Below are 107,984 nucleotides of genomic sequence, written 5' to 3' on the forward strand. Positions count from 1 at the left end.
TCTTGGTGCACTCCCACATCAACAAAGGCTCCAAAGTTAGCTACATTCGTGATTATGCCTTCTAATTCCATCCCAACTTGTAAGTCGGAGATTTCTTTGATTCCTGCTTGGAAAGTGGCATATTTAAACTCGGCTCGCGGGTCTCTTCCCGGTTTTTCTAGTTCGGAAATAATGTCTCTGAGTGTTGGTTCTCCGACTTTCTCTGTGACATATTTCTTGATATTTACAGTCTTGATTTTTTCCGATATTTGTGTTATTCCTGTCAGCGGCAAGTCTAAATCCTTGGCGATCGCCTGCACGACAGGATAACTTTCGGGATGAACTGCGGTATTGTCCAGGGGGTTTTCGCCGCCGCGAATGCGGAGAAATCCGGCTGCTTGTTCAAAAGCTTTTGGCCCAAGTTTGGGAACTTTCAGGAGTTGGCGGCGATTTTTAAATGCGCCGTTTTCGTTGCGGTAATTAACGATATTTTTGGCAACTGTTGCCGTCATTCCTGACACAAATGTCAGCAGTTCTTTCGAGGCTGTGTTTAAGTCAACTCCGACATAATTAACGCAGCTTTCGACTGTTTCGTCGAGTTTCTTTTTGAGCAGTTTTTGGTCAACGTCGTGCTGGTATTGACCGACTCCTATTGATTTCGGGTCGATTTTCACGAGTTCGGCGAGGGGGTCTTGCAAGCGCCGCCCGATGCTGACTGCGCCGCGGACGGTGATGTCGAGGTCGGGAAATTCGGCGATCGCCACATCGCTGGCTGAATAAATCGATGCACCGGATTCATTCACCATGACTTTAATCGGTTTCCTGTCCATTTGGGCCAAAACTTCCGAAACAAATTCGTCTGTTTCGCGGGAAGCTGTACCGTTGCCGATCGCGATTAATTCAATTTTATATTTTTCAATTAAATGCTTGACAATTTTACCAGCTTGTTGTCGCTGAGCGGCCGCTTGGTGGGGGAAAATTGCTTGATATTCTAAAAATTGCCCGGTTTCATCGAGGGCGGAAACTTTGCACCCCGTGCGAAATCCCGGATCGATCGCCAGTGTCGGTTTCATTCCCGCCGGCGCCGACAGCAGCAACTCGCGGAGGTTGGTTTCAAAAGTGGCGATCGACTCGATATCAGCGACGGCTTTGTTGTGCGATCGCACTTCTGTAATTAACGAAGTCTTCATCAGTCGGTTGAAGGCATCCTTCAAAGTCGATCGATAAAACTCTTTAACTTCCGGTATCCTAGTTCTAATTTCCTGACCTTCCAAATAAGCCATCACTGCGGATTCATCAAAAGCCAGTTCCAAATCTAAGACTCCTTCCGTTTCCCCGCGAAACAGCGCTAACATATTGTGCGACTGAACGCTTCTCGCTGCAACTTGATAATTGCGGTACATTTCAAATTTAGTGCTTCCTTCCGGGAAATCCTCTTTAATTTTCGAGACAAAAACTCCTGTTTTCATCAAAAACTCTCGCAAATAAGCCCGCAATTCGGCTTTTTCCGAAACCGCTTCCGCCAAAATATCCGCAGCACCTTTGAGAGCTTCTTCTGCTGTTTTAACTCCCTTTTCTTCCGAAATGTATTTAGCTGCTTCCGCCTCAAAATCTGCTGGTTTAGCCGTCGGTAAGTTCAGACATTTGATAAAATTCGCCAGCGGTTCCAAACCTTTTTCCCTAGCAATTGTGGCTCGCGTCCGCCGCTTGGGTTTGTAAGGCAGATAAAGGTCTTCTAGTTCGTTTTTTTGCAAACACGATTCGATTTTAGCTTGCAGTTCTTCAGTGAGTTTACCCTGAGAGCTAATCGTCTCTAAAATCGACTTTTTGCGCTCTTCAATTTCCGTCAAATAGGTGAAGCGATCGGAGATATCCCGTAACTGAATTTCATTCAGCAAATCCGTGCGTTCTTTGCGGTAGCGGGCAATAAACGGAATTGTTGCTCCCTCTGCGAAAAGTTCCAGAGCATTATTGACTTGAGACAGATTAATGGAAAGTTCTTGAGCAATCAGTTGAGGAATGTCGATCATAGTGCAGAATTTCGGATCAGTCGATTTTAGATTTGAGAGGTGAGATTGACTTCACAAAAGAGAGGAAGAAAAGGTTGAAATCAACGTTTTACAGGGTGTTGGCGATCGTCTGGCAAGTATAAAAATGATGTTAGCATAAATGCAGTCATTTCTCAATATTATATGTTTCCTTTTAAATATCCTGTGCCGCAAACCGATCCGCCGCGATCGCCCAGAGAAACGCTGCCGACGATGTACGATTTACCCAGCGAAGACCCGGAGGAACCTGGTTTGCCTGACGAATTTCACGATTTGCAGCCGCAGTTGTTGAGCCTGACGTTTCGACCTCGGAATTATCCAGCTTCTGAGATATTTAGCGGCACCGACATGAACCTTTATTATGACGTGCATCACACTCTGTGGCACAAGGAGCCGGATTGGTTTGGAGTTGTGGGAGTTCCCCGACTTTACGATCGATCCGAACTGCGGATGAGTTATGTTACTTGGCAGGAAGGCGTGAATCCTTTTGTAATTGTAGAACTCCTTTCGCCGGGAACGGAAAAAGAAGATTTAGGCGAAAATACCGATGAGGAAAAGTTGCCACCTCAGTCGGGAAGCACTACGGATAACGGGCAAGTTTTAGAGGCCGAGACGAAGGAGGAACCGCCGAGAAAATGGGAGGTTTACGAGCAAATTTTGCGGGTTCCTATTTATGCCGTTTTCAGCCGCTATACTAACAAATTGCGAGTGTTTGAATTGAAGGGCGGACACTATCAAGAATTAGAATTGCCCGAGTCGCGAGTGTGGATTCCTGACCTAAGTTTGGGCTTGGGTTTGTGGCAAGGAGAGTTTCAGGGAATAGATCGACTGTGGTTGCGCTGGTATGATGTTTATGGCAATTGGATTCTGACTGAAGCGGAACAGCAACGGCAGCGGGCCGAGTCAGCGGAAGCTCAATTGCAATCTTTAATTCGGCGACTGCGGGAATCTGGCATAGATCCCGATCGATTTTTAAATGGTTAGAGAAAACTGAAGTCCTGACTAAAAACTGGTTCGCAGTCAGGACTTTAGTTTTTTTTACTTCACCATAAGACTGAAGGCCTCACTATACACAGGCTTTAACATTTGATCAAAACTTGATTGGTTGTGGCTTGTTTGTTTGTTGCTGGTAATCTTTGCGGTCAAGTCATCCGCGTAGGGAGATTGATGCAAATAAGCTTGACCGACAGAACCGAAAAGTTGCAGTTTGTCAGAAATGACCCATCGCATGGCATTGATAGCTTTTTCCATTATTTCCAACAAATCCGGCTCTGACAAAGAAATGCTACTTCTTAACACGTCCATATAAGCTTCGCGAACTTCTGTATTCACATTAAATTTCGATACTCCGAATTTAATACACTCATGAATCATTGATCCCGGCAAACCGCTAGCACCGTGCATCACTAACGGCACTGAAACAGCAGCCCTGATTTTTGCCAGACGCGGAAAATCTAGTTTTGGTTCGCTTAAATATTTGCCGTGAACGTTACCAATTGTTACGGCTAAAAAATCCACATTAGTTTCTTTGATAAACTCTACTGCTGCCGCTGGATCGGTCATTTTTGCAGCTTTCTCATCGATTGTCAAACCGTCTTCCCTGCCACTAATTCTGCCGATTTCTGCTTCAACTGCCGCACCGTTAGCATGGGCTAATTTAGTCATTTCTCGGCTAAATATTAAGTTTTGTTCGTATGGCAAAAAAGAACTGTCTGCCATAATGGATTTGATGCCGGCGGCTAAGCCGAGGTGAATTTCTTTTTCTGAGGTGCTGTGATCTAAGTGTACTGCGATCGGCATTAAAGATTTGTGGGCCGCTTTGATGCACAGCGCGACTAAAGGCGATTTTCCGTATTGGAGGGCACTGGGATGAATTTGCAGTATAGCAGGACTGTGCAGCGCTTCTGCCGCTTTGATGACGGCTGTTACTCCTTCGAGGTTATAGACGTTAAAAGCGCCGATCGCATAACCATTTCTCAAAGCCGTGTTCAGCAATTCGCTAGTTGACGCGAGCATATAGTACCTACTTTAAAAACTTTTCTGAATATTGATCATTCTATCCAAGTTTAAGGGCAAGCTCAGCTTAGTTTGTGTTTATTTTAATTGCGAATTATTCCGCTAGCATTTATTCGGAATGTCGATCATTATATCAAATTTCAAGGGCAAGCTCAGCTTAATTTGTGTTTATTTTAATTGCGAATTCTTCGGCTAGAATTTATGTGAAGTGCCTTTATTCTTGGGTAAGGTGCGCCTAGCGCACCCTACTATTTGTTTGGTGAGCCTAGCGCACCTTACTCCTTGAGTGATTTACTATGTTTGTGCGTTACCAGCGTGCAAACCGCATTCTTTTACGGTCGCTTCTTCCCACCACCAGCGACCTTCGCGTTCGTGTTGGTTCGGCAAAATCGGCTTGGTACAAGGTTCGCAACCAATACTTACAAAACCGCGTTCGTGCAACTTGTTGTAAGGCACATCCAAAGCGCGAATGTATTCCCAAACCTCTGCCGAAGACCAGTTTGCTAAGGGATTGAATTTAATTAATTCATGATCAGGAGTTGAGAATGCAGTGTCAACTTCAATAACCGGAATACCGTTGCGGGTACTGGGACTTTGGTCTTTGCGCTGACCGGTAATCCAAGCATCGAGAGTATTCAATTTGCGGCGCAGCGGCTTGACTTTCCGCACGCCACAGCATTCTTTGTGACCGTCTTGGTAAAAACTAAACAATCCCTTTTCTTCTACTAGGGCTTGTACTTCTGCTGCATCGGGAAACATTACTTCTAATTTAATGCCGTAATGTTTTCTGACTTGATCCAAAAACTGATAAGTTTCTGAGTGCAATCGTCCGGTGTCTAGGGTGAAAACGCGGAAATTCTTGGTGATTTTTGAGGCAAGATCGATCAGAACTACATCTTCAGCCCCGCTGAAAGAAATGGAGATATTGTCAAAATTTTCTAGGGCAAATTTGAGAATGTCTCGCGGTGTTTTTTGACTGTATTCTGCTTCTAGCGCGGCAATGTTGAGATTTCTTTGGATGGCAACCATATTTTCGGATTTTCGGTGTTCTTTTCCTCTAGCCCTTTATTATAGCCGATCGCCGTCTCTCTCTCAGCGGCTAATTTGACAATCAAGCAATTTCGTCCGGGGCCGCCGGATTCATCCGTGAAGAGAGAAAAAAACTCCGACTGCTCATCACCAGCCCCCGGATTTATCAGTGGGAGCGCTTCTTCAATTCTAAAGTCTAAAATCTAAAATCTAAAATCGATTGACCGCATCTTGCAGCAGTCTTTGCGGCTGAACCCACAATCAAGCTCAAGGATGGCGATCGCCTGCTGGTAGCAATTTTGGTGAACCCAACACTCCTCTACTGGCTAAAATGGGACTGCCGCGCGATCCATTGAATTTGCGCCCCAATTATAAATCACACACAATACAATCATTTAAATGTCATTGTTACAATCCTAAAATTTGACTTGTCTCATTAATTAAATAATAGCGATTGCTAAGCAATATTGTGCTGTATTTAAACGGAAAAAACCTTCTTTTAAGGCCAGTATTAACACCGCTATAGATCCTTTTAAATCGCTGTCAATACCGCTAATTAAATAATTTATCTAACATCATTTAGGCACTGCATTAGACTAGCTTATTGGGAATAAAGCTAAAAAAATACGTAGAAAATCCGGCTTTGGTCTGGTCATCGATCTTTGTCCTGATATCTGTTGGTTTCAAAACAGCGAATTACCACGAATCAATTACTAATTGCCGATTAATTTATTCAGAGCAATTTAGTTAGTAAAGTAAATTTTTATCGCTTTTTGTCGCTGACCGCCAACCTTCAGCCATACGATCGGCTATATTGTATTTGGAAGTACATTAATTTGTCCGTAAAGCGGTCTAGTCCCATCGCCGCCGATCGCGCCAGCTTCTGAATAAACGTAGTCCGCTGTCAATAAGAGCAAGGAAGTGTGGAATTATGTCAAAAATTTTAGTAGTGGACGACGTTAAGAGCGAACTAGAAATCATCTGCCGAATTCTTCAAGATGCCGGATTGGATGTGATCCGGGCAGGCGACGGCGAAGAGGCGATCGCCATGATCCGCAGAACCCCTCCGGCTTTGGTCGTTTTAGATGTAGTGATGCCACGAATGAACGGGTTTGAAGTGATCAGAGAATTGCGGGGCGATCGCGCAACTGCAAAATTGCCCGTAGTATTTTGTACTCATAAAAACACCGAGATTGATAAAGCTTGGGGAACAGATTTAGGGGCCGATGCTTACGTCAGCAAACCCTTTGAACCTCAGCAACTCGTCCACATAGTGCAGCGCCTGCTTTCGGCGTAAACAAAATATAAAGTGATCGGCAGCTTCTCAAAAAACATTATACAGACAAACCCCCTTTTTTTTTAAGAAACTGGGTTTTTGAAACCCCTAAAAGTTTTATGTTTAATGATAGCGACCTGCTTATTTGCTCAACCCGCGATTTATCTAACGGAAACATTTGAGGCACCAAAACTGATGCTGAAAAAATCGATCGGCGATCGGCTTTAGGGTCAAAGCAAAACTTTAATTTGTAAGCTACACTAGAAACTAAAAATAATCCATGAAAATAACGACTCTCCCCGCTGGGGGGAATCAGACAAGTGCAACAAAGCAATTTCTCCTGTTCGGTCAAGGAGGGAGTCTGTTCGGCATAGAGTTAGATGCAGTGCGGGAAGTCCTTTCCCTCAATGAACAACCGATTTCCCTGGTTCCCAACACCCAGCCATTTTTGCTGGGATTAACCAACTTGCGGGGCGAAATCTTAGCAGCAGCAGACTTCGGACTGTTTGTCGGTATTGAGTCGGTTGACACCTACCACTCAAACAGCCGCATCTTAGTGGTAGAAGCGCCCGATCCGCGAGACGTGAGATTGTTGTCGAGAATCAGCCTGGGATTAGCCGTCTCCCGCGTCGAAGGAGTTTTACCTCTCAATCCCGATCGCATTGTCTCAGCACTAGATGTCAGTCCCGACCTAGCTCCATTCTTAAAAGGTCTGTACAATTCCGAAGGACGCTTGCTAATGATTGTCGATGTAGAAGCGATCGCCCATTCCGAACGCTGGTAAAAATCAACAATACAGATAAGTCTGCAACGGCTGTGCATCAATAATTTTAACTAACGATCGCCCGCATCCGATTTGCCCATCCTTAATTTTATGATCAAAATTCTCTATACCTGGATCGCAACGACATTCACTCTGACGTTGCCTGACTTCTCCCAATCGGTGGTAGCTGGAGCTGCTAATTGCATCATTTGTGTGTGTTACTTTGCCATCGCCTGGATAATCAGCTTAGGTTTGTGGCGAAACCGTCAATTCGGGTTCGACATCTTCGCCACAGCCACAGCAGCCATATTTTGGAGCTGCGCTTTCGGCCACAGCGGCCACGCCGCCCAATACCTAGGGCTGCCGCACTCTCCGGTGGCACAAACTGTCTTCGATTGGATAACTGTAATGGCGGCGCTCGTTTTTTTGAGTTTGTCCAACCGCTACGGATTCTTAGTAGGTTCCAAGCAAATCCTGAGTTCTAAAAAAGAAACAGAACAAGCACTGAGCGAAACTAACCAGCGATTTCACGCCATCTTCGACCAAGCTTTTCAAGTGTTCGCATTATTGGAGCCAGACGGTACTCTGATCGAAGCAAATCAGACAGCGCTAGAATTGGGCGATTTGCAACCATCAGAAGTCTTGGGGCTGAAATTTTGGCTGACACCTTCGTGGGCATCATCTCCAACCAACCAGCAGCGCCTAAAAACAAACATAAAACAAGTCTCCGCCGGCAAGTTTGTCCGGGAAGAATACGAAATCACCGGCCCCAACAACCATGTGACAGTAATGGACGTGTCGTTTAAGCCGCTGTTAAATGAAACAGGAGAAGTATTTCAAATCCTCGCCGAAGGCCGCGACATTACCCAGCGCAAACAGGCAGAAGCCACATTGCAGCAGCTAACCGCAGAACTAGAGCAGCGAGTGAATGAAAGAACCGAGCAGATCCTGCAAACTAACGTACAATTGGAACAGGAAATTCGCGATCGCACCGCAGCCCAAGAGCAATTAAAAGCCTCAGAACAATTCTTAAACAACATCCTCAACAGCATCCCCGACCCGATTTATGTCAAAGACCAACAGCACCGCTGGATAATATTAAACGATGCCTTTTGTCAATACATAAATCACAGCAGAGAAGAACTAATTGGCAAATCATACGACCTGTTCTTGTCCAAACAGGAAGCACAGACATATCGAGAAAAAGACGAATTAGTTTTCTTGACAAATACCAGCACCGAAATCCAAAAAACCATCACAGACCGAGCAGGAAAGACGCGCTTTCTCTCCGCCAAAAAATGTACCTTTGTAGATGCCGACCGCAGGAAATTTCTCGTTTGCGCGATTAGAGATATCACCAATCGCGTGGAAATGGAAGAACAACTGCGGCAGACACTGGCAGAAGTAGAAAGTTCCCAAAACTTGCTGCGAACAGTCATTGATGCTACGCCAGACTGCATCTTCGTCAAAGATCGAAACTTGCGCTACACCCTAGTCAATGCAGGTTTCGCCGCCGCCTTCGGCAAAACTCAAGCAGAAATTATCGGCAAAGACGACACAGAAATAGGCATATCGGTCGATCGAATCTTCGCCAACTTCCACGCCGAAACCGATTCCGAGAACCAAATCCAAAACTTCCGGGGCGGCAACCACCTCGCGCCGGCCTCCAACGACTTAGCCACCTTAGCCGACGGCCAAGTACACACCTTTGACACCCAGAAATTGGCCCTCAAAGATGCAGAAGGCAACATTTTAGGAATGGTCGGCTTCGCGCGCGACATCACAGATCGTCGCAAATCTGAACAAGAACTATTGCGGTTCAAAGCAATTTTAGAAACCACAACAGACTGGGTAGGCATAGCCGACACCCAACAGCGCACCATTTATCTCAACCGTGCCGCCAGAGAAATGCTGAAAGTTGCCGAAAACGCAGATGTAGCCGGAGTCAACATTTCCGACCTGACATCGCCCAAAAGTATTGACACTATTATGAATGTCGGCATCCCCGCAGCTTGCCGGGACGGGGCGTGGAGCGGTGAGACAATTTGGCAAACTTTAGACGGCAAAGAAATACCAGTTTCTCAAGTAATTATTGCTCACAAATCCGAAAAGGGAGAAATTGAATTTCTCTCAACCATCGCCCGCAACATTACAGAACGCAAGCGCGTAGAACAAACCTTGCAGCAGAACTTGCAAATGCTCGATCTTGCCAGCGATGGCTTGATCGTTCGGGATATTGACGGCACGATTAATTTTTGGAATCAGGGAGCCGAACGGATGTACGGCTGGACAAAAAAAGCAGCTTTGGGGGAAGTCACCCATACTATATTGCACACCATTTTTCCCCAGCCTTTAGCCGCTATTTTGGCACAGTTAGAAGAGCAGGATTATTGGGAAGGTGAATTAATTCACACCACCAATTATGACACAAAAATTACCGTATTCAGTCGCTGGAATTTGCAGCGAGACGAACAGGGAAAACCCAAAGCAATTTTAGAAACTAACAACGACATCACGGAGCGCAAGCAAGGCGAAATCGAAAAGCAAAGATTGATTTCGATCGTAGAAAGCAGCTCGGATTTTATCGGCACTGCCACCCTGGAGGGAGAGGCAACATACCTGAATCCCGCTGGAATGAACCTAGTAGGATTGCCAAATATTGAAGAAGTCAAAAGCAAAAGTGTTTATGAGTTCTTCTGTGCAGAAGATGTTAAGTTTTTCCAACAAGAAATCCTGCCCCCTACTGTGCGAGACGGTTTTTGGCAGGGTGAATTCCGCTTGAGGAACTTTCAAACCGGCGAAAACATTCCGGTTGACTTCACCATATTTACCGTCAAACACCCAGAAACCGGCGAGCCTATCGGGTTGGCAACAGTTACTCGCGACATCAGCGATCGTAAGCGTGCAGAAGAGATGCTGCGCGAGCGCGAAAGACTATTCCGAGCGATTTTTGACCAATCGTTCCAATTAGTGGGGCTGCTAAAACCAGACGGAACCGTTTTGGAAGCAAACCAAACAGCCCTCGACATCGCCGGACTGGAGCGCGAAGACTTCGTAGGCACGCAGTTTGCAGATAATTTGTGGTGGCAAATTTCCCCAGAAGCCAAGCAAAAAGTGCAAGCAGCGCTCATAAAAGCTGCCGCCGGCGAGGTAGTCCGCTACGAAGCCGACGTGCTCGTTGCTGGGGGTGCTGTGATAACTGTGGACTTCTCCCTCAAGCCGATCGTAGACGACAGCGGCAAAGTCGTGCTGCTAATTCCAGAAGGCCGCGATATCAGCGATCGCAAAGCCCTAGAACGAGAATTAGTTTTGCGTCAAAGCCGCTTTGACGCATTTTTCGCAGCCGCCCCCACCTCAATGTGTATTTTTGACGAGCAGTTGCGCTTCGTGCAAGTCAACGAGAAATTAGCGGAAACCACCGGCGTCTCAGTTGCCGAACACTTCGGTAAGACGGTGAGGGAAGTTATACCCGAAATGAGCGATACCCAAGTGCCGATGTTGCAGCAGATTCTCGCCACCAACCAACCGTTGTTAAACGTTGAGGTATCGGGATCATTCTTCAACGAACCGGGCGTCATGCGAGATTGGCTGGCGTCATACTTTCCTTTGCCCGGATCTGACGGCAAACCCATCGGTATCGGGGCTGTGGCGATCGAAATTACCGATCGCAAAAAAGCAGAAGTAGAGCGCGATCGATTTTTTACCCTTTCCCTAGACTTGGTTTGTATTATAGGTTTTGAAGGCAAATTCAAGCGCATCAATCCCGCTTGGGAAAACACGCTCGGCTACAAGGCGCATGAACTTGAAGACAACTATTATATCGATTTAGTCCATCCAGACGATCGCGAATCAACCATAGAACAAGCGGAAAAAGTAGCCAGCGGCGCCGAATTAAAGTCTTATGAAAATCGCTACCGCTGCAAAGACGGTTCCTACAGGTGGCTGTCGTGGAAAGTGCGACCTGTAACCGAACAACAGCTCATGTATGCAGTCGCTCGCGACGTTACCGAAACCAAACAGGCGATGGTGCAACTGGAAAAAACAACAGCCCAATTAGCCAGTTCCGAAGACCAATTTCGCCAGCAAAGCAATCTCTTGCAACTGCTAATAAACAGCATTGGCGACGGCATAATTGCTGCCGACGAAAAAGGCAATTTTGTTTTGTTTAACCCCGCCGCCGAAGATATGTTTGGCATGGGTTCGACAGAGACTCTTCCCAACGAATGGTCGGCAAAATACGGTCTATTCTTGCCCGATACCGTAACTCCCTATCCCCCTGCCGAAATACCTTTAGCGCGCACGGTTCGAGGAGAAGCCGTTGACGACGTAGACCTTTTCACCCGCCACGCAGGCAAGCCAGAGGGCCTGTGGGTGAAAATTAACGGCCGGCCGCTCAAAGACGAAACGGGGGCGCTTAAAGGCGGCGTAGTCGTTTGCCGCAACGTCACCGAACAAAGAGCATCCCAGGAGCGAATGCAGCAGTTAGCCGAGGCACAGGAACGCTTGCTGCAAGAACTCAAAACTCGGCAGAATGCTCTCGACGAATCGGCGATCGTCAGCGAAACTGATGTCCAAGGCCTGATTACCTACGTCAACGACGGATTCATTGAAATCTCCGGTTACAGCATGGGAGAACTCCTGCACCGCAACCACCGCCTCGTCAATTCCGGCTACCATCCCAAATCATTTTTTGAAGAAATGTGGGTGACACTTTCTCGCGGTTTGGTGTGGAAAGGTGAAATCAAAAACCGACGCAAAGATGGCTCGTTTTACTGGGTAGATTCGACGATCTCCCCCATCTTTGATACCAGCGGCACAATAGTCAAATATATCGCCATTCGCTTTGACATCACCGAGCGCAAAGAGGCAGAAGAACGACTAGGAAAATTGGCAGCCGAACGTAAAGCTGAAGCTGATTCTCTGACGCAACAAGTCCTTAAATTGTTGGGAGAAATTAAAGGCGCGGCTCAAGGCGACTTGACAGTCAGGGCGGAAGTGACTAACGACGTTTTAGGTGCTGTCGCCGACTCTTTCAACTTCTTAATCGGTTCTCTGCGGAAAGTGGTAACTGGAATTCAAACTTTAGCCGAACAGGTAACATCTGCCACCGACGAGTCAATTAACAATACCAGTCAACTCACCCAACAGGCGGAAATTCAAGCAGCCAAAATATCTGCCATCATGCGCGAAATCGAGCGGATTGTGAATTCGATCCGCGACGTGCGAGATGTTTCGGTGCGCGCCGAAACAGTGGCTCAGCAGTCTTCTCAAACGGCTGAAGTCGGCGGTATGGCGGTCGATCGAGCTGTCGAAGGTATTAACGGGCTCCGGTTGACGATCGCCTCTACCTCGAAAATGATGAAGCGTTTGGGCGAATCTTCGCAGCAAATTGGCAAAATTGTGACTTCGATTTCTCAACTTGCTTCTCAAACTAATTTATTAGCTCTGAATGCTACTATTGAGGCGGCGCGAGCCGGCGAACAAGGTTTAGGCTTTGCTGTTGTTGCCGAAGAAGTGCGGAAATTAGCAGAAAGATCCGCCGGCGCTACTGAGGAAATCTCGGAAATTGTCGGTACAATTCAAGAAGAAATCAGCCGCGTGATGAAGGCAATGGAATCGGGGACGCTGGAGGTAGTGGAAGGCACTAAGCTGGCAAGCGAAGCTAAAACTCACCTCAATGCCATCATCGAAGTTAGTCGAGAAATGAATGCTTTGGTGCAGAATATTACTATTGCATCTGCCAAGCAAACTGTTTCGGCTGAGGGAATTGCTAACAGTATGCAGCAAGTCAACGAGATTGCTAATACGACTGCCCAAAAAGGTGCGGATGTCAAAGCATCTTTGGACGAGTTGTCTGGTTCTCTGGGCCAATTGCAAAAGTCGGTGGCGAATTTCCGCAGTTAGTTCCGTTGACTGTTAACAGTTGACAATTGACAGTTGACAGTTATACGAATCACTAATAACTATCGTTGTTGCCGGGGCGAGTTGACGAATATCCTGAATGCGAATTTATAGATAATCGTGAACCCACCCTGACAACAATTACAGTTAAATAACGGGGTACATATATAAAAAAAACTGCCCACAGACAACTGTTAACTGCCAACAGTCAACAGTCAACAGACAACAGACAACAAACTAATATGAATGATGACGATTTAAACGAATTAATAGATGCTTTTACCGCAGAATGCGAAGAATTTCTGCAGTCAATGGAGACGAATCTGCTGGCGATGGAAGCTGCGGGTTTGAAAGAGCGACAAGCGGCAGTTAAAGAAATGTTTCGGGCGGCGCACTCGATTAAAGGTGCGGGTTCGATGTTGGGCTTTCAAAACGTATCGGCGGCGGCTCACACGCTGGAGGACTGTTTTGTCATTTTGCGCGATCGCACAGACTTGTCGGCCCTGGAACCGACTACTGTGAGTGTTTTGCTGCAGGGGGTGGATGCTCTCAAAAAGATTACGATCGAATCAGTTCAACACTCCGATGTCACAACTCCGGATCAAACGGAAAACTTGGAGGCGATCGCCCAAATTTTCGCCCAGTTCCAGGCTAAGTACGGCAAGTCAGAACAGCCGCCAGTCCCCGCAGCCAGCCAATCGTCCGCCCCGGAAACCCTGAAACTGATTTTTGAACAGCAAGTGCCGCCACTCTTCAATCGCCTAGAAACCGAGCTTTCCCAAGCTTCCGAGGCAGATTTGACAACAAGCGTCACCACCCTCAAGCAGGTTTACTACCAACTCTCCGGTTTGGCTGGAATGCTGCAATTGCCGGATTTTGGGAAAGTCGCCGCAGCCCTCAGCACTTTGATCGAGTCTCCTGACTTGACTCTACAACGGTTGCAATCCGAGGGTTGGGCGATCGCCCAAAACTTGCAAACCGCACGCCAACAAATATTGGAAGGAAGGGCGATCGAAATCCCCGAAATCTCCCCCACTCCCCCCCACTCCCCCTCTCCCCCTCTTCCACTCTCCCCCTCTCCGACTCCCCCCGAAATCTCCCCCTCTCCCACTCTCCCACTCTCCCCCACTCCCCCTCTCCCCGAAATCTCCCCCTCCCCGACTCTCCCAGTCGCCAACCCGCAAAGGCCGACAATCCGGGTAGACTTAGAACGCTTAACTGAATTGGTGAATCTAGTCGGGGAATTAGTCATCAACCGTACAAATTTAGAACTTCAAGAATCCGAACTGCGCGGCGAAGTCAAGCGCATCCGCCGCAATATCGTAGATTTAAGCCAATTCGGCGGTCAGTTGCGAGAAGAATACGACAGACTGAGCTTTGCAGAGTGGAGAGGGGGAAACGGGAGCTCTGGATTGGGAAAAGTTGCAGCAGTAGAAACAGAATTCCCCATGATTGCTAACGGCAAATCCTCTCCGGTTCATGCTCACTTCGATATCTTAGAGATGGATCGTTATACAGAGTTCCACTCGACAGCCGCAGAAGTCATCGAAACTGCCCAAGCAATTTCTCACTCCGCCACCAAATTAGACACCTTAGCCATAAAATTCGAGCGCAGTACCGACCAACTGCGCCGCATTACCGAACAACTACGCAGCCGCGTTATGCAGTTGCGAGTCGTGAGTTTCAGTCGCGCCGTCGATCACTTGCCCAGAGCGCTGCGGGAGATGTGCCTCACATATGATAAAGATGTCAACCTGCTGCTAGTGGGAAGAGATACCAAAATTGACGAAAGTTTGCTCGATGCTTTGCGCGACCCCTTAATACACTTAGTGAGAAACGCTTTCGACCACGGCATCGAAATGCCCGAAGTTCGGCAAGCAAGCGGCAAGCCGGCCAGCGGTCAAATAGAAATAGAAGCCCGCCACCAAGGCGGCCAAACTATTATTACTGTCGCCGATGACGGCAAAGGCATTGACCCGGAAATCATTCGCCGTAAAGTTGTCACAAAGGGTTTGGCGACGGAGGAACAAGCTCAAGAATTTTCCATTGCCGAACTCTACGATTTTCTGTTTTGGCCGGGTTTCAGCACTACAGAAGGCGTCAGCGACCTTTCGGGGCGCGGAGTCGGGCTCGACGTGGTGCGAACAAATTTGCGGACTGTGCGGGGGACTGTGAAGGTAGACTCTCGCCTGGGAAAAGGTACCAGTTTTATCATTAAACTGCCACTGCTGCTGTCGATTACTGATGCTTTGATGGTGAAGACCGATCACAATAAAATAGCGGTGCCGCTGGATGCAGTCGAGGAAATTCTGCACATTAAAGCCTCGGAAGTTCACCTTGCTGGCAATCAGCCGATGCTGTGGTGGCGGGAGGAATTTATTCGTTTGGTGAGAATGCAAGATTTGCTAGAATACAGCGTCCTCCCGCCGGATGCCCCCTCTCCTGACCCTTTGACCCAAGACGAAATTCCTGTCCTGGTTTTGGCTTCTACTGAAGGAATGCTGGCGGTGGCCGTGGAACGGCTGATCGGTCAGCAGGAAATTGTGGTTAAACCTTTGCCACCGCCTCTATCCAAGCCTCGTGGCGTTTTGGGGACTACGATTTTGGGGGACGGGCGCGTGGTGAATATTCTGGATGTGGACGATTTGGTGGGTCAACCTGTGGTAAATAGTTCGATCGCCGCTATCTCCGGTAAAGTGCAGGAGATACCGGCGAGTTCGAGTCAGTCACCGCAGATTTTGGTAGTGGATGATTCCTATACAATTCGCCAGTTGCTGTCTCTGACGCTGACTCGTGCTCGCTACCGGGTGGTACAGGCGAAAGACGGCGTGGATGCCCTGGAAAAGTTGCAAAATGGTCTTAATTGCAGTTTGGCGATCGTGGATATTGAAATGCCCCGGATGGATGGATTTGAATTGTTGCGATCGATCAGATCGACTGAGCGGTTTGCTAAGATTCCTGTAGCTATGCTGACATCCCGTAGCGGGGCAAAACATCGGCAAATGGCAATGGAATTAGGCGCAAATCAATATTTCACGAAACCTTACAGCGAAGCCCAACTTTTACAAGCTATCCCCAAATTAATCCACCAATCAATAATTTAATCGACAATCTCAAATTTTTCATCAAATAATCCCTAATCTCCAACAAAACTTAGGCTAAAAATAATTCCACCCGCGAATTAGAGTGGGAAGCTACGCAGCAGAATCACTACTAAAATCCAATACTTTTCAATTTTCAATCAAATAATCTTCAATATTCAATCAAATAATTCTTCAATCTAAAATCTAAAATCTAAAATCGAATGACTCACGCCAATTACAATCGCCGCTTTCGGAGCAAGAAACAAGCCACTGTTAGAATTGCCCCTAAAAAATTTGTTTCTTTTGAACTTGGAAATATTTACTATGCTGTTCCTATAGAACGAGTGGAGCGCATTGTTAAAAACTTTAATGCCTACGGCACTTTACCTAACGGTAATAGTTTACTGCGGCATCAAGAAGAACTGATTACCATAATTAATTTATCCAAAATATTTCCCAGCAGTCCGAGCATGGCTGACTGCAAATACCTGATTATTTGTACCTTAAATAAAAGCGATCGGTTGGGGATTCCCCTTCCTGATATGCCAAAAATTTTGGAAATTACCGAAGAAAGCTTCTGCGAGATTCCCGAATTGTACCGTCAACAGCAACTGCCTCCGGTAATAGAAAAGTTAATTCGCGCACCTGATGGTTCCGAAGTTTTTTATTTGAATTTTGATTTATTTAGCGAAATGTAGGGTGTTCACTTTTCGAGGTATTATACCATATAAATGGTATTTTTGCAAACAAAAAGTTATTGATTTATGAAAAAACTCACAATAATGTCGATCGCCCTACTAATTTTTGCAGCAACTCTCGATTTGCCGAAGGTGGGGCTGCAACTAAGTGCGATCGGGCAAATAGAAACACCCCAACCAATCCCAACACCCCAACCAATCCCCACACCCCAAACAATCCCAACACCCCAACCAATCCCAACACCCCAACCACAAACACCCCAACAAATTCAAACACCCCAACAAATCCAAACACCCCCAATCCAAACACCCCAACCAAAACCAGCCGACCCCAAAAACCTCGGCTACGTCTCCCCAGAATTTGCCGAAAATTTCTCCCAGCAACAAATCGACCAAATCAACGCCAACGTCGAAACGCTGCTGCTAACTCAAAGCTGCTCCCGCTGCGACCTCCGAGCCGTAAAATTAGTTAACCTTAACTTAAAAAATCCCATCCTTACAGGAGCAGATTTATCAGATGCCAACCTCAGCGGTAGTCGCTTCGAGATATCAGATTTTGTCAACACCAATTTAGCTCGCACAAACTTAAGCGGAGCCGAATTAGTAGGAGCGAGAATCAGCAACGCTAACCTCAGAAAAGCTAACTTAACAAAGACAAATCTAGACGGTGCAGACCTGCGATTTTCCGACTTGAGAGATGCCAATCTTTCCGATGCCAACCTCCGCAATGCTAATATAGATGGCGCTAGTATCGATCGAGCAAGTATGGCCGGCACCACAATGCCAGACGGCAGAAAAAATCAATAATATAGTCTCGTTTCCGGCGCGATTGAAATCGCTTCTTGTCCAACAAAGTGGGGATGGTGCCCGAACGGAATGCCTTTTTCCCAGGCTCTGCCTCCTTGTTCCCAGGCTCTGCCTGGGAATAAATATCTAGAGGCTCTGCCTCGTTTCCTCGTTTCCTCGTTTCCTCGTTTCCAGCTTCCCTCTTCCGTCTTCCTTCTTCCCTCTTCCCTCTTCCTTCCATCCGTTACATCCGTTACATCCGTTACATCCGTTACAGAATCCGTTGCCGAACTTCCTTCTGAATCAAACCGCCAAAAACCTCTGAATCACCTCATCACTTAACTCGCTAGTGCTTCCAGAAGCCACAATCCCGCCTTTTTGCATAGCATAATACCAGTCAGCCTGCCGCACAAAATGCAAATGTTGCTCCACCAACAAAACAGAAATTCCCCTAGTCGCAACCACACGGCGCACCGCAGCTTCTATGTCTAAAATAATCGATGGTTGAATCCCTTCCGTAGGTTCATCCAAAACCAGCAACTGCGGCTCACCCATCAAAGCCCTAGCAATAGCTAACTGCTGCTGCTGTCCCCCGCTCAAATCACCTCCCAGGCGATCGAGCATAGTTTTCAAAACAGGAAATAAATCAAAAATTTCATCAGGAACTTCAGGATTTTTGATTTTGGTTGGTTTCGCTTCCAAACCTAACAATAAATTTTCTTTAACCGTCAAACGTGGAATAATTTCACGCCCTTGAGGCACATAACCAATGCCTAATCTAGCCCGCTGGTGAGTCAACTTAGAAGCAATAGATTCTCCGCCAAAAGCAATAGTGCCACTGCGCGGTTGCAGCAACCCCATAATCGTTTTTAGCATAGTAGTTTTGCCCACACCATTGCGGCCGATTAAGCAAACCATTTGGCCCGCCATGACGCTTAAATCGACATCGCGCAAAATGTGACTTTCGCCGTAATAAACATTCAAATTAGAGACTTGTAGCATATTGTTGACTGTTGACTGTTGACTGTTGACTGTTGACTGTTGACTGAATAACTAATGACTAATGACTAATGAATAATGACTAATGACTAATGACTAATGAATAATGACTTCTTACTCTTCTGGTTTCCCCAAATATACCTCAATTACTCGATCGTCATTTTGCACCTCATCCATAGTCCCCTCACACAAAACCGCACCCTGATGCAACACCGTCACCTGCCGCGCAATTTGCCGCACAAACTCCATATCGTGTTCAATTACCAACACCGAATGACTTTCGGCCAGCGAAATTAGCAACTCTCCAGTTAACATCGTTTCCTCATCCGTCAAACCCGCCACAGGTTCATCTACCAACAACAAATCAGGAGATTGAGCCACCAACATTCCAATTTCCAACCATTGCTTTTCCCCGTGAGAAAGCAAACCCGCCGAAATATCCGCTTTAGCAACTAAACCAATTGTTTCTAACAAACCCGCAACCGTGCGTTTTTCAGCAGCCGAAGCAGGCTTGAACAAAGTCGAAAAAACATTTTTATGGCGGCTGCAAGACAATTCCAAATTTTCGCGTGGCGTTAAATTCAAGTAAACTCGCGGCGTCTGAAACTTGCGACCAATTCCCAAGCGCGAAATCCTATCTTCCGACAACTTGCGTAAATTTTGTCCCTTAAATAACACCCTGCCCTCTGTCGGCTGCACCTTCCCGGTAATTGAATCGAGAAAAGTTGTTTTCCCCGCACCGTTAGGGCCAATGATAACGCGCAGTTCGCCCGCATCCATGCTAAAATTTAAACCGTTGATGGCTTTAAAACCATCAAAACTAACAGTCAAGTTTTCGATTTCTAAGACTTTTTTATTCATGATTAGCAATTAAGTCACTAATGGACAACAACCGATACCCCTTGTAGGTGCTAAGCGCAAATATCATCCCTTATTACGCAGATTTTCTCGCCTTTTGTGGCACCATAATTTCTCCTTCTTCCCGGCTGTTTACTCTACACTAAAACTGCTAGAACTGCTCGACATGGGAGGTGGAGCAGCAGCCATAATTCGCTCAGCTAACTTCGAGAGCGGCAGACTTTGCAAATACACTTTTCCAGGCCCGGTTAGCTTGACTAAAAACAAGCCTTCGCCGCCAAATAGAGCATTTTTAAACCCGCCAACAAACTGAATATCGTAATCTACAGTCGGCGCAAAAGCTACCAAACAACCAGTGTCCGCTCGCAACACTTCGCCAACTCCCAAATTTTTCTCAACTATTGTTCCTCCCGCATGAACAAAAGCTAGCCCGTCACCCTGCAATTTTTGCAGAATAAAACCTTCTCCGCCAAAGAAACCGGCACCTAGTCGCTTGGTGAAAGCTACCTCAATTTCAATGCCATTTGCCGCACAGAGAAATGAGTCTTTTTGACACAAAAATTTACCGCCAAGTTGGCTTAAATCTAGGGGAATTACTTTACCCGGATAAGGGGCGGCAAAAGCGACCCTGGCCTTACGATTTCCGGCGTTGACAAAGGTAGTAATGAAAAAACCCGCTCCTGTCAGCATCCGTTTGAAACCTTGAAATAAGCCCCCGCCTGTGGATGTTTGCATTTGGATGTCGCCTTCCATGTATGTCATGGTTCCAGCTTCAGCCCTGACGCCTTCTTTGGGGTCGAGTTCAATCTCGATGAGTTGCAAATCGTCGCCGTAGATTTTGTAGTCAATAATATCTGCCATATGTTGCTCCTCAAGTTACAGAACGAAGCTACTTGCTACGGATATCTAAGTAGGTGGACATATATATTACGTTTCCTGAGACAGAGATAAACGCAGCGTTTGCCAAGTCTATTGCGATTGCTTTGTTTGTCTGTTGTACGTGACATTTATTGATGTCAGCCTACTTATAAATTACATGATATTTTTACACTCAGTGTTCAAGTTCTTCTTTTTCGAGCTGCACTTGGGGGTCTTGTTCTAGGCTGGGGTAAGTAGATGCGTACTTCGGTCTTCTGAACAAGCTGCGGATTTGGTCGAAACCTTGATGTTGCAGCCATCCAACTAAGCCGTCGGGCAGCACTGTCACTACTATGAGGAATAGCGCACCTTGGAAAAACAGCCAAACTTCGGGGAATTGTTCGCTCAAGAAACTTTTACCGAAGTTGACTAGCAGTGTTCCCAATATTGCTCCTGATAATGTGGCGCGACCTCCCACTGCGACCCAGATTACCATTTCAATTGAAAAGGCAATATCCATTGCTTTTGGCGAAATGATTCCGGTTTGTACGGTAAATAATGCGCCTGCAATCCCGGCTAAACCGGCAGAAATTGCAAAGACTAAAACTTTATATCCTGTGGGATTGTAACCTGAGAAACGTAGGCGCACTTCGTCGTCGCGAATTGCTACTAACAGGCGGCCGAAACGCCCGCTGGTCAGCCATCGGCAGAGGGCGTAACTTGCTGCTAGAAATAGTATGGTGAGAATGTAGAAAATATATTGAGTATCTCGGTCATTTACTGTGGCTCCGAACAAGGTTTTAAAGTCGGTGAGTCCGTTAGTTCCGTTAATCAGTTTTTGCTGACCGTTAAAGAAGTTGAAAAATACAATGGTTGCTGCTTGGGTAAGAATTGAAAAGTAAACGCCTCGAATTCGATTGCGGAATACTAAATAACCTAAAAGTGCGCCCAAGATGGCGGGGATGAGAACTATTGCTAATGCTGAAAAGGGAAATGAATAAAATGGTTGCCAAAACCAGGGGAGTTCGGTAACGCCGTAGAGGTTCATAAATTCTGGCAATTGACTGCTGGCGGTTGGGGGAATTTGCAATTTTAGGTGCATGGCGAAAGCGTAGCCGCCGATCGCAAAAAACACCCCATGCCCTAAACTAAGCAAACCCGTGTATCCCCAAATCAAGTCTATGCCGAGGGCTGCAATTGCTAGTGCTAAAAATCGCCCCAATTGATTGAGCCGAACGTCGGGGAGTATTCCTGGGATGAGTAATATGAATGTGAGGGCGATCGCGCTGACAATTGCCGCTTCTTTTAGCCAGGCTTTTTGATGTTTTTTCTGCATTTTTCGCTACACTCGCAGTTGTAATTTTTAATTTTCTACCGTCCGCCCTTTTTGCGGGAAAATCCCTCCCGGCTTCACTTGCAGAAAAGCCATAATTAAGGCGAATACCATTACTTTTGCCATGCTGGTTGTGGCGAAAAATGTGAAGAAGTCGGCTAAAGGCTTGATAGGAGCGAACATTAATGCTAAGGTTCCCGAACCGATCAGGTAATTTGCAGTGCCGATCGCGATCGCAGCAACAACACTCCCCACAATTTTGCCGACACCGCCCACAACCACCACCATAAACGTATCGACTATATAATTTTGTCCGGTATTTGAGCCTACCGAACCAATCAAACTAATAGCGCACCCAGCGACACCTGCCAACCCCGAACCCAAAGCAAAAGTCAGCGCGTCTACTTGTTCGGTAGGAATTCCCAAACACGCACTCATGCTGCGATTTTGTGTCACGGATCTAATCCGTAATCCCCACACAGACTTTTGCAAAAATAGGTAAATTCCCGCCAAACAAATTGCTGTCAGCACAATAATAAAAATTCGGGCGTAGGGCAACTGAAAATTGCCCAGCGGTATGCCACCCCGCAACCATTTCGGTGCAGTTACATCCACATTTTGAGCACCAAACCAAGGTTGAGTTACTGCCAGTTTGTAAGTTTGCCCTAAAAAGGCGCTCACCGCCCAGGAAATACCCAAAGATAAAGGCAAAATTATGGCGATAACTTTGCTGCGAATGCGATCGAAATCCAGGCGAGATTTCAGCAACCGCAAACCGCCAAAAAACAGCAAACAAAACACCGCAATCCCAATTACCAGAACCCAACTAACGCTGCGGACAAACTGCTGCAAAATTAAACTTACGCCCCAAGTTGCTAGCAAAGTTTCTAGCGGCCGCCCGTAAAGATAGCGAATCACTCCGCGTTCGAGAATCAATCCTACCAATGCAGCTACTAAAAAAGCTAGGGGAATCGCAAATAAAATATAGGTTTCAAAAGCAAATCCTCCCATACCTTTGAAGACATTTTGCACCACGAAAGTTGTATAAGCCCCCAGCATCATCAACTCGCCATGAGCCATATTAATCACGCCCATCAGCCCGAAAATAATTGCTAATCCCAGGGCTGCAATTAGTAAAACTGCGCCGATGCTAATGCCGTTAAATAAACCATCTAATATCGCCAATTTTGTTCCTCCTGCATCAAGTCGGTTAAGTTTGTTCGCGGATAATTAGGGGCTGGTTTTACCCCATTAGTGCCAACTTAGAACTAAAACTCTCTGTATATCTCGCTTGTAGCCGAGTCTCGATCCCCCTAAATTCCCCTTAATAAGGGGAGTAGGGGTTGACTTTGCAGAGTCCAGTTCCCCCTTATTAAGGGGAGTAGGGGTTGACTTTGAAGAGTCCAGTTCCCCCTGATTAAGGGAGTAGGGATTGACGAAAGAATGCTCTTACTCCCCCCTTATTAAGGGGGGCTGGGGGGGATCTCCGGGTTTAAAGACACGCCCTAGGGGCAATCGAAGATACGTTGCCAACCTGAACAAAATTGGCATTACCTACTTATCAAGCTTTGAATTTGCCACCTTTTGCGGGGTCTGACCAATCGCAAGCAAAGCCTTTTGTTTCAGCGACAAATTGATTCCAAGGCACCGGCTTCACTGCTTCTGGTGTAGCATAAGCGATGTTAAACAAACCGTCTTCTCTCACTTCGCCCAAGCGCACAAATTTAGAGATGTGGTGGTTGTTTTCCATCGTAACTTTGCCCTCCGGCGCGTCAAAGGTTTGACCCAAAGCTGCTGCCCGCACTTTTTCTAAATCGTCGGCTGTCCCTGCTTTTTCGACGGCTTGCTTCCACAGGTAAACCATGATATAAGCTGCTTCCATCGGGTCATTGGTCACTCTATCTTTGCCGTATTTTGCCTTGAAAGCTTCCACAAATTTTGTATTGGCCGGAGATTCTACAGTCATGAAGTAATTCCAGGCGGCATAATGGCCTTTAAGATATTCTACGCCGATCGCCTTTACTTCTTCTTCCGCAATACTGACCGACATTGACGGATATTTGTCTGGCCCCAAACCTGCACCCTGCAACTGTTTGAAAAATGCTACGTTGCTGTCGCCGTTGAGGGAATTGAAAATGACGCCGCCGTCTGGTAAAGCAGCCTTAATTTTACTAATAATTGGCGTGACTTCTGTCCCGCCCAAAGGAATGTAATCTTCCCCAACTAATTCGCCCCCTTTGGCTGCTAGCTGTGCCTTGATAATGGTATTTGCCGTGCGGGGGAAAACGTAGTCCGACCCGACTAAGAAGAATTTTTTGCCTTTATTTTCTAGCAGCCAGTCAACTGCTGGTTCGATTTGCTGGTTCGGCGCCGCCCCAGTATAAAAGATGTTCTTGGAACACTCTTGACCCTCGTATTGTACGGGATACCAGAGCATATGATTTTTTTCTTCAAATACCGGTAATACTGCTTTACGACTAGCAGAAGTCCAGCACCCGAAGACGGTGACAACTCTATCTTGGTCGATCAATTTTTTGGCTTTTTCGGCAAAAGTCGGCCAGTCTGAGTTGCCATCTTCTATGACTGCTTCGATTTGTTTTCCGAGGACACCACCAGCTTTATTAATTTCTTCGATCGCTAATTGTTCGGCATCAACAACGCTTTTTTCGCTGATTGACATCGTGCCGCTCAAGGAATGCAAAATTCCTACTTTGATTGTGTTTCCGCCCCCGGCTGCGGCTGGTGTAGTTCCTGTTGATGTGGGAGAAGCGGCGGGAGTTCCTGTTGGAGTGGGAGTTCTACAAGCTTTTAGAAATAAACTTGATGTGAGGGTAGCAGAACCGTATAAAAGAAATTTCCGTCTATCGAATCGCTTTGTCATTTTTTCTTGTTACTCTTGAATAGATGAGTCAGATGATTGAGAATAATAACACATAGCGACTTGATATTAAGACTCGCTTCAGAATACTGTTGTATTTTTAGATACAAAAATTATGATATGTTAACAAAATGAAGCTTTTCTGGGGATTGATGGCTACTGCTGCAAAAAGTGGGCGGATACCATTTTAGATTTAAGATTGACTGATGACATAAGGCTTTGGAGTTTACCTACCGTTGCATTCTATTCTGAAACCTGGTTTAGACACCAAAATACGTCTTTTCAGTAATTAGTGTGTAATTAGAAACCGGGTTTCTTTACATAAATTATCTTATTGATGCTACCAGTTAGGCAGCAACCGGGTCGATCGCACAAAATAGAAAGCGGGTTTCTCGCTCTCCACAGGTTATTGATGCTAAAACTTAGGCAGCAACCGGGTCGATCGCACACTCATAGGCGAGTATCAAAGCAGGTGACGATCGCACTTCGCTTTGAGCTCAAAGCGAAGTGAGATCGTCACCTGTAGAAATGCCCTTGATTTATGGAGAATAGCGGACTCGAACCGCTGGCCTCTGCGGTGCGATCGCAGCGCTCTACCAACTGAGCTAATTCCCCTGATTGAGTTTTAATTTAGCATTTTAGATGCCGGATTGCCGGATCTAAAAGGTTTACAGGTCTTGCTTGCTCTCACGTTCGCAGACCGTCACCTACACTAGCACGTAACTGCTAAAAAGGTCAAGTTTTTTCGGCAGCCGAGTCAGTGGGAGCGATCGAGCAAAGTGCCGCCACTCTATCCAACTCTAAATCAGCAAAATAGTCCACCGTCCAATTAGCTTGGCGCTGGATCATGTGAAACGGGTAAGTGTGAGTCACACCCGCAACCTGAATCCCCGCTTTTTTCGCCGCTTCAATCCCCGCAAAAGTATCTTCTATCGCCAAACACTCGATCGGTTGCAGGTTAAAGTCGGGATATTTCTGGTTGAGAAGTTCCACAGCCAATAGATAGCCGTCGGGTGCTGGTTTGCTCTCCGTCAAGTCGTCGCCTGCGACAATTAACTCAAAGTTTGCTGCCAAACCGGCCCGATCTAACACCAATTCTATATCCGATCGCATGGCCCCGCTAACTACGGCCATTTTCAGTCCGGCAACCCGAATTTTGTCAATAAATTCTGCCAAACCCGGATAAATCGGCAGTTTCTCCAAAGTATCTATTTGAGCTTTGTAAGCTTCGGCCTTGCGCCGCAGCAGCCGATCGAGATATGTTTCTGTTAGATATCGTCCCCGGCGCTCTAGCAGTGCGGTAATGCAAGCGCGATTGCTCCTTCCTAAACAAACTTCTCGAACCTCCCCACGTTTGAGCTGGAGATTTTCATCGAGCATCAATCGATCGATTATTTTCTCGTGAATCGGCTCGTCATTAACAATCACACCATTAAAATCAAATAAAACTGCTTTTAGAGTCATTAGTCATTAGTCAGTAGTCATTAGTCATTAGTCATTAATCATCAGTCATTAGCAAGTTAGTAGGGGCGGGTTTTACCAACCATCTCAACCTAAAACTAACCATCTATAAAACCCGCCCCCAAAGGGCGAAAAATACACCTCAACAATACATCAAGCGGGAGCTGGAATGCCTGGTAAATCGCCATCAAAATCAGGAGTTCGATCGCCCCAATTCCACCCCCTCGCCACCTTTGCCTGCTCCAAATCTTCCCCCGGCAAAGGTTTCACGCCCTGCGTCACCTGATTAGTCCACCAGTGTTCGTGAGTTTGCACCGCCGCAAATCCAGCCGCCCCCGCCCAAGCATCGAGGCTGCCAGCCGCGTAAGACTTAATATAAGGCTCCTCAAAGATATCAGTCAGCCACTGTGTCTGCCGCAAAGTTTTTTGGTTTCCGTCCAAAATTGCCACTTGTCCCCCAACCTTCAGCAGTCGGAAGCTTTCTCGCAAAATTGCCCGCGATACAGCAGGCGGCGTCTCGTGAAACAGCAAGGAAGCTGCGACTAAATCGAAGCTGGCATCGCCAAAAGCAACGCTTTCGGCATTTCCGTGTAACCATTGGATATTTAAGTCGGCTTTTTGCGCTTTCATGTCGGCAACTACCAGCATATAAGGCGACAAGTCCAAGCCGACAACTTCCGCTTCGGGAAAGGCTTGCTTGAGCATGAGGGTTGTCGAACCAGTACCACATCCCAAATCGATAATTCGGCGCGGTTTCACCCGCACAGCGTCAATTAAGCCTTGCCTGACGACTGTTTCGTGGGGAGGCAAAACATATTGCGTGATTGGATCGTAGGAAACGGCGGCACTGGGGTTTAGGTAGCCGCGTTTAATGCCGTGAAAGTTTTGGCTGCTGTAATATTCGGGATAAACTAAGTCGGGTTGTCGGTAGCGATCGCCCGCTGTTTCCCAGTCGATACCTTCGTAGAGTCGTTTCAGTGCTTGTTCGTCGATCGCCAGTCGAATCAGGGGCGACAAAAAGCGCTCGAAAATTGTATCCTTGCCAACAGCCATAAAACACCTTTAACAAAAACTCTTCTAATTTTAGCCAACGGCCGTAAATTTAGCATTAATTAAAAGTGTTGAGCCTCTCTTCCCTCTTCCCTCTATCCATTACCTCCGTTACAAAATCCGTGGGCTTCCTTTCCCACTTCCTGCTTATACGAGTTTAAAAAATGCAACTATAGACCCGCTCTAAACTCTTATTTCATCAGTCATTCCCCAATCTCAAATCTCAAATCTCAAATCTCAAATCGTATTACTTTCCGTTAGTAATAGGAATTTTTACCAAACACTCCGTACCCCCGCCCGGAGGTTGAGAAATTTTGATGCTGCCGCCATGTCCATCTACTACAATTTTGTAGCTAATTGCTAACCCCAAACCCGTGCCTTTGCCCACCTCTTTAGTAGTAAAAAATGGGTTAAAAATTTGGTCTTTAACGCTATCGGGGATGCCGGGGCCGTTGTCGGCGATCGCCACTTTCAGAAATTTACCGCCATGTTCGCGAACTACTCCTGTGGAAATAGTAATAATTTTATCCAGGCGATCGATCTCGTTCAAAGCATCGATCGCATTACTCAGCAAGTTCATAAATACCTGATTGAGCTGAGAAGGATAGCACTCGACTGAAGGCACTTTTCCGTATTTCTTGACTATATAAATTCTATTTTTGATCCGGTTAGATAGCAGCAGCAAGGTATTTTCTATACCTTCGTGAATGTCCGCCAGCTTTTTGTCAGATTCATCCAGGCGAGAAAAGTTTCGCAAAGAAAGAACTATGCTGCGAATGCGTTCGGTTCCTATTTTCATAGAATTCAATATATGCGGCAAATCTTCCTCGATAAATTCTAACTCGATTTCTTCGCTAAAATCTGCGATTTCCTGGGGAACCTCTGGGAAGGCTTCTTTGTATAAACTCACCAATTCTAATAAATCTTTAGTATATTTGCTAGTGTGAGGCAAATTAGCCGAAATGAAGTTAACGGGGTTGTTGATTTCGTGCGCTATTCCAGCCACCATTTGACCTAGGGATGACATTTTTTCGCTCTGCACTAAATGAGTTTGAGTTTTTTTCAGTTCATTTAAGGCACTATTAAGCAGCTTTACTTGGTCTTGGGTTTGACTGTAAAGGTGAGCTTGAGTAATTGCGATCGCCAATTGGTCTGCTACAGCTTTTAACAGTTGAATTTCCTCCCGGCTCCAAAGCCAATGAGTAGCGTGGCTACAAATTAAATAACCCTGCGGCTGGTTCTGAGTCTGGACAGGTACGGCTAAATAGCTATTAGCTTTAAGTTCCGGCGGTTGAGTTACACCCTTCGCCCAAGTGTCGCTCGAAAGAATAATTGGTTCGCCTTGACCACTCCGTACTAACACATTTTCGAGAAAGTAAGACTCAAACTTTATGCCTTGTGTCGCAGAATGAGATGGGCAACATTCCCACAGGATTTGTAACGTTTTTTCTTGCGGTTTGTACCAACCAAAAGCCGCCCCTTCTAGGTGCAGCAAACTTACTATTTCTTCGACTGTACTTTGCACAATTTTATCTAATTCCAGGGAAGCGCGAATGCGTCCAGCAATCCGGTTGAGCATGGCTTCGCGCTCCGCTTGAGCGCGATTGTTTTCGGAGGAGTAAATTAGCCAAATGGCTGCTAGCATTGCCGGGATGAGCAGTCCGGCGACTACGGATGTCAGCAAATTTAATGCTTGCAGTTGGGATTCAATATTTTCGCGGGGAATTACTAAAGCCATCGACCAGTTAACTTCCTTGAGTGGAGCATAGGCCACATACACCCATTTGTTATCTATTTTTACCAGTTCGATGTTCGTCTGGCGGTTGATCATTTGCCGCGCAATTGTGGAGAGTGCGGGGTCTTTTGACTGTAAAAAGCTTGGGGCCTCCCGGTCGATATTTCCGATTAAGTTATTGTTGGGATGAACAATTGGCACTCCTTGTGAATTGAGAGCAAAAGCATAACTATCGGAACCGTACAGCAAGCTGTTAGCGACAGATGTTACTCGATCTAATTTAATGCTGCCTGAGAGGACTCCAATTACTTTATTGGGAGCGGGAGGCAAGGCCCAAATAGGAGCTGAAATAATAATTGTAGAAACTTTTGTACTGCGGCCGATCAGCGGGTCGGAAACGTTGATCTGTCCGGCCATTGCTTTTTGAAAGTGTTGGCGGTCTTTGCTGTTCGCGCGGTTGCCTAAAGTGTTGATAAATAAGCCGTCGCGTTGAGTTAAGGACAGGACGAAATACTCTTTTAATCTGTATATTTCTCCTTGCAACCGGGGTTCGACTAATTGCCAATTGAGAGTGCCAACCGTAGGATCGTAAGCAATGGTTTCTATTTCTGCTTTGCGGCTGCTTAGCCAGCGGTCGATTTCATCGGTGCCTTTTTCTAGTTTTAATAGTGCTATTTGCTTTAAATTATCAAGGATTAGTCCGCGCACGAAAAAATAGCTGATGCAAGCAGTTGTGCTAATGGTTAAAGCGGTGGTGCCCAGAATTAGCAGGGTCAGCAAATGGCGGCGCTGCCGTCTGTGTTGCCAAAGACTGTGCGCTTGCTGCCACTGCGATTGAGCAGAATTGCTGATGTTGTCCCAAAAGTGGTGCAGGTTTTTTGCTTGGTGTGGCGGCGCAGACACAGATCCGGCTTGATTTGCTGGGTTTTGCATCATCAAATGTTCCCTCAGAGTCAACTTCATCAAACGGTCTTCGTCATTCGGCAGATTTAATATCAGGCAAGTAGTGAGACAATTTAAGAAAAGAATGCAACTGTAGCCAAGATTCAAACCCTCGTAGTCATCAGTCATTCGCAATCTAAAATCTAAAATCTAAAATTTAAAATAATATGACTTACATTCCGGATTGCAAACAATTTTTCTTATGGTTGGGCACTCGCCTTCTATTTTGGCATCAATTTTATATTTCGACCTTCGATTTACCTATTTGAGGTTTGTGCTTTACGATATCTTTAACATCTATCTCGTTTGTATAACAAAATAATTGTAAATAACACAGAGAAAATACGGAGTTTTTTAGATTACCAATGTATTATAATGTATGAGCAAAACTCTCTTGACAATTTTACTAATTTGTGCTGTGGTTTCAAGGGGAAATTTTTTCGTCTAAAGCTTTTTTTGCCAAGCGGGTTGCATAAACGGTGAGGGCGATCGTTGCTAGCAAACCAATGCCGTAGAGAGTCCACTCAGCAGCAGTGCGCGATCGCCCGCTAGATCCAAGTGCAGCCAAACTCCCAGCCAGGGAACCGATATAAACATACATGACTGTTCCGGGAATCATGCCGATCCAAGATGCGAAAAAATAATCTTTTAAAGATACCTGCGTGACTCCAAAAGCATAGTTCAGCAAATTAAACGGAAAAATGGGAGAAAGTCGCGTCAGCAGCACAATTTTCCATCCTTCAGAAGCAACTGCGGAGTCGATCGCCTTAAATTTTTGATTGCCCTCTATCTGTTTGGAAACCCAGTCGCGAGTTAAATACCGCCCTACCAAAAAAGCGCAAGTTGCGCCTAAAACTGAGCCGATGGAAACACAAACCGAACCGCCAACGACTCCGAACAAAACGCCAGAACCGAGAGTCAGCAAAGAACCGGGGATAAATAGAACCGTTGCGACAATGTAAATTAAAATAAAAGCTGCCGGGCCCCACGGGCCGAGACTCGCGATCGACTCCAAGGCATTTGTCAGAATTCCTTGGAAGTTAAAAAACCTAGTCGCTGCAATTAAAGCCACAGCTAAACCAATCCCTAAAATCAGTTTCCACCTATTTGATGCCGGCGGATCTTCACCGGGCGATCGCGAATCATTCATTGCTTAAAATCTCCATTCTCAATAATATGGGCATGGGGCATTGGGCCCAAAAGCATGGGGAATCGGGAATCGGGAATCTGGCCCAAGAGCATAGTTTCTTCCTTCTTCCTTCTTCCTTCTTCCTTCTTCCTTCTTCCTTCTCAAATCAAAGTACCACCGCAGCTAGAACCGCTACCCGCCGTACAGCCGTAACAATAAGCAGCCGTTTGCACCTCTTGAATCACATCTAAACTGCCAGATTCGAGCAATTTAGCAGTATTTATCTTTTCCCCGCTGCCAGTTTTCGCCGGCAGATTTTCCATCTGGTTAAAATCGCAGTCGTAGACATTGCCCAAATAGTCGATCGACAATTCGTTACGACACATTAAATGTTCCAGAGTACCGGGATTAAAATTATCCTCCAAAAACCCCAGATAAGGCTTGTGAAGTTTCTTATGTTCCAAATGAAACTTAGTCCGTCCCACCGGCAAATTAGTAATCGCGAACAATTGATTAAAACAAATCCCAAAATGTTCGGCTAAATAAACCTTGTAATCTTCCTCTAACTTGCCTTGTTCCGGTGTTAGTGAAAACTTGTCTGTTGCCGGCACTTGGGGATTATACACCAAATCGAGAATTAAATTTGGGTTTTTTCCGTATCCCAAATGATTTAGCTTTTGCAGCGCCCGAATCGAACTGTCAAAAACACCGTTGCCGCGCATTTTGTCCACATTGTCAGCTTGATAGCAGGGAAGCGACGCCACAATTCTGAGTTGATGCTGCGCGCAATATTCGGGAATATCTTCAAAACCTTTTTCAAAGTAAATCGTCAAATTAGAACGAACAATTACCTCTTTACCTGCCGCCCTGGCAGCTTCCGCCAGCGGTTTAAAACCGTAAAGCATTTCGGGAGCACCGCCGGTGAGGTCAACACTTTGAATTTGAGGAAAGCGGCGAATGATCTCAATTAATTGGTCGCAAATTTCTGGGGAAAGTTCTTCTGTTCGTTTCGGGCTAGCTTCTACGTGGCAGTGAGTGCAAGCCAGGTTGCAGCGTTTGCCGAGATTAATTTGTAAAACTGTAATCTGCTTCTTAGTTAAAGCTGAGTTAATTTTGTTTTTGAAAGGCGTGACTGCTGTCTGAATCATTTGCTCACCTTTTGGTCTCTGCTCGCAACGAATGTAGAGGCGTTCCAGAGAAACGCCTCTCATAATTTAGCACTAATTCTAATAGTTCTGGACGCATCAAAACCCAAGAAACCGGGTTTTTTGCCGTTTTTGCGGGATGTAAAGCGTCTTCTGGGAAAAAAACCCGGTTTCTGACCACCCGTGCGTGTAGGACGATTAATCTTACTTTAGAGAGTCAACTAATGTTTCAACTCGTGCTTTAATTTCATCTCGAACGCGGTGAAAAGTTTCGATGGGTTGTCCGTCGGGATCGTCGAGTTGCCAATCTTCAAACACTTGTCGCAATACCCACGCTTCGGGTAAATTCACACCGCAGCCACAGAGAGAAATTACTGCATCGTAGTCTTCTGCATTGAATTCGTTTAATGGGTTGGATGTTTGATCGGTGATATCAATGCCGATTTCTGACATGACTTGAATTGCTGTCGGATGAACTCTGCTTGATTCTAACCCGGAACTGGTGACTCCAATCAGGCCGGCTCCGATGGTTTTAGCGAATCCTTCTGCCATTTGCGATCGGCAGGAGTTTCTTTTGCAAACAAACATTACTTTTTTCATGGTTTTTGTTGGTTGTGAGTTGTTAGTTGTTGGTTATTGGTTAGATGTTTCAAGGGCGCGATTTGCTAGTGCGATCGCCTCTTTAGCGGCTTGTTCCTTGCGTTCGCTGTAGCGATCTGTCAAATAGTCGGCTTGCTCCCGCAACAGCAAGGTAAACTTGTACAGTTCCTCCATCACGTCGATCGCGCGATCGCGATAAGGCGAATCCTTCATCGTCCCATCATCGTTAAACTCCTGATAAGCCTTAGCAACCGAAGACTGATTTGGAATCGTAAACATCCGCATCCAGCGGCCCAAAATTCTCAAAGTATTGACAGCATTAAAAGACTGCGAACCACCGCTGACTTGCATCACCGCCAAAGTTCGGCCTTGAGTCGGTCTGACAGCCCCAATACTTAAAGGAATCCAGTCAATTTGGTTTTTCATAATGCCGGTAATATTGCCGTGCATTTCTGGACTCGACCACACTTGACCCTCCGACCACAGGCTCAATTCCCGTAATTCTTGAACCTTCGGATGCGTATCGGGAACGCTACCATAAATCGGCAATTCTAGAGGATTAAAAAACCTAACTTCGGCACCGAAGCCCTCAATAATTCGAGCCGATTCTTCTGCCAATAAGCGGCTGTAAGAACGCTCTCTTAACGAGCCGTATAGAAACAAAATTCTCGGTTTGTGCGTAAAATTTGCCATAATGCTTTCAATTAAAATCCCGAAATCCGTTAGATATTTCCCGATAAACTGCGACTGCTAATTGTGCTCCCCAAATAGGAGCAACCCAGTAAACCCAGTGGTGTTCCCAAATACAGCCAATTAAAGCCGGGCCGAGAGAGCGTGCCGGATTCATGCTCGCTCCGGTAATCGGCCCCATAAATGCAGCTTCTAACCCTACAGTTAACCCAATTGCTATCCCGGCAAATCCGATGTGAGCGCGTCTGTCAAGTCCTGAACCGAGGATAACAAACATTAAGATAAAGGTCAAAACAGTTTCTAAAATTAGAGACTGCAACCAGTTACCATTGAGAGGGAGAGTTGCACCGAGATTTGCTACTTTTCCTAGGGTAATTAGCAGCAGTTGAGAAGCTGCGATCGCACCCGCACACTGCGCTAAAACGTAAGGCAAAACTTTGTATTTTGGGAAAAAACCGCTCGCCCAAAACCCTAAAGTTACGGCCGGATTAAAGTGTGCACCGCTGATGTGTCCTAGGGCGTAAATCATCGCAGTTACTACTGCCCCAAATACAAAACTGATGCCTAAATGAGTTACGGAACCAGTGCTAGTTTTGTTAACCATCACCGCGCCGGTGCCTGCAAAAACCAAAATAAATGTACCTAGAAATTCGGCGATCGCCTCTCGCCTGCAATCGGGCCGAGCACAAGCTAACCTATGAGCTGTTGCATCCATCGATCTCAACTAATTGGTTCCATCACATCATATCAATAAAATTTGATATGTCAATCATCAAAACAGCAATATCAGTATTTGAGTGATTAAGAAATGTTGATGGGTTAACCAGCGTCGGAACAAGGCCGCGCCGGCAGGATCTGGCTGAAGCGGCGGTATTCGGCGAGGTACTGTTCGAGGGCGACAAACTGGCCTAAATTGAGGCTGTAGTAAATCCAGCGGCCTTCTTGGCGGCTGCGAACTAAACCGGCTTCTTTTAGGGTTTTGAGGTGGAAAGAGAGTTTAGGCTGAGGGACAGAAAGTCGATCGCACAAATCGCACACGCACAACTCCTGTTCCCGCAGCAACTCCAAAATCTGAAGCCGCAGGGGGTCAGAAAGAGCGTGAAAGCCAGCAGCAATCAATTTATCTGCAACAGGAGGCGCGATCGGAGAATTTTTAACCATAAATTACCCTTAAAATTTTATTCAAAAACTCCCGGTGCGATTTCTTGTTTTTACCGTTAGATTTGATCGGGTTATCCTTTGATGACAATCCCAAATCAACTGCGAACTCCTTCTCTTCTAGGACTAACGATTAATTCTCTTACCGATGCAATACCCAGTAAGCGCCGCCGCTGATTGCAGCAGCAATTGGCAAGGTCAAAATCCATGATAGTAGAATCTGATAGAAAACGCGCATATTAGCTTTTTTTGAAATCAATCCCACACCAAAGATTGAACCTACCGAAACATGGGTAGTAGAAACTGGAAGTCCATAGCGACTGGCAGCAATAACTAAAAATCCCGTCACTAAGTTTGCCACCAGCCCTTGACCGGTATTCATTGCTGTCAGCTTTTTGCTCATTGTTTCTGCCACTTTTCGAGCATTCAATAAACCGCCGATCGCCATTCCCAAACCTACTGCTAAACTTCCCCACTGAACTGATATTGATTGACCGACTAACATGAGCGAAACAATTTTCGGAGTATCGTTCAATCCTCTGGCAAAACTGACAATTCCCGCACTCATAAAATGGCAAACATCCACTAACTTTTGGCTGGGGATTTGTAAGAAATTTCCCACGTACCTTTGCGTGCATTTATCTAAAGAATCGACCGCGACATCAGCGGTTGTAATGCACTTAAGTATGTTAGTTGCATCCGGTTGGGTAATGGGAATAATCTGTTGAATTTGACCAGCGCAAATACACCATTCTTTCTGAATTCCTAAATAAACTCGCAGGTAACGAGACAGCCCATAAATTAAAGCTGCTAATGGAATCGCAATCATGGGACTCAGCAACAAAGGCATTAGAAAAGTGTTCTGCAATGCTGTCAAATTAACTTGAGTACCAATTGCGACTACACCTGCACCGACAAGAGCACCTGTAAGACCGTGAGTTGTGGAAATAGGGAATCCAGTTAAGGTAGCAAGAATAACGGTTAAACCCGCAGCGAGTGCAACTGCCAAATGAAAATCTGTGCCATTGGCGATATCGTCTGGAACTAGCCCTTTTCCCGAAAAGCTTTTTACCAGGGTTTGTGCTAGAAAAATAGAAAATACTGAACCTGCAAAAGTTGTGATCGTTGCCCAACTAATTGCTGTTTTATAGTTAGTCGTCTGACTGCCAAACAGTGTCGCCACGCCTTTAAAATTATCATTAGCACCATTGCAGTATGCTAAAAAAAAGGTGGCGAGAAATAGCCCAATAAGTAACATATCTTACTAAGAATAAGTGTGGTTTATTTGAAACCGTTTTTTGCTCAAGCCCCTAGAGCACCGAATTTGATTGTATAGACACAGGTGCATCAAAAAAAATAATAAAAATATTAAGATTTGTTGGGGACTAGGCGAGCGAGCGCATCTTAATTTCGCGCAACATGGGCGCGATATTGAAGGATACTATAATTAAGGGGCGGCGATCGCTTCAGGTACGCTCAACCCACCCATTCACTTAGGATTTTGTACCCGCGCAGGCACATCAGTGAGTCCAGCTTTCTGCATCAGCGAAATCACCCCTATAGATAGAATTCCCCCAATAATTGCTCCGACAACTACCAGGATAATAAAGACTTTTTGCAGAGTTTTTTTAGTTGCCGGGTGGTACTGTCTCGGCAATTCTTCACCTTGCTCGTCAACTTCTTGCTCCAAAGGGTCTAGCGGATTGGAGGGATTTGAGTTAAAGGGATTGGGCGCTTGATTCATGGTTAGTTTGGGTTAAAGGAGCTCGACAACTATTTTAACTTGCGATTTAGCCTCGCAGCTTAAATAATACATTCGGGTTTTACTGAATACTCTATAAATTTTATTAAGATTGCTAAAATACTGATTAACCCGGTTTATTGAATAAACCGGGTTAATCATTATACTAAAAGTTTTATGTCACGCTTCTGCTTTTGACAGGCGATCGAGAGAAATTGTTGCAGCCTCAGATACTTGAGAATTACTATCTTTTTCTAAGTATTTCAAAGCCGAAACGCTCTTAACACTCGGCAAATTGCCCAAAGCTTCAGCCAGCCTCTGGCGGATCAGCCAATCTTCCGACTGAGCAAAATTGAGGATGCGATCGATCGCCCCAAGATCTTTAATTTCCCCCAAAGCCGAAATTGCCGCCTGCTGGATCACTACTTGCTCGCTGTCGAGAGCTTTCAGCAGCACATCGCGGGCCCGGGGATCTTTGAGATTTCCCAGAGAAACAGCAGCGCTGAAGCGCACCAGCCATTGAGTATCTTCGTAAAAAGCCCGCACCAAAGCATCAAAAGCTCTGATATCTTCCAGATAGCCCAAAGCACCCGCAGCGTCAGCGCGAATGCCGTAATCCGGGTCAGTTTCTAGCAATTTGACTAGAATAGGATAGCACTCTGCTGTCGGTTTGACCCCGAGAGCAAACACAGCCATCGATCGCACCTGCAAACTTTCGTCGTTCAACACCTTTTTAATTAAAGGCACCGCCTCAGCAGCAGGCACATTCCGCAAGTTGGCCAAAGCCACCATACGATCGGCTGAATTTTGGCTTTCTAACTTGGCTGCAATTTGCTCTAAGCTTAAAGTTGTCATTATGGATAAATCTTGTAGTAAAACTTTACATTCGGGTTATTTTGATTATAGGGGAGTCTCAGGAGAAAAGCAGGCAGTAAAAACCGCCCAAGAATTTGAGATCAGTGAGATTGCGAATTAGTGGCACGATTAATCTAAAGTTCAGATTGCGTGGAAATAATCAAAGAGAAAGTTTATTATTTAAATCCCAAGCACAGGCGAGGTGTTTCTGCCGTTCCCTAAGGCTTTGCCCGATAGTTAGCCGCCCTCTGACAACCTGCAATCAACTATGCCGTTCTACCACCCGCCCTTTTACTCCTCAGCCTTAGAACAAGCGATCGATCGCTACCCCCTCACTGCCGGGCCAGAAACTTCCTTAGCAGTGGCGATCGCCCTGATGAGTCAGTTGCAAAACAGTTGTCCCCTAGTCAAAACACCTGTACCCTCAGACCGGGGGGCGATAACCGAAACATCCGCGCCGGAAAAGGTGCGGGCCCGCTGCGTGTTCGTCGTACAGAACCAGCAGACTATTACCACAGGCAACTTATCCGACAACCCCAGCCGCGGACTGTTAATCGGCATATTAACTCCCGCCGACCTAGTGAGGCTGATAGCTTCTGGCAAAATAGACAGCCAGCACAAAGTAGGCCTGCACAAAATACCAATTTCCGAAGTGATGTCCCCGGTGTCGGTCTCCCTCACAGAATCCGATGACCAAGACGTGTTTACCGCTTTATCCTTATTTCGCCAGCACAAGATTCGCTATTTGCCGATCGTCAATCAATTTCGCCACTTGGTAGGAGTGCTGACGCGGGAAAGAATTCGCCAAGTATTGCAGCCTTCAAACATTCTTAAATTGCGGCGGGTAGCAGAATTAATGACTACGCCAATTACAGCGCCCCACACCGCCTCGCTGCAGAGCATAACCGAACTGATGTCAGAGCATCAAGTCAGTTGCGTAGTGATTACAAAAAACAAAGAATTAACAATGGAGAAGCCCAAAGATGACTATACCTCCATTTTTCACTATTCCTTTCACCAACCCCTGGGAATTATTACCGAATATGACCTTGTGCAGGCACAGTTTCTCGAACTAAATTTCCAGCAAACCCCAGCTCAAAAAGTCATGAGAACTCCCCTGCAATTTCTTCAACCTTCCGATTCTCTATGGACGGCGCACAAAGAAATGCAGCAGCAACAAGTGCAGCGGTTGGTCGTGTGCGGCGGGCGCGGAGAACTGTTGGGAATTATTACTCAGACCAGCTTGCTCAGAGTCCTCGACCCCACCGAAATGTACCGAGTTGTCAAACAGTTGCAGCAGTCGGTTTATCAATTGCAAGCCGAAAAAGTGGAACTGCTGCAAAGCCGCAATGCCAAACTGGAACAGCAGGTGCGGGAAAGGACTGCAAAACTCCATGAACAATTGCAGCGCGATCGCCTGTTAACTCACATTTCCTTGCGGATTCACCAATCCTTAAACCTCGAAGAAATTCTCAACGCCAGCGTCGATGAAGTCCGCCAAGTTTTGCAAGCTGACCGAGTAGCAATCCTGCATTTAGAGTCCAGCAATTACGGCATTGTAGTCGCAGAATCCGTTGCCGAAAATTGGCCTTCAATCTTGGGAGAAATCATGCCGGATAATATTTGGCAAGAATCTGCTTCGGTGATTGAACAGGAAATTTATGCCGTCCCCGACATCGACCAAGCCTGTTTGATCGCCGAAAAATATGCGCGGTTTCAGCAAGCGCAAATCAAAGCTTATTTGATTGTACCAATTTTGCAAGACGGCAATTTGTGGGGGATGATGTGTGTCCATCAGTGTTCCCAATCCCGTCAGTGGCAGCCTTCGGAAGTGGATTTGCTGCTGCAACTGGCAACTCAAATCGCGATCGCCATTCAGCAAGCCCAACTCTATCAGCAAGTCCAAAATCTCAACACCGACCTCGAACGCCAAGTCCAAGAACGCACCGCAGAATTGCAGCAAAAAGTTCACGAACTCCAGCATTTAAATGTCCTCAAAGATGAATTTCTCAGCACAGTTTCTCACGAACTGCGGACGCCTTTAGCTAATATAAAAATGGCTATTCATATGCTGAGAATTTCTCCCACAGTCGATCGACGCCAGATTTACCTAGAAATTTTAGAAACAGAATGTACTAGAGAAACAGATTTGATTAATGCTTTGCTAGATTTGCAGCGGCTCGAAGCCGCAACTTGTCCGATCGACCTCGAACCAGTAAACTTAGAAGTCTGGCTGCCTACTATTATCGACCCGTTTTACACCCGGGCCCACGACCGCCACCAGGATTTGCGAGTAGAGTGCGCTCGCCACCTCCCCACGATCAGTTCCAACCGCGCTAGTTTGGGACGAATTTTAGCCGAACTCCTCAACAATGCCTGCAAATATACTGCCAATGACGGCGAAATTTTTCTGAAAGTTGAGTGCAAAAACGGAGACTGGGAACAAGGAGGACAAAGGAAAAATTCGCGAGAAGCAAGTGCTGTGGCTTCAGAAATCCAATTTACACTCAGCAATCAATCATCCATTTCCATAGAGGAATTGCCTCGAATTTTTGAGAAATTTTATCGAGTTCCCAACGCAGATCCTTGGAAACAAGGAGGTACAGGTTTGGGTTTAGCTTTGGTTCAAAAACTTGTGGAACAGTTGCAAGGGAAAATTGAGGTTGAAAGTAGGAATGGCTGGACTAATTTTATCGTCACATTTCCTACCAACCCGGATGGAAATTAGTCCGCCATCAGTCAATTTTAGATTTGAGGTTTGAGATTTTAGACTTCTGCCTAAGAGGTTCGGCGAGCGCGAGCGTCAAGTCGCGCTCAGTCGAACGATTTTAGATTTTCGATTTACTCCACAGACAAATCTGGGAGATTGAACTAGAGTCTAAAATTTTGGGATTTCCATGACTACGAATTTCAAAGGTGGTACCCGCTACGTGATTTATCCGTGGAATCAATCCAAAATCGAAAATCAAAAATCCTCAAGAAAGAGCATTTATCCGTGGGGTCGCCTCTAAAATCGAAAATCGAAAATCGAAAATCGATTGACTCCTGTCGGGGGCTGGTATCCTTTTTTTTGAGGTCATCTTTGTTGGTTGTCACTCTTTCTTAGGAGCTAGTTTGCGGATACGAGACGGTGCTGGTGTCAAATTCAAATATTCATTTTTATCTTCAACAACTGATGATCTAGATGCTGGATACTTCTTGCGTTTAGGGGCATGATTCGCAACTGTTCCCAAGCATGGTATGCCAAAATTTTCTAATTGACTGAAAACTTTTTGGACTAAAGAAAAGGGAACCTGCTGAATTGCTACAACCATCAGTATGCCATCGGTGCGCGCCGCTAAAAAATTCGCATCTTTACTGTCCGCCAGCGGCGGCGTATCATAGATAACTAAGTCAAATTTTGCGTGAAGTTCTTCCATTAAATACTGCATCTGAGATGATGCCAGCCGTCGGGCAGTACCAGGATTCGGGACACCAGCAGTTAATACAAAAAGATTATCTGCTAGATGCGATCGTTGGATAATTTCATTGGGTTCGTTTTTATGGTCGAGCAAGTTGCTCAATCCCTTGACATTAGGGAGTTCCAACAGCAAGTGCAGGCTGGGCGAATGCAAATTAGCGTCTACTAACAGCACTCGCTGACCCGCCAGCGCTGCCACGTAAGCTAAGTTTAAAGCAACGGTAGATTTGCCTTCGCCAACTTTAGCCGAACCAATTGCCAAAGAGCTAATCGTTCGATTTGAAGAAAGAAAGCGAATATTAGTATAAAGAGAGTCAAAAGCTTCTATAAATTCCGCAGCATTTTTCTTATTACCCTCTTTTCCTTCAAGATAAGCATAGGCACTAGCAATAGAAGGCGGCAACTTTCTAGCATTTTTGTCCAGAGGAATGGCTCCCAATAAAGGCGCTTCAACCGCATCTTTAACGTCATCAGCACAGTAGAAAATATTGCGAAGCTTTTCAATGAGGATAGCAGATCCCAGACCCAAAACTAGCGCCCCAACAACTGCCATCAAAAATTGGTTTTTAGCTTTCGATGGAACTGGAATCCGGTTGCCCTTCTCATCTCGCGGTATCCGTGGTTCAGAAATTATTTCCCAAGGTACTTGGCTTTGAGCGGCTTGGACGCGCAGAGTTTCCCGCTGGCTTAAAAGTTGATCGCGGGTGCGGGCGGCTACGTCTAATTGCTGTTGCAGTTCGTTGTAGCGGCGGGCTATGGTGGGGAATTGTGTTGCTTGCCTGTTTAAATTGTTTTTAGTTTGGGTGATTGCTTGAAGGCGAGCTTCTAAGACTTCTACTTGGTTAGCAGTATCAACCAATTGTTTAATCAAGCCTATGCGAATAGAATTTTGAAAATTCTGAACTTTAGAATTGGCTTGGGCGCCTACTAAATTTTGCCCCAAAATTCGCTCAGTTTGCTGGTTAAGCAAAGCTACTAAATTTGCCCGCTTGCGCTCTAAAGCTTCCACTATAGGGTTAGCCGATTTAAAACGAGCTGTTTCTACAGCAATCTGACCTTCTACTTCCTTAACCTTGGTCAGTAACTCTTTATATTGAGGTTCTTCGCTTAAAGCTGAAGCAGCAATAGCTTCATTTGGTGTAAAATCTAATTGTTTTTGCAAGTTAGCATACAGCGTTTTCTGTTCTTGCAGTAGCCTTTGAGTTTCTAACTCTAAAGTTTCTACGGTACGAACCTGCTCGATTAATTGCGCGCCTTGTTCTTGAGGATCGGTAATCTTTTGCTGCTGCTGTATCACCTGTAACTCCGATTTCAGGTTGTTTACGCGCTTATTGAGTCCCGGAAGCTGGTCTTCAATAAATTTAACACCTTCACCAATCCGAGTCTTGCGCTCATCAAGACTGTACTTTAAATATTTCTTTTTAGTTTCTTGTAAAACGAACTCAACAAATTCCGGGTCATTCCCCATGAAGCGAACTTCCAAAATTTTAGTGAGCGTCATCTGATCTTCTCCCAGCCGCACAACGGCTAATTCTTTTTGAAGAAGTTTCTCGGTAAATTGTGGATATCGTTTTTGGACTTGTTTAACAATAGCCCCCAGCATCTGAGGACTCTGGAGAATTTGAAGTTGAGTTGCGTAGTCCAAACTAAAAAAATCTCTACTAGGTACTCCTCCCCCCTCACTGCGATTGGCTAGGGCAGATGGATCAGCAATTCTTGCCTCCGTTGTCACGGGTTCGACTAGCATCCGAAAATCGCCTTGATATGTTTTCTTGCCTCCCTTGATCTGATAAACAGCTCCAGCGCCTACTAGACCTATAATCCCAATAATGATTAGGGCTTGTCGCTGAAAAGTCCTCAACAACGGCTTTACATTCAATCCTTTCTGAGGCTGCGCGCTTAAATCTTCTCCCTCGTCAACGGAAAATTGCTGCACCTGTCGGCTCTGGTTGCTAATGGGTACGATATGAGCGTCCTGTTCTCTTTCCATGTTGACCTCTTGGATATTTTGTGGGTAAAATCAGCTTTCTTCTGCGAGCCTTCGGGTTGATACTTTGAGCATTGGCTTAAGGATATCACACGAAATTATTGGTTGGTTGAGCCCACTTCCTTCTAATAGTTCTCACTACTTTCACATAGTATACAAAAATAATTAAATCCCTATGCTAGGCAGGTAGTAAAACTTCTTTTACAACTGCTGGAGAGTTATATCAGACTGCATTTGGCTCTGCTGCGTTGTTCTTGTATTTCGGGTTTCCGGGCGACGAAGCAAACTTTTTCAGGTGTCGCTCAGCTTCCCGACAGGGGGTTCCATAACTTTACCAAACTTTTACAATTGACCGTAACACCTCAGCCGCTGCTGGCGCTGGTATTGGTTTATCCTCTATGCCATTTTTCGGTTCGCAGTCCAGGGCAGAAGCATTTGTTAACTTATCCGCTAACTGACCGGCTAAAAGGTTTTGCATTTCCCATGTAGATATAATTAGCCACATTCAGGAGATTTTTTGGAACGGCAACTAATCCAATCAATTTCCGATAAAAATCTGTTTCTTCTTTTAATTATAAACTTTTTGAGGAGATGGATGACTGATTAAGTATATAGATTTACTGATAGTGATAATTATATCACAAACTACTCTCTATAGTGCGCGACAGACATAAAATTTAATAATTTGTGTTCTCAAGCCCGATCGACATATCGAACAACTCAAGCATTCGGGGTTTTTCTACCGGGGCGGATGGGGCGGCGCGATTTATGTATTTTCGTAAAAAAACTAGGTTTCTGGGTTGCGGGGCTATTACTAAAACTCTCCCTGTTATTCGCCCTCCAAGCAAGCTATAGCAATCCTTTCGGTAAACGCGCAACGGGCTTTTTGGGAAATTAACCAATGCCATAAGAAGATGACACATTGTTAAAGAAAAAAAAGAGTTCGCACAGGGTGGGAGGATTGCTATTGATCTTGATCAGATTAGCTATCGGTAGTTGTTGTTTTTTGATTTGACTACTTACCAACTACTCATTATTAGCGCTTACTGATTTTGTGCTTTTCTTTCTCGCAGTTTCAGCAATATTTCTGCATGAACTTCGCGGGTTATAGGATAAAAATATGTAAGAATCATGCCAGCAATTAAAGCAATTGTGGGCAGCGGCCCGATCGCAACTCGAATCGCAAACAGTGCCGACTCTGGCTGTACGGGTGCAGGCTGTCCCGGAACTGTAGATAGAAATCCAGCTCCTTCTAATGCTTGGCCTACCAACCACAAACCCCCTGCCAATCCGATTTTTTGCAGCAGTACCATAAACGAATAGAAAACGCCTTCGCGTCTTTCTCCTGTTTGCAGTTCGTCGAGTTCGATCACATCCGGTATCATTGACCAAGGTATTAGATAAGCCGTGGAAACTCCGACACCTGCCATGACTGCTAATACGTACATTTGCAATACTTGTCCTGGTTGCAGAAAAAATAGTCCAGCTTGGGCAATAATCCACAAACTCATACCCATAAAATATACGGCTTTTTTGCCGTATCTCTCGCTGACTTTACTCCAAACAAATAGCATGATTAATGCAGTGCCTTGAACTGCGATCGCCACCAAGCTAAAAACGTACTGTGGCTGTTGCATCCAGTTAACAACAAAGTAGGGAATAATAGTAGCAGTCAACTGCACTCCCAGCCAAGAAAAAAGATAAATTCCAATTACGTACAAAAAAGGGCGATTGCTAAATGCAATCTGCAACTGTTCTTTCAGTGGCAAGGATGTAGAATTATCTAGTTCTGCGTTTTCTAATAGTTGGGCTGCGACGTGCTTGCGAGTTCCCAAAACACACCAGTACAAAGGCAAGACAGAGATAACTGCACAGATTGCACCTAATACTAAATATTGTTGATTGGGGTCATTTTCAAATACACGAAAGATAATTAGGGCTAAGATTAATGAAAAGATGCTGCCGCCAATGGAGAAAGCAAATCGAAAACTATTAAGGCTAGTGCGTTCGTTGTAGTCTTGAGTAAGTTCTGGAGTCAGGGCAGTGTAGGGAAGATTGACAGCCGTGTAGGCGGTGTTGAACAAAATGCTGATCCCAACATAGTACCAAAATAACACTGTGTGATCCGTGCTAGGTACAATCCACTGCAATAAGAAGAATATGCCGAAGGGAATGCCACCATATATTATCCAAGGATATCGGCGGCCCCAAGGGTGAGAAGTGCGATCGCTCAAAACCCCCACAATCGGGTCATTTATGGCATCCCAAACCTTGCCAACTACCAAAATATTACTGGCTAAACCGGCAGGTAAACCAGCGACATTGGTAAAAAAAACTAGGAGGTAAAATGCTAAAACATTAGCGGTAATTGCTGGGCCGAGGTCGCCGGCACCGTAAGCTAATTTTGTTGAGAAACTGAGTTTTTGTGTTTTGGGGTTGTCGGCGGCTGGTCGAGGCCCGGAAGTGTTGGTCATAAACTTTGATTTCGAGATTTTTTGGCAGTCACAGTCTTTCCAGTAGGAGTATAACTCGCGCTACGCCCTAATACTAAGTTTTTTGTAGCGATCGGGATAAGCTTGAACATTTGGTAATTGATAATTGGGTAATTGGTAATTGATAGGTTAGTGGGGGCGGGTTTACCAGATTATTTGTCTTAGGCAATTATGCTTGGTAAAGCCTGCCCCTACTTAAGGAAAAAGTTGCGAAATCTGAACTTCTATTTCGGGAAATGCCAGTATTGACAAAACATCATCTTCATTAAATACTGTTTCTTGTCGGTAGTTGGCCTCGCCCGGTTCGCGAAAAACATAAACTTGCCGCGTGTTAACATCAAGTATCCAATAATCAGTAATTCCCGCCTTAGCATAAGCCGATGCTTTTCGCTTGCGGTCTGTTTCTAAAGTCGTGTCAGCTATTTCTATTAATAAGAAAATATAGTCTGGTGCGGGATGAAAATCTTGGTACAGCCGAGGGTCAATTTGCACTACAGCAATATCCGGTTCTGGTTCTGAATTTATACTTAGAGTAACCGGGTCTTGGATGCGAATTAAAGCAAGTCCTGCCAGCAGATTTCTCAGATAGTCGGCTGCACAGAGATTAGTTGCGGCGTGGGGAGGATTTTTTGCACTCATTGAAATAATTTGCCCGTCAATTAATTCGACTCGTTCATCGGGATTGAGAATACCTGTTTCGGTCATGCGGCGATATTCCTCTACAGTCCACAAGCGTACATCTGTTACAGTCATGGCACAATTTCCTTTTGCGATATTATCTATTATCCTAAAAGCCGAAACCGTTTTTTTATCAAAATACTGGATAAGAGACTTTAACACTGGTAAAAAACCCGGTTTCTTTGGTAGATTCCCGGACGACTTTAAATCCCAAATCCCCAATCTAAAATCTAAAATATAAAATCTAAAATTGCTAGGTCAGCAATCTAGATTTAGCTGTAATTGCTCCCACACACCACAAAATGGCATTGACAATTTCCGATCGCTGAATATCTTCTGCGTCTAAAAAACTTGCAAACTCTTCCTCAATATTCAAATGGTCGGCAAAATCATAAAGTATGCGCTTGTATTCAGTTGGCATAGGTATTAAAGTAGCTTTCACTAAATCGAAAAGCGCGTTCAAACAGTTGAGGATAGTAGCTGACTCGTCAAAATCTTCGGCATCGAGCAAGTACAGCGTTTCTGCAATGTCGCAAATAGCGTCTATTTCTGTGGGTGGCTTTCCCAGTTTGCTGACATCGATATTGCACAATTGGAGAGCGTTAATCGCTAGTTCTGGACGGGTAAAAAATACAAGTTGACCGCCGGCTACTAAGGGCGGCTCTTGTTCTCCATAGACAATTAGAGTATATAGATTTGGTATTTCGGTGCCGGGGTCGATCCGGAAACCGAACAGCCACAACAATTTTTCTGTATTTGGGCTCGCTGTTTGCAGTGTTGTTGGGAAAATATTTGGTTCTGACATGAATTTTTAATCCCTATAATACGCTCTTAAACTCGGTTTCTACGCAATTTTTTTGTTTTTGTGAGAAATCTACAGAGGAACCGGGTTTATAAGGCAAGAGTGCGTAATTTTTTCCCTATAAATTTTGCTGGATTATGTCGCAGCATTCGGCAATAGTTGCTCTTTCTTCCATTGCTGCTACTAGGGCTTCGTAAGCTGATTTGTGGCTTTCGATCAGGTTTTTTGCTCGCAGCAAACCCCAGTTTTGTTTAAGTTGAATTTCGGAACTGGGACGGCGCAGTTGTGTTAAAATTGCACTAATTTTGGTGCGGTCTTCTGCTCCTCCTTGTGCGCTGCCGTAAACAAATTTTTCGGCGACTATTCCGGCCATCCATACCGTGCAGTATTGGTCTAAAAGTTGGGCGGAAAGTGTGCCACTTTGGAGTTGAGATGCTAATTGTTCGTCTTCAAATCGGACGCCGCCTTGGGCTGTTTGACCTTGTTTAAATGCTTCCCAAGCGTTGAGGGCGTAGCTGGTTACGGGAATTCCCAACAGGTACGCGACTAGGAAGTGTCCGGCTTCGTGGTGAAGGATTCGATCGCGCTTTTGTTTGGAAGTTCCCCCCAGCCAATCTAATAAAATAGTACCGCCTTGACCTTGCCACTGGAAACTGTCGAGGGTGGCTAGCCCCAACAGGCAAAAAGTGGCGATCGCAGGTACGGCTTCTGGCAAGTTGAATAGGGGCCCCAACAATATTGAAATGGTGATGGCAAAGATAGAAATAGCGATAATATTCAAAGAAGTGTCTTTCATAATTGGGAATGGGTAACTGGGAATTGGTAAGGGGTAATTTGTAATAGGGAATTGGTAATGGGAATTGGTTTTAGAGGTAAACTCAGGTACGATCGCGCGATCGGTTTGGCAGCGTCGGGTCGATCGCAGCAGCCGGGACTTCCGACAAAAACACCACCTTCCAGTTTGACTGAAAATTGTCCCTCCGAAGCCACCGATATTAAAAAGATATTAAAATAAATCAAAGTCCAGTAAAAGTGTTAGTGGAATCCTTCATGTCAGTTTTGGCAGCGATCGCAGTTTTAGGTATCTTGATTGTCGTTCACGAACTCGGCCACTTCCTGGCGGCGAGACTTCAACACATCCACGTCAACCGCTTCTCTATCGGTTTCGGGCCCGTCCTCTGGAAGTACCAAGGCCCGGAAACTGAATACGCCCTCCGCGCCTTTCCCCTGGGAGGTTTCGTGGGTTTCCCGGACGACGATCCAGACAGTACAATTCCCCCAAATGACCCGAATTTGCTCAAAAATCGCCCCGTGCTCGATCGGGCGATCGTCATTAGCGCAGGGGTAATTGCCAACTTAATTTTTGCTTACTTCCTGTTGGTGGTGCAATTGGGTACTGTCGGCGCAGCAGAAATGAACTACCTACCGGGAGTTAAAGTCCCGGAAGTCGCTGCGGAAGTCAGTTCGGCCGCCAAACAAGCGGGAATTCGATCGGGCGACGTTGTTCTGTCTGTTGACGGCAAGGAATTGGGCGCTTCCCGCGAAGCAATCAAATTATTGGTCACAGCAATCCAAGATCATCCCAACCAACCCCTAGCGTTGGAAATTCAGCGCCAAGAACAAAAATTTGTGGTGACAGTAACTCCTGAAGAGTCGCCCGACGGCAAAGGTCGCATTGGTGTGCAGCTAACTTCTAACGGCACTGTGGTGCGGCAGAGGGCCGGATTTGTAGAGGCGTTTAGCAAGGCTGCCAAAGAATTTGAGCGGATTGTGGTGCTGACGGTTCAAGGTTTCGGGCAGTTACTTAGCAATTTCAGCCAGACTGCCGACAAGTTGTCCGGGCCTGTGGCGATTGTGGCGATTGGTGCAGGGATTGCCAAATCGGATGCTGCGAGTTTGTTTCAGTATGCGGTGTTAATTAGCGTCAATTTGGCTGTGATTAATATCTTGCCTTTACCTGCTTTGGACGGCGGTCAGCTAGCTTTTCTGTTAATAGAAGGACTGCGGGGCAAGCCTCTGCCGAACCGCATTCAGGAAAATGTCATGCAGACTGGTTTGGTGTTGTTGCTGGGTTTGGGAATATTCTTGATTATTCGCGATACTGCTAATTTGGCTGGGTTTGATTTGCGAAATTTCATGCAATAGTAAATGAAGGAAGAGGGAAGAAGGAAGTTCTGCAACGGATTCTGTAACGGATGTAACGGATGTAACGGATTTCAGGAAGAAGGAAGAAGGAAGAATTATGTCTAGTTTTCCGTTTTCCTATTTTCCTATTTTTCCCTCTCTTTTTTTCCTACGCAAGCGAGGCAGAGCCTCTGGTTATGGGTTCCCCGGTCGTGCCTGGAAGTTAAAAACAAATAACAAATGACTAATGACTAATGACTAATGACTACTGACTAATGACTAATGACTAATGACTACTGACTAATGACTAATGACTAATGACTACTGACTAATGACTAAAAAGTTAAGTTTAAAACAACGATCGCTCGAAATTCTGGTTCGCCTCAAACGCCTCTATCCCGAAGCTCCTTGTACTCTCAACTACGAAACTCCCGTGCAGTTACTGGTGGCGACGATTCTCTCGGCTCAGTGTACGGACGATCGAGTAAATCTGGTAACGCCGGCTTTGTTTGAGCGTTTTCCCGATGCGGTTGCTTTGGGAAATGCTGATTTAGAAGATCTCGAAAGTCTGGTGCGATCGACTGGTTTCTACCGGAATAAGTCTAAAAATATTAAAGGTGCTTGTCAGGCGATCGTCAATAAATTTAACAATCAAGTGCCGCAGCGGATGGAACTGCTGCTAGAATTGCCCGGAGTTGCCCGCAAAACGGCTAATGTCGTTCTCGCCCACGCTTTTGGTATTAATATGGGCGTGACGGTAGACACTCACGTCAAACGTTTGACTCAACGGTTGGGATTGACCGAACATACCGATCCTATAAGGATCGAGCGAGATTTGATGGTATTGTTGCCGCAGCCGGATTGGGAAAATTGGTCGATTCGGTTGGTTTATCACGGCAGGGCCGTTTGTAATGCGAGAAATCCGGCTTGCAATATTTGCGAACTTGCAGATTTGTGTCCTTCTGCTAATAGTTTGGTGTTGCACCAAGGTTAAGTATAGGCAAGATGCCTTTACCACAAAAATGTTGAGTTATTGCAGATTTGTGTCCTTTTGCTAATAGTTAGGTGTTGCACCAATGTTAAGTACAGGCATCTTGCCTGTACCACAAAAATGTTGAGTTATTGTGGAACAGGCATCTTGCCTGTTGCTAAAAATCTTGTTGACAAAAGAAATAATTCAAATAAAAGCGAGCCGAAATCACCAAAATATAGTAAAATAGTAGATTGTGATTTATCTAAGGATATCAACAGATTATGGCTAAAAAGAGCATGGTCGAGCGCGAGAAAAAGCGCCAGAGACTCGTAGACAAGTACGCCGACAAGCGGGAAGACCTGAAAGACCAGTTTGACCAAGCTACCAATCAGATGGACAAAATGGCGATTCACCGCCAACTACAACAGCTACCCCGCAGCAGTTCACGGACTCGCTTGCGGAACCGCTGCTGGGCAACTGGACGCCCCAGAGGTGTCTATCGTGACTTCGGACTGTCTCGCAACATGATGCGAGAAATGGCTCACGAAGGTCTTTTGCCCGGTGTTGTGAAGTCTAGCTGGTAGCACGAAGGAAGAAGGAAGAAGGAAGAAGGAAGAAGGAAGAAGGAAGAAGGAAGAAAAAAACTCACAATTAATCGGCAGGATTAGGTTTGGGGTTGATTTTTGTTTCAGACTTATGAGTTAAATTTTCCTCCTTCTTGCTTCACTGGCCGCAGCATTTATCGATGCCGAGACTTTCGAGTAACAAGTCGCTGACGGCATTGGCGATCGCAAATTCGCCGTAGAAGCTTTTAGAAAAATCATAGGCCTGCATTTCGGTGACGATCGCAATTACGAGGCTGCCCACGTCATTTTCGCCTTCCATGCGCTGGCGGACATAGATTTGGGCAGCTCTTTTAGCTATTTGCTGGTTGGCTGCTTCTGGGATAAACTCGGAGTCTAGCCATGCCAGCAGCGTTTGTTGGAGCCATTGGCCTTCTTGTTCAGGGTTTTTGGCGGGCGGTAAGGTAATAGGTTCAATGGTTTCAGACATGATTATTCCTAATTGCTAATGTTGACTTTGAAAAGTTAACTGAGAAATGACAACTGATAAATATATGCAATATGATATACCGACAATTATACAAGGATATGCCCAAGGCTACTTCTTGATGGCAAATGAGGGCGAGGAAAGTTTGGGGTGGTATTCCAGCCGGCAGCGGGCGCTGATTCCCCTGGATGAAAGATTTACCTATCCGAAATCCCTGCGTCGCCAAATCAATCAAAATCGATTTTCGGTGACTGTGAACCGCGATTTTGGGGCGGTGGTTGAGGGTTGTGCCGATCGCGAAACGACTTGGATTTCTAAGGAGCTCAAGAAGATTTACTGGGGTTTGTATGAGGCCGGTTGGGCTTACAGCTTCGAGACTTGGTGCGGGGACGAATTGGCGGGCGGTATTTTAGGATTGTCGATCGGCGGTGCGTTTATTGGGGAGTCGATGTTTTACCGAATTCCCGAGGGTTCTAAGGTGGCGATGGTGAAGTTGGTGGAGAGATTGCGCGATCGATCTTATCTACTTTTCGACGCTCAAATGAACAATCCGCACTTAGAAAGATTCGGAGCTTATACTGTTAAGGAAAAACTGTACAACACTCTTTTGCAAGCAGCTTTGAAGCGCCGCTGCACGCTATTTTGAATATTCTGTAATTAGGGAAACTGCACTGCCATTTTCGCGCGGAGAGTTGCTTCAAACAATATTATAATTAAGCTGAGATACTTCTCGGAGACAACCACAATGCAAGTCACAACCGAAGAAATTATTTATCCATGCAGCGACGGTCAACCTCTGGCAGATAGCACAATTCAATACAAATTAATTGTCACAATCAAAGAAGGTTGCGAGTCGCTGTTGAAAGATGACCCAAACGTGTTTATAGCCGCCGATTTACTGTGGTATCCGGTTGAGGGTAGAACAGATATTTCTCAAGCGCCCGATGTAATGGTGGTATTTGGGAGGCCAAAGGGCGATCGGCGTTCTTACCTCCAATTTCGTGAATATAATATCCCTCCCAAAGTCGTGTTTGAGATTCGCTCTTTCAGCGACAGCCAAATAAAAATGAACAAGAAATTTTCATTTTACAATCGCTACGGAGTCGAGGAGTATTACCTTTACGATCCAGAAAGAAATCAGTTAGAAGGTTGGCAAAGAATTGAAGGAATCTTAGAACCAATTGAACCGATGGAGGGATGGATAAGTCCCAGACTGGGAGTGCGGTTTGAGTTACCAGAAGAAGGGTTAGAAATCTATCGCCCTGATGGAGAAAAGTTTCTTTCCTATTCCGAAATAAATGCAGAGCGGCTATTAGAGCGACGGCGCGCAGAACAAGAATTTCAGCGCGCAGAAGAGGCCTCGCAGCGGGCCGAACAAGAAGCTCAAAAAGCCGAACGTTTAGCCGCCAAACTGCGCGAATTGAACATCGATCCAGATAGCATCTAAGCTCGAACTAGGAGAATAAACCCGGTTTGTCAAAGAAATCGGGTTTCTGGGGATTGCAGTTATTTACTTTTTTCAGGGCGAACGGGGATATTTGGTCGATCGCCCCCCAGCTAAAATTACATATACTACAATATATAATACAGAGATTTGAGCCAAAATCCTTGGAGCTCAGAAAAATCAGAATCGAAGCCCCTTGAATGTGTAAAAATACTGAAGCAAACATTACTAAACCATGCACGGAGCAATTGTTGTGGATTCCAGATATAACCCCCAATCCATAGAAGAAAAATGGCAGCAGACATGGGCTGAGCAAAACTTAGACCAGATGCCAGAAGATACCCAAAAGCCTAAATTTTATGCCTTATCCATGTTCCCCTACCCGTCGGGAAACTTGCACATGGGCCACGTCCGCAACTACACAATCATCGATGTAATTGCCAGACTCAAGCGAATGCAAGGTTATCGGGTATTGAATCCGATGGGATGGGACGCTTTTGGTTTGCCCGCAGAAAATGCAGCTATTGAGCGAGGAATTCCACCTGCACAATGGACTTATCAAAACATTTCCCAAATGAAAGCCTTATTTCAGCGTTTGGGCATTTCATTTGATTGGACAAAAGAAGTTACAACTTGTTCTCCAGATTATTATCGGTGGACTCAATGGATTTTCTTGCAATTTTTAGAAGCAGGATTAGCATATCAAAAAGAAGCGGCAGTTAATTGGGACCCGATCGACCAAACAGTTTTAGCAAACGAACAAGTAGATAACGAAGGTCGTTCCTGGCGTTCCGGTGCCAAAGTCGAGCGCAAATTATTGCGGCAGTGGTTCCTCAAAATTACCGATTATGCCGAACAGTTATTAAACGACTTAGACAAATTGCCAGATTGGCCTGAAAGAGTCAAATTAATGCAAGCCAACTGGATCGGCAAATCAGTCGGCGCTTACTTAGAATTTCCGATTGTCGGAATGGATGAAAAAATCGCCGTTTTTACCACACGTCCCGATACAGTTTACGGCGTCAGTTACCTTGTTTTAGCGCCGGAACATCCTCTAACTAAGCGCGTGACAACGGAAGACAGAAAAGCCGCCGTAGAAAGCTTCATCAAAGAAGTCGCCGCCCAAAGCGAGATCGATCGCACAGCCGAAGACAAACCAAAGCGCGGCATCCCCACAGGTGGCAAAGCAATCAATCCTTTCAACGGCGAAGAAATTCCCATTTGGATTGCCGATTATGTATTGTACGAATACGGCACCGGCGCAGTCATGGGAGTACCCGCCCACGACACGCGAGATTTCAAATTTGCCAATCAATATCAACTGCCAATTAAAGTAGTAATTGTAGATGATGATGAGATTCCGCTGACCGAAGCTTACACAGAACCAGGAATTATGATTAATTCCGAAAGCTTCAACGGCATGGATTCAATTAAAGGCAAAGCAGCGATTATTGACCATGCCGAAAATCAAGGTTATGGCAAAGCGCGAGTGCAATATCGCTTGAGAGATTGGTTAATTTCTAGACAGCGTTATTGGGGCGCTCCGATTCCCGTAATTCACTGTCCCACCTGCGGGACAGTCCCCGTCCCCGCATCGGATTTGCCCGTATTGTTGCCGGAGAATGTACAATTTACGGGCAAAGGTTCGCCCTTGGCAAAGATGGAAGAATGGGTAAACGTTCCTTGTCCGAGTTGCGGCACTGCGGCGAAGCGGGAAACAGATACGATGGATACTTTTATCGATTCTTCGTGGTATTTCTTGCGCTATCCCGATGCTCAAAATCAAGAGCAAGTCTTCGATACGGCTAAGACAAATGATTGGATGCCAGTGGATCAATATGTGGGCGGCATCGAACACGCCATCTTGCACTTACTGTATTCGCGGTTCTTTACCAAGGTTTTGCGCGATCGGGGTTTGATCAATTGTGACGAACCATTTAAACGCCTGTTAACTCAAGGCATGGTACAAGCAATGGCATACAAAAACCCCGTTACTGGCAAATACGTTCCCCCAGCAGATATAGACCCCGCAAATCCCAAAGATCCTCAAACTGGCGAAGCTTTGCAAGTCTTCTACGAGAAGATGTCCAAATCAAAATACAATGGCGTTGACCCCTTGGAAGTTATGGGCAAATATGGGGTAGATACGGCGCGGATGTTTATTTTATTCAAAGCGCCACCAGAGAAGGATTTGGAGTGGGACGACGCTGATGTGGAAGGGCAATTTCGCTTTTTAAATCGCGTTTGGCGCGTGGTTACAGATTTTGGTTCACCCCCCCCAGCCGCCCCTTGCGAAGGGGGGGAGAAAGAGGTTTTAAGTAAACCTGAGAAGGATTTGCGGCGGGCGATTCACACTGCAATTAAGGAAGTGAGCGAAGATTTGGAGGGTGATTATCAGTTCAATACTGCTGTTTCTGAAATGATGAAACTCAGCAATGCTTTGAGTGATGCTAAATGTAAAGATTCGCCAATTTATGCAGAAGGAATTAACACTTTGATTCGCTTGTTAGCGCCTTTTGCGCCGCATATTGCTGATGAATTGTGGCACAATACTGGTAACAGTGAATCGGTGCATACGCAAACTTGGCCGAGTGTCGATCCATCTGCGTTAATTACCGATGAAATTACGCTGGTAATTCAAGTTATGGGCAAGACTCGCGGCACAATTCAAGTTCCTTCAGGTGCTGATAAAGCTGCTTTGGAAAAGTTTGCTCGCGAGTCGGAATTGGCCAAGCGTCATCTGGAAGGTAAGGAGATTAAAAAGGTAATTGTGGTGCCTGGAAAGTTGGTTAATTTCGTGGTAGCTGGATAAAGTTGAGAAACCCGGTTTCTTCAATAAACCGGGTTTTTAATACTTGCAGTTAAGAAGTAGCCAGTCCAAAAATGAGTAATCTAACAATTTCCCGATTATGACTTACGCACTCCGCCAAAGAAACCGGGTTTTTTAGGGAATCTACTGATTCTAACAAAGTATTTTCGTAAAATACCCGGTTTCTGAGCACCGATGCCTAAGTCCTATTTAATTGTTAGTTTCAAAAAGCAATTGCACGATCGCTCCGCATTCCAATTTTAATACAGATTGAGCGCTGCCGCCATTAACGGCAATTTCTACCCAACCGTCAGAACCAGTTATGGCAATTAAATCGCCCGGTTCGGTGTCGCTGTAGGTTTTACCGCTGGGGATGCGAATTGCATCAGAACTATTGCTAATTGTCAATGACCAATTGTTACCTATAATGCAATTATTCGGGATATTAGTAATGAGATTGCCGAAGCGATCGACATATTGAACACAGCCTTCTATACCTGTGGCTGTAACGGCACAATTTGGTATCTCTAACTGCACTAAACTCGCAGGGTCGAGATCCTCCCCCAAGTCTTCCAACGCCACCCCGTTGGCCAAGTGAGCGCCCGCTGCTGCAAAAATATCCCGACCGTGAAAAGTGCTGCTGGGTTGAGGTGTGCGCCAGTATTGAGAATTCGTGAGTTCGACACAGGCGATCGCGCTTTCCCGACTCAACACCCCGCTAAACAACCCGTTATCGGGCCCGACAAGAAAGCAATTAGCACATTTAATCGCAACCGGGCGTCTCTTGCTTCCCACCCCCGGATCGACGACAGCAATATGTACGGTTTCCGGCGGAAAATAAGCAAAAGCAGTCATCAAACAAAACCTCCCCGCCGCAATATTTTGAGAGGGTATTTGGTGCGTAATGTCAATGACTTTTAACTGCGGGTTAATTTGGGCGATCGCACCTTTCATCACTCCCACATAAACATCGGTTAATCCAAAATCCGTAAGCAGAGTTATAATTCTATTTTTAGACATATATCCAAAGGTTAAAATATGGTATCACAATGGGAAAACTTTCTGCAAAACTTAGGAGAATGGCACGGTTCCTTTACCCAGTTATCGCCGCGAGGAGAGGTACTTCAAGATACTCCTAGCATTATTTCTCTCGAAGGTTTCAATGACAACAAAACAGTGCGATTAAAACTCCGTCGGTTTTACCCAAATCCTAGCGGTGTCGGCGAACCGGAAGTCAACGAACTTGTTCGAGAATTTCAAGCTTTGGGACGAGATATCCTGTTTTTTGAGAATGGAGCTTTTTGTCAGGGAACTATTCAACTAGCGCCTTATTCTGAGTGCGGTGCCGAGTTTGGTTTTATCTACAATTATCGCCGGTTGCGCTTCCCTATGATCTACAATACCGACGGCAATTTATCCAAACTTACATTAATTCGGGAAAAGCAGCTTGATAAAAATGTCCCAGAACGTCCGCATTTAACTGTTGAGGATTTGCTGGGAGAGTGGCAGGGTGAAGCCGTGACAATGTATCCAGATGGGCGTTCTCCTGACATTTATTCAACCAAAATGCAATTGCATTTGGAAAGTAGCGATCGCCTAGTGCAGAAAATTACTTTTGGCAGTAATGCTACTGTTATCAGTTCTAGCGCCAGCATTGACGGTTCTGTATTAAATTTTAACGAAGGTGCTTCGCCCGTGCAAGTTGTGCTCCTTCCTGACGGCGGTTCTTGCACTTTACCTATTAAGATTGAATCCAGAAAACCTATATTTTTCGAGGCTGGTTGGTTAGTAGAACCTGACTTGCGGTTTCGGATGATTCGCAGTTACAATGAGCGCGGTGAATGGGTGAGTTTGACTTTAGTTACTGAACGCAAAGTTAGTCATTAATTCCGATAAGTTGTTGAGGATTAAGATTGAGTCTTTTGCCCAAGCAAGATGCCCGCCCCACCATAAAATTGATATATTGTGGAACGGGCATCTTGCCCGTTCTAAAAATAGTACAAGATATCAGCACTACAAACATTTTTCCAATTTAGGAACCGGATTTTGTTTCCTGGGTTTGTGATTGAATCACCGCACTCCAGTCATCATTGTTAACAGCCGCTTCCAAATCCTTAGCCTGTTCGCCGTCACTTTTGGCCGCTGTTTCTAACTCTTTGGTAAGAGTGGAATCTGCCATTGCTTTCCGTAATTTCAGTTTCTTTTCCTCATAAGCTTTTTGTTCCTCAGCAGACATAGCAGCGCGCGCTGCTTGGCCTACCGTAGCCGCCCACATTTCGCTTTCAGCACCGTTTCCAGGGGGAATGCTGCCAATTTCTGCTATCCAAGCATCCCGCAAACTTTCCATTTCTTCCCGCTTCGGGAATTTGAAAGTTTGCACGCGCAGAAAAGCACAATTTTCGACGCCGTTTTGGGCGATGTGACCGTTGATTGAAAGCAGGATATTTCGCGAATAACCGATAAACTGAGTGTTGCGGGAAATATCCATTACAGCGTAAACGCCGGCGACTTTCGCATTAGTTGCCAAATCGCGCCATGTATCGATCGACATTACTTGCGTGCCGTCATTTTCTAATTCAGAAATAGCGGCCGCTGCGCTGTGTTCTGAGTCGGAACTGTATAAAAAGTTGTGCAGTCCTTCATGGGCGACAGGTACATTTTGATGTTCAATTGCTACGTCTCGATCGGCATTCACTTGATTAGCTTCCATTAAATTCAATCCCTCAAAAAATGTCAACTTTACTCATTAAATCCCACTTTCAAGGGCGGGCAAGATGCCCACCCACAATAAAGTTCTTGTGGAACAGGCCGAAAAGCCTGTTCTATGGTGTTTTTGCCCTTATATACTTAACTTACGGCAATTTGTTGCAATTCCTCGTCAGTCAATTTAACTTCGAGCGCCCGCACAGAGTCCTCAATACTCGATACTTTGGTCGCACCGGGAATGGGAACAATGCAGGGCGATTTTGCCATCAACCAAGCTAATACTATACAGTAAACAGAAACGTTTTTTTCTGCGGCTAATTTGGCGATCGCGGGCATATCTTGCAAGCTGGTGACGCGGCGGCTTCCTCCCAAAGGACTCCAGGGAAAAAATGTCAGTTTTTCGGTTTCGCAATATTCCAGCACGCCGTCTGATTCCGGCTGTCTGTGCCACGGATTATATTGATTCTGAACAGAGACAATTTCTACTGTATCGCGGGCGCGTTTGATCTGCTCTACAGAAAAGTTGGAAACTCCAACAAATCGAATCATTCCTGCTTCTACTGCTTCTTTTGCAGGTGCTAGGGCTGCTTCGATGGTATAAGCGGGATCGGGCGAGTGATATTGCCAAAGGTCGATCGGTTCTTTGCCGCCTAATGCTTCAAAACTTTCGCGAATTGTCTTGCGTAAATGGTGGGGGTTGCCGTTCCGCGTCCAAGCACCTTGAGGCCGCATTAAGCCGCCTTTAGTTGCCACAGTAACGGCCCTAACATCTCCGCTATACTGTTCCAAAGCTTTGGCAATCAGGTGCTCGTTGTGGTGTTTGTCGGATTGATCTTGGCAGTAGGAATCTGCGGTGTCAATTAGGGTGACACCCAAATCGAGGGCGCGGTGGATTACTGCAATTGATTGATCTTCGGGCGGTCTGCCGCTTAAGGACATTGGCATACCTCCAAGACCGATCGCGCTGATAGTAAAATTACTGTTACCCAGTTTTTTTCTTTTCATTGGTTTGCCTGCGTTTGCGTGGTTTATTTCCAGTTTACATTTCAAGGATAAGTTGAAATCTTACATTTATTTAACTATCTAAGTAAATAGAAACAAATATTTTTTAGATAAGCTGTTTTGTCTTGAGAATGTATATTTCACTTCCCTATTCCGCACGTGTCAAATCCTCTCCCTCTCAAACATAATAGACAATCTAGATCGGCAGCAGCCTACCTACCTGCTTAACTAGCTGGAAGCGCTGGTGTAAAAGCGGAGTGCAAATTGCCAGAAGTAGCGCGAGAAAAATAACAGCCCGATCGCCAATATTCCCGCCCCTGCGATCCAAACGATTTCACCTCTCCCCAGCATGGCTTCTGCTGGCACAGTCGTCAAGAAGGCAACGGGAACCACAAAAGTGAAGAAAAATCGATAAGCTGCAGGATAAGCTGCCATGGGAAATCTACCCGCTTCTAACAATCCTTCGAGAACTTCGGTAACATTGTAAATCTTGACAAACCAAATGCTGGTTGCCCCTAACATAAACCATATACTGTAAAGAGTAATAGTTCCGAATAACAGCGGTATTGCTGTTAAAAAATAGTTGCCGATTGCTACTCCCAATTTGTTAGCAGCATACAGCAGCAATACAGTGCCCAAGATTAAATCTGGCATTCCCCAAGGCGAAACTGTGTTTGCAGATAGCCAAAATTGAGAACTGATGGGTTTGAGGAGTACGAAATCGAGAGTACCTTGCTGAACTCGATCGACAATACGGCTGAGATTAGGTGCTAGAAACGTTGACGAAAACCCCTGCAAAATCGTGAAAATGCCGAGTACAACTAAAGCCTCTTCCCATTTCCATCCCGAAAATGTGTAGCCTGTACGATAGAACAAAAACAGCCCAAACAAGCTGCCAGCAAGATTTCCGAGGCTGCTGATGGCCGCGAGGACAAAGTTGATTCGGTATTCTAGTTCCGCTGCGATCGCCGCACCCCAGAACAATTTCAGTACGTGCAAATATCGTCCCATGTTTATAGCCATTTTTTGCGGTGTAAATACTTAGATTTCATCCTATTGTAAAGCTTGTGTTAAGTTAACTGCTGTACAGGCTGCTCTTTTCACTATAATTTTAAATTATTGAGCCCCCTTAGTTAAGTTGTTTTACTAACACGCAGTATTAACTTATCTAACAATATTTAAACAAAAATTACAATTATTAATTTAAGTCAATCATAAGCCCATATATTTTGGCAATTATTAAGAATAATTGATGTTTTTACACCAACAATCCATTGATTGATTGGAAAGACTAATATGTTACAATTCTTAATCTTATAATAATTTGACAAATATCTAACCATAGGGTGGGTGACGGTGAACAATGATTGCACCGCAGCCCTTTACTATTGACTATCACGCACCGCTTTACCTGGATAATATTTTTCTTACCAGCCACAGAATTCTGGGGGATATTTTTCTCGCCAGCGGCCGGATACCCAGTATCAATCGGCCAAATATTAAACCGAAAAGCAAACTCCAGATAATCGTTGCCGTTAAGGAATGAAGCGGAAGACAAAAAATCGGGTTGCCATTTAATGGGTTTAGCTTTGATTAGGGGATAGCTAACCCAAAAGATTTGTCCACCGCCGATCGCAGTTCCGACAAAAAGATGATATTCTCAATTTGGCGATATTGCTTTTCTCTTTGTCTTCGTTCTTCCTGCCGATTTCCATTTGTTCTCGATCGCGATCTTTCTGCTATTGTTCCTTTTGCTTGCATAATTCTATTTGTTCGCGATCGCACTGACCTTTCCATACCAAAAAGGAGCTCGCCTGCGCGTTGAGAAAAAGACATAAAGTGCGATCAACCTTTCCATCCCAAAATGCGATCGCCTGCGCGTTGAATTAGTAGGTTAGTCGAGCGCACTCGCTCTACTTTTCGCCAAAAAAATGCCGTTACCAACTAAATGTTAAAATCTGTCTCGATCGACAACTACTTACCGCGCCCTGGCTTACAGTCTGCAAACCCCAACGCTAAGCGAGTCAAGAAAACTGGCGAGATCCATTTCTACGAAAGCTTCTATGGGATACTAAATAGCAGCCGCGCGGGTAATGAGGGCGATGCGGATGCGATCGGGTAGGTAAGCGAGGATGGATTGAGCGTCAGCAGCAGATAATTGCTCTAGATTAGTAGTCTGCATGGAGCTACCTCTCGGTCGGAATTTGGCGGGCTGCTTGCGGTTGTCCGTCGGTCATGAAGATTGGGAGCGATCGCAACTAAGCGCTGTTAATCTCAAGGATGCTATCATAGATTAACAGTTACTATGTCTTTATAGGTAAATGACATGAACGCTAAAGAATTGCTCCTTAAAGAAGTGGATAATATTCCAGAATTTATATTAGAAGAAGTTTGGGATTTTCTGCAATTCCTCAAAGCAAAGTATGATAAAGATAAGTTAGAAGCAATCCTGCTCAGTGAATCTTCTTTGCAAAAAGACTGGTTAAAGTCAGAGGAGGATGAAGCATGGCAGAATTTGTAAAAGGTGATGTGATAGTTGTTCCTTTCCCATTTTCCGATTTAACACAAGCCAAGCGCCGACCGGCTTTAGTCATAGCAACTTTGGCAGGAGACGATCTAATTCTTTGTCAGATTACTAGCCAGACGCTCGCCGATCGCTATGCTATTACCCTTGAAAGTAGTGATTTTAGCGAGGGCGGACTTAACCAAACGAGCAACATTAGACCTAATCGCTTGTTTACCGCCGATCGAGAAATTATACTTTATAAAGCTGGTAAGCTTAAACCTGAGAAGTTGAACGAGGCGATCGCCAAGATAGTTGAAATTCTTCACCAGTAATTCTCTATTGTCCAGCGTTCCTCAGCTCAAAATGCTGTTTGACTAGATTGTGTTGTGCGATCGCCGGCGCGTTGAGAAAAAGAGATAAAGTGCGATCGACCTTTCCATCCCAAAATGCGATCGCCCTCACACTCTAAACCACAGATCGCCTTTCTCATTCCACTCATGGCGATCGCCGCATCACCTATAATTTTAATTAACATCCTGTCCCTCTCTTAAGCAGGGCTGGGGGGACAGGATGGAAGGGGAAACGAGACTTAAAGCGATCGATAAACGCGATAGTTAATTTCAGGGAAAATATTATCAATCTCCTCAACCTTCTCCAACCAACCCGAATCAACTTTCCCTTCTTTCACTTCATCGTAAAGCTTGTGAAAGCGCATTAAGTGCGATCGAGTCCGGCGCACCGCATAGGGCACCATCGTCCCTGTACGCATGATAAATGCCCAGTCAGAAGATTGAGCTAGCAGCACTTCCCGCGCGGCTTGGTTCAAAGCGCGCCACTGCAATTCATCCGCAGGTTCCATGCTTCCCAACTCAATCATCCGTTCCGCTGCTTTGTGCAAGTGCGGGTAAATCCAAGCGTTGGTATCGTTGAGCCAATACTCGTGGAAACCCCGGAAACCCCAGCTAGACTGAGACGGGCGGCACACTTGCTGAGTCGGATTTCCCCGCAAATAATCGGCTAAGTGCGTCATCTCGTAGGTATTTTGGTCGTACCAACTCTTGCGGAACAGGTAATCTAAGAACCAAGGCCCTTCGTACCACCAGTGACCGAAAAGTTCGGCGTCGTAAGGCGAAACAATAATCGGCGGACGCTGCATAATGCCGTTGAGGTGTTCGACTTGGCGTTCCCGGTTAAAAGCAAAGTTGCTGGCGTGTTCGGCTGCTTTTTCCCTTGCCCAGTAAGGATCGTACAACTGTTTATCGCCTAAACCCAATCCGCGACCGGTGATTTTGTGATATTTAATCCCGGTATTTTTCCGCTGGCCGTTGGGCATGATGTAGGGCTTAATGTAATCGTAGTCAGCTTCCCAGCCCAAATCTTTGTAGAATTCGCGGTATTCGGCGGCGCCTGGATAGCCGACTTCGGAAGACCAAACCTGCTGCGAGGATTCGTGATCCCGGCCGAAGGCTGCTACTCCGCACTCGGTGAAAATTGGGGCGTAGCTGCCGTAGCGGGGACGCGGGCGGGCGTAGAGGATGCCGTGACCGTCTGTGAGAAAGTAGCGGAGGCCTGCGTCGGCTAACATCCGTTCTAAGCCTTCATAGTAGGCGCATTCGGGCAGCCAAATGCCTTTTGGTCGGCGGCCGAAGTTTGCTTCGTAGTTGTCGCAAGCTACTTGAATTTGTGCCCAAACTGCTTCGGGGTACATTTTCATCAGCGGTAGGTAGCCGTGGGTGGCACCGCAGGTGATGATTTCGAGGTTGTTGGTATCTTGGTGTTCTTTGAAGGCTTTGACTAAATCTCGATCGTACTTTTCCCAAAAGTTGCGGACTTGAGAGAAATGGGCGGCGTAATGTTCTGCCAAATAGCGGAGGTGACCGTTTCCGCTGTTGTGTTCGATTTCGAGATCGGCTAATTCTTCGAGTTTAGCCAAGTGGTCGTCGAAGCGGTCTTGCAGCAAGGGGTCGCGCAGCATTGCCACCAACGGCGGCGTCATGCTCATGGTAATTTTAAAGTCGATGCCGTCGCGCTTGAGCCCTTCAAAGACTTGCAGCAGGGGAATGTAGGTTTCCGCGATCGCCTCAAACAGCCATTCTTCTTCTAAAACATAGTCGCTTTCGGGGTGGCGGACAAAAGGCAAGTGGGCGTGGAGAACGAGTGCGAGGTAGCCAATAGTCATAAAAAAATTTGGTAAGTGGGAAACGAGCGTGTCTTTAGACCGCTCGTGGGCAACGGCTAGGCGGTTTCAACCGCCGTGAATCTTTCCATTACACGAGGATTGCTAGATGGGAGTGTACTTTTGTAATGTACTTTCAGTGGGACAATTACCACATCCAACCTCGCAATCCTGTACGCATAATGTTCGCTCCATAAGGAGCCTCTATGAGAGGGGTAATGTTAGCTGGCGCCTTAGTTAAGGGCCGATACTATATTTAGGACAGTGATTTAACCCAATAAGTCTATTTAATCCTAAATTTCGCTTGGCCAGGAACTAGCTTCGCACTCCCTGGTAGGTCTTTAACTCTTACCGTTAACGTAGTACGCAGCTACACATCTGGTCAACTATCGTTTAAGTCTGAGGCTGGAAGCCCAGTATCTTTAGACATGGGTCGTTGACAGTGATTTGGATGCCGTAGTTATTAACTGACGCCATTTAGGGACAGCTTTAAAATATTTTAAGATTTTATGCTGAAACGGGACTCACAAAATGCCGTGTTTTTTTAATGGCCTTTCTCTAACAAACTAAATGTCAGCAAATTCTGATTTTCTGCTTGCTGTCGGATTAGGGCTGCTGCTGTTTGAGAGTCTACTGCCTTTGAGAAAAAGAATCCTTGGGCGTACTCACATTTTAACCCTTTTAGTATAGATAGTTGCGAGGATTCTTCGACTCCTTCGGCTACTACATCCATGCCTAAATTGTGAGACAAAGTAACGATCGACCGCACAATTTCTGTGGGGTCAATGCCTCCTTTACTGAAATCGAACTCACCTCCCATCCTGCTAACAAAAGAGCGGTCTATTTTTAAGGTATTGGTGGGGAAGCGGTGCAGGTAGGAGAGCGAGGAATAGCCGGTGCCGAAGTCGTCAATGCACAAGTGTATGTTTCGGGTTCTGAGCTGTACCAGCATTGCTGTTACTGATTCGGAATTTTCTATGAGTACGCTTTCGGTAATTTCGAGTTTTAAACTGCTGCCGTCGAGGTTAGTTTCTTGAAGAACTTGGTCGATGTATTCAATTAAATCTGGCTGAGAAAACTGTTTTACAGAAATGTTGACGCTAACGCTTAAGGGGGGATTGCTGGGAAATAGCTGCTGCCACTGGCGGATTTGGTGGCAAGCTGTGCGGAGTACCCAGCGGCCGAGGGGTACGATCAAGCCGGTTTCTTCCGCGATGGTGATGAATTCACCGGGGGAAACTAAGCCGCGTTCTGGATGCTGCCAGCGCACTAGGGCCTCAAAACTGGTAATTGTGTTATTGGCGATCGACACGATCGGCTGGTAGTGAATAATAAACTGGGGCGCTGCGGATAAGGGAGGTAAGGCTGATTCGGGGGATGAGGGAAAGTCTTCTTCTCTGACCGGCTCTCTAATTGATTCGATCGCCCGCCGCAGGTCGTTTTCGAGCTGCAACAGCCGCAAAGCGTGGGCGTGCATGGAACTGTTGAAAACTTCGTGTCGGGCTCTGCCGAGTTCTTTGGCGCGGTACATTGCTGTGTCGGCGTCGCGCAGCAGGGTTGTCGGTTCCAGGTATTCGCTAGAACTCAAAGCTATGCCGATGCTGGCAGTGATAAATACTTCGTGTCCGTCTAAAAGAAGAGGGGAGGTGATTTTCTTTTGCAGGCGGTTGACAATGGTGGTAGCTTCATTGATGCCCTCGATGTCTTCTAGCAACAGCACAAACTCGTCTCCTCCGAGGCGGGCCACTGTATCTCCGGGTCTCAGACAAGCTTCCAGACGCCGCGCGATCGATACTAGCAATTGATCGCCGATGGCGTGGCCGAGGGAATCGTTGACTACTTTAAATCTATCTAAATCGAGAAACAGCACGGCAAACAAGTAGTCTTTGCGCCGTTTGGCCAGCCTCAGAGCGTGTTCCAGCCGATCGGTAAATAGCGATCGGTTGGGCAATCCGGTGAGGGCGTCGTGAAAAGCATCGTGCAGCAGTTGTTCTTCGGCGAGTTTGCGCTGAGTGATGTCGTGACAGTTAATCACGATTCCCTTGACTGCGGGATCATACAGCAAGTTGGTGGCTACAGCTTCTACATAACACCAGGAACCGTTGCGGTGGCGGACTCGGTACTCAACTGGGCACTGGCTTCTTTTGGGGTTTTCAATGGCTTTGTGGAGGGTTTCGGTGATCGTGGCGCTGTCGTCGGGGTGAACTATTTCTAAGGCGCTGCGGCCGATCGCCTGGTGGGGCGGGTATCCTAAAATTCGCTTGACGGAAGGGCTGATGTAGCGGAAGATTCCTTCGGCGTCGAGAATGATCGTGATGTCTGTGGCGTTTTCAATCAGCGAGCGAAATCGCTGTTCGCTTTGGCGCAGGGCTGATTCTGCTTGTTTGCGATCGCTGATGTCGAGGGCTACTCCGTCTATAATTACGTCGCCGTTTTCGTTTTTGGAAAATTTAGCGCTGTCTTGCACCCACTTGACCTCCCCAGATCTCAGAACGATGCGGTACTGGCGATCGCACGGCAAAAGACTCGCTTTCGATGCTGCTACCCTGCTGTCACACGAGCTTTTGTCCTCTGGATGGATGATTTCGGTCAAGAGTTCCGGGTGCGAAATCACTTCTTCGGCCCCGATCCCAGTAACTTCACGCACGCCCGGACTGATGTAGGGCAGGGACATTGTGCCATCTGGATGCAGCACGGTGCGGTAGACTGAGCCGGGAATGTTGGCTGCCATTGTGGCTAGCTGCTGCTGGATGCCGCAGACTGCTGCTTCGGCGCGCTTGCGTTCTGCAAGTTCGGTTTGGGCTTGTTGGTAGAGTTCGGCTTGGTGGATCGCGATCGCGCACTGATCGGCTATGGCTTTGAGTAGCGACAGTTCTTCTGCGCTCCAAGAGCGCGCCCGATCGCACTGATAGAGGCTAATTCCTCCCAAAAATGACTCCTGGTAGAGCAGTGGGGCGATCGCGACGGAGCGAAACCCTACCAACCCTGCTGATTCTTCCAGTGACGGGCACAGGGTCGATACCTCGTCGATAATCAGGGTTTCGCCGGCCGCGAGCCCCGATCTGTAGTGCTCGGCCACTTGGCAATTTAGCCCGACAAACCGTTCTCTGTCGGATGCTTTACTGATGTAGCGAACTCTGATGCCGCCTTCAGCATCTGGCTGCAAGATGGCGCAGGCGCTGATGTCTAGAGCTTCGTGCAGTTGATCTGCGGTGGTTTGCAGCACTTCGTCGAGTACAAGGGTGAAGCGCATCGCTTGGAGGATGCGGTTGACGATCGCTTCTCGCTGAGCTTGCCGCTGAATTTGAGCGATCGCTTCTTGTTGCTGGCGCCGCATTTTGTATTCTTGGAGCGATCGTTCTAAAACTGTTGGCAACCTAAACAGTCGCCCTTTTAATACGTAATCGGTCATTCCGGCTTTGATGCACTCAACTGCCGCTTCTTCTCCCAAACTTCCCGTTACTAAAATCAAGGGTATGTCTTGCCCTAATTCCTGCATTAATTTCAACACTTCTAAACCGTTGAAGCCGGGGAGGCGGTAATCTGAGAGTACAGCATCGTACTGGCAATTTTCGAGCAGTTTTCTGCACTCTGTTGCTGTTTCGGCAGTGTCGCACTTAAAATTTACCCCCCCCGCTTCTAAGGCAAGCACTATTAATTCCATATCTTCTGCCATGTCTTCGATAATCAACAAGTTTAATGTTGATTCCGCAACCATTTTTAGTAGATAGTTAGTCTGATTTATATCTAACATAAGGTAGTGGGGCCGTTTTCAATTGGTTATTCGTGTTTTTGCTACTAATTTTTTAGACTGAATTTGGTTGTTAATTTTATCTCGATATTTTTAGTTCTTTTTAGCAAAATCAATTATATACTCTACTCGCCAGACCTTTATTTAGCACCGGCAGTCGAGGGCGGATCGAACCGATTGGGGATCATCCCTCTTTTTAAAAGAGCGTTTTTTAGGAGTACGAGCATCTTGCACAGCCAAGCCTAGATCTTTCGCTTCCATCCCTAACAGTGAACACTCCTGTCATACCAAAATTCTGATGCTCTCACCGATTGTGACTTATTTAAGTGTATAAGAGTTTTAAATTTTGAATTTAAAACTCTTATACACTTAACTTATGAATCTATATTACCGCTTGAGATTGTTTGCCCTAGTTTAAAGTAAAAGGTGGCTCCTTGACTAGGTAGGCTTTCGGCCCAAACCGTGCCGCCGTGGCGGTGAATAATCCGCTGGACGATCGCCAAACCGATGCCCGTACCTTCAAATTCTCTCTGGGAGTGCAGCCTCTGAAAGGCTCCAAACAGGCGATCGGCATATTCCATCGGAAAACCCACCCCGTTATCCTTGACAAAAATCGTCCCATCCGGTAAACCCTCAATAACTATTGTAGCTGGAGTGCGTCCGCGACTGAACTTGACGGCGTTGCTAATCAAGTTGCTGAACACCTGTTGCAGCAAGGTTGGATCTCCCATTACTTTCGGCAAATCTCCGACGGCAAATTCAACGCTGTGGGGAGTTTGGGCCGGATCTGCGACAGTTGGTGGTTTAGTCAATTTAATCGCATTTTGTACCAAACGGCTCAGATCGATCGGAATTTGCCTCAACTCGGTGCGACTCACCCGCGACAGGGCGAGCAAACCGTCAATCAACAGGCTCATTTTTTGGCTGCTGTCTTCAATTATTTCCATATAGTGAACTATTTTGCGATCGCTCAAAGCCTCAGTTAATTCTAGTCGCTGCTTCAAAGCTTCTACAAAACCCGAAATGTGTCGCAAAGGTGCGCGCAAGTCGTGGGAAACTGAGTAAGAAAAAGATTCTAATTCTTGATTGGCAGCTTCTAATTGCTCTGTGCGTTCTGACAAAGCTTGTTTTGTCTCTACCAACTCAGTGATATCGCGAGCAGTCCCAATTAAAGCATAAACCTCGCCGTTGAGATTTCTCAGCGGAATTTTAAACGTGTCGAAGTAAGCATGACCACCAGGTATTACAAATTTTTCCTGAAAGTGCAGAGTTTTGCCTGATTCAAATACTTGCAAATTTTCCCGGCAAAATCGTTCTGTGAGTTCGCTGGGATAGCACTCAAAAATTGTTTTGCCTTGCATCTGCTGCCTGCTATCGAAGCCAGAAAATTCGGCAAGGGGATGGTTGACAAAAGACAAGCGCATATGGTTCCGTTCTACAACATAAATGTAGTCCGGCAAAGCATCAAAAAAAGTCTCTAATTCTGCGGTACGCTGGGCAACTTGAGCTTCTAAAGTTTCGTTGAGTTCTTTAAGTTCAGCTTCTACTCGTTTGCGTTCGGTAATATCTTGACCAATGCCGATACAACTGCCGTCGGAAAGGTGAACATTAGCCCAAGAAGTGTCGATACTTCGCCCGTCTCTAACTTGTGTTTTGAAATCGCTCCACTTCTGAGTTGCTGCTTGGATTTCATCCAAAACATATTGACGATATTCTGGCTGCGGATAAAATTCCGCCAAGATATCGCGGTCTTTGGTTTCCGCCAAACTCCAGCCGAGCACTTGTTCCCAGTGGGAGTTTACCCAGTTTATTTGACCGTTTTGGTCTAAGAATGCGAGCATAATCGGCACGTTATCGAAGATAGTTTGCAGCAGTTCTTTTTGCTGTTTTAATGATTCTTCGGCTTGTTTGCGATCGCTGATATCGAGTACGGAACCGATAATTTGCATCGTTTTTCCGTCTGGGGTTCTTTTGAAAATTTTAGAGCGAGCGTGCACCCAGCGCCATTCCCCATTTTTGTGTTTGATTCTGTAGTCTCTGTCATTCGTTTCATAGGGATTCCTGCTTTGTTTTAGTCGCTCCATACCTGTAATTAGCTTTAACAGATCATCGGGATGAACTAAGTTAGCGACAGCGTGTGTACCCAAATCTTGCAATTCTTGGGGAGTGTATCCCAGCATGGCTGTAACCGATTCATTGGCATAAATATTTTTGTTTTCTACTGCATCGTAAATGTAGAGAAAATTAGGTATTGTTGTAACAATACTCTCTAAAAGTTGCTGATGTTTGTGCAGTTCGGCTTCTGCCTGCTTGCGCTCGCTTAAGTCCAGCACAAAACTGACGCCTAACTGCTTCGTTCCTTCTAAAAATGTGCTGCCCAGCAGCACCGGAACGCGGCTACCATCCGAACGTATAAATTCTTTTTCAAAGGGAACAACCGTATTTCTAGCCTTCAGTTCGGCAACTTTTTCTGTATCTATACTCACGTATTCTGGTGGTGTCATTTCTTGCCAGTTAACTCTTCCGGCAAGCAGAGCGTCCCGCGTATAGTTTACCGTGTTTAAAAAGGCGGCATTGGCATCTGTAATGCTGCCGTTAAGATCCCAAAAAATTAGGCCAATCATGTTAGAATCAACTATGGCTTTAAATTTGGATTCGCTTTGTCGCAACTGTGATTCGACTTGTTTTAGTTCTGTGATGTCGCGGGCGATGGATAAAACTGTTTCTACTGAATTGTCTTCAGAAAACTCGGGAATGACTCGACAGTGGTAATGTTTTATGGCATCGGGAGTGGGAAACTCAAATTCTATGGTTTCTTGTTTGCCGGTGTCAAAAACTTTCAAAAAAGTCTTGTCCCACAGGTCGCACAAGTGTGGTGGCATTCCTGATTCTCTGTTGCTCTTGCCAATCAATTCTGCGGGGGATTTTCCGGTTGCTGATTCTACTGCGCGGTTGATGTAAAGGTGGCGGAATTGTCGATCGAACCGGGCGATGATATCGGTCGCATTTTCGGCTATGGTGCTGAAAGCTTTTTCGCGGCTGTGCAGTTCTTCTTGAATGCGGTGGCGATCCGTTACGTCTCTGGCAAAAGAGAGAATTGAAACTACTCCCGATTCATCGATTAGTGCAGAATTGTACCATTCGCAGTAAATTACCGAGCCATCTTTGGTATAGTTGCGGTTGCGGCAAATGTTGCGGGGTTCTCTGCGCTGTAACAGTTGATTTGTGACGGCGCACACTTCCTCGAAGTCTTCTTGATGAACTATTGACCATTCGTGCCAGTATTTACCGATTACTTCTGCTGCACTCCAGCCAAATATTTGTTCTGCCATTGGCGACCACCGCACTACCCGAAATTCCCTGTCCCACTCTATAACTGCCATTGGCGAGTTTTTTAGGTGAAATTCCAGCCGCGAGTTGGCTTGTTTTATTTGACTTTGAAGTTGCTGGCGCAGTTGCTTCGCCTCGGCCAAGCGATCGCTGATTTCCTGTGTGTTTGTTGAGCCGAGGTTGGCAATGTGAGCAATGGTTTCTGCTGTTTGTTTTTCGAGTTCGTTCCAAGCTAGTTCGAGGGCTGATTCCGCCTGCTCTAGCTCAGTGGTGCTGTTCTGAAACAGTGTGGCACTTTCAACTGGAATTTCAGGCATAGTTTTGACACTTAGGCAAGTGTTACTTTGAGAATTCAAAATTAAAGTTTAAAAAATAAAAATATGTAATTTCCTGTTAAATTATACATTTTTAATTTTTAGTCTGTGCGTGGAGCCGATCGTTGGAGGCGGCGGGCGTTATTAAAGACTGCCAGTCAAAGGATTTGGGGTGCAGATCGATCGGCAATCCTGGTCGATCTCGATCTAAAAGTCTCCCGAAAGAAGGGTGTGGGCCGGAGCTGGCGCTAAATATATTTTTGCACAGGGTTGTTGTTTGCGGGCTATCAAAAGGAGATCGGCGTCGCTGCGGGCGTGGGTCGATCGCGAATCTGTAGCAGGGTGTTGCGTATGCAGAACCCCATATGTCTCAACTAAACACGCTTTCTCAAAGTCCGATAGGGGTTTAAACCTGCCGAACAAAGGGTTTGGCGCACTTGTTGACACCAATGAAACCGCCCCTACCTACAAATAATCTTCAATCACTTTGGTCAATAAAAAGCTAAAATAAAATCTAAAGTTATTCAGTCTTTAAAATTGCTTATGACTGCTGCTGCACCCTCTTCGATAAAAAACCAAACTCAGTACGAAGCCATTATCGGCCTCGAAACTCATTGTCAATTAAGTACCAATACTAAAATTTTCTCCAGTTCTTCTACAGAATTTGGCAATGCTCCAAATACTAACATTGACCCAATTTGTATGGGAATGCCTGGAGTGTTGCCAGTATTAAATCAAAAAGTGCTGGAGTATGCGGTGAAAGCAGGGCTGGCTCTCAACTGCGAAATCGCACCTTACAGTAAGTTTGACCGCAAGCAATATTTCTATCCCGATTTGCCGAAAAATTATCAAATTTCTCAGTTCGATTTGCCGATCGCAACTAACGGTTGGCTAGAAATTGAACTCGTGGATGAGACGGGAAATTCTACTAGAAAAAAAATCGGGATCACTCGCTTGCACATGGAGGAAGATGCCGGAAAATTGGTTCACGGCGGCAGCGATCGGTTGAGCGGTTCAACTTATTCAATGGTGGATTACAACCGTGCCGGTGTACCTCTAATCGAAATTGTTTCGGAACCGGATTTGCGATCGGGCGCGGAAGCTGCCGAATACGGTCAAGAATTGCGCCGGATCGTGCGCTACATCGGTGTTGGCGACGGGAATATGCAGGAAGGTTCGCTCCGGTGCGACGTGAATATTTCGGTGCGCCCCGTTGGCCGAAAAGAGTTCGGCACGAAGGTGGAAATTAAAAATATGAACTCTTTTAATGCGATCGAACGGGCGATCGATTATGAGATCGAGCGGCAAATTCAAGCTGTGGAAAATGGCGAAACCATCATCCAAGAAACCCGGCTGTGGGATGAAAACAAGCAGTGTACTTTCAGTATGCGGGTTAAGGAAGGTGCGAGCGATTACCGGTATTTCCCGGAACCGGATTTGCCCCCGATCAAAGTTTCGGCTCAGCAATTGCAGGATTGGAAGGCTCACCTGCCGGAATTGCCGGCAATGAAGCGCAATCGCTACGAAACTGAGCTGGGTCTTTCTCCCTACGACGCGCGGGTGCTGACTGACGACAAAGCGGTGGCGGAGTATTTTGAAAAATCGATCGCCGCCGGTGCTGGTGCGAAACAAGCTGCGAATTGGGTGATGGGCGATATCACTGCTTATCTGAAAAATGAAAAGCTGGCGATCGCAGAAATTCCTTTCCAACCGCAGGATTTAGCGGAACTGCTGGGGCTGATTGAGGCCGGTACGATCAGCGGCAAAATCGCTAAGGATATTTTGCCGGAGTTGCTCGCCAACGGTGGTTCGCCTCAGAAGTTCGTTGAGAGCAAGGGTTTGATTCAAATTTCGGATACTGGGGCGATCGATCGAGCGATCGATGCCGTGTTAGCCGCCAATCCCAAGGAGCTCGAACAGTACCGAGCCGGTAAAACTAAGCTGCTGGGCTTTTTTGTCGGCAAGGTGATGAAGGAAACGGGCGGCCGGGCTGATCCCAAATTGACGAATGAGCTGCTGACGGCGAAGCTTAACGGCCCAGGCTAAGCAACTCGTTAAGGGACTCGTGTAGCGGATACAGCGGCGGGCGATCGGTTTTTCCCGATCCCGCCGCCCTCTGGCCAAGAATTTCTTGATGGTACAAGCCCCCGAATTTATCCGTGGGGTCAATCCAAAATCCAAAATCTAAAATCTAAAATCGAATTACCCTTCTCGCTGGCTCGTAACTTTATAATTAATCTACATTTCTTTACAACATCTTCACGTTTGGGGGTGACACCCCTCATCCCGGTCGTGTTATATTGTGTTATGTAGATGCACCCTGATGGCAGAGAGAGTTACTTAGGTAGCTCTCTCTTTTTTTTGTCTTTTTTTTTTCACGGACGTGAAAATACGGAGGGGAGAGGGGGATTGGCCATACTGATCCCCGATTACCGATTACCGATTAGCAATTACCGCTTTGAGTCGATTAATATCAACTTTAGTTATTAACTAATTTTGACAGTATGAGCGAACAAGCTAGCGAGCTAATCAAGCAGGGGATTTCGCAATATCAGGCGCGTCAATTTGAGGCGGCGCTGGATTCTTGGCAGGAAGCGCTGGCGCTGTATCGCTCAATGGACGATAAGCGGCGATCGGGGGCGGCGCTGGGTAATATGGGCGTAGCTTACGAAGCCCTGGGAAATTACGCTCAGGCGATCGACTGCTACCAGCAGCATTTGGTGTTAGCGCGCGAAATTGGCGATCGCCGGGGTGAGGCAAATGCTTTGGGAAATCTGGGCAATGCTTGTTGTGCTCTTGAAGATTTTTCTGGTGCTATTGATTACCAGCAACAGCGTTTGGCGATCGCGCGGGACACTGGCGACGGGCGCTCTGAATTGGAAACTTTGGGCAATTTGGCGCTAGCTTACGATGCTAAGGGTGATTTGCCTGGTGCGATCGAATGCTATCACGAGCAGTTGTCGATCGCGCGCACCAGCAAGGACGATCGCATTGAGCGCAATGCTCTCAAGTATTTGAAGCTCGGTTACAAGTATTTAGCAGATTACGAGAAGGCTAACCAGTACCGACAGGAGCAATTGGCGATCGTCCGGGAACTGTTTTTAACTGATAAAAATAAGAGTTTTGTACAACTGACAGAAACAGTTGGTTTGAATTTGATTGAGGATTTTGCTGGGGCTAATTTAAGCGGTTTTGACTTGCACTACACTGATTTTAACGGTGCGGATTTGCGCGAAACCAACCTCCGAGGCGCTGATTTGACTTTGGCTGATCTCAGCGGTGCTTTGCTGAGCGCTGCTATTTTAATTGATGCTAATTTGTGCAATGCTAATTTGCGGGATGCTGAACTCAGCAGCGCGAATTTAAGCGGTGCAGATTTGCGGACAAAGCTGCCCAGGGCGAATTTGAGCGGTGCAAATTTAACCGGGGCCAATTTGAGCAGTGCTTATTTACCGAATGCGCTTTTAGTAAATGCAAATTTGACAAATACTGATTTCAGAAATGCTGATTTAAGCGGTGTTAATTTGAGTGGTGCGAATTTAAACGGTGCTGATTTGAGCCGCGCTGATTTGAAAAATACGGTGGTTAAAAATGCCAATTTTTCTGGTTGTGTCGGAATTTCGGAAGCCGTGAAGGTTGAATTGATGGCACGGGGCGGGATTTTTGAGTAGAATTAATTGGAAAGGTTGGTAATTGTAGAGGGTAAGAAAAGCTATGAGTGCCGTAACTGCAAAACGATTCTCGATCGCCGAATATCACCGTTTGGGAGAACTGGGGTTTTTCGCCCCCGATGACCGAGTTGAATTGATTCGCGGAGAAATTATCATTATGGCTGCTAAAGGTAGGCTTCACTCTGTTTGCAACAGTCTTTTACTTGAGGAGTTAGTCATTTTACTGGCAAGATGCGCTCGCTTGCGCGTACAAGAGCCGATTATTTTGTCTGATGATAGCGAACCAGAGCCTGATGTTGTGATTGCGCGCAATCGTTCGGACAATTATTTATCTTCTCACCCGCAGCCTGCGGATATTTTGTTGGTAATTGAGGTTTCCGATTCTACTTTGAAGTACGATCGCACAACCAAGTTGTCTCTCTATGCTGAGACGGGGATTTATAATTATTGGATATTTAATTTGGTTGATAATCAACTGGAAATGCACAGCGAACCTTATCAGAAACAAAACGGTAGTTATAGTTATCAATTGCAACGAGTTGTTTTGCCAAATCAGACGGTGGTAATTCCGGGTTTTCCAGAGTTGTCTCTAGATTTGTCTTCGGTATTTCCAGCGCCGATTGATGAGTAAAATATCTGGCTCGTAGGCGCAAGCCGGGGCGTAGCAGCCATCGCACATATTTTAACTCAGTAATTAGAGAGCGATCGAGCTGGCTTCGATGATATAATGTAAAAGTGCGAGCGCACGAAGCATAAAACTAGCACTATCATCCAAAACAATTTTGTTTGTAGCCCCGGATTTATTAGTCGGGGGAGAAATCTAAAATCTAAAATCTAAAATCTAAAATCAGATGACTGCTCAAACTCTCGCTCGGCCAGAACAAAGCGTCCAGCTATCGGGTATCAGTTGGCAAACCTACGAAAATTTGCTTGCCGAAATCGGCGATCGGCAAATTCGACTGACATATAATCGCGGCAATCTTAAAATTATAGTACCTTCTCCAGAACACGAACGCTTCAAAACAATAATGGGTCGATTTGTTGAAACCTTAGCTGAAGAATTAGAGGTGAAAATTGAACCTCTTGGATCTACCACATTCAAGCGTCCTGAACTTAGCGGTGCAGAACCTGATGAATGTTTTTACATCCAGAATATTAGTGCAGTTAAAGGCAAAAAAAGAATCGACCTGGCTCAAGATCCGCCGCCGGATTTAGTGGTGGAAATTGATATTACCAGCCGTTCGGAAAATAGCTTGCAGGTTTATGCGGATCTGGGAGTGCCGGAAGTTTGGATTTATAATGGATCGCGACTCAGAATCAACAGATTAGAAAATGGAGAATACGTTGAGGGCGAGATCAGTTTAGCCTTTCCCAGCTTACCGATATTAGAGATTGTCAGATTTTTGGAACAAGCAGAAACAATGGACTATTTGGAATTAGTAAAAGCATTTCGGAATTGGGTAAAAAGCCAAATTCAGCAAAACCAATGAAGGGCGGAGAGAATTAAACAAAATTTACAATTTTAGCCCCATAAAAAAAACTGTGTTGTGATAAAATAGAGATGATAAACTAATTTAAATATCAATTACAGGCTGGTAGTGCCAGCAATTCTACCCGATATGCGATCGCTAGATTCTCACAACAAATACCCAGATTGCTTGTGGATGCAATTAGAAGCAATCCCAGTTCCATCGGTTGCACCCCAAACCCAGCAGCTCGAAATTCACTTGAGCCTGAATTTTAACGAGCATTGGGAACCCTTGCTAGGTGGTCGCGTCAAATTTGGTCTGCAAGGCGGGACGCTCAAACTCTATCTAGAAAACTGCGAAATTCCCGTAGCATCACGTCAGTTAGTCGGTTCTTTCAAACTTTTGCCGATAGGAGAAAGCCTGCCCATTCAAAGCAGTGCAGAAAATTTAGTAACTGAAAGTCAGCGGGGAGTTCAGGGCGGGGAGAAGGCGGAAAAAATTAAGGAAACAGAGAGCATATTTTGTCACGTTTCCACAATCAGCGATGATAAAACGCCAGCTTGGATTTTTGCAGTAGAACAGGGCAAATCAATATTAAAAGGTTTGCTAAAAAGTGCTAAACTGGGAGAATTGGCGGGCAAAGAATTTCGGATGGCGGCGGCTTTTGAAGTTGCTAAAGAAGATATTAATCTCACAGATGCGGAGGGTTTGTGGCCGCACGATATCACGCCAAATCAACATTCGGTTTTAGAAAGAATTCTGACTATATACCTGCAAGCAAATAAACTCCAACCTGCCCTCAGTTGGGCGCTATTGTCCTACAATTTGCCTCCGGTTGAACCGCGCCAAGTGGAAATAGTCCCGGAAGCTGAATCTCAATTGCAGGAAATGGTCGATCGCATAATCTCCGCTGAAACCGACAACTTTGTGGAGTTGGCCCAAATCGCCAATCTCAATCCAGCACTAGATTTCGCGGGTAGCAGCTTGCGCGGAACGACTTTAAGTGCAGTGGATTTTAGCAGCGCAAATCTCGATCGGGCAAATTTCCGGGGTGCAAACTTAAGCGATGCCGATTTCAGCGACGCCAACCTGCAAAATGCCAAATTCGGCGGTGCAGATTTGAGTGGGGCTTTCTTAGGAAATGCTGATTTAAGTGGCGCAGATTTGCACAAAGCAAGTCTAGCTTTAGCTAACCTCAGCGGTGCCAATTTGAGCGGCGCCAATCTGCTGGAAGTGAACTTAACAAATACTAATTTCAGTGGTGCGAATGTCGAGTCAGCCAGATTCGGGAACAATTCAGGAATCGATGAGGAGACGCAGGTGAATCTACAGCAGCGAGGCGCGATTTTTGAGGAGGTTTAGTCCGTAAGTACGATATCCCTTTCATCCATCTGCGTCCATCCCCGTTTATCCGTCTGCATCTGCGGTTCAAAAAGAGCGTGAAGCGAAGCTATCCCGAAGGGAATCGACCATCATCAAACCTTGTAAAAAAAATCGCTGTTAAAATAGAACCATCATTTCCTCCCAACTCATCTCAACATAAAAGTATATGAAGATAGAAGATTATCCACTTGCCAAAAAATTAATATTAGATGCCGAAGGCAACATTAGTCAAGTCATTCTAGATTATACCGACTATCAGTATTTCCTAGAAGCTATCGAAGATAGAGGACTTCTGTTGGCTATGCGCGAAGTAAAAAATGAAAAGCCGTTAAATTTACGGCAAGCGCTTGCAGAACTGGAAACAGAATGAAAGTAGAATATCTGCCCAGTTTTGTGAAGGATTTAAAAACTCTTAAAAGTACGCCTGTTTTTCAGCAAATCAAGGAGTTTGCTTTTGGGGAAATTCCCAATGTTAATGATTTACAGACAATAGTTAACTTAAAAAAATTGAAAGGCGATGATAATGCGTATCGGTTTCGGGTTGGCGACTATCGAATAGGTTTTTATTTTGATGGCGAAACAGTTACTTTTGCAAGAGTTCTTAACCGGAAAGATATTTATCGCTACTTTCCACCCTAAAGCTGTTTTCACTCTTACAGTTTGATTAAATAAAAAGCGATCGCCCTTTGATCCATATCCGTCTATCGTGGCACGGGCGTCTCGCCTGTGCTTCCGAATCGGGTCAAAAAGAGCGATCGCCCTACCAAACAAATTATCCTTCATCCTCCGACTTTACAGGAGGACGCCCAGAAATCACAATAAATCCCACAGACTCAAGAGTCATGTGCGGGCGGCGAATACCAGCTAAAACCGCTTCACTCAACAAACTTTCGGTATTGATTTCCTCAGCCAAAACCGATTCTAAAAGTTGTTCGGATTTAGAAAGTCGATTCAATCGCAATTGCAATTGATTCACCCGGTTTTCTAGTTGGATAGCAGCAGTAACAGCAGATCGATCGCACATTTCCACAAAAGCCGATCGCCCGCGCAGCAATTCCTCCGATACCACCCGTCCCTTTTGACAAAAATCATCCCATTCTAGCGGATCGACAAAACTGTCAATCAGCGACGTGCGATTTTTCGACAAATTGTAATCCCGATTCGGCCCGCCTTTCCCCTTATAACCCCGCTGCAAAATCGCCATAATTTCCGCATCTTCCACCAGAGACATCGGCTCGCTGCGAGCATCTACAAACACAGTTTCAAAAGTTGGGATAAACAGAGCATCAGCGCGGCGCTGCAAAGCTTTCAAGTTGTAATTTTCGATGTTTTGTGCTTGCAAAACTTGCTCGGCAGGCTGCACATCAGTCTGGATTGAATAATTAAACTGGAAGCCGAACCACTCCTTCCCAGGCGCAGCATCCCAACTTTCATCATGCCGCCACATGGCAAAAGCTTGACCGCGATCGTCCCAGCGAATATAAGAGCTAATTGCATCGATCAATCCCTCACCAATGCGGTAAAGAGCCACATCCGCATTCTGATAAGCAATACGGCGATTGTAACTGCCATATTGCTGGCAATAAGGAACCAATCTGGTCATCAAATCGTTCGAGGGAATTAACGTTTTTTGAGTAGGTTTATAGCGCATCAACCCCGATATACTCGGATGTTCGATTTGTTTGAAGTGAAGAGCTTGACACAACCAGCCTTCAGTAGCCCGCTGCATTTCTTTATGCTTAGCATCGCAGTTGTCGAGAGATTCAAAATACTGAGATGCACTGTCATCAAGAGTATCAATTTCATCGAGAACGTACTGTTCGTCAATTTTGATTTTCTCTTGTTCGATTTCAGTTTTAATCGCTTCAATTTCGCTGGATAAGCCCTTGCCTCCCTCAGCAAACAACTTTTCTTCAAGTTTGAAAAGTTTTTCCTCAGCATAAAACTGAAGGCTGGCAATAGATTTGTTGAAGATATCAAACCCATCTTTTAAAACTTGAAACCAAGCTTCGTGGGGACTCTCCGGCATATCCGGGCCTGCAAACAAACAAAATTGCACTCCCATTTTGCTACCAATGCGATCGACTCTGCCGAGTCTTTGTTCTAGCTGGTTGGGAAACCACGGTAAATCGAAGTGAACTAACCAATCTGTCAATTGCAGATTTACCCCTGCTTCGGCCGATCGATCGCACACTAAGATAAAACAATGGGGTTCAGTCTTAAACCGCTTGAGACTAGCCTCAACATCATCAGCCGATTTGCTCGTGTCATGGCTGGCGATCGCATTTTTACCAAAGATTTTTGCTAAATTTTCCGCAATCTCTTTACAAGTTGCAGTAAAACTGGTAAAAATCACAATTTTCGGGAAACGCTCGTTTGGAATCGGCCGTTTAATTTGCTGTTGAATTCTCGACAGCAAATCGCGAGGTTTGCTGTGATACTCGCGCGGAACCTTCAAAGCAACTGCCAGAAATCGGAGAATGGCAATTCGTAACAAACTCAGTCGATCGAGTCCTTCCTGGGGCTTTTCCAGGGTATTGAGCAAGGTTTCCAGGATTTCCCTTTCTTCGGGAAACAGCGCAGTTTTGGTCAAAATTGCTGTGTCATTTTGTCCAAATTCGCGATCGAGTTCTGGAGTCGATTTTTTCTGCAAGCGAGCTTTCACAACCCGTTCTAAAACATTCAGCCAAGTACCAGAAGCGCGGAAAAACAGCAGAAAAATTCTCTGATATTCGCTCGACTTGGGAGCGACTGTGCGCCATTTATCGAGTACGGTTTGAATTTCCGACCACTGTTCATCATTCAGATCGTACTCAGTTTTGGGGACAGCCTCTCGATCAAAAATCACATCTTCAACCGCATCCCGGCGGTTGCGAAGGATGCGACGATGGAGGCGGTAGGTATCGCTAACGTGAGTGCGAATAGTTCGGACAAGCCGAGCCTGTTCTGCTGTTTCTTTAGTTTTCAAACAACTTTCTAACTCTGTTGCTAATCCGATTAAATAATCGTCTTTGGCAAAAATAGTGCGAAGTTGAGCGAGTTTTGTTTGCAAAACAGCAGGCTTGGCATTTTCTCGAAAATCTAGCAAAGCGCTGCCGATTTCTTGACGGTTTTTAACCTGTTCTTTGAAGCTTTCCAGGTCATCAAGACGGTAAGTTGTCGGATCTAGCAAATGCAGCATCGTTAGAAAATCTTGCTCGTGGCCGATAACTGGCGTTGCAGATAATAACAATACATTTTTGCTTTTCTGAGCTAGTTTTTGACAAAGTTCAAAGGACTGCTGCTGAGTACGATCGCTCGAATTTGCCATCGCCGCAACATCATGCGCTTCATCCACAATCAGAAAATCTAGATTAGCATTGCGGCTAATTTGATTGATGTCGCTAACAGCAGCAAGCTGCACTCGGTCAGCAAAATGAGACAAATAGAATTTATTTTCCAACTCCTGCCGCCACTGTTCGAGCAAGTATTTCGGAACCAGTACCACAGCGCGTCCGTTGGGTTCATCTAGCAGAAATTGGCGGAGAATTGTCCCGGCTTCTACTGTTTTTCCCAGTCCTGGTTCGTCGGCTAATAAATAGCGCACGATTGGGTCTTCTAGGACGCGCCGGACGACTTCAACTTGGTGCGGATAGAGGTCTATATTAGCAGAAATTAAACCTGTCATGCCGCGGCTGACGGCCCGCTGTTCGATCGCAGATTGAACAAATGCCAATCGCCGATCGTGAAAATACGGCGTTTCTTGGCCTTTGACTGCTAAAATGTCGATCGGATCGGCGATCGGGATATTGCAGCGAACGTAAAGTTCGGTTTCAACAGCTTGCAAACTTTGGCTGTCAGGCAGGTCAATTTCGTACTCTAATTTATCTTCATCCCAGTCATAAACTCGCCCAATTATCCATCTTTCCTGAGTTGTACTCCAGAGATAGCAGCGGGTTTGGCGCTGAAGTCTAGCTTCTTGCAGTAGACTTAAGGGCACAGTTTTGCGGATGCGGTTTTTAACTGAGCAAAAATATTCAACTACGGCATCGGTACGCGATACCTCGACAACTTTTCCGACTCCCAAATCGCTTCGGGGCGATCGAACTAATGAACCAACATCAATCATAGTTTTAGCCTGACAATACTTACTAGAATACAGTACATCCTTTCACCTTAAAAAAATTAGCAAGATGCGATTTTCGCCTGCCTCGCTGTTTTAGTCAAATGACAGTCAATCATCTATTCGGAAAACAATAAGTTTAGCATGGTAACTAACATTTTGGTATTCAATAAATATCCGGGCAGCGAATAAGAATACCTACTTACGATCAAGGAAAAACAACGCCTGCATTACCGGATTCCCATTTCGGGTATTTCTGCATAACACTGCTATAAATTTGAGAGTCTGTAAACTCTGCTAACCAAGCTTGTAGCGGTGGCCAAGGCTGTTCGTTGAACCAAGCTGGATCTGTATGAGCGAATTGACGAACAAAAGGTGCGATCGCCATATCAGCCAATGCTACATTGTTACCAAATAAATATTTAGTGGCACTTAACTGTGAGTTGAGTTTTTCCAGGAATAAAGAACCTTCATAACGATGTACTTGGGCATCAACACCGGGATAGCGATCCGGGTACTTATAACGGTCAAGATGATATTTAAACCTATCATCAAATAGAGCAATTAGTTCCAGCATTTCTGTAAGAGAACCTTGCTGTGGCATCAACCATTTTTTAGGATCATATTGTCTCAATGCCCACAACATGATATCGATACTTTGATCCAGTACCCGCCCATCAACATCGATCAATATTGGTACTGTACCTTTGGGAGATACCTCCAACATCTCTTGTGGTTTGTCTCGCAAAACAACTTCCCGCAACTCACACACCCGATTGCTAACCATCAAGGCCAAGCGCGCGCGCATAGCATAGGGACAGCGGCGAAAGGAATACAAAATCGGGTATGTTGCTAACATATAATATCAATTCCGGTTGCACCGGAATTAGTGTTGACTGTTGACTGTTAACTGTTGACGGGCGGGTCGAAAAACTGAATGGTTGAGTGTTAAGCTTTGACTCAATTTTATTATTCCGATGAAACCGGAAACGATATAATTAGTCGATCGCACGATCGGGATTTTCGGGTCAGAAACCCCATTTCTTCGTAGATTTCTTGTCGCGAAACAAGATTTTTCGTGGAAACCGGGTTTCTTTGAGCTTAGTGAATACTATTAGTCGCAGGCCTCATCTACTTTTTCCTTCGCATCGTAGCGCGCGCCTATATGTACTTGGTTGCGACGCTTAGCAAGCTCAATCTGACGTTGACGTTCAGATAAAGCTTGTTTTTTAGTTTCAGTTTTTGAGTCATGACAATGAGGACAACTCACACCAAGTACAAATAATTCAGAAGCCTTATCTTCCTGACTAATCGGGTGACGACAACCGCGACAAAGTTCATAGTTTCCCGGCTTTAAGTCCTGACCAACAGAAACCCGTTCATCAAACACAAAACATTCACCTTCCCAACGACTTTCTGCTTCCGGTACTGTTTCCAAATATTTTAAAATCCCGCCTTCGAGATGATAGACTTCCTCAAAACCTTGAGTACGCAAAAAAGCAGTAGATTTCTCGCAGCGAATACCACCCGTGCAAAACATTGCCACCTTGGGTTTATTGCGTAAAGCAGTTTCTCGCAGCACCCATTCAGGTAACTCAGAAAAGCTTTTTGTTTTGGGATTAATAGCGCCTTCAAAAGTACCCATAGATACCTCGAAATCGTTACGCACATCAACCACGACAACATCGGGATCGTCAAGCAGCTTATTCCACTCATCAGGCTTAACATATTGGCCAGCCATGAGGCGGGGATTAATGTCCGGTACTCCCATCGTGACGATTTCGCGCTTCAAGCGTATTTTCAGGCGGTAAAAAGGTGCTTTTTCCGAGAAAGATTCCTTGTGTACCAGATCCGCAAAACGCGGGTCACTACGCAAGAATGCCAGCACTGCGTGTACGCCCTCGGACGAGCCTGCGATAGTGCCATTAATGCCTTCTTGAGCTAGCAAGATAGTGCCTTTGACGTTGTTGTTGTTGCAACAATCGAGTAGCGGTGCTTTCAGCTCAGCAAAATCAGGTAGTTCAACGAACTTATATAAAGCAGCGGTTAAGAAATAAGCCATAGATTGAATTGATAGCACTAATTAATTTTCATAATTCTATGAAAATTCAGTCAAAGCGGACGGTGGGACTCGAACCCACGACGTTCAGCATGGGAAGCTGACATTCTACCACTGAATTACGCCCGCGCTTAGTGTTTTTTACCTGTTTTCACCTTTTTTGACTTGGGAGGCGCAGCGGTAAAAAACGACTAGAAAAACATTATACAACTATTTTCTGATTTTGAGTATAGCATTTTGACAATCAATTTTGGGCGGCAGCCGATCGCACAGCCGAGCCATGCACTGTGGCGGACGAGCAAATTGTCATCGCGACGAAAAGCTGCCACGAAATGAGCAATCGCCTCGCTTCCGAACATTGACAAAGAGTTAGCGGCTTCTGCAGGCACATTCCGATCGCGATCGAACTGCATCATGTTTAACAGCGCCGCCAAAGCTTCCGCACTTTGAGTCTGCCGCCATCCCATCGCCACGAACATCGCACCATAAACTCCCCATCCTTCACTTTCCTCACCAACCTCGATCGCACCACCGCAGAGTCGCACTTTCTCACAGCCGTTACCCCCGGCAGCCTGTCTTGAGAATCCGAACTTTGCAGCGCTGCTTGGATTTCCCTAATTTCTCTAAGTCAATTAAAATATATTTTTGTTACTTTTCTTTAAGATTTTAGCACAAATTGCCGGATTTTGGGAAAATAAAAAAAAAATCTGTTATGAGATTGTGCCTGCAAATTAACAGCCTCAAACTTCAACACCAGAAGAAGTTCAGAAAGTAATTGCTGAATTTGATCAATATTGGCAACCGCTAATCGACGATAATCGGGAAAGGAATCAAAAGGTAAAAATGCCCCAGCAAGCAGTGATGAATGAGTCAAAAAAATAATCCAGAGATAATTTATATCGACGCGGCGGTAGCGAATTTGCGTGAAGCGAAGCTATCCCCCTCTTAATCGCCACAACCTGCATAAAAACGAGATTAATTACGGTTCTGTATGGTGTTCTGTTGCTTGAGAAGAGTCCAAAAGATTCCGGTTGGCAGTTTATTGATGAGTTGCGGCATTTAGGGAACTCCACTCGATCGCAAACATTCATAGAATTGCTACGATCGCAGAATCGGGAAAGTTCACTGATTCTTTACTCTTAACAGTACAATTAGTACAATTTATAAGGGATTTCCCGTTTCAATCTTGTCCCCCACTAGGGAAGGGAACTCCAAAATAAGGATTTTAAAATCGCTTGAGCGCACCGACAGAGTTCGCGTAGAGATTATATCGGCAGGTAGATGACTCATTTATTCATTTTGATATATATATATATATATATATATCAAAAATACACAAGCAAAATAACTATAATACGCCGCTAGCAATATATCTCGTCAAAAAAATGAGTCGTAATAAGTATTTCAAGAAATCTCGACCTAAAGCTGGTATCAAAACTGCTCAAAAGCAGAACAATCAAAACGACTTATTTCCTGTAGTCGGAATAGGAGCATCTGCAGGTGGATTGGATGCCTTTATGGAATTACTGAGCCATTTGCCGATCGATACCGGCATGGCGTTTGTAATAATTCAGCATATGTTGCCGAGTCACGGAAGTGTATTGAGTGTGATTCTGGCTCGATCGACCCAGATGCCCGTGCATGAGGTGACAGATGGGATGGTGATAACACCGAATCAGGTCTACGTTATTCCCCCGAATGCCAGCATGACCATCGTCGATCAATCAGTGCTGAAGCTAACGCCTCGCGGCAGAGGAAAGGGCGTATTTATGTCCGTCGATATTTTTCTGTTTTCCCTCGCCGAAGAACGGGGGAACAAAGCCATCGGCGTCATTTTGTCCGGGGGCGACAGCGATGGTGCCCAAGGGTTAAAAGCGATTAAGCCCGCGGGCGGTATTACTTTTGCCCAATGTGAAGACACAGCACAAGTTAGCAGTATGCCGAATACTGCGGCGGCTACGGGTCAGGTAGACTTTATCTTGCCACCGAAACAAATTGCCCAGAAAATAGCAGAGATCAGCAGTCATCCCTACATGAGCGATCGGCCTTTGATAGAATCGCTCACCAGTAAAGATGCGATCACCAGCGAAGGAGCGATCAGCAGTAAAGATGCGATCGCCATTATCTACAGTTTGCTGCGGGCGGCTACAGGAGTTGACTTTACTTACTACAAGCAGACCACCTTGATGCGGCGGATACATCGGCGGATGTTCCTCTACAAGCTGGAACGGATCGAAGATTATGCCGAATATCTCCAAAACACCCCGACAGAAGTAACGGCGCTGTATCACGATGTCTTAATTCATGTCACCAGCTTTTTCCGCGACCCCGAAAGCTTTGAGGCCTTAAGCAGCAATGTTTTTCCCGAAATCGTCAAAGATAAATCGCCGAAAACACCGATCCGAATTTGGATTGCCGGCTGTTCAACGGGTGAAGAAGCTTACTCGATGGCCATCTGCTTGCTAGAGTTTTTAGCAGCTCGATCTATTAACCTGCCGATTCAGATTTATGCCACAGACATCAGCGAAAATGCGATCGTGACCGCCCGCACTGGCTTTTATACCCACGCACAAGCCACCAATATTTCACTCGAACGCCTACATCGGTTCTTTGTCGAAGTCGAGGGCGGATACCAAATCGCTAAGCCCGTGCGGGAACTCTGCGTCTTTGCTAGACAAAACCTGATCGGCGATCCGCCATTTTCCCGGATGGATTTGATTACCTGTCGGAACGTGCTGATCTATCTGGGACCCCAGTTGCAGAAAAAACTGCTGCCAATGTTCCACTATGGGCTTGGGCCCAGGGGCTTTTTGCTGTTAGGCACTTCGGAAACGGTTGGTGAGTTTTCAGAATTGTTTGCGCTATTCGACAAAAAGAATAAAATTTATACTAAAAAACAGCTATCGCATTGGCTCAGCATGGATTTAAATGCTAGCAGCTATCCTCTGACACCCCCCAACGCTCCACCGCAACAAACGGAAAAAATGGACGAAATCGAAATTGACAAAGAGGCCGATCGCATTGTTTTGAATCACTATGCCCCTGTCGGGGTAGTGATTAACACAGCCAGCGAGATTCTGCAATTTCGAGGACAGACGAATCCCTACCTAAAACTGGCTCCCGGTAGGGCGAGCTTTAACTTGCTGAGAATGGCAAAAGAAGGATTGCGCTTGGAACTGGCAACTGCAATTCAAGAAGCCTCACGGCAGAAGCAATCGATCGCACGGGCCGGCTTGGAAGTTGAAGAGGGCGAGATCATCCGGCAAATCGGAATTAATGTGATTCCATTCCAAGCCGGCGCTGTGCCAAAAGACTATTTTTTAGTGTTGTTTCAAGACGAGTTTCCGATCTCTGCAAGACCTGCTGCTGACGATGGTAGAGTCAAAACTGATCCTTCACAGACTGAAAATCAGGAGATTGCAAGGCTGCTAGAGGAACTGAAAACTACAAAAGAACATCTCGGAGCGATCGTCCAAGAACATCAAGCCGCTAATCAAGATTTGAGAGCCGCCAACGAAGAGATTTTGTCGAGCAACGAAGAGTTGCAAAGCATGAATGAGGAGCTCCAAACGGCGAAAGAAGAGATTCAGGCAACCAATGAAGAACTCAACACGATTAATGACGAATTGCAGCGGCGCAATCTTGAATCCACTCAGGTGAGCAACGATTTAGAGAATCTGCTGGCCAGCATCAATATTCCGATCCTGATGCTGGGAGGCGATTTGCGAATCCGCCGGTTTACTCCCGCAATCGAAGGTATCTTCAACTTGATTTCTAGCGATGTCGGGCGGTCTTTCAGCGACATCACTCACAAGTTGCTGATACCGGACTTAGAGAAACCAATTTTAGACGTGATCCGCACGCTCAATATGAAAGTTCAGGAGGTTCAAGATCGAGACGGTCGTTGGTACGATCTGCACATTCGACCCTACCGGACGCTCGACCACAAGATTGATGGGGTTGTGCTGATGCTGGTTGATATCAACGATCTAAAAGTGAGCGCCCAGCATTTGATGGAAGCGAAAAATTACGCCGAAACGATCGTGGATACGGTGGTGCAACCGTTGCTAGTGTTAGATCTCAACCTGCAGGCGCTCACGGCCAATCGTTCTTTCTACGAAACGTTTCAGGTGGCGCCGAGCGAAACAGAGCACCGCTCAGTGTTCGATCTGGGTAATGGACAGTGGAATATTCCCAAGTTGCGATCGCTCCTCAAAGAAATTCTGGCAGGTAATCCCCAGTTTCAAAATTTTGAGGTCGAGCATGACTTTGAGGAGATCGGGCATAAAATAATGCGACTCAATGGGCGCAAAATGCCTCCGGTGGGTGATACACATATGATTCTGTTGGCGATCGAGGATATCACCGAGCAAAGACAGTTGGAGACAGAACGCAGCCTTCGGATTCAAGAACAATCGGCTCGTGCGGCTGCTGAGGAGGCCAACCGCGTCAAAGATGAGTTTTTGTCCGTCCTCTCTCACGAACTGCGGACGCCGCTCAATGCAATGATTGGCTGGGCACAGTTGCTGCGCCTGAAAAAATTTGACAAGGGTAAAACCCAGGAGGCGCTAAAAACGATCGAGCGCGCCGCCAAAGCACAAAACCAGCTCATCGATGACATATTAGACGTTTCGCGGATTACCACAGGCCAATTTCGGCTCAATGCTTCTGAAATTGAGATCAATCCACTGATTGAAAATGCGATCGGGGTAATTCGTTTCGCCGCAGAAGCCAAAAATATTCAAATTGAATCCAGGCTAAGTCCTTTAAAACCAAAGATTTTGGGCGATCCAAGTCGCTTACAACAGGTAGTGTGGAATCTACTTTCAAACGCGATTAAATTCACCCAAGCCGGAGGAAGAATTGAAATCGCATTAGACTACATCGATGGCATGGCTCAAATCCAAGTTAGCGATACTGGTAAGGGTATTCACCCTAATTTTCTGCCCTATGTGTTCGATCGCTTCCGTCAGGCGGATAGTAGCTACTCTCGCAGAGACTCTGGATTGGGGCTAGGATTGTCGATCGTCCGTCATTTAGTAGAACTCCACGGCGGTACTGTTACTGCAACAAGTCCGGGTGAGGGACAAGGGGCAACCTTTACCGTCAGGCTGCCGCTACGAACAGATATCCAATGATTGTTGACTGTTGACTGTTGACTGTTGACTGTTGACTAGGGGTCAAAAAAGTGAAAATTCGCTATATTTGTTGGCAGCTTGATGCGACTTTATCAGGTCGATGAAGCGCGGATTTGATATCATTCCGGCGCAACAATAATTGATATTATTTCTAATCTTATCTCCTGATACCCATTTAAGGTGAAGTTGCACATATCTCGATCCCCCTAAATCCCCCTTAATAAGGGGAGTAGGGGTTGACTTTGAGAAGAATCTTGTCCCACCCCCTACTCCCCTTATTAAGGGGGGTTAGGGGGGATCAGATTCTACGGGGTCTCATAAAAAATGAGTAAGCTGTTGTGCATCTAAATCGTATTTTTTGTGCGGGCGAGACGCCCAACCCCTACTCCCCACAAGAACTTTATCAAATTTTAGTTCACAGTTTAAATGTGCAACAGCTTATGAGCTAAGATCCTAAATGAATTCTATCGCCACGATTGGTTATCAATAGATCCACTATCAGGGGGTGATTAACCTCAATATCATCGCTTTAATTATGCAATGCCCGTAGACCTGCGTAATCGAAATATTGGAAGTGGTTATCTGCGTTCATCGGGGTTTATCTGCCTTCATCTGCGGTAAAAAAAAGGCAATCATCTCTAAATAACCCTAACTCTAAATAACCCTAACCAATAACTATTTACCAACCTTAACCTCAGCGCCATCCTTAAGAAAACCAGTCCCAGTAATAACAACCCGATCGCCCGCCTTCAAACCCTTTTTAACCACCACCTTAGCAGCAGTCAAATCGCCCACAGCACCCCCAGAAATTTCCCCAACTTCCACAGGTTGAGCCTGCACCTTGTCCTCGCCCACAAGTTTATAAACCAGAGAACTGCCGTCAGGTTGCGGCAAAATAGCTTTAGCAGGGACTTTCAAACCTTGAGCCGTTGTCGTCGAAATGGATGCGCGCAAAAACATTCCCGATCGCAAAAACTCGCTTGTCGGCAAATCAATCTTCACCGTAGCTTGCCGATTTTGCGTGTCAACTACCGGCGAAATCTCTCGCACAGTTCCTGACAACTTAATCCGCTTGTCAGAATCCGAAGTAATTTGCACTGCTGTTCCCGGCCGCACTTGCGAAATCTGAGTTTCCGGTACTTTCAATTGTAGTTCCAGCTTGTTGCCCCGAATAATCGAAAATAGTTTTTGACTTCCCGAAGAAACATCGCCAACTCGACCAATTCTTTCAGCCACAGTGCCGCTATCGGGTGCTCGAACAATTGTTTGTTCTAGTTGAGTTTGTAACTGTTTGACTTGTGCATCATTGCTGCGGACACTTGCTGCGTTATTTCCGACATTTGCTCTGGCACTGCTGACACTTGCTCCGGCCGTATTCACTTTAGCACGAGCGCTGGCGAGAGCCGCTCTAGCCGTACTGATATTAGCTTCAGCAGTAGCTACTCTAGCAATAGAAGATTGCACTTCTTCGGCTGCTTTATTCTGTTCTTGCAAAGCTGTATTCAAGTCAGCTTTAGCTTTGTTCAAATCTTGAACAGCAGTCTGCCGTTCCGTCTTTCGCCTTTCCAAATCTTGCTGACTAATTACTCCCTGAGCAGCCAAATCTTGGGTGCGATTTACTTCTCTTTGAGCTTGATCTAATTTAGCCTGAGCGGAGGCAATGCCGGCTTTAGCTTGAGTGACACCGGCTTTAGCTTGTTCCACACCGGCCCTTGCTTGCCCGACGCCTGTTTTGGCTTGCGCTGCGTCAGCGATGGCTTTTTCAACGCCAGCTTGGGCTTGAGCAACGCCGGCTTGGGCTTCTTGTTGGGCTGACTCGGCTTGCTGTACCTGAGCTTGGGCTTGTTCTACGGTAGAATTGGCCGATTGTACTCCCGCCAGCGCTTCGGCAATTTGCGATCGTAGCACCGAATCGTCCAAAACCGCCATCGTCTGACCTTTTTCTACCACATCCCCTTCATTCACCAACACCTGCTTGATTTGCAAACCGTTGGCTTGTGGCAACACTGGCAGCAAGTCATAGGCTGCTACGGTGCCCGTCGCTTCCAGAGTTTCACCCACCTGGGCAGATTCCACAGGCGCCACTGTCACAGTCGGAGCCGTCGCCTGCTGAGTTACCGGAGGAATTGGAGCGGCAGGAGGCGAACTCTGATTCCCCCCAGTCAAGTTTACTGCTAGCAACGTTGCAGCCACACCAATCCCTGCGCCCGCCAACAAGGCAGGCCACCTGATTTCTTTGCGGGGCCCAACTTCAGTTGCTTCTGGTTCCCAAACTTGTTCTGCCGCGATTTCTGGAACTTCCAGCGCAACTTCTCGTTCATCTTCGTCAGCGGAGAATTGCCAGCGAGAGTTGTCTGAGACTTCACTTTCAGCTACATCCACTGCTGAGTTCCTGTCGCGCCCGCTCTCCACGGGGGGAAGGGGTTGCTTTTCTTCGGCTTCTGAAAAAACTTGATTAGTCACGGTAGTTCCTCTCGCCAGTATGAGCCTGTGCTTTTGTATATTGTAAAGAAAGATTACGATATTATTTAGTTCATTGTAGCGGAGGGCCTCTGGATTAACGCTTCCTCCTTTTGGGTGAGTGTGGCGGCGTTTCACCCTACAATGGCGATTTTGATTAACTTTGATCAAAGTTTGTTCGATGACATTTAATTTGATCTGCCTCTGGGGCATACTGAATATGAGCGTGATTCCCCAGCGTGGGGTCGATCGGGCTGGCATTGTCTCTCCCCAAGTGGCTTGGGCATCACCTATCTATCAATGCTCAGAAAAGTCAGTCTAATCTTGAACTGATTATTCGTAACCTATACTCTCATGTGTTTACTGTATAATACGGCACAACTCTTAAAAAATTTGTGCGACTTTATTTAAAAAAAATCAAAATGAATAGTCTCTTTTCTCCCCTCCAACAGTTTCTAATTACTTGGCTGCTAGTGCTAGTAACGGGATGGTTTACCCTAACTGCTATCAGCTATGTTGGGGAACTGGTCAGCATTTTAGTAACCGCGGGACTCATTGCATTTTTATTAAATTATGCAGTAAAAAGACTGCAAGTATTTTTGCCACGGGGAGTAGCAGCAGGGCTGGTTTATTTAACTGCGGGTGTGATAGTAGTAGTAATTGGTTTAACTATTGTGCCGCCGGTGTTCAACCAAGCGAGCCAGTTGGGGGTGAGGTTGCCGGAATTGCTGGAGTCGGGGCGGCTGCAGCTAGGTGAATTTCAAGCCTGGAGTGCCGATCGCAATTTACCGTTTGACGTGCAAATATTGGAGCAGCAACTGTCAGCTAGAGTCCAGGGACAAGTCCAGGCGATCGCCGGTACGGGTTTAGGCTTAGTTGTAGGTACTGTTAACTGGTTTTTGGACTTAATTTTTATTGTGGTAATTTCCTTTTATATGCTCCTAGACGGGCAAAGAGTGTGGCAGGGTTTGACCAGCATTTTTTCCCCAGACATTCGCTATGTTTTAACAGAGACTTTGCAGCGAAACCTCCAGCGATTCGTATCGGGACAGTTATTGCTGGGACTATTTATGGCCCTCTCGTTGAGTCTGGCTTTTTGGTGGCTGCAAGTTCCGTTTTTTCTGTTGTTTGCGGTATTTATAGGATTGACGGAAATAATTCCGTTTATTGGAGCAACTTTGGGAATTGGCACTGTTAGTATAATTGTAGCGTTTATTGATTGGTGGCTGGCGCTGCAAGTGTTGGTAGTGGCGATCGGTCTCCAGCAAATCAAGGATAATTTAGTAGCTCCCCGAATCATGGGCAATCTCACCGGATTGAGCCCGGTAATTATTTTCACAGCTTTGCTGTTAGGAGGCAGAGTGGGAGGGTTATTAGGAGTTATCCTGGCAATTCCGCTAAGTGGGGTAGTAAAAAGTATAGTAGAAATTGTACTCAATCCCAAATTGCCGCCGCAAACAGGCTCGTTTTTCTACAATCCTTTTAGCGGCGAGGAATTGGGGAAAATATCAGAAGAAGAAAGTAGAATAATCTTGGTAGCAGATGAACAAAAGTAGTCTAGTTTTTGTAGTAAGTAATTCAGTTATGAAAACTTTTATAATTCAGGAATTAAGTTTTGGCTGCTGAGTCCATTTAAAAAAAACTAAAGTCTCTACAAAGAACTTTAAGAACTTTAGTCTTTACTACGAACCAACTAAAAATCTCAAACCTAAAAAATTATGAAATGGTGGCAAAATCTTAGAAAAAATCCTCTAGCTCGCTTAGGAGCCGTGCTACTGTTAATTTTTTATACAGTCGCACTTTTTGCCGAATTTGTGGCACCTTACGACCCCTATGACTCTCTATTAAACGGTTCATTACTGCCGCCGACTCAGATTTATTTAACCACCCCAGACGGGCGATTTATCGGGCCCCACGTTTATCCGACTACTCAGGGCCCAGTGGAGGCGGATACCGGCGCTCGCGAGGTAATAGTAGACTGGCAAAAACCCTCTGCTGTCGGTTTGTTTGTCAAAGCTTCCCCCTATAAATTTTTAGGAATTTTGCCTTTTGACAGGCACCTGTTTGGTACTACAGGAGAAGGCCAAATTAACATTTTAGGCACCGATGAACAAGCTCGCGATCAATTCAGTCGCTTAGTCCACGGCAGCAGAATTAGCCTCTGCATCGGTTTAGTAGGAATAGCAATTTCTTTCCCCTTGGGATTGTTGATCGGAGGCATATCTGGTTATTTCGGTAGTTGGATTGACAGTATCTTAATGCGCTTTGCCGAAGTATTGATGACGATTCCCGGTCTTTATTTATTAGTAGCGCTAGCAGCAGTATTGCCACCGGGATTGACAAGTGCTCAGCGATTTATATTGATTGTGCTGATTACTTCATTTATCAATTGGGCGGGTTTAGCGCGGGTGATTCGCGGTCAGGTACTGTCAATTAAACAACGAGAATTCGTGCAAGCGGCGCGGGCAATGGGCGCCAACCCAATTTATATTATTGTCCGCCACGTGTTGCCGCAAACTGCAACTTACGTAATTATTTCTGCCACTTTGGCGGTTCCGGGTTTTATTGTGGCGGAGTCGGTTTTGAGTTTAATTGGCTTGGGGATTCAACAGCCAGATCCTTCTTGGGGGAATTTACTATCCCTGTCTACTAATGCTTCAATTTTAGTGTTGCAACCTTGGTTGGTTTGGCCTCCGGCAACACTGATTATTTTGACAGTTTTGGCGTTTAATTTATTGGGGGATGGGTTGCGAGATGCTCTCGATCCGAGAAGCATTCAAAGGTAATATCATTTCCGGTTACACTCCTTATGATGTTGACGGTTGACTGTTCACGGTTGACTGTTCACGGCGTCAACAGTCAACCGTCAACAGTCAACTCGAATTTACTATTCCGATGCTAACGGATTTGATATAATTGGGAGTTAGTAATTTATAGTTCCCAGGCTTAGCGGGTGTAACAGTTACGCACCCTAATTTTGCACATTAACTGGCAACCAGATCGTAAAAGTAGAACCAACACCCTCCTGACTTTTTACGGAAATATTGCCGCCCATCATTAGGCAAAAACGCTGGCTGATTGCTAGTCCCAAACCAGTGCCGCCGTACTTGCGGGTGGTGGAAGCGTCTGCTTGGGTAAAGGGTTGGAAAATGTGCTGCAACTGGTCGGGAGTCATCCCAATTCCTGTATCTGTACAATTAATAACTAAAAATTCTTTACTAGCAATTGAAGATTGATAACTTGCCGCAGGTTCAGAAGTGTTTTCTGGTCTCGCTTCGCTGCTGTCGCCCGAAATTTTTTCGCGGCTGGCTGTGAGGGTAATTGTACCGTTTTGAGTGAATTTGGCGGCATTGCTCAGCAAATTCAATAAAATCTGCTGCACTTTGGTAATGTCACCGTGCATAGTGCCGATATTGCTAATTTGGTCTAAGTTGAGAGTGTTGCCGTTTTTCTCAATTAGCGGCGCGGCGGTGGAGGCGACTTCTTTAATCAAGGCGGCGATGTCGAAGGTTTCTAAGTAAAGATCCATGCGACCGGCTTCGATTTTAGAAATGTCGAGAATGTCGTTAATTAGCGATAGCAAGTGTCTGCCGGAAGAGCGGATTTTGTCTAAATCGGGGATGAGTTCATCGTAACCCAATTCTGCGGTTTCTTCTTGGAGCATTTCGCTGTAGCCGATGATGGCATTCAGAGGTGTTCGCAGTTCGTGGCTCATGTTTGCTAAAAATGCGCTTTTTGCGGTGGAAGCGGCTTCGGCTGCTTCTAGGGCGAGTTGCAAGGCGGATTCAAAGACTTTGCGATCGCTAATATCCTCAACACTGCCTTCATAGTAGAGTACCTTGCCATTGGCGTCGCACACTGCACGCGCGCTTTCGGAAATCCAAATTACCTTGCCGTCAACGCGGTAAACTTCTGACTCAAACCCCGAAACTTCTCCGAATTCTTCCATCACCCGCATAAACTTGTCGCCCTGCTGAGGATTGACGTAAGCTTGCTGCCTGATGTTTGTGAGATTTGATGTCAATTCTTCGGGAGTGGCGTAGCCGTAGATGCGGGCTAAAGCTGGATTTACGCTCAAGAAGTGGCCTTCGGGGGTTCTTTGAAAAATGCCTTCGACTGCATTTTCAAAGATGCTGCGATATTTTTGTTCTGCTTGACGCAAAGCGCTTTGTGTACGATCGCGCTCGCTGGCTTCGATCGCCAATGATACCAAATCTGCCAGGGAAGCAGCAAAATTTTGTTCTTCTAAGGTCCAGTTGCGAGGAGTTCCCACTTGTTCGATACAGATGACTCCGACTGTTTGTCCTCCCAGCCGCACCGGCGCATCTAAGGTTGATGTAGTACCCACTTGTGCAAAGTAAGATTCGGCAAATTCTCTGGTTCTAACATCTGAGAGAGCGTCATCGGCTGCGATCGTCCGGTATTCTTCCAAAGCTTTAAAATAAGCTGGATAGTCTGCTGCTGTCAGTTCGGCACCTTGGGAATGCTGCTGGTTGCTGCTGCTAAATTGGTCGAGACATTGCAGTTTCGATCGGCTTTCGTCATACAACCACGCTGTGGCTCCTTCTGCATCTAGGGTATGAGTGGCAGCTTCGGTGATTTGCCTCAAAGCTACTTGCAAATCGCCTCGATACAGCGCTTTATTTCTTGCCAATTCTACCAAAACCGTATTTTGTTTGAGCAATTGTTTTTGCCTTTGGCGTCGCGCTGATTCGGCTCGCTTCTGTTCGGTAATGTCGCGGGCTACCACAATGACGGATTCTTCTGAAAGCGGTGAAATGCTGGCTGCGAAACAAACTTCGCGGTCGTCAATGGTTAAATCGTACTCGATGCTGACAGTTTGCTGAGTATCTAAAGCTGCTCGGATGTGCTTGAGAAAATTGTCTGATGTAGCTTGCGGAAACACATCTGTGACTGTTTGGCCAACTAATTCTTCGATTGGTTTGTAGAGCAGAGAAAGATTTGTGGGCGCGATTTTTAAATAGCGACCGCTGGTGTCCACAACTATAATTAATTCATTCATAGCTGCAAACAAAGCCCGCAATTCTGCTTCTGCAGCTTCGAGTTCGGCAGTCCGCTCTGCTACTCGCTGTTCTAAACTAGAGTTGGTTTGTTCTAGGGCAACAAAAGACGATCGCAATTGTCTGGCCATTTGGTTGAAAGACTGAGCTAGGAGACCGATTTCTTTGACTCCTTGAACTTCGACTTGACCGTCTAATTCTGGGGAGGTGAAGTCGGATGATTCCGACATTTTTGTTAAAGCTTTGGAAGCTTCCAGCAATCGGGTAATCGGTTTGACAACCCAGCGAGAGGTAAATATTCCGAGAACGATCGCCAGTACGAAGGCAAAAAAGCACAATAAGATAGTTGTGCGAGTGTTGGCGTTAATTTGCTCCATAAAGTCGGCTTCCGGGATTGCGACTACAATCAGCCAATCGAGGCCGCGGCCGTCTTGCAGGGGAGCAACGGTAATGAATTGACGTTTGCCGTCTATCTCGAAGGTAAACTGTCCTTGGCTGTCAATTTGTTTAAAACTACCAAATCGTTCTTGCAAGTATGTGGAAGCCGATCGAATTAGCAAATTTTTGCTCTGTGTCGCCAACAGCCGTTCTTGTCCGTCTTGGCCGGTGACAAAGGGCAATTCGTCTGTGGAACTGGCGACTATTTTCCCGCTGCGTTCGATCGCAAAAACTTGTCCCGACGGGCTAATTTTGATGCTTTTGAGAAAATCGCTGATTTGAGAAAGAGTCAAGTCAATTGCCAGTACCCCCTGCAGGCTACCCGTTTGGCTGTAGATCGGCCTCACCGGCGTAATCCCGAGAACTGGCGAGGCTGCGAAGACGTAGATGGGAGACCAAGTGGCTTTTCCTGACTGTTTGGCAGCTTGGTACCACGGTCTAGTACGGGGGTCATAGGGGAGGCTTTGGATTAGCTCAGTGCGATTTCCTTGGCTGTCGAGGCGATAAATTTCGCGGTTTGGAGCGGTTGATTCGTCTCTGATGTATACTAAGTCTTCTGCTTCTCGCTTGAGCAAGAGGAATCTGCCCTGTTCGTCGCCGTAGTAGATGGTTGTATTTCGATCGCTCAGCTTCGTCTGGTTCCACAAATAGCGCTCTAAGTTGGGGAAGTCTTCCGGGTCTAAGTTTCCAGAGGCGATCACAGCAGTATTCATTTGCAGGAATAAATGAGACACATCCCCAAAACTGCGGAAATTTTCTTTCGTCCTCGCTGCAACTTCCAAGCTTAACCTCGTAGCAAGGTCATTGACAGCTTTCTGGCCGTTGCGAAACGACAGCCATCCAGTCACGCCGACTGCTACGGAGATTTGCACCACCAGCGGTATCAACAAAACTAGGCTCAGTGACATCTTGGGCGAGCTTTTCATCAGACAACTGTTCAGACTTTTCAATAACATCAATATTGTGACACCTACCGGGTTTGCCTATCCTTTGTCGTTTAAAAGATGCCCTAGATAATATAAGTTACAAATTTGTACAGGAATAGTGAAGTGCGGTAGCCGCCTACTCAAAACTTGGCTGAGGTTTCCACGGCTACTGTAAAAACTTGTAATATTAATCATGCCACTACTTCTGTGAATGTGGCGATCGCTCTGGGGACTCGCGGCCAAAAAGTCACACCAGGTTAGAAAAAATGCAATTTTAGACCCGCGATTCCAACCCTGATTGTCATCAGTCATTCCCAATTATTTTATTCTTTAATCTAAAATTTAAAATCTCAAATCTAAAACTGTATCAGTTCCTCCGGGTGCGGATGCCCACCTTACCCCTGCTTAATAAAAATTTGATTTTTCTTTTTTCTACAGTGCCAGGACAAATGTAAATTATGTGACAATCCACTGTTAGAAAATTTGCTATTAATAAGATAATCGACCAAAATCCCGATCGAGCGCTCATAGGATAATTGAAACATCTGCAGTTCATTGGGGGCCGCAAAGTAAAGCGTTTTTGGCTTTTTTGGACGATCGATCTTTTGGCAAAATAATACTTCTGGAGGATGACATGAACTATACATTTGAAATCCTGGGCGTATCTCCAACTTTAACATTTTTTAACCAGCAGCAAGAATTGCTGCAACAACAGCAGCAGTCCGGTGTAGAATACTTGGCAAACCGGAAGTGTACTCTCGATGCGTTTGTGGCATCCGTAGAGACAGTTTCTCCTAACCGCGGCTGGGATGTCGATCGAGTTGTAGACACCGTGATTAGTTTCTGGATGAACAATTCCGATAGCATCCAGTATTGGAGACACAGGCTGCGGGATGCCGGCAGCGAAAACTTGTTAGTAGCCAGAGTAGGCGATATCAAGTCTTTGCAAGCTGCATTTGAATCGCTGCTGGGCGAATAGAAAAATCGGGAATTGCGAAAAAGTCGATCGACTTTTTCGCAAAAATCCACTCAACAGTCTATTAGCAATTCCCAATTCCCCTGATTCGCGGCACGGAAGTCGCAGATATAAAATATCTGTTTCTTCCAGCTTCTACCTTCCATCTGCCTGATGCCTTCAACATCTGGCTAATGACTAATGACTTCGCAATTGGCAATTCCCAAATATTATGTCTCGTTCCAAAGCCCTGCAATCTTATATTTTTGTCCGCTTGCTTCTGGCACCCCTAATGTTGTGGACAATCACCACAGCAGTATTTTTATTGTTGCGGGCTACTCCGGGCGACCCCATAGATGCCATTCTCGGCTCACGAGCTCCCGCAGCCGCCAAAGAAGCAATGCGAACTCAACTCGGCCTCGACGCACCCCTGTGGGAGCAATATCTCAAATACATGAAAGACTTGTTGAGCTTCGACTTGGGAACATCCATCACAACTCGCGGACAAAGCGTGTGGCAAATTATCGGAGATTATTTCCCCGCTACAGTGGAATTAGCAGTTTGTAGCATGGCCATAGCTTTAATTGTCGGCATCAGTATCGGTTCCTTAGCAGCATCTCGCCCCAACAGTATTTTCGATGCTGCAGGCCGTTTGTTTGGCATTATCACTTACTCGCTGCCCGCTTTTTGGGCCGGCATGGTTTTGCAGTTGATTTTCGCAGTGCAGTTGGGCTGGTTTCCCTTGGGAACTCGCTTTCCCGTGACATTCCCCGCCCCCGAAGGCTACACAGGACTATACACTATTGACAGTCTCCTGAGCGCTAACCCTGGTCAGTTTCTCACATCTTTGCATTATTTGGCCCTTCCGAGTTTAACGTTGGGGATTCTTTTGAGTGGCATTTTCGAGCGCATTGTCAGAGTGAATCTCAAGCAAACTTTGCAAGCAGATTATGTCGAAGCAGCTAGAGCTAGAGGCATTCCCGAATTCCAGATTTTATGGGCTCACGCTCTGAAAAATGCACTAATTCCGGTGATTACTGTCTTAGGATTGACTTTTGCTGCACTGTTGGGCGGTGCAATTTTAACAGAGGTTACTTTTTCTTGGCCGGGGTTGGCAAATCGTCTTTACGAAGCGATTAGCTTGCGGGATTATCCAACTGTTCAAGGTATTGTGGTGTTTTTTGCAGCAATTGTCGTAATTGCCAGCATTGTAATTGATATTTTGAATGCTTACGTTGATCCGCGAATTCGCTACTAAAAATATCAAGGAAGAAGGGCAACGGATATGCGAATGCGTCACTAAGCTGTTGTGCATTTAAATTGTATTTTGAGGGCGGGCAGGATGTCCAACCCGTACTCCCCACAAGAGTGAAAATTTATTTGACAATGCAATTTAAAGGCGGATTAGCTTATCGGCTTTTTCTACCTGTCCTTTCTGCCTGGGCCAGATGTTTCAGCTAGCGGTGGCCCTGTAGAAGCAGTTCTCAAAAAGATCGATCGGCTTTTAGAGTGACGACACTTGGCAGTTTATGGGCAATACTGGAGAAAATAAAATTATACATTTGAGGAAACGCTGATGAGATTATTGCGAACAATCGCCGCTCTATCGGCTGCCTTGACCCCATTGATGGCTGAAGCTGCCTTTAGCCGTCCCATGCCGGGAACAGCCGATTTTCCCAGAGCCTCAAACCCCCAAGTAAATGTGCCGATTTGCTTCATCGAAACTCCAAGCGGCACAACTTTTGATTTAGCCAGTTTGTGCGGCACCAACGCAGATCCCCAAAACACTGCTGCGGGCAATGCTCCTGCAAATAACCGCAATGCAGCCACTCCTCCGCCTCCTCCCCCGAACCCCAACGCCATCACCATCGATGGGGCCGGTACCCCGATAACTACTCCTGCAGGCACGGCAAATCCCAACAATCCCAACAATCTCACTCCGGGGACTTCGCCCGCAGGTACTCCCAATGCTAATCCGGGAACTTCGCCTGCAGCTACTCCCAATGCCAATCCGGGAACTTCACCGAGTACCAATCCCAATAATCTCAATCCGGGAAGTGCGCCCTATATCACTCCCAATAATCCCAGTCTGGGAACTTCGCCGAATACCAATCAGAATAATCTCAATCCGGGAAGTTCGCCGAGTACCAGTCCCAATAATACTGCCTCTCCCACGGGCGGAACTGCTGGCGACAGCAACAGCGATTTAGTTCCCAATCCCAATCTCAATCTTCCGAGAGTGCCGCCGAGTTCCTTTGGCCCTGGAGGTGTGGCACCGACTAGAGATGCGATTGATGGCCCCCGCCAGTAATCGGTGAAGTGTCAGAACTTTCTTCACAGAAACCGGGTTTCTCGGAAACGTTCTCTTTTTCAGGGATATTTCACCCGCGAGAAAGCCGGAATATTTATTTGCCTGCTTAATATAGCTCTTAGGTGCGATCGGCATATTTTGTAGCAGAGTAGCGAAATAGAAGTTAAGCTAAGAACTTGTAGGCGCTATCTGCCAAGCACTCTTTCAAAACTGGACAACCAGGTAGAAGTAGTGATAGATAGCTAGCTTTAATCCGTAACAGGATTAGTTATCAGCACAGGTTAAAATTATTACCAGGCGGGTACTTGCCAGCTCCAAGTTCTCAAGCTAAACCATTAAACAGGCATATTTTTGTTAAGCCAGTGTGGTTTGGAAAGTACCGGCTGATAACATTAGCGAGACAAAATTAACCCGATTATTCGGAGGCTCTTGATGAGCAAAATATTTGTTTTAATAAATTGGAACAAAATTGCTCTAGACCCGATCGCACTTGAGGAGGACATCTAGTGTCAAACTTAGTTCAACGCTTAGAAATAACCGCTCATCCGCAACTTGAAAAATCCCTCGGCTATCGAGGAGATAGTCGCTGGGTAGCTTGGCGCTGGGAGTCCGACATCGACCAACTTATTTCCAGCGACGGCAAAACTGTCGGCACTGGCAATAATATGGCTTGGCTGGTGTTTTTGCAGCACGATTTAGTCGATCCTGCGGTACAAGAGTACAACCTCGGCGAGGGCGATCGCTACTGGCTGCTTTTAGACACCGAAACTAGAAATCTCTACGTCGGCGAAGGGAAAACAGTTCAAAGTCTGCTCGAACAGCCGGAAAGTTTAGGTTTATTGGCCTGTCTCGATGGCGGGAATGCCGATCGACAAACTGGTAATAATTGGCAGCAAACGCTATCTCAACTAACAGCCAAACCAGTTGTTCGCAACCTGACAAATGCCCTTCCTTTCGGTATCGCGGCTGCTTTGATAGGTGCTTTAGGCATCGGAACCGGATTGTGGGTAGTGCCAACTGTGCAGCAGAAACTAGCCGAAAAAGCTGCTTTTATTTCCCCCATTAGTTCTGGCGCCAACTGCGGGCTTGGCGGTTCCGACGATTTTTCAGCTTATATCGGTTCCTCAAGCGGAAATAAAGAACTTCATTTAATAGGCGTTTACGAAGCCAATGCGGATCACAAGAACCTAGATTTATCAAAAAGGGCGATCGAAGTCAAAGTAGAACGTCGCAACAAGCCAATAATTCTCGCACTTTCAGCCTACGAACCCGTGCAATGGAACATTACTGCAGAACCGGGCGCAGTTATCGAAAAAATCATCGTTAACGGATACCACAACCAAACTGTTTCAGGAGTTTCGGGAATTCCGGTAGAAGAGCACAGCTACGAAGAAACCGGAGACAATCTCGGCGACTTTATCTACAAGTGGGGTGCTACCGCTGAAAGTTCCAATACTTCTTCCCTCGTGACTAAATTGGAACAGAAAAACGGCACCAGTTTAACTTCTTTTCAAGGATGCTACAGAGGTAAGAACTTTAGTATTAATTGAGATCAGCGACAGAGGGCGGCAAGTTATACCCTTTTCGATTTTCGATTTTCGATTTGGAATAACTGATTCGATATGGGTTTGGAAGTTGTTACAGTTCCATTCTTGTTTTTTACTGGTGTTAAAACCTATGCCCCTAAAATCAAAACCCGCGTCGGCGGGTTTTTTATTGAGAGTTAAACTTATTTGCATCTCTATGGTATGATATCCGGTGGCGTGATCACCAATTCCCAATTCTCACAATACTAATAGATTTCTTATGAAATACTGGTACGAAACGCTCGCAGTAGCACAGCGGATTTTAATTGAATTGGGGAGGCGGCGACGCAGCTTAGTCTTGTGGAGTATATTTCCAGTTTCTATCTTGGTAATTAACGGTTTAATTTTAAAAGAACGCGCTAATCTCACCACAGCAAAAGCCTTTGAAGTTGCTGCACCTGCAAGCTTAGTAGGAGCAGCTTTATTTTTTAGCTGTCTCGGTGGTAGCGTAGCAACAGTAGTAGCAGAGCGAGAACAGCATACCCTCAAACGCTTGTTTATTTCCCCGCTGAGCGGTACTTCCTACTTTTTAGGGATTTTCCTGGCTCACAGTTGCATCGGCATCGGTCAAGTAATTTTAGTATACACGATCGCCTCTTGTTTAGGAGCGCAATTTCAAGGCTCTATTTTGTTAGGATGTGCGATTATTCTGCTGAGTATTGTATCTTATGTAGGTGTAGGCTTTATTCTCGGCACCCAGTTTGCGAGCCGCACTGAAGATGTCAACTCGCTAGTAGCAGCTTTCGGCGTTCCTTTGTTGATTTTAGGAGGCGCATTTTTGCCAACTTCGCTGTTTCCAAAAAGTCTGCTAGATCTCGCCCAGTATAATCCAGTTTATCACATGAACGAAGCGCTGATGGGCGTGTGGGCTGACGGCAAAGATTTGGCTGATATTGCAGAACACTTTTGGTATTTATTGATATTTTCTATTGCCATGATTGCAGGTGGATGGCTTTCTTACCGCAGGATGCTGAGAGTAGAAAGAAGACTTTAAAACTATCTCATTATGTCGTAATTATTCATCTCTCTCTTCTCCGACTCAGCGCCCTCTGCGCTCTGTGCGGTTTAATCGTTTAGAAACAACCGTAAATATATAAAATAATACGGAGAATTAAAGCAGTGCTGCAAATAGAAAAGCTAAATAAGTCCTATGGCGATCGTTCAGTGCTTAAAGATTTAACACTGCACATTCAATCTGGAGAAATTTACGGTTTGCTCGGGTCAAACGGGGCGGGCAAAACTACAACTATCAATATTTTATGTAATTTGCTAAATGCCGACAGTGGCCAAGTTTCTATCAATGGTGAACCTGTTTCTGACTCTACAAAATTGTTAATAGGGGTAGCGCCCCAAGAAAATTTGCTTTACAAAAGCCTTAGCTGTGAAGAAAACCTCAACTTTTTTGCTCAAATTTACGGCTTAGAGCGCAAACAGCGCCGCTATCAAGTAAGACACTGTTTGAAAGCAGTAAATTTGACAGATAGAGCTACCAGCCCGGTGGAAACTTTGAGCGGAGGAATGCAGCGGCGTTTAAATATTGCGGTAGCTTTGGTACACCAGCCTAAATTAGTAATTTTAGATGAACCCACAACGGGTTTAGATATTGAGGCACGCTATGAAATTTGGGAGTTAATTCAGCGATTGCAATCGCAAGGAATTACAATTTTGCTAACAACTCACTTGTTGGATGAAGCTGAGCGGCTGTGTCAGAGAATTGGGATTTTAAAGAATGGCAGTATTGTGGCTGAGGGCAGTTTAGAAGAGTTGCAAAAACTGATTCCTGCTCAAGAAATTATCGTGGTAAAAACCGACGAAGAAGCTGAAGTTATCGCCCGCGCTAAACAATACAGTTTCATCCCCCGTCGCTACGGTAGCGATTTGGCTTTTTGGCTGCCGGAACGTTTAGAATTAAAAGAGATTATTCTGCTGTTCGATGGGATTTCTATTGATTCAATTGCTCGGTATCCGGTGCGGTTAGAACATATTTATGTCGAAGTCACCAAACAAACTGTATCCTAATCTGCGTCCATCCGCGTACATCCGCCACCATCTGCGGTTAAAGTTCCAAAGTAATTAACTGAGCAATTTCTTCAGTCTGAAAACCTAGAGCCATAGGCTTTTGCACTTGGGGAATCACCTGCACATCATAGAGTTCCGTGACAATTCCTTCAAACCGCAACCAGTGAACGATCGCCCCATTCGTCAAATCGATCGCCATCATACCACAGCGAGCCTCAGCTCAAATTTCCCTGTATCTAAATCCACATAACCCAATTCCCCTCTCCCCGAATTCAGCAACCACAACTTGTCTTGATACCAGCGCGGTGAGTGCGGCATTGACAATCCTGTGACGATAATCTCATTAGATTCGATATCAATAACTATACCGCTGTTTTGTCGGCGATCGCGCCAGCCATCCACCACATCCGACTGACTCGACGCTGTGACATATTTTGCTTCCCCCCCACCATTGCCAAACCGTTGAGGTGACAGCGGTCTTCATTTATATATTGTGAGATAAAACCTGGTTTCCAGAGAGGTTTGCAACTGTGGCGATCGCTCAAAGTAACGATACAATTAAACAAAGTGCTAATAAAAAGGATTTGATTATTTTTATCGACAGCGATATCGTGAATGTCGATATCGGAAGCATCCCGGTTTTGCGCTTTTGAGCATCAAACGGATATTGATCCGTTAAGGTAGGCGCACCGAAGCTTAAGCATTTGATTGACATTTTTCATCAACCACTGCGCTCCTGAAATTTTCAACCTTCTATCAATTTGTTTTACTGCCGACTCTACAGCTCCCGAACCGATGGAGCAAACCTTTTGTGTTGACAATTGCCCGTAGTTAACAATTCGTCGGCGATGCTTCTCCAAATAAGCACAAAAGTTCTGGGCTTGTTTTTGACGGCAAGACTTAAATAAATTGATGGTTTCCTCGACTCGTCCTTGCCGCAAAAACTCCTTACCCTGCGCCAGACGCTTCAACGAGCCACCGACCTTACATAGATTTTCAACTAAGTGATACCAATCTAAAATTTCCCGCCGCGCCCCGTCAGGATTCAACTGGACAATGATATTCCAAATGCCATCACGGGGCGATCTCTCAAACAGGTTAGTACCTCTGATAAAGGCTGACTGTCCACATAATTAATTAACGCTTGATTCTCAAGAAAAAATGCCCCGTAATAACTGTCGTGCAGTCGCACAGCCTTATAGTCAAGCCAGTGACTGCCCTCTCCCTCTTCTTTTCTCAGACGCACTTTCCCCCCATCCACACTGGTTTCTTTACCTCCGAAGTAGCTATTCTGGACGCCCATTCTTGCTTTTCCACTAATCGGTGTAAACAAGTGTGACCTATGTGCACTCCCGTCTGGGCTTCTATTTCACTCTCAGCTTTCTCATAATAGAGATTAGCCACCTGATGGAGGCAGCATTTTTCAAATAATGGAGCTAAACGAGTAGATTTTTTCACTCCCAATTTTTCGGCTTGTTTTTCAGTAATTATTAGTTTACCGATGCAGCTTTTTACTGTGCGAGACCGTCCTGATTCTGTTCCGGTTGCCTGTTTGATAAAAAAAACCAACCTCCGGCCCGACTAATTCTAGCCATTGCTCTCGAATATGCTTTTCGATTGTTTCCAGACTTGATAATTCTGAGACCGGAGTATTTGTGTACATAATCTCGGCAATCTCAGCAGCACAAGCTTTTAAACGCTCCTTCTGTTCAGGGGTCATAGCCACTCCTCCTACAAATGCAGTTCACGCTTCTGTTGACGCTCTACCTATTATCCTCTCTGGATAGCACTTTTACAAAATCGGGATGCTCCCATTGACAACTCGATGGATAGCCAAGCATTTGAGGTATTTACCCTTGAAATGTTTAGTGCCACAATTGTGGTCGGGAGCAGTAGTAGTGATGGATAACTTACCAGTGCATAAAGTAGATTCAATTAAGCCAGTAGATTGAAGCAGTGGGTGCTTCTATCTTGTGTTCGTCCCCCTACTCTCCTGATTTTAATCCTATTGAATTATGGTGGTCGCAACTCAAATTTTTATTGATCCAGTTTTCACCAACCAGCACTAAAATGGTTGACACCATAATTGCTGTGGCTCTTGACTTAATTAATCCGAAACATCTTAAAAACTGGTTTACTAATTGCTGCTACTGTACCTCATAACATCCGGAAGTGCTGTAAAAAAATCCGACCCACATCTGCGGAATGTGGGTTCAAAGGCGGCTGCTTTTGGCTGCAATCATTTTTTAGTCTAAACTACAGTTAAAAAAATGGTATAACAATTACCAAAAAAAGGACACAGCATGGCTGTGTCCTCACCCGTATCTTGTAGGAACACGGCATTACCGTGTCCCCATCCGTACCCTCGATATCCCAATTAGGATTCTTGTCGTTTAGAACAAGAAAAATTCAGAATTACCGGAAATTCCCAAATCGACATCGACAGTAGCAAACAAACTGTTACCACCAACCGTAGAACCGTTGCTATCGTAATACAGTTTAGTAGATGCAGACAAACTGTCGTAGATAGCCATGATCGATGGCCCGGTCAAAGTGGCTTCAAGCACAGTTACATCAGACACTGTACTGCTGTAAGCGTAGAAACTCGACAAGAATCCAGATCCGGTTGTAAAGGCTGCAAAACCAGTGCTGTTGAGATCAATTCGATCATCAGTAATGCTGTAACTGGTAATTACATCCCCGCCGCCAGCAGCAGTTCCGTTGAACACAAACACATCCGCACCAGCACCACCGTTGAGAACATCGGTTCCCGCATCATTGTATAAAGTGTCATTCCCGATGCCGCCGTTGAGAGTATCGCTACCCGCGCCGCCGAAGAGATTGTCGTTACCATCGTCGCCGGAGATGCTGTCGTTACCCGCACCGCCGACTAAAATATCAGTACTCGATCCCCCGTTCAAGATGTCAGCGAACTCAGTACCCGTGACGTTGTTAGAACCAGAACCTCCGGTAAACAAGACAGGAGTGGTGAAGTTGTAACCGCCAGCACCGGAACCGAAATTGTTAAAGTCGGTTGGGTAAGTGTTCCCAGCAGCAGTTAAATCAACAATGCTGCCTGAGTTGGTAGTAGTACCAGTGGGAGAAGAGGCGATGATCGTACCTGTAAATACAAAGTCCGCCGTTCCCAGATTGCTAGCAGCAGTACCCAGATTCGCAATCAAGGTAGAACCACCGGCTACGGTACCGTTCGAGTCAAAATACAACACCGTTTCGTTTGAGCCATTAGTAAAGGCGAAGAAACCAGCAGTTGTAGAATTGCCCAGGGCTGTAGCTTGTGCAGCTTCCAAAGAGGCATAACTGCCGCCTGTGAAAATCACGAACTCTTTGCCAGTAATGTCAGGAGTTGAACCGCTAACACCGTCAAAGTTAGTCGTAGTCAAATTACCGAAAGCGCTCGCGCTAAACTCGAATTTGTCTACCCCAGAGGTAAAGTCAGTAATCGTATCACCGCCTTCGCCTGTTGCTTTGTAAACAAACAGATCCGCACCAGCACCGCCAGTCAGAATATCTGCACCGCTGCCGCCGCTGAAGATGTCAGCAAACTCAGTACCCGTGACGCTGTTAGCATCAGCATTTCCGGTAAACAAGACAGGAGTGGTGAAGTTGTAACCGCCAGCACCTGAACCGAAATTGTTAAAGTCGGTTGGGTAAGTGTTCCCAGCAGCAGTTAAATCAGCAACGCTGCCGGAGCTGGTAGTAGTACCAGTGGGAGAAGTACCAGTATCAGAAGACGTGATCGTACCTGTAAATACAAAGTCCGCCGTTCCCAGATTGCTAGCAGCAGTACCCAGATTCGCAATCAAGGTAGAA

The 107,984-nt window shown here is 45.8% G+C and carries 81 protein-coding genes, 2 tRNA genes and 2 pseudogenes (1 of these 85 only partly in view); 36 read left to right on the plus strand and 49 right to left on the minus strand.

Features of this window, described 5'->3' with window-relative positions; all coding sequences use genetic code 11:
* A protein-coding gene (locus tag QUA36_RS04545) for a Tex family protein (RefSeq protein ID WP_333455831.1) crosses the window boundary here: on the minus strand, nt 1-2,009 show its 5' portion. The gene continues 202 nt to the left of window position 1, outside the view; the window shows 2,009 of its 2,211 coding nt (coding positions 1-2,009); it begins with the start codon at nt 2,007-2,009; its stop codon lies beyond the left edge, outside the window.
* Between the two features lie 162 nt (nt 2,010-2,171).
* Here QUA36_RS04545 and QUA36_RS04550 point away from each other — a divergent pair, with 162 nt between their 5' ends.
* Nucleotides 2,172-3,011 (plus strand): Uma2 family endonuclease, encoded by an 840-nt coding sequence (locus tag QUA36_RS04550; RefSeq protein ID WP_333455833.1) that lies wholly within the window; start codon nt 2,172-2,174, stop codon nt 3,009-3,011.
* Between the two features lie 54 nt (nt 3,012-3,065).
* On the opposite strand, the gene QUA36_RS04555 is transcribed toward QUA36_RS04550, so the two are convergent.
* Entirely contained in the window at nt 3,066-4,043 is a 978-nt protein-coding gene (locus QUA36_RS04555) for a class II fructose-bisphosphate aldolase (RefSeq protein ID WP_333451549.1), read from the minus strand.
* A gap of 294 nt (nt 4,044-4,337) precedes the next feature.
* Nucleotides 4,338-5,072 (minus strand): phosphoadenylyl-sulfate reductase, encoded by a 735-nt coding sequence (locus QUA36_RS04560; protein ID WP_333158602.1) that lies wholly within the window; start codon nt 5,070-5,072, stop codon nt 4,338-4,340.
* A gap of 931 nt (nt 5,073-6,003) precedes the next feature.
* On the opposite strand from QUA36_RS04560, the gene QUA36_RS04565 reads away from it, so the two are divergent.
* The 6 genes from QUA36_RS04565 (at nt 6,004) to QUA36_RS04590 (ending at nt 17,600) form a co-directional block, all read left to right on the plus strand.
* Nucleotides 6,004-6,369, plus strand: coding sequence for a response regulator (locus QUA36_RS04565; RefSeq protein WP_333161204.1), 366 nt, complete (start codon nt 6,004-6,006; stop codon nt 6,367-6,369).
* A gap of 259 nt (nt 6,370-6,628) precedes the next feature.
* The gene (locus QUA36_RS04570) at nt 6,629-7,132 is read left to right on the plus strand and encodes a chemotaxis protein CheW (protein WP_333161205.1); all 504 of its coding nucleotides are present in this window, start codon (nt 6,629-6,631) and stop codon (nt 7,130-7,132) included.
* A 90-nt stretch (nt 7,133-7,222) separates the two neighbouring features.
* The gene (locus QUA36_RS04575; RefSeq protein ID WP_333455836.1) at nt 7,223-13,015 is read left to right on the plus strand and encodes a PAS domain S-box protein; all 5,793 of its coding nucleotides are present in this window, start codon (nt 7,223-7,225) and stop codon (nt 13,013-13,015) included.
* 239 nt (nt 13,016-13,254) lie between these two features.
* Complete coding sequence (locus QUA36_RS04580) at nt 13,255-16,116, plus strand: hybrid sensor histidine kinase/response regulator (protein ID WP_333455838.1); 2,862 nt, start codon at nt 13,255-13,257, stop codon at nt 16,114-16,116.
* A gap of 200 nt (nt 16,117-16,316) precedes the next feature.
* Nucleotides 16,317-16,793: a chemotaxis protein CheW gene (locus tag QUA36_RS04585; protein ID WP_333161208.1), complete on the plus strand. Its 477-nt coding sequence runs from the start codon at nt 16,317-16,319 to the stop codon at nt 16,791-16,793.
* Between the two features lie 66 nt (nt 16,794-16,859).
* Entirely contained in the window at nt 16,860-17,600 is a 741-nt protein-coding gene (locus tag QUA36_RS04590; protein WP_333455840.1) for a pentapeptide repeat-containing protein, read from the plus strand.
* Between the two features lie 282 nt (nt 17,601-17,882).
* On the opposite strand, the gene urtE is transcribed toward QUA36_RS04590, so the two are convergent.
* From urtE to urtA, 6 genes are all read right to left on the minus strand, one after another.
* On the minus strand, nt 17,883-18,581 hold the full coding sequence (gene urtE, locus QUA36_RS04595) for an urea ABC transporter ATP-binding subunit UrtE (RefSeq protein ID WP_015175091.1): 699 nt from the start codon (nt 18,579-18,581) through the stop codon (nt 17,883-17,885).
* Nucleotides 18,582-18,692: 111 nt separating this feature from the next.
* Nucleotides 18,693-19,439: an urea ABC transporter ATP-binding protein UrtD gene (gene urtD / locus QUA36_RS04600; RefSeq protein ID WP_333455842.1), complete on the minus strand. Its 747-nt coding sequence runs from the start codon at nt 19,437-19,439 to the stop codon at nt 18,693-18,695.
* Nucleotides 19,440-19,568: 129 nt separating this feature from the next.
* Nucleotides 19,569-20,297, minus strand: a complete 729-nt coding sequence (locus QUA36_RS04605) for a TIGR00266 family protein (RefSeq protein ID WP_333455844.1) — start codon at nt 20,295-20,297, stop codon at nt 19,569-19,571.
* A 190-nt stretch (nt 20,298-20,487) separates the two neighbouring features.
* Nucleotides 20,488-21,630, minus strand: coding sequence for an urea ABC transporter permease subunit UrtC (gene urtC / locus QUA36_RS04610; RefSeq protein ID WP_333455846.1), 1,143 nt, complete (start codon nt 21,628-21,630; stop codon nt 20,488-20,490).
* 27 nt (nt 21,631-21,657) lie between these two features.
* A complete protein-coding gene (locus tag QUA36_RS04615; protein WP_333161213.1) occupies nt 21,658-22,812 on the minus strand; it encodes an ABC transporter permease subunit in 1,155 nt (384 codons plus the stop codon).
* 376 nt (nt 22,813-23,188) lie between these two features.
* Complete coding sequence (gene urtA / locus QUA36_RS04620) at nt 23,189-24,508, minus strand: urea ABC transporter substrate-binding protein (protein WP_333455848.1); 1,320 nt, start codon at nt 24,506-24,508, stop codon at nt 23,189-23,191.
* A 334-nt stretch (nt 24,509-24,842) separates the two neighbouring features.
* On the opposite strand from urtA, the gene QUA36_RS04625 reads away from it, so the two are divergent.
* The gene (locus QUA36_RS04625) at nt 24,843-25,016 is read left to right on the plus strand and encodes a hypothetical protein (RefSeq protein WP_333455850.1); all 174 of its coding nucleotides are present in this window, start codon (nt 24,843-24,845) and stop codon (nt 25,014-25,016) included.
* 31 nt (nt 25,017-25,047) lie between these two features.
* On the opposite strand, the gene QUA36_RS04630 is transcribed toward QUA36_RS04625, so the two are convergent.
* The 13 genes from QUA36_RS04630 to QUA36_RS04690 form a co-directional block, all read right to left on the minus strand.
* Nucleotides 25,048-25,120, minus strand: a tRNA-Ala gene (locus tag QUA36_RS04630).
* Between the two features lie 120 nt (nt 25,121-25,240).
* Nucleotides 25,241-25,969 carry an HAD family phosphatase gene (locus QUA36_RS04635; RefSeq protein WP_333455852.1) on the minus strand — a complete coding sequence of 243 codons (729 nt, stop codon included), beginning with the start codon at nt 25,967-25,969 and terminating at the stop codon, nt 25,241-25,243.
* Nucleotides 25,970-26,119: 150 nt separating this feature from the next.
* Nucleotides 26,120-27,019 carry a methyltransferase domain-containing protein gene (locus tag QUA36_RS04640; RefSeq protein ID WP_333455853.1) on the minus strand — a complete coding sequence of 300 codons (900 nt, stop codon included), beginning with the start codon at nt 27,017-27,019 and terminating at the stop codon, nt 26,120-26,122.
* A 244-nt stretch (nt 27,020-27,263) separates the two neighbouring features.
* The gene (locus QUA36_RS04645) at nt 27,264-29,822 is read right to left on the minus strand and encodes an ATP-binding protein (RefSeq protein WP_333455855.1); all 2,559 of its coding nucleotides are present in this window, start codon (nt 29,820-29,822) and stop codon (nt 27,264-27,266) included.
* Between the two features lie 295 nt (nt 29,823-30,117).
* On the minus strand, nt 30,118-30,843 hold the full coding sequence (locus QUA36_RS04650; RefSeq protein ID WP_333455857.1) for a TVP38/TMEM64 family protein: 726 nt from the start codon (nt 30,841-30,843) through the stop codon (nt 30,118-30,120).
* Between the two features lie 140 nt (nt 30,844-30,983).
* Nucleotides 30,984-31,970 carry an arsenosugar biosynthesis radical SAM (seleno)protein ArsS gene (gene arsS, locus QUA36_RS04655; RefSeq protein ID WP_333455859.1) on the minus strand — a complete coding sequence of 329 codons (987 nt, stop codon included), beginning with the start codon at nt 31,968-31,970 and terminating at the stop codon, nt 30,984-30,986.
* A gap of 201 nt (nt 31,971-32,171) precedes the next feature.
* The gene (gene arsC / locus QUA36_RS04660; RefSeq protein ID WP_333455860.1) at nt 32,172-32,567 is read right to left on the minus strand and encodes an arsenate reductase, glutathione/glutaredoxin type; all 396 of its coding nucleotides are present in this window, start codon (nt 32,565-32,567) and stop codon (nt 32,172-32,174) included.
* A gap of 33 nt (nt 32,568-32,600) precedes the next feature.
* The gene (gene arsH / locus QUA36_RS04665; RefSeq protein WP_333455862.1) at nt 32,601-33,260 is read right to left on the minus strand and encodes an arsenical resistance protein ArsH; all 660 of its coding nucleotides are present in this window, start codon (nt 33,258-33,260) and stop codon (nt 32,601-32,603) included.
* A gap of 7 nt (nt 33,261-33,267) precedes the next feature.
* Nucleotides 33,268-33,972: an MIP/aquaporin family protein gene (locus QUA36_RS04670; protein WP_333455864.1), complete on the minus strand. Its 705-nt coding sequence runs from the start codon at nt 33,970-33,972 to the stop codon at nt 33,268-33,270.
* Nucleotides 33,973-34,076: 104 nt separating this feature from the next.
* On the minus strand, nt 34,077-34,418 hold the full coding sequence (locus tag QUA36_RS04675) for a metalloregulator ArsR/SmtB family transcription factor (RefSeq protein WP_333455866.1): 342 nt from the start codon (nt 34,416-34,418) through the stop codon (nt 34,077-34,079).
* A gap of 139 nt (nt 34,419-34,557) precedes the next feature.
* Complete coding sequence (locus QUA36_RS04680; protein WP_333455868.1) at nt 34,558-35,673, minus strand: inorganic phosphate transporter; 1,116 nt, start codon at nt 35,671-35,673, stop codon at nt 34,558-34,560.
* Nucleotides 35,674-35,904: 231 nt separating this feature from the next.
* Nucleotides 35,905-36,159: a hypothetical protein gene (locus QUA36_RS04685; RefSeq protein WP_333161228.1), complete on the minus strand. Its 255-nt coding sequence runs from the start codon at nt 36,157-36,159 to the stop codon at nt 35,905-35,907.
* A gap of 177 nt (nt 36,160-36,336) precedes the next feature.
* Nucleotides 36,337-37,011, minus strand: coding sequence for a HEAT repeat domain-containing protein (locus QUA36_RS04690; RefSeq protein WP_333161230.1), 675 nt, complete (start codon nt 37,009-37,011; stop codon nt 36,337-36,339).
* Between the two features lie 268 nt (nt 37,012-37,279).
* Between QUA36_RS04690 and QUA36_RS04695 the strand changes: the two genes are divergently transcribed.
* Nucleotides 37,280-39,739: a CBS domain-containing protein gene (locus QUA36_RS04695; protein WP_333455870.1), complete on the plus strand. Its 2,460-nt coding sequence runs from the start codon at nt 37,280-37,282 to the stop codon at nt 39,737-39,739.
* A gap of 364 nt (nt 39,740-40,103) precedes the next feature.
* Here the strand turns inward: QUA36_RS04695 and QUA36_RS04700 are convergent, their stop codons facing one another.
* The 6 genes from QUA36_RS04700 to QUA36_RS04725 form a co-directional block, all read right to left on the minus strand.
* Nucleotides 40,104-42,461 (minus strand): polysaccharide biosynthesis tyrosine autokinase, encoded by a 2,358-nt coding sequence (locus QUA36_RS04700; RefSeq protein WP_333455872.1) that lies wholly within the window; start codon nt 42,459-42,461, stop codon nt 40,104-40,106.
* 328 nt (nt 42,462-42,789) lie between these two features.
* Nucleotides 42,790-42,936 carry a hypothetical protein gene (locus QUA36_RS04705; RefSeq protein ID WP_333455874.1) on the minus strand — a complete coding sequence of 49 codons (147 nt, stop codon included), beginning with the start codon at nt 42,934-42,936 and terminating at the stop codon, nt 42,790-42,792.
* A gap of 565 nt (nt 42,937-43,501) precedes the next feature.
* Entirely contained in the window at nt 43,502-44,932 is a 1,431-nt protein-coding gene (locus QUA36_RS04710; RefSeq protein ID WP_333161236.1) for an MFS transporter, read from the minus strand.
* 213 nt (nt 44,933-45,145) lie between these two features.
* The gene (locus QUA36_RS04715; protein WP_333455876.1) at nt 45,146-45,703 is read right to left on the minus strand and encodes a Uma2 family endonuclease; all 558 of its coding nucleotides are present in this window, start codon (nt 45,701-45,703) and stop codon (nt 45,146-45,148) included.
* 178 nt (nt 45,704-45,881) lie between these two features.
* Entirely contained in the window at nt 45,882-46,433 is a 552-nt protein-coding gene (locus QUA36_RS04720) for a hypothetical protein (protein ID WP_333161240.1), read from the minus strand.
* Between the two features lie 115 nt (nt 46,434-46,548).
* Nucleotides 46,549-47,226, minus strand: a complete 678-nt coding sequence (locus QUA36_RS04725) for an ATP-dependent Zn protease (RefSeq protein WP_333455878.1) — start codon at nt 47,224-47,226, stop codon at nt 46,549-46,551.
* 57 nt (nt 47,227-47,283) lie between these two features.
* Here QUA36_RS04725 and QUA36_RS04730 point away from each other — a divergent pair, with 57 nt between their 5' ends.
* The 4 genes from QUA36_RS04730 (at nt 47,284) to rpsN (ending at nt 50,111) form a co-directional block, all read left to right on the plus strand.
* A complete protein-coding gene (locus tag QUA36_RS04730; RefSeq protein WP_333105714.1) occupies nt 47,284-47,445 on the plus strand; it encodes a hypothetical protein in 162 nt (53 codons plus the stop codon).
* A 35-nt stretch (nt 47,446-47,480) separates the two neighbouring features.
* Complete coding sequence (gene rseP, locus QUA36_RS04735; protein ID WP_333455880.1) at nt 47,481-48,575, plus strand: RIP metalloprotease RseP; 1,095 nt, start codon at nt 47,481-47,483, stop codon at nt 48,573-48,575.
* 310 nt (nt 48,576-48,885) lie between these two features.
* Entirely contained in the window at nt 48,886-49,548 is a 663-nt protein-coding gene (nth, locus tag QUA36_RS04740) for an endonuclease III (protein WP_333455882.1), read from the plus strand.
* A 260-nt stretch (nt 49,549-49,808) separates the two neighbouring features.
* Complete coding sequence (gene rpsN, locus QUA36_RS04745; protein ID WP_190740106.1) at nt 49,809-50,111, plus strand: 30S ribosomal protein S14; 303 nt, start codon at nt 49,809-49,811, stop codon at nt 50,109-50,111.
* Nucleotides 50,112-50,250: 139 nt separating this feature from the next.
* Here rpsN and QUA36_RS04750 read toward each other — a convergent pair whose 3' ends face one another.
* Nucleotides 50,251-50,580 (minus strand): hypothetical protein, encoded by a 330-nt coding sequence (locus tag QUA36_RS04750; protein WP_190740107.1) that lies wholly within the window; start codon nt 50,578-50,580, stop codon nt 50,251-50,253.
* A 46-nt stretch (nt 50,581-50,626) separates the two neighbouring features.
* Between QUA36_RS04750 and aat the strand changes: the two genes are divergently transcribed.
* The 3 genes from aat (at nt 50,627) to leuS (ending at nt 54,833) form a co-directional block, all read left to right on the plus strand.
* Nucleotides 50,627-51,223, plus strand: a complete 597-nt coding sequence (gene aat, locus QUA36_RS04755) for a leucyl/phenylalanyl-tRNA--protein transferase (protein WP_445251267.1) — start codon at nt 50,627-50,629, stop codon at nt 51,221-51,223.
* A gap of 99 nt (nt 51,224-51,322) precedes the next feature.
* The gene (locus tag QUA36_RS04760) at nt 51,323-52,024 is read left to right on the plus strand and encodes a Uma2 family endonuclease (RefSeq protein WP_333161249.1); all 702 of its coding nucleotides are present in this window, start codon (nt 51,323-51,325) and stop codon (nt 52,022-52,024) included.
* Between the two features lie 250 nt (nt 52,025-52,274).
* Nucleotides 52,275-54,833: a leucine--tRNA ligase gene (gene leuS / locus QUA36_RS04765; protein WP_333455941.1), complete on the plus strand. Its 2,559-nt coding sequence runs from the start codon at nt 52,275-52,277 to the stop codon at nt 54,831-54,833.
* Between the two features lie 207 nt (nt 54,834-55,040).
* Here the strand turns inward: leuS and QUA36_RS04770 are convergent, their stop codons facing one another.
* The gene (locus QUA36_RS04770; protein WP_333455884.1) at nt 55,041-55,850 is read right to left on the minus strand and encodes an SAM-dependent chlorinase/fluorinase; all 810 of its coding nucleotides are present in this window, start codon (nt 55,848-55,850) and stop codon (nt 55,041-55,043) included.
* Nucleotides 55,851-55,868: 18 nt separating this feature from the next.
* On the opposite strand from QUA36_RS04770, the gene QUA36_RS04775 reads away from it, so the two are divergent.
* A complete protein-coding gene (locus QUA36_RS04775) occupies nt 55,869-56,717 on the plus strand; it encodes a DUF3598 family protein (protein WP_333455886.1) in 849 nt (282 codons plus the stop codon).
* 145 nt (nt 56,718-56,862) lie between these two features.
* Here QUA36_RS04775 and QUA36_RS04780 read toward each other — a convergent pair whose 3' ends face one another.
* From QUA36_RS04780 to QUA36_RS04790, 3 genes are all read right to left on the minus strand, one after another.
* The gene (locus QUA36_RS04780; RefSeq protein WP_333161260.1) at nt 56,863-57,540 is read right to left on the minus strand and encodes a GIY-YIG nuclease family protein; all 678 of its coding nucleotides are present in this window, start codon (nt 57,538-57,540) and stop codon (nt 56,863-56,865) included.
* A gap of 137 nt (nt 57,541-57,677) precedes the next feature.
* A complete protein-coding gene (locus QUA36_RS04785; protein ID WP_333161262.1) occupies nt 57,678-58,541 on the minus strand; it encodes an aldo/keto reductase in 864 nt (287 codons plus the stop codon).
* Nucleotides 58,542-58,766: 225 nt separating this feature from the next.
* Complete coding sequence (locus QUA36_RS04790) at nt 58,767-59,561, minus strand: ABC transporter permease (RefSeq protein ID WP_445301415.1); 795 nt, start codon at nt 59,559-59,561, stop codon at nt 58,767-58,769.
* A 340-nt stretch (nt 59,562-59,901) separates the two neighbouring features.
* On the opposite strand from QUA36_RS04790, the gene QUA36_RS04795 reads away from it, so the two are divergent.
* On the plus strand, nt 59,902-60,084 hold the full coding sequence (locus QUA36_RS04795) for a hypothetical protein (RefSeq protein WP_333455888.1): 183 nt from the start codon (nt 59,902-59,904) through the stop codon (nt 60,082-60,084).
* Between the two features lie 47 nt (nt 60,085-60,131).
* Here QUA36_RS04795 and QUA36_RS04800 read toward each other — a convergent pair whose 3' ends face one another.
* Complete coding sequence (locus tag QUA36_RS04800) at nt 60,132-60,299, minus strand: hypothetical protein (protein WP_333161264.1); 168 nt, start codon at nt 60,297-60,299, stop codon at nt 60,132-60,134.
* 565 nt (nt 60,300-60,864) lie between these two features.
* Between QUA36_RS04800 and QUA36_RS04805 the strand changes: the two genes are divergently transcribed.
* Nucleotides 60,865-61,059 carry a hypothetical protein gene (locus tag QUA36_RS04805; protein ID WP_333161266.1) on the plus strand — a complete coding sequence of 65 codons (195 nt, stop codon included), beginning with the start codon at nt 60,865-60,867 and terminating at the stop codon, nt 61,057-61,059.
* Nucleotides 61,044-61,376: a type II toxin-antitoxin system PemK/MazF family toxin gene (locus tag QUA36_RS04810; protein ID WP_333161268.1), complete on the plus strand. Its 333-nt coding sequence runs from the start codon at nt 61,044-61,046 to the stop codon at nt 61,374-61,376. The genes QUA36_RS04805 and QUA36_RS04810 overlap by 16 nt, the downstream gene beginning before the upstream one ends.
* Nucleotides 61,377-61,402: 26 nt before the next feature.
* Here QUA36_RS04810 and QUA36_RS04815 read toward each other — a convergent pair whose 3' ends face one another.
* The 4 genes from QUA36_RS04815 to QUA36_RS04830 all read right to left on the minus strand — a co-directional run bounded on the left by QUA36_RS04815 (nt 61,403) and on the right by QUA36_RS04830 (nt 70,618).
* On the minus strand, nt 61,403-61,579 hold the full coding sequence (locus QUA36_RS04815; RefSeq protein WP_333161270.1) for a hypothetical protein: 177 nt from the start codon (nt 61,577-61,579) through the stop codon (nt 61,403-61,405).
* Nucleotides 61,580-61,633: 54 nt separating this feature from the next.
* Nucleotides 61,634-63,223 (minus strand): glycoside hydrolase family 57 protein, encoded by a 1,590-nt coding sequence (locus QUA36_RS04820; RefSeq protein WP_333036521.1) that lies wholly within the window; start codon nt 63,221-63,223, stop codon nt 61,634-61,636.
* 541 nt (nt 63,224-63,764) lie between these two features.
* Nucleotides 63,765-66,938 carry an EAL domain-containing protein gene (locus tag QUA36_RS04825; RefSeq protein WP_333161272.1) on the minus strand — a complete coding sequence of 1,058 codons (3,174 nt, stop codon included), beginning with the start codon at nt 66,936-66,938 and terminating at the stop codon, nt 63,765-63,767.
* Between the two features lie 407 nt (nt 66,939-67,345).
* A complete protein-coding gene (locus tag QUA36_RS04830) occupies nt 67,346-70,618 on the minus strand; it encodes a PAS domain S-box protein (protein ID WP_333455890.1) in 3,273 nt (1,090 codons plus the stop codon).
* Nucleotides 70,619-71,158: 540 nt separating this feature from the next.
* Between QUA36_RS04830 and gatB the strand changes: the two genes are divergently transcribed.
* From gatB to QUA36_RS04865, 7 genes are all read left to right on the plus strand, one after another.
* Nucleotides 71,159-72,661 carry an Asp-tRNA(Asn)/Glu-tRNA(Gln) amidotransferase subunit GatB gene (gene gatB / locus QUA36_RS04835; RefSeq protein WP_333455892.1) on the plus strand — a complete coding sequence of 501 codons (1,503 nt, stop codon included), beginning with the start codon at nt 71,159-71,161 and terminating at the stop codon, nt 72,659-72,661.
* Between the two features lie 458 nt (nt 72,662-73,119).
* Nucleotides 73,120-74,286 carry a pentapeptide repeat-containing protein gene (locus QUA36_RS04840; RefSeq protein WP_333455894.1) on the plus strand — a complete coding sequence of 389 codons (1,167 nt, stop codon included), beginning with the start codon at nt 73,120-73,122 and terminating at the stop codon, nt 74,284-74,286.
* Between the two features lie 43 nt (nt 74,287-74,329).
* Nucleotides 74,330-74,917 (plus strand): Uma2 family endonuclease, encoded by a 588-nt coding sequence (locus QUA36_RS04845; protein ID WP_333455897.1) that lies wholly within the window; start codon nt 74,330-74,332, stop codon nt 74,915-74,917.
* 220 nt (nt 74,918-75,137) lie between these two features.
* Complete coding sequence (locus QUA36_RS04850; protein ID WP_333455899.1) at nt 75,138-75,776, plus strand: Uma2 family endonuclease; 639 nt, start codon at nt 75,138-75,140, stop codon at nt 75,774-75,776.
* Nucleotides 75,777-75,884: 108 nt separating this feature from the next.
* Nucleotides 75,885-77,117: a pentapeptide repeat-containing protein gene (locus QUA36_RS04855; protein ID WP_333455901.1), complete on the plus strand. Its 1,233-nt coding sequence runs from the start codon at nt 75,885-75,887 to the stop codon at nt 77,115-77,117.
* Between the two features lie 187 nt (nt 77,118-77,304).
* Complete coding sequence (locus tag QUA36_RS04860) at nt 77,305-77,508, plus strand: hypothetical protein (RefSeq protein WP_172186847.1); 204 nt, start codon at nt 77,305-77,307, stop codon at nt 77,506-77,508.
* Nucleotides 77,505-77,777, plus strand: a complete 273-nt coding sequence (locus QUA36_RS04865) for a type II toxin-antitoxin system RelE/ParE family toxin (RefSeq protein ID WP_333455902.1) — start codon at nt 77,505-77,507, stop codon at nt 77,775-77,777. The genes QUA36_RS04860 and QUA36_RS04865 overlap by 4 nt, the downstream gene beginning before the upstream one ends.
* A 133-nt stretch (nt 77,778-77,910) precedes the next feature.
* Here QUA36_RS04865 and dpdE read toward each other — a convergent pair whose 3' ends face one another.
* From dpdE to QUA36_RS04890, 5 genes are all read right to left on the minus strand, one after another.
* Nucleotides 77,911-81,246: a protein DpdE gene (dpdE, locus tag QUA36_RS04870; RefSeq protein WP_333455904.1), complete on the minus strand. Its 3,336-nt coding sequence runs from the start codon at nt 81,244-81,246 to the stop codon at nt 77,911-77,913.
* A gap of 202 nt (nt 81,247-81,448) precedes the next feature.
* A complete protein-coding gene (locus QUA36_RS04875; protein ID WP_333455906.1) occupies nt 81,449-82,099 on the minus strand; it encodes a glutathione S-transferase in 651 nt (216 codons plus the stop codon).
* Nucleotides 82,100-82,354: 255 nt separating this feature from the next.
* Nucleotides 82,355-83,302, minus strand: coding sequence for an oxygen-dependent tRNA uridine(34) hydroxylase TrhO (gene trhO, locus QUA36_RS04880; protein ID WP_333161293.1), 948 nt, complete (start codon nt 83,300-83,302; stop codon nt 82,355-82,357).
* Nucleotides 83,303-83,356: 54 nt separating this feature from the next.
* Nucleotides 83,357-83,428: transfer RNA gene (locus tag QUA36_RS04885), tRNA-Gly, on the minus strand.
* A 62-nt stretch (nt 83,429-83,490) separates the two neighbouring features.
* Entirely contained in the window at nt 83,491-83,844 is a 354-nt protein-coding gene (locus tag QUA36_RS04890) for a HEAT repeat domain-containing protein (protein ID WP_333455908.1), read from the minus strand.
* A gap of 840 nt (nt 83,845-84,684) precedes the next feature.
* Between QUA36_RS04890 and QUA36_RS04895 the strand changes: the two genes are divergently transcribed.
* Nucleotides 84,685-88,437 carry a chemotaxis protein CheB gene (locus QUA36_RS04895; protein WP_333455910.1) on the plus strand — a complete coding sequence of 1,251 codons (3,753 nt, stop codon included), beginning with the start codon at nt 84,685-84,687 and terminating at the stop codon, nt 88,435-88,437.
* Nucleotides 88,438-89,112: 675 nt separating this feature from the next.
* Here QUA36_RS04895 and QUA36_RS04900 read toward each other — a convergent pair.
* Nucleotides 89,113-90,900: an efflux RND transporter periplasmic adaptor subunit gene (locus QUA36_RS04900; RefSeq protein WP_333455911.1), complete on the minus strand. Its 1,788-nt coding sequence runs from the start codon at nt 90,898-90,900 to the stop codon at nt 89,113-89,115.
* Nucleotides 90,901-91,319: 419 nt separating this feature from the next.
* Between QUA36_RS04900 and QUA36_RS04905 the strand changes: the two genes are divergently transcribed.
* Both QUA36_RS04905 and QUA36_RS04910 read left to right on the plus strand, forming a co-directional pair.
* Complete coding sequence (locus QUA36_RS04905; protein ID WP_333161301.1) at nt 91,320-92,453, plus strand: AI-2E family transporter; 1,134 nt, start codon at nt 91,320-91,322, stop codon at nt 92,451-92,453.
* A 162-nt stretch (nt 92,454-92,615) separates the two neighbouring features.
* Entirely contained in the window at nt 92,616-93,683 is a 1,068-nt protein-coding gene (locus QUA36_RS04910) for an ABC transporter permease (RefSeq protein WP_333161303.1), read from the plus strand.
* Nucleotides 93,684-93,868: 185 nt separating this feature from the next.
* Here QUA36_RS04910 and QUA36_RS04915 read toward each other — a convergent pair whose 3' ends face one another.
* Nucleotides 93,869-97,282: a PAS domain S-box protein gene (locus QUA36_RS04915; RefSeq protein ID WP_445301416.1), complete on the minus strand. Its 3,414-nt coding sequence runs from the start codon at nt 97,280-97,282 to the stop codon at nt 93,869-93,871.
* Between the two features lie 634 nt (nt 97,283-97,916).
* Here QUA36_RS04915 and QUA36_RS04920 point away from each other — a divergent pair.
* From QUA36_RS04920 to QUA36_RS04945, 6 genes are all read left to right on the plus strand, one after another.
* Nucleotides 97,917-98,261 (plus strand): hypothetical protein, encoded by a 345-nt coding sequence (locus QUA36_RS04920; RefSeq protein WP_333161307.1) that lies wholly within the window; start codon nt 97,917-97,919, stop codon nt 98,259-98,261.
* A 208-nt stretch (nt 98,262-98,469) separates the two neighbouring features.
* Nucleotides 98,470-99,495, plus strand: coding sequence for an ABC transporter permease (locus QUA36_RS04925; RefSeq protein ID WP_333455915.1), 1,026 nt, complete (start codon nt 98,470-98,472; stop codon nt 99,493-99,495).
* A 318-nt stretch (nt 99,496-99,813) separates the two neighbouring features.
* Nucleotides 99,814-100,548 carry a hypothetical protein gene (locus QUA36_RS04930; protein ID WP_333161311.1) on the plus strand — a complete coding sequence of 245 codons (735 nt, stop codon included), beginning with the start codon at nt 99,814-99,816 and terminating at the stop codon, nt 100,546-100,548.
* A gap of 506 nt (nt 100,549-101,054) precedes the next feature.
* Nucleotides 101,055-102,098: a hypothetical protein gene (locus QUA36_RS04935; RefSeq protein ID WP_333455917.1), complete on the plus strand. Its 1,044-nt coding sequence runs from the start codon at nt 101,055-101,057 to the stop codon at nt 102,096-102,098.
* Between the two features lie 256 nt (nt 102,099-102,354).
* Complete coding sequence (locus QUA36_RS04940) at nt 102,355-103,128, plus strand: ABC transporter permease (protein WP_333455919.1); 774 nt, start codon at nt 102,355-102,357, stop codon at nt 103,126-103,128.
* 125 nt (nt 103,129-103,253) lie between these two features.
* Nucleotides 103,254-104,153: an ABC transporter ATP-binding protein gene (locus QUA36_RS04945; RefSeq protein ID WP_333455921.1), complete on the plus strand. Its 900-nt coding sequence runs from the start codon at nt 103,254-103,256 to the stop codon at nt 104,151-104,153.
* Nucleotides 104,154-104,190: 37 nt separating this feature from the next.
* On the opposite strand, the gene QUA36_RS31280 is transcribed toward QUA36_RS04945, so the two are convergent.
* The 4 genes and pseudogenes from QUA36_RS31280 to QUA36_RS04965 form a co-directional block, all read right to left on the minus strand.
* The gene (locus QUA36_RS31280; protein ID WP_445251290.1) at nt 104,191-104,355 is read right to left on the minus strand and encodes a DUF4915 domain-containing protein; all 165 of its coding nucleotides are present in this window, start codon (nt 104,353-104,355) and stop codon (nt 104,191-104,193) included.
* Nucleotides 104,352-104,776 (minus strand): annotated as a pseudogene (locus tag QUA36_RS31285) (DUF4915 domain-containing protein). Before QUA36_RS31285 ends, QUA36_RS31280 begins: the two are co-directional and overlap by 4 nt.
* A gap of 33 nt (nt 104,777-104,809) precedes the next feature.
* A pseudogene (locus QUA36_RS04960) lies at nt 104,810-105,873 on the minus strand (ISKra4 family transposase).
* 673 nt (nt 105,874-106,546) lie between these two features.
* Nucleotides 106,547-107,984, minus strand: a 1,438-nt coding sequence (locus tag QUA36_RS04965; protein ID WP_333455923.1) for a calcium-binding protein, incomplete at its 5' end; no start/stop codon positions are given.

It is taken from the genome of Microcoleus sp. Pol10D4 (assembly GCF_036701555.1).
Classification (GTDB): domain Bacteria; phylum Cyanobacteriota; class Cyanobacteriia; order Cyanobacteriales; family Microcoleaceae; genus Microcoleus.

What these genes read in the sequence shown, in the direction of transcription:
- QUA36_RS04550 (WP_333455833.1), top strand. Translation starts at nt 2,172, where the DNA reads ATGTTTCCTTTTAAATATCCTGTGCCGCAAACCGATCCGCCGCGATCG.
- QUA36_RS04555 (WP_333451549.1), bottom strand. Translation starts at nt 4,043, where the DNA reads ATGCTCGCGTCAACTAGCGAATTGCTGAACACGGCTTTGAGAAATGGT.
- QUA36_RS04560 (WP_333158602.1), bottom strand. Translation starts at nt 5,072, where the DNA reads ATGGTTGCCATCCAAAGAAATCTCAACATTGCCGCGCTAGAAGCAGAA.
- QUA36_RS04565 (WP_333161204.1), top strand. Translation starts at nt 6,004, where the DNA reads ATGTCAAAAATTTTAGTAGTGGACGACGTTAAGAGCGAACTAGAAATC.
- QUA36_RS04570 (WP_333161205.1), top strand. Translation starts at nt 6,629, where the DNA reads ATGAAAATAACGACTCTCCCCGCTGGGGGGAATCAGACAAGTGCAACA.
- QUA36_RS04575 (WP_333455836.1), top strand. Translation starts at nt 7,223, where the DNA reads ATGATCAAAATTCTCTATACCTGGATCGCAACGACATTCACTCTGACG.
- QUA36_RS04580 (WP_333455838.1), top strand. Translation starts at nt 13,255, where the DNA reads ATGAATGATGACGATTTAAACGAATTAATAGATGCTTTTACCGCAGAA.
- QUA36_RS04585 (WP_333161208.1), top strand. Translation starts at nt 16,317, where the DNA reads ATGACTCACGCCAATTACAATCGCCGCTTTCGGAGCAAGAAACAAGCC.
- QUA36_RS04590 (WP_333455840.1), top strand. Translation starts at nt 16,860, where the DNA reads ATGAAAAAACTCACAATAATGTCGATCGCCCTACTAATTTTTGCAGCA.
- urtE (WP_015175091.1), bottom strand. Translation starts at nt 18,581, where the DNA reads ATGCTACAAGTCTCTAATTTGAATGTTTATTACGGCGAAAGTCACATT.
- urtD (WP_333455842.1), bottom strand. Translation starts at nt 19,439, where the DNA reads ATGAATAAAAAAGTCTTAGAAATCGAAAACTTGACTGTTAGTTTTGAT.
- QUA36_RS04605 (WP_333455844.1), bottom strand. Translation starts at nt 20,297, where the DNA reads ATGGCAGATATTATTGACTACAAAATCTACGGCGACGATTTGCAACTC.
- urtC (WP_333455846.1), bottom strand. Translation starts at nt 21,630, where the DNA reads ATGCAGAAAAAACATCAAAAAGCCTGGCTAAAAGAAGCGGCAATTGTC.
- urtA (WP_333455848.1), bottom strand. Translation starts at nt 24,508, where the DNA reads ATGACAAAGCGATTCGATAGACGGAAATTTCTTTTATACGGTTCTGCT.
- QUA36_RS04625 (WP_333455850.1), top strand. Translation starts at nt 24,843, where the DNA reads ATGCTACCAGTTAGGCAGCAACCGGGTCGATCGCACAAAATAGAAAGC.
- QUA36_RS04635 (WP_333455852.1), bottom strand. Translation starts at nt 25,969, where the DNA reads ATGACTCTAAAAGCAGTTTTATTTGATTTTAATGGTGTGATTGTTAAT.
- QUA36_RS04640 (WP_333455853.1), bottom strand. Translation starts at nt 27,019, where the DNA reads ATGGCTGTTGGCAAGGATACAATTTTCGAGCGCTTTTTGTCGCCCCTG.
- QUA36_RS04645 (WP_333455855.1), bottom strand. Translation starts at nt 29,822, where the DNA reads ATGACTGATGACTACGAGGGTTTGAATCTTGGCTACAGTTGCATTCTT.
- QUA36_RS04650 (WP_333455857.1), bottom strand. Translation starts at nt 30,843, where the DNA reads ATGAATGATTCGCGATCGCCCGGTGAAGATCCGCCGGCATCAAATAGG.
- arsS (WP_333455859.1), bottom strand. Translation starts at nt 31,970, where the DNA reads ATGATTCAGACAGCAGTCACGCCTTTCAAAAACAAAATTAACTCAGCT.
- arsC (WP_333455860.1), bottom strand. Translation starts at nt 32,567, where the DNA reads ATGAAAAAAGTAATGTTTGTTTGCAAAAGAAACTCCTGCCGATCGCAA.
- arsH (WP_333455862.1), bottom strand. Translation starts at nt 33,260, where the DNA reads ATGGCAAATTTTACGCACAAACCGAGAATTTTGTTTCTATACGGCTCG.
- QUA36_RS04670 (WP_333455864.1), bottom strand. Translation starts at nt 33,972, where the DNA reads ATGGATGCAACAGCTCATAGGTTAGCTTGTGCTCGGCCCGATTGCAGG.
- QUA36_RS04675 (WP_333455866.1), bottom strand. Translation starts at nt 34,418, where the DNA reads ATGGTTAAAAATTCTCCGATCGCGCCTCCTGTTGCAGATAAATTGATT.
- QUA36_RS04680 (WP_333455868.1), bottom strand. Translation starts at nt 35,673, where the DNA reads ATGTTACTTATTGGGCTATTTCTCGCCACCTTTTTTTTAGCATACTGC.
- QUA36_RS04685 (WP_333161228.1), bottom strand. Translation starts at nt 36,159, where the DNA reads ATGAATCAAGCGCCCAATCCCTTTAACTCAAATCCCTCCAATCCGCTA.
- QUA36_RS04690 (WP_333161230.1), bottom strand. Translation starts at nt 37,011, where the DNA reads ATGACAACTTTAAGCTTAGAGCAAATTGCAGCCAAGTTAGAAAGCCAA.
- QUA36_RS04695 (WP_333455870.1), top strand. Translation starts at nt 37,280, where the DNA reads ATGCCGTTCTACCACCCGCCCTTTTACTCCTCAGCCTTAGAACAAGCG.
- QUA36_RS04700 (WP_333455872.1), bottom strand. Translation starts at nt 42,461, where the DNA reads ATGGAAAGAGAACAGGACGCTCATATCGTACCCATTAGCAACCAGAGC.
- QUA36_RS04705 (WP_333455874.1), bottom strand. Translation starts at nt 42,936, where the DNA reads ATGCAAAACCTTTTAGCCGGTCAGTTAGCGGATAAGTTAACAAATGCT.
- QUA36_RS04710 (WP_333161236.1), bottom strand. Translation starts at nt 44,932, where the DNA reads ATGACCAACACTTCCGGGCCTCGACCAGCCGCCGACAACCCCAAAACA.
- QUA36_RS04715 (WP_333455876.1), bottom strand. Translation starts at nt 45,703, where the DNA reads ATGACTGTAACAGATGTACGCTTGTGGACTGTAGAGGAATATCGCCGC.
- QUA36_RS04720 (WP_333161240.1), bottom strand. Translation starts at nt 46,433, where the DNA reads ATGTCAGAACCAAATATTTTCCCAACAACACTGCAAACAGCGAGCCCA.
- QUA36_RS04725 (WP_333455878.1), bottom strand. Translation starts at nt 47,226, where the DNA reads ATGAAAGACACTTCTTTGAATATTATCGCTATTTCTATCTTTGCCATC.
- QUA36_RS04730 (WP_333105714.1), top strand. Translation starts at nt 47,284, where the DNA reads ATGGGAATTGGTTTTAGAGGTAAACTCAGGTACGATCGCGCGATCGGT.
- rseP (WP_333455880.1), top strand. Translation starts at nt 47,481, where the DNA reads ATGTCAGTTTTGGCAGCGATCGCAGTTTTAGGTATCTTGATTGTCGTT.
- nth (WP_333455882.1), top strand. Translation starts at nt 48,886, where the DNA reads ATGACTAAAAAGTTAAGTTTAAAACAACGATCGCTCGAAATTCTGGTT.
- rpsN (WP_190740106.1), top strand. Translation starts at nt 49,809, where the DNA reads ATGGCTAAAAAGAGCATGGTCGAGCGCGAGAAAAAGCGCCAGAGACTC.
- QUA36_RS04750 (WP_190740107.1), bottom strand. Translation starts at nt 50,580, where the DNA reads ATGTCTGAAACCATTGAACCTATTACCTTACCGCCCGCCAAAAACCCT.
- aat (WP_445251267.1), top strand. Translation starts at nt 50,627, where the DNA reads ATGACAACTGATAAATATATGCAATATGATATACCGACAATTATACAA.
- QUA36_RS04760 (WP_333161249.1), top strand. Translation starts at nt 51,323, where the DNA reads ATGCAAGTCACAACCGAAGAAATTATTTATCCATGCAGCGACGGTCAA.
- QUA36_RS04770 (WP_333455884.1), bottom strand. Translation starts at nt 55,850, where the DNA reads ATGTCTAAAAATAGAATTATAACTCTGCTTACGGATTTTGGATTAACC.
- QUA36_RS04775 (WP_333455886.1), top strand. Translation starts at nt 55,869, where the DNA reads ATGGTATCACAATGGGAAAACTTTCTGCAAAACTTAGGAGAATGGCAC.
- QUA36_RS04780 (WP_333161260.1), bottom strand. Translation starts at nt 57,540, where the DNA reads ATGGAAGCTAATCAAGTGAATGCCGATCGAGACGTAGCAATTGAACAT.
- QUA36_RS04785 (WP_333161262.1), bottom strand. Translation starts at nt 58,541, where the DNA reads ATGAAAAGAAAAAAACTGGGTAACAGTAATTTTACTATCAGCGCGATC.
- QUA36_RS04790 (WP_445301415.1), bottom strand. Translation starts at nt 59,561, where the DNA reads ATGGCTATAAACATGGGACGATATTTGCACGTACTGAAATTGTTCTGG.
- QUA36_RS04795 (WP_333455888.1), top strand. Translation starts at nt 59,902, where the DNA reads ATGATTGCACCGCAGCCCTTTACTATTGACTATCACGCACCGCTTTAC.
- QUA36_RS04800 (WP_333161264.1), bottom strand. Translation starts at nt 60,299, where the DNA reads ATGCAAGCAAAAGGAACAATAGCAGAAAGATCGCGATCGAGAACAAAT.
- QUA36_RS04805 (WP_333161266.1), top strand. Translation starts at nt 60,865, where the DNA reads ATGAACGCTAAAGAATTGCTCCTTAAAGAAGTGGATAATATTCCAGAA.
- QUA36_RS04810 (WP_333161268.1), top strand. Translation starts at nt 61,044, where the DNA reads ATGGCAGAATTTGTAAAAGGTGATGTGATAGTTGTTCCTTTCCCATTT.
- QUA36_RS04815 (WP_333161270.1), bottom strand. Translation starts at nt 61,579, where the DNA reads ATGTTAATTAAAATTATAGGTGATGCGGCGATCGCCATGAGTGGAATG.
- QUA36_RS04820 (WP_333036521.1), bottom strand. Translation starts at nt 63,223, where the DNA reads ATGACTATTGGCTACCTCGCACTCGTTCTCCACGCCCACTTGCCTTTT.
- QUA36_RS04825 (WP_333161272.1), bottom strand. Translation starts at nt 66,938, where the DNA reads ATGGTTGCGGAATCAACATTAAACTTGTTGATTATCGAAGACATGGCA.
- QUA36_RS04830 (WP_333455890.1), bottom strand. Translation starts at nt 70,618, where the DNA reads ATGCCTGAAATTCCAGTTGAAAGTGCCACACTGTTTCAGAACAGCACC.
- gatB (WP_333455892.1), top strand. Translation starts at nt 71,159, where the DNA reads ATGACTGCTGCTGCACCCTCTTCGATAAAAAACCAAACTCAGTACGAA.
- QUA36_RS04840 (WP_333455894.1), top strand. Translation starts at nt 73,120, where the DNA reads ATGAGCGAACAAGCTAGCGAGCTAATCAAGCAGGGGATTTCGCAATAT.
- QUA36_RS04845 (WP_333455897.1), top strand. Translation starts at nt 74,330, where the DNA reads ATGAGTGCCGTAACTGCAAAACGATTCTCGATCGCCGAATATCACCGT.
- QUA36_RS04850 (WP_333455899.1), top strand. Translation starts at nt 75,138, where the DNA reads ATGACTGCTCAAACTCTCGCTCGGCCAGAACAAAGCGTCCAGCTATCG.
- QUA36_RS04860 (WP_172186847.1), top strand. Translation starts at nt 77,305, where the DNA reads ATGAAGATAGAAGATTATCCACTTGCCAAAAAATTAATATTAGATGCC.
- QUA36_RS04865 (WP_333455902.1), top strand. Translation starts at nt 77,505, where the DNA reads ATGAAAGTAGAATATCTGCCCAGTTTTGTGAAGGATTTAAAAACTCTT.
- dpdE (WP_333455904.1), bottom strand. Translation starts at nt 81,246, where the DNA reads ATGATTGATGTTGGTTCATTAGTTCGATCGCCCCGAAGCGATTTGGGA.
- QUA36_RS04875 (WP_333455906.1), bottom strand. Translation starts at nt 82,099, where the DNA reads ATGTTAGCAACATACCCGATTTTGTATTCCTTTCGCCGCTGTCCCTAT.
- trhO (WP_333161293.1), bottom strand. Translation starts at nt 83,302, where the DNA reads ATGGCTTATTTCTTAACCGCTGCTTTATATAAGTTCGTTGAACTACCT.
- QUA36_RS04895 (WP_333455910.1), top strand. Translation starts at nt 84,685, where the DNA reads ATGAGTCGTAATAAGTATTTCAAGAAATCTCGACCTAAAGCTGGTATC.
- QUA36_RS04905 (WP_333161301.1), top strand. Translation starts at nt 91,320, where the DNA reads ATGAATAGTCTCTTTTCTCCCCTCCAACAGTTTCTAATTACTTGGCTG.
- QUA36_RS04910 (WP_333161303.1), top strand. Translation starts at nt 92,616, where the DNA reads ATGAAATGGTGGCAAAATCTTAGAAAAAATCCTCTAGCTCGCTTAGGA.
- QUA36_RS04915 (WP_445301416.1), bottom strand. Translation starts at nt 97,282, where the DNA reads ATGAAAAGCTCGCCCAAGATGTCACTGAGCCTAGTTTTGTTGATACCG.
- QUA36_RS04920 (WP_333161307.1), top strand. Translation starts at nt 97,917, where the DNA reads ATGAACTATACATTTGAAATCCTGGGCGTATCTCCAACTTTAACATTT.
- QUA36_RS04925 (WP_333455915.1), top strand. Translation starts at nt 98,470, where the DNA reads ATGTCTCGTTCCAAAGCCCTGCAATCTTATATTTTTGTCCGCTTGCTT.
- QUA36_RS04930 (WP_333161311.1), top strand. Translation starts at nt 99,814, where the DNA reads ATGAGATTATTGCGAACAATCGCCGCTCTATCGGCTGCCTTGACCCCA.
- QUA36_RS04940 (WP_333455919.1), top strand. Translation starts at nt 102,355, where the DNA reads ATGAAATACTGGTACGAAACGCTCGCAGTAGCACAGCGGATTTTAATT.
- QUA36_RS31280 (WP_445251290.1), bottom strand. Translation starts at nt 104,355, where the DNA reads ATGATGGCGATCGATTTGACGAATGGGGCGATCGTTCACTGGTTGCGG.